The sequence below is a fragment of the Streptococcus sp. SG1 genome (genome assembly GCF_030439935.1).
In the GTDB taxonomy this organism is placed as follows: Bacteria; Bacillota; Bacilli; order Lactobacillales; family Streptococcaceae; genus Streptococcus; species Streptococcus gordonii.
In genome coordinates this window covers 57672-173014 of record NZ_JAQFJC010000001.1, presented here as the reverse complement: position 1 = coordinate 173014, position 115343 = coordinate 57672, and the positions used below count along the sequence as shown (strand labels likewise).

Annotated in this window: 113 protein-coding genes and 2 pseudogenes (2 of these 115 cut by a window edge); 100 read left to right on the top strand and 15 right to left on the bottom strand. The window is 40.8% G+C overall.

The window, feature by feature from the left end; genetic code table 11:
* From PCY06_RS00845 to PCY06_RS00795, 11 genes and pseudogenes are all read left to right on the top strand, one after another.
* Window positions 1-587 carry the 3' end of a pyridoxal phosphate-dependent aminotransferase gene (locus PCY06_RS00845; protein WP_008808439.1) on the top strand. The gene continues 628 nt to the left of window position 1, outside the view, so only the last 587 of its 1215 coding nucleotides appear in the window; its start codon lies off the left edge, out of view; it ends in the stop codon at window positions 585-587.
* Between the two features lie 376 nt (window positions 588-963).
* Entirely contained in the window at window positions 964-3642 is a 2679-nt protein-coding gene (locus PCY06_RS00840; protein WP_082307181.1) for an SEC10/PgrA surface exclusion domain-containing protein, read from the top strand.
* Between the two features lie 282 nt (window positions 3643-3924).
* On the top strand, window positions 3925-4713 hold the full coding sequence (gene codY / locus PCY06_RS00835) for a GTP-sensing pleiotropic transcriptional regulator CodY (RefSeq protein ID WP_008808441.1): 789 nt from the start codon (window positions 3925-3927) through the stop codon (window positions 4711-4713).
* Window positions 4713-5270, top strand: a complete 558-nt coding sequence (locus PCY06_RS00830; protein WP_046165062.1) for a cysteine hydrolase family protein — start codon at window positions 4713-4715, stop codon at window positions 5268-5270. Before codY ends, PCY06_RS00830 begins: the two co-directional genes overlap by 1 nt.
* A gap of 399 nt (window positions 5271-5669) precedes the next feature.
* On the top strand, window positions 5670-7406 hold the full coding sequence (aspS, locus tag PCY06_RS00825; protein WP_082307180.1) for an aspartate--tRNA ligase: 1737 nt from the start codon (window positions 5670-5672) through the stop codon (window positions 7404-7406).
* A 203-nt stretch (window positions 7407-7609) separates the two neighbouring features.
* Window positions 7610-7912 (top strand): Asp-tRNA(Asn)/Glu-tRNA(Gln) amidotransferase subunit GatC, encoded by a 303-nt coding sequence (gene gatC / locus PCY06_RS00820; RefSeq protein WP_005591696.1) that lies wholly within the window; start codon window positions 7610-7612, stop codon window positions 7910-7912.
* Window positions 7912-9378 carry an Asp-tRNA(Asn)/Glu-tRNA(Gln) amidotransferase subunit GatA gene (gatA, locus tag PCY06_RS00815; RefSeq protein ID WP_061596127.1) on the top strand — a complete coding sequence of 489 codons (1467 nt, stop codon included), beginning with the start codon at window positions 7912-7914 and terminating at the stop codon, window positions 9376-9378. Before gatC ends, gatA begins: the two co-directional genes overlap by 1 nt.
* Window positions 9378-10811 (top strand): Asp-tRNA(Asn)/Glu-tRNA(Gln) amidotransferase subunit GatB, encoded by a 1434-nt coding sequence (gene gatB, locus PCY06_RS00810; RefSeq protein ID WP_046165065.1) that lies wholly within the window; start codon window positions 9378-9380, stop codon window positions 10809-10811. Before gatA ends, gatB begins: the two co-directional genes overlap by 1 nt.
* A 92-nt stretch (window positions 10812-10903) precedes the next feature.
* Window positions 10904-11197 (top strand): hypothetical protein, encoded by a 294-nt coding sequence (locus PCY06_RS00805; RefSeq protein WP_045505682.1) that lies wholly within the window; start codon window positions 10904-10906, stop codon window positions 11195-11197.
* A gap of 230 nt (window positions 11198-11427) precedes the next feature.
* A pseudogene (locus PCY06_RS00800) lies at window positions 11428-12476 on the top strand (2,3-butanediol dehydrogenase).
* A gap of 98 nt (window positions 12477-12574) precedes the next feature.
* Window positions 12575-13486, top strand: coding sequence for a DMT family transporter (locus PCY06_RS00795; protein WP_082307179.1), 912 nt, complete (start codon window positions 12575-12577; stop codon window positions 13484-13486).
* 59 nt (window positions 13487-13545) lie between these two features.
* On the opposite strand, the gene PCY06_RS00790 is transcribed toward PCY06_RS00795, so the two are convergent.
* Window positions 13546-14172, bottom strand: a complete 627-nt coding sequence (locus PCY06_RS00790; RefSeq protein ID WP_046165068.1) for a TVP38/TMEM64 family protein — start codon at window positions 14170-14172, stop codon at window positions 13546-13548.
* Between the two features lie 194 nt (window positions 14173-14366).
* On the opposite strand from PCY06_RS00790, the gene PCY06_RS00785 reads away from it, so the two are divergent.
* The 38 genes from PCY06_RS00785 (at window position 14367) to PCY06_RS00600 (ending at window position 46460) form a co-directional block, all read left to right on the top strand.
* Window positions 14367-15056, top strand: a complete 690-nt coding sequence (locus tag PCY06_RS00785; RefSeq protein WP_301385147.1) for a hypothetical protein — start codon at window positions 14367-14369, stop codon at window positions 15054-15056.
* 174 nt (window positions 15057-15230) lie between these two features.
* Window positions 15231-15758, top strand: a complete 528-nt coding sequence (locus PCY06_RS00780) for a YqeG family HAD IIIA-type phosphatase (RefSeq protein ID WP_301385146.1) — start codon at window positions 15231-15233, stop codon at window positions 15756-15758.
* Between the two features lie 2 nt (window positions 15759-15760).
* Window positions 15761-16867, top strand: a complete 1107-nt coding sequence (gene yqeH, locus PCY06_RS00775) for a ribosome biogenesis GTPase YqeH (RefSeq protein ID WP_125399898.1) — start codon at window positions 15761-15763, stop codon at window positions 16865-16867.
* Between the two features lie 107 nt (window positions 16868-16974).
* Window positions 16975-17286, top strand: coding sequence for a ribosome assembly RNA-binding protein YhbY (gene yhbY / locus PCY06_RS00770; protein ID WP_002896287.1), 312 nt, complete (start codon window positions 16975-16977; stop codon window positions 17284-17286).
* Window positions 17287-17314: 28 nt separating this feature from the next.
* The gene (locus PCY06_RS00765) at window positions 17315-17947 is read left to right on the top strand and encodes a nicotinate-nucleotide adenylyltransferase (protein WP_002901026.1); all 633 of its coding nucleotides are present in this window, start codon (window positions 17315-17317) and stop codon (window positions 17945-17947) included.
* Window positions 17944-18546, top strand: coding sequence for a bis(5'-nucleosyl)-tetraphosphatase (symmetrical) YqeK (gene yqeK / locus PCY06_RS00760; RefSeq protein WP_061584567.1), 603 nt, complete (start codon window positions 17944-17946; stop codon window positions 18544-18546). The genes PCY06_RS00765 and yqeK overlap by 4 nt, the downstream gene beginning before the upstream one ends.
* Before the next feature lie 9 nt (window positions 18547-18555).
* Complete coding sequence (rsfS, locus tag PCY06_RS00755; RefSeq protein ID WP_011999957.1) at window positions 18556-18921, top strand: ribosome silencing factor; 366 nt, start codon at window positions 18556-18558, stop codon at window positions 18919-18921.
* Between the two features lie 75 nt (window positions 18922-18996).
* Window positions 18997-19731, top strand: coding sequence for a class I SAM-dependent methyltransferase (locus tag PCY06_RS00750; RefSeq protein ID WP_061584566.1), 735 nt, complete (start codon window positions 18997-18999; stop codon window positions 19729-19731).
* A gap of 1 nt (window position 19732) precedes the next feature.
* Entirely contained in the window at window positions 19733-20824 is a 1092-nt protein-coding gene (locus PCY06_RS00745) for a nucleotidyltransferase (protein ID WP_125399900.1), read from the top strand.
* A 70-nt stretch (window positions 20825-20894) separates the two neighbouring features.
* Window positions 20895-21725, top strand: coding sequence for a hypothetical protein (locus PCY06_RS00740; RefSeq protein ID WP_125399902.1), 831 nt, complete (start codon window positions 20895-20897; stop codon window positions 21723-21725).
* Between the two features lie 229 nt (window positions 21726-21954).
* Window positions 21955-22671 carry a YebC/PmpR family DNA-binding transcriptional regulator gene (locus PCY06_RS00735; protein WP_008808461.1) on the top strand — a complete coding sequence of 239 codons (717 nt, stop codon included), beginning with the start codon at window positions 21955-21957 and terminating at the stop codon, window positions 22669-22671.
* Between the two features lie 122 nt (window positions 22672-22793).
* Window positions 22794-23903: a DUF4352 domain-containing protein gene (locus tag PCY06_RS00730; protein WP_048778258.1), complete on the top strand. Its 1110-nt coding sequence runs from the start codon at window positions 22794-22796 to the stop codon at window positions 23901-23903.
* 110 nt (window positions 23904-24013) lie between these two features.
* Window positions 24014-25147 carry an amidohydrolase gene (locus tag PCY06_RS00725; RefSeq protein WP_048778260.1) on the top strand — a complete coding sequence of 378 codons (1134 nt, stop codon included), beginning with the start codon at window positions 24014-24016 and terminating at the stop codon, window positions 25145-25147.
* Window positions 25148-25353: 206 nt separating this feature from the next.
* Window positions 25354-26193 carry an amino acid ABC transporter substrate-binding protein gene (locus tag PCY06_RS00720; RefSeq protein ID WP_008808464.1) on the top strand — a complete coding sequence of 280 codons (840 nt, stop codon included), beginning with the start codon at window positions 25354-25356 and terminating at the stop codon, window positions 26191-26193.
* Window positions 26194-26226: 33 nt separating this feature from the next.
* Window positions 26227-27090, top strand: coding sequence for a MetQ/NlpA family ABC transporter substrate-binding protein (locus tag PCY06_RS00715; RefSeq protein ID WP_045772878.1), 864 nt, complete (start codon window positions 26227-26229; stop codon window positions 27088-27090).
* A gap of 122 nt (window positions 27091-27212) precedes the next feature.
* A complete protein-coding gene (locus tag PCY06_RS00710) occupies window positions 27213-28586 on the top strand; it encodes a M20/M25/M40 family metallo-hydrolase (RefSeq protein WP_082307174.1) in 1374 nt (457 codons plus the stop codon).
* Window positions 28579-29643 carry a methionine ABC transporter ATP-binding protein gene (locus PCY06_RS00705; RefSeq protein WP_082307173.1) on the top strand — a complete coding sequence of 355 codons (1065 nt, stop codon included), beginning with the start codon at window positions 28579-28581 and terminating at the stop codon, window positions 29641-29643. The genes PCY06_RS00710 and PCY06_RS00705 overlap by 8 nt, the downstream gene beginning before the upstream one ends.
* Before the next feature lies 1 nt (window position 29644).
* Window positions 29645-30337, top strand: a complete 693-nt coding sequence (locus tag PCY06_RS00700; protein WP_008808468.1) for a methionine ABC transporter permease — start codon at window positions 29645-29647, stop codon at window positions 30335-30337.
* 121 nt (window positions 30338-30458) lie between these two features.
* The gene (locus tag PCY06_RS00695) at window positions 30459-32222 is read left to right on the top strand and encodes an ABC transporter ATP-binding protein/permease (protein ID WP_082307172.1); all 1764 of its coding nucleotides are present in this window, start codon (window positions 30459-30461) and stop codon (window positions 32220-32222) included.
* Complete coding sequence (locus PCY06_RS00690; protein ID WP_301385145.1) at window positions 32212-33882, top strand: amino acid ABC transporter ATP-binding/permease protein; 1671 nt, start codon at window positions 32212-32214, stop codon at window positions 33880-33882. Before PCY06_RS00695 ends, PCY06_RS00690 begins: the two co-directional genes overlap by 11 nt.
* Window positions 33879-34475 carry an MptD family putative ECF transporter S component gene (locus tag PCY06_RS00685; protein ID WP_061596117.1) on the top strand — a complete coding sequence of 199 codons (597 nt, stop codon included), beginning with the start codon at window positions 33879-33881 and terminating at the stop codon, window positions 34473-34475. The genes PCY06_RS00690 and PCY06_RS00685 overlap by 4 nt, the downstream gene beginning before the upstream one ends.
* Window positions 34472-35152: an energy-coupling factor transporter transmembrane component T gene (locus PCY06_RS00680; protein WP_061596116.1), complete on the top strand. Its 681-nt coding sequence runs from the start codon at window positions 34472-34474 to the stop codon at window positions 35150-35152. The genes PCY06_RS00685 and PCY06_RS00680 overlap by 4 nt, the downstream gene beginning before the upstream one ends.
* A complete protein-coding gene (locus PCY06_RS00675) occupies window positions 35113-36540 on the top strand; it encodes an ATP-binding cassette domain-containing protein (RefSeq protein ID WP_082307171.1) in 1428 nt (475 codons plus the stop codon). Before PCY06_RS00680 ends, PCY06_RS00675 begins: the two co-directional genes overlap by 40 nt.
* A 187-nt stretch (window positions 36541-36727) precedes the next feature.
* Window positions 36728-37573: an S-adenosyl-l-methionine hydroxide adenosyltransferase family protein gene (locus PCY06_RS00670; RefSeq protein ID WP_082307170.1), complete on the top strand. Its 846-nt coding sequence runs from the start codon at window positions 36728-36730 to the stop codon at window positions 37571-37573.
* Window positions 37574-37596: 23 nt separating this feature from the next.
* Window positions 37597-38157: an ECF-type riboflavin transporter substrate-binding protein gene (locus tag PCY06_RS00665; protein ID WP_060553018.1), complete on the top strand. Its 561-nt coding sequence runs from the start codon at window positions 37597-37599 to the stop codon at window positions 38155-38157.
* Window positions 38158-38295: 138 nt separating this feature from the next.
* Entirely contained in the window at window positions 38296-38493 is a 198-nt protein-coding gene (locus PCY06_RS00660) for a hypothetical protein (protein WP_045634269.1), read from the top strand.
* A complete protein-coding gene (locus PCY06_RS00655) occupies window positions 38477-38671 on the top strand; it encodes a helix-turn-helix transcriptional regulator (protein WP_020992784.1) in 195 nt (64 codons plus the stop codon). Before PCY06_RS00660 ends, PCY06_RS00655 begins: the two co-directional genes overlap by 17 nt.
* Window positions 38672-38847: 176 nt before the next feature.
* Complete coding sequence (locus PCY06_RS00650; RefSeq protein WP_082307169.1) at window positions 38848-39345, top strand: DUF6773 family protein; 498 nt, start codon at window positions 38848-38850, stop codon at window positions 39343-39345.
* A gap of 44 nt (window positions 39346-39389) precedes the next feature.
* The gene (locus PCY06_RS00645) at window positions 39390-39866 is read left to right on the top strand and encodes a DUF6773 family protein (protein WP_060553016.1); all 477 of its coding nucleotides are present in this window, start codon (window positions 39390-39392) and stop codon (window positions 39864-39866) included.
* Window positions 39863-40561 carry a CPBP family intramembrane glutamic endopeptidase gene (locus tag PCY06_RS00640; RefSeq protein WP_225791203.1) on the top strand — a complete coding sequence of 233 codons (699 nt, stop codon included), beginning with the start codon at window positions 39863-39865 and terminating at the stop codon, window positions 40559-40561. Before PCY06_RS00645 ends, PCY06_RS00640 begins: the two co-directional genes overlap by 4 nt.
* Before the next feature lie 3 nt (window positions 40562-40564).
* On the top strand, window positions 40565-41038 hold the full coding sequence (locus PCY06_RS00635; protein ID WP_223358662.1) for a DUF6773 family protein: 474 nt from the start codon (window positions 40565-40567) through the stop codon (window positions 41036-41038).
* Between the two features lie 127 nt (window positions 41039-41165).
* Window positions 41166-42152, top strand: a complete 987-nt coding sequence (locus PCY06_RS00630; protein WP_060553014.1) for a rhodanese-related sulfurtransferase — start codon at window positions 41166-41168, stop codon at window positions 42150-42152.
* A gap of 15 nt (window positions 42153-42167) precedes the next feature.
* The gene (locus PCY06_RS00625; RefSeq protein ID WP_060553013.1) at window positions 42168-42476 is read left to right on the top strand and encodes a putative quinol monooxygenase; all 309 of its coding nucleotides are present in this window, start codon (window positions 42168-42170) and stop codon (window positions 42474-42476) included.
* 238 nt (window positions 42477-42714) lie between these two features.
* Window positions 42715-43518 carry a helix-turn-helix transcriptional regulator gene (locus tag PCY06_RS00620; RefSeq protein WP_060553012.1) on the top strand — a complete coding sequence of 268 codons (804 nt, stop codon included), beginning with the start codon at window positions 42715-42717 and terminating at the stop codon, window positions 43516-43518.
* Between the two features lie 56 nt (window positions 43519-43574).
* Window positions 43575-43988 carry a VOC family protein gene (locus tag PCY06_RS00615; RefSeq protein ID WP_060553011.1) on the top strand — a complete coding sequence of 138 codons (414 nt, stop codon included), beginning with the start codon at window positions 43575-43577 and terminating at the stop codon, window positions 43986-43988.
* A 9-nt stretch (window positions 43989-43997) separates the two neighbouring features.
* The gene (locus PCY06_RS00610) at window positions 43998-44357 is read left to right on the top strand and encodes a TfoX/Sxy family protein (protein ID WP_060553010.1); all 360 of its coding nucleotides are present in this window, start codon (window positions 43998-44000) and stop codon (window positions 44355-44357) included.
* Between the two features lie 423 nt (window positions 44358-44780).
* A complete protein-coding gene (locus PCY06_RS00605; protein ID WP_082307168.1) occupies window positions 44781-45389 on the top strand; it encodes a DJ-1/PfpI family protein in 609 nt (202 codons plus the stop codon).
* Window positions 45390-45551: 162 nt separating this feature from the next.
* Entirely contained in the window at window positions 45552-46460 is a 909-nt protein-coding gene (locus PCY06_RS00600) for a DUF4299 family protein (protein WP_082307167.1), read from the top strand.
* 152 nt (window positions 46461-46612) lie between these two features.
* On the opposite strand, the gene PCY06_RS00595 is transcribed toward PCY06_RS00600, so the two are convergent.
* The 3 genes from PCY06_RS00595 to PCY06_RS00585 are packed head-to-tail and all read right to left on the bottom strand — an operon-like array spanning window position 46613 to window position 49151.
* Window positions 46613-47845 (bottom strand): cell wall metabolism sensor histidine kinase WalK, encoded by a 1233-nt coding sequence (locus PCY06_RS00595; protein WP_082307166.1) that lies wholly within the window; start codon window positions 47843-47845, stop codon window positions 46613-46615.
* Window positions 47835-48521 (bottom strand): response regulator transcription factor, encoded by a 687-nt coding sequence (locus PCY06_RS00590; protein WP_082307165.1) that lies wholly within the window; start codon window positions 48519-48521, stop codon window positions 47835-47837. Before PCY06_RS00590 ends, PCY06_RS00595 begins: the two co-directional genes overlap by 11 nt.
* A gap of 3 nt (window positions 48522-48524) precedes the next feature.
* On the bottom strand, window positions 48525-49151 hold the full coding sequence (locus tag PCY06_RS00585) for a GTP pyrophosphokinase family protein (protein ID WP_105165078.1): 627 nt from the start codon (window positions 49149-49151) through the stop codon (window positions 48525-48527).
* A 215-nt stretch (window positions 49152-49366) separates the two neighbouring features.
* Between PCY06_RS00585 and PCY06_RS00580 the strand changes: the two genes are divergently transcribed.
* From PCY06_RS00580 to PCY06_RS00565, 4 genes are read left to right on the top strand one after another with little or no spacing between them, the layout of a single operon-like run.
* Entirely contained in the window at window positions 49367-50128 is a 762-nt protein-coding gene (locus tag PCY06_RS00580; RefSeq protein ID WP_011999993.1) for a nucleoside phosphorylase, read from the top strand.
* A gap of 10 nt (window positions 50129-50138) precedes the next feature.
* Window positions 50139-51824 carry an ABC transporter ATP-binding protein gene (locus PCY06_RS00575; protein ID WP_082307164.1) on the top strand — a complete coding sequence of 562 codons (1686 nt, stop codon included), beginning with the start codon at window positions 50139-50141 and terminating at the stop codon, window positions 51822-51824.
* A complete protein-coding gene (locus tag PCY06_RS00570; protein ID WP_061598481.1) occupies window positions 51811-52647 on the top strand; it encodes an energy-coupling factor transporter transmembrane protein EcfT in 837 nt (278 codons plus the stop codon). Before PCY06_RS00575 ends, PCY06_RS00570 begins: the two co-directional genes overlap by 14 nt.
* A 19-nt stretch (window positions 52648-52666) precedes the next feature.
* Window positions 52667-53527 (top strand): CPBP family intramembrane glutamic endopeptidase, encoded by an 861-nt coding sequence (locus tag PCY06_RS00565; RefSeq protein ID WP_061584547.1) that lies wholly within the window; start codon window positions 52667-52669, stop codon window positions 53525-53527.
* Between the two features lie 76 nt (window positions 53528-53603).
* On the opposite strand, the gene rsmG is transcribed toward PCY06_RS00565, so the two are convergent.
* The 3 genes from rsmG to PCY06_RS00550 form a co-directional block, all read right to left on the bottom strand.
* Window positions 53604-54317 carry a 16S rRNA (guanine(527)-N(7))-methyltransferase RsmG gene (rsmG, locus tag PCY06_RS00560; protein ID WP_061584546.1) on the bottom strand — a complete coding sequence of 238 codons (714 nt, stop codon included), beginning with the start codon at window positions 54315-54317 and terminating at the stop codon, window positions 53604-53606.
* 78 nt (window positions 54318-54395) lie between these two features.
* Complete coding sequence (locus tag PCY06_RS00555) at window positions 54396-55685, bottom strand: MFS transporter (protein ID WP_082307163.1); 1290 nt, start codon at window positions 55683-55685, stop codon at window positions 54396-54398.
* A gap of 12 nt (window positions 55686-55697) precedes the next feature.
* The gene (locus PCY06_RS00550; protein WP_082307162.1) at window positions 55698-56300 is read right to left on the bottom strand and encodes a TetR/AcrR family transcriptional regulator; all 603 of its coding nucleotides are present in this window, start codon (window positions 56298-56300) and stop codon (window positions 55698-55700) included.
* Window positions 56301-56515: 215 nt separating this feature from the next.
* On the opposite strand from PCY06_RS00550, the gene PCY06_RS00545 reads away from it, so the two are divergent.
* From PCY06_RS00545 to PCY06_RS00530, 4 genes are all read left to right on the top strand, one after another.
* A complete protein-coding gene (locus PCY06_RS00545; protein ID WP_008808499.1) occupies window positions 56516-57085 on the top strand; it encodes a LemA family protein in 570 nt (189 codons plus the stop codon).
* Between the two features lies 1 nt (window position 57086).
* Window positions 57087-57980, top strand: coding sequence for a zinc metalloprotease HtpX (htpX, locus tag PCY06_RS00540; protein WP_082307161.1), 894 nt, complete (start codon window positions 57087-57089; stop codon window positions 57978-57980).
* A 385-nt stretch (window positions 57981-58365) separates the two neighbouring features.
* Window positions 58366-59259 carry an XRE/MutR family transcriptional regulator gene (locus tag PCY06_RS00535; protein WP_172455822.1) on the top strand — a complete coding sequence of 298 codons (894 nt, stop codon included), beginning with the start codon at window positions 58366-58368 and terminating at the stop codon, window positions 59257-59259.
* 63 nt (window positions 59260-59322) lie between these two features.
* Window positions 59323-64056: a glycoside hydrolase family 70 protein gene (locus tag PCY06_RS00530; protein WP_105165077.1), complete on the top strand. Its 4734-nt coding sequence runs from the start codon at window positions 59323-59325 to the stop codon at window positions 64054-64056.
* 150 nt (window positions 64057-64206) lie between these two features.
* Here the strand turns inward: PCY06_RS00530 and PCY06_RS00525 are convergent, their stop codons facing one another.
* A complete protein-coding gene (locus PCY06_RS00525) occupies window positions 64207-65442 on the bottom strand; it encodes an MFS transporter (RefSeq protein ID WP_082307159.1) in 1236 nt (411 codons plus the stop codon).
* Between the two features lie 339 nt (window positions 65443-65781).
* Window positions 65782-66651 (bottom strand): Rgg/GadR/MutR family transcriptional regulator, encoded by an 870-nt coding sequence (locus PCY06_RS00520; protein WP_061601494.1) that lies wholly within the window; start codon window positions 66649-66651, stop codon window positions 65782-65784.
* A gap of 97 nt (window positions 66652-66748) precedes the next feature.
* On the opposite strand from PCY06_RS00520, the gene PCY06_RS00515 reads away from it, so the two are divergent.
* The 6 genes from PCY06_RS00515 to PCY06_RS00490 all read left to right on the top strand — a co-directional run bounded on the left by PCY06_RS00515 (window position 66749) and on the right by PCY06_RS00490 (window position 74512).
* On the top strand, window positions 66749-67279 hold the full coding sequence (locus tag PCY06_RS00515; RefSeq protein WP_045505786.1) for a DUF177 domain-containing protein: 531 nt from the start codon (window positions 66749-66751) through the stop codon (window positions 67277-67279).
* Window positions 67280-67381: 102 nt separating this feature from the next.
* Entirely contained in the window at window positions 67382-68863 is a 1482-nt protein-coding gene (locus PCY06_RS00510) for a flotillin family protein (RefSeq protein ID WP_061601493.1), read from the top strand.
* A gap of 135 nt (window positions 68864-68998) precedes the next feature.
* Entirely contained in the window at window positions 68999-70423 is a 1425-nt protein-coding gene (gndA, locus tag PCY06_RS00505) for an NADP-dependent phosphogluconate dehydrogenase (protein ID WP_061601492.1), read from the top strand.
* A gap of 12 nt (window positions 70424-70435) precedes the next feature.
* On the top strand, window positions 70436-71125 hold the full coding sequence (locus PCY06_RS00500) for a response regulator transcription factor (RefSeq protein WP_012000010.1): 690 nt from the start codon (window positions 70436-70438) through the stop codon (window positions 71123-71125).
* Window positions 71126-71486: 361 nt separating this feature from the next.
* Window positions 71487-73679 carry a PTS transporter subunit IIBC gene (locus PCY06_RS00495; RefSeq protein WP_061601491.1) on the top strand — a complete coding sequence of 731 codons (2193 nt, stop codon included), beginning with the start codon at window positions 71487-71489 and terminating at the stop codon, window positions 73677-73679.
* A 17-nt stretch (window positions 73680-73696) separates the two neighbouring features.
* Entirely contained in the window at window positions 73697-74512 is an 816-nt protein-coding gene (locus PCY06_RS00490) for an endonuclease/exonuclease/phosphatase family protein (RefSeq protein ID WP_061601490.1), read from the top strand.
* Window positions 74513-74654: 142 nt separating this feature from the next.
* Here the strand turns inward: PCY06_RS00490 and PCY06_RS00485 are convergent, their stop codons facing one another.
* Window positions 74655-75071, bottom strand: a complete 417-nt coding sequence (locus PCY06_RS00485; protein ID WP_061601489.1) for a hypothetical protein — start codon at window positions 75069-75071, stop codon at window positions 74655-74657.
* Window positions 75072-75250: 179 nt separating this feature from the next.
* Between PCY06_RS00485 and nrdR the strand changes: the two genes are divergently transcribed.
* From nrdR to greA, 14 genes and pseudogenes are all read left to right on the top strand, one after another.
* On the top strand, window positions 75251-75724 hold the full coding sequence (nrdR, locus tag PCY06_RS00480; protein ID WP_008808512.1) for a transcriptional regulator NrdR: 474 nt from the start codon (window positions 75251-75253) through the stop codon (window positions 75722-75724).
* A complete protein-coding gene (locus PCY06_RS00475) occupies window positions 75725-76879 on the top strand; it encodes a DnaD domain protein (protein ID WP_061601488.1) in 1155 nt (384 codons plus the stop codon). It begins immediately after the preceding gene.
* Window positions 76880-77779 carry a primosomal protein DnaI gene (gene dnaI, locus PCY06_RS00470; protein ID WP_045772915.1) on the top strand — a complete coding sequence of 300 codons (900 nt, stop codon included), beginning with the start codon at window positions 76880-76882 and terminating at the stop codon, window positions 77777-77779.
* Complete coding sequence (locus PCY06_RS00465) at window positions 77776-78492, top strand: NADPH-dependent oxidoreductase (protein ID WP_061601487.1); 717 nt, start codon at window positions 77776-77778, stop codon at window positions 78490-78492. The genes dnaI and PCY06_RS00465 overlap by 4 nt, the downstream gene beginning before the upstream one ends.
* Window positions 78493-78534: 42 nt before the next feature.
* Window positions 78535-79845 carry a ribosome biogenesis GTPase Der gene (gene der, locus PCY06_RS00460; RefSeq protein ID WP_061601486.1) on the top strand — a complete coding sequence of 437 codons (1311 nt, stop codon included), beginning with the start codon at window positions 78535-78537 and terminating at the stop codon, window positions 79843-79845.
* A gap of 47 nt (window positions 79846-79892) precedes the next feature.
* On the top strand, window positions 79893-80231 hold the full coding sequence (locus tag PCY06_RS00455; protein ID WP_061601485.1) for a hypothetical protein: 339 nt from the start codon (window positions 79893-79895) through the stop codon (window positions 80229-80231).
* 8 nt (window positions 80232-80239) lie between these two features.
* A pseudogene (engA, locus tag PCY06_RS00450) lies at window positions 80240-80419 on the top strand (ribosome-associated GTPase EngA); the annotation flags it as partial.
* Window positions 80420-80745: 326 nt separating this feature from the next.
* The gene (locus tag PCY06_RS00445) at window positions 80746-83835 is read left to right on the top strand and encodes a DEAD/DEAH box helicase (protein WP_105165076.1); all 3090 of its coding nucleotides are present in this window, start codon (window positions 80746-80748) and stop codon (window positions 83833-83835) included.
* 51 nt (window positions 83836-83886) lie between these two features.
* Window positions 83887-84537, top strand: a complete 651-nt coding sequence (locus PCY06_RS00440; RefSeq protein ID WP_082307157.1) for a cystathionine gamma-synthase — start codon at window positions 83887-83889, stop codon at window positions 84535-84537.
* Between the two features lie 157 nt (window positions 84538-84694).
* On the top strand, window positions 84695-86026 hold the full coding sequence (murC, locus tag PCY06_RS00435; RefSeq protein WP_082307156.1) for a UDP-N-acetylmuramate--L-alanine ligase: 1332 nt from the start codon (window positions 84695-84697) through the stop codon (window positions 86024-86026).
* A gap of 12 nt (window positions 86027-86038) precedes the next feature.
* The gene (locus PCY06_RS00430; protein WP_008808520.1) at window positions 86039-86548 is read left to right on the top strand and encodes a GNAT family N-acetyltransferase; all 510 of its coding nucleotides are present in this window, start codon (window positions 86039-86041) and stop codon (window positions 86546-86548) included.
* 3 nt (window positions 86549-86551) lie between these two features.
* Window positions 86552-87052, top strand: coding sequence for a GNAT family N-acetyltransferase (locus tag PCY06_RS00425; protein WP_008808521.1), 501 nt, complete (start codon window positions 86552-86554; stop codon window positions 87050-87052).
* Window positions 87053-87127: 75 nt separating this feature from the next.
* On the top strand, window positions 87128-88759 hold the full coding sequence (gene mltG, locus PCY06_RS00420) for an endolytic transglycosylase MltG (RefSeq protein WP_105165075.1): 1632 nt from the start codon (window positions 87128-87130) through the stop codon (window positions 88757-88759).
* A 97-nt stretch (window positions 88760-88856) separates the two neighbouring features.
* On the top strand, window positions 88857-89339 hold the full coding sequence (greA, locus tag PCY06_RS00415; protein ID WP_008808523.1) for a transcription elongation factor GreA: 483 nt from the start codon (window positions 88857-88859) through the stop codon (window positions 89337-89339).
* A 699-nt stretch (window positions 89340-90038) separates the two neighbouring features.
* On the opposite strand, the gene yidC is transcribed toward greA, so the two are convergent.
* Both yidC and PCY06_RS00405 read right to left on the bottom strand, forming a co-directional pair.
* Window positions 90039-90971 (bottom strand): membrane protein insertase YidC, encoded by a 933-nt coding sequence (gene yidC / locus PCY06_RS00410; RefSeq protein WP_061599578.1) that lies wholly within the window; start codon window positions 90969-90971, stop codon window positions 90039-90041.
* Window positions 90972-91047: 76 nt separating this feature from the next.
* Window positions 91048-91326: an acylphosphatase gene (locus PCY06_RS00405; protein ID WP_012000027.1), complete on the bottom strand. Its 279-nt coding sequence runs from the start codon at window positions 91324-91326 to the stop codon at window positions 91048-91050.
* Window positions 91327-91394: 68 nt separating this feature from the next.
* Here PCY06_RS00405 and PCY06_RS00400 point away from each other — a divergent pair, with 68 nt between their 5' ends.
* The 7 genes from PCY06_RS00400 (at window position 91395) to ilvA (ending at window position 98554) form a co-directional block, all read left to right on the top strand.
* Window positions 91395-92135, top strand: coding sequence for an RNA methyltransferase (locus PCY06_RS00400; protein ID WP_061599579.1), 741 nt, complete (start codon window positions 91395-91397; stop codon window positions 92133-92135).
* A gap of 44 nt (window positions 92136-92179) precedes the next feature.
* The gene (locus tag PCY06_RS00395; protein ID WP_012000029.1) at window positions 92180-92671 is read left to right on the top strand and encodes an HD domain-containing protein; all 492 of its coding nucleotides are present in this window, start codon (window positions 92180-92182) and stop codon (window positions 92669-92671) included.
* A gap of 17 nt (window positions 92672-92688) precedes the next feature.
* Entirely contained in the window at window positions 92689-93375 is a 687-nt protein-coding gene (locus PCY06_RS00390; protein ID WP_008808528.1) for a Bax inhibitor-1/YccA family protein, read from the top strand.
* A gap of 484 nt (window positions 93376-93859) precedes the next feature.
* Entirely contained in the window at window positions 93860-95560 is a 1701-nt protein-coding gene (locus tag PCY06_RS00385; protein ID WP_082307154.1) for an acetolactate synthase large subunit, read from the top strand.
* The gene (gene ilvN / locus PCY06_RS00380; RefSeq protein ID WP_048778851.1) at window positions 95553-96029 is read left to right on the top strand and encodes an acetolactate synthase small subunit; all 477 of its coding nucleotides are present in this window, start codon (window positions 95553-95555) and stop codon (window positions 96027-96029) included. Before PCY06_RS00385 ends, ilvN begins: the two co-directional genes overlap by 8 nt.
* Window positions 96030-96094: 65 nt before the next feature.
* Window positions 96095-97117: a ketol-acid reductoisomerase gene (ilvC, locus tag PCY06_RS00375; RefSeq protein ID WP_008808531.1), complete on the top strand. Its 1023-nt coding sequence runs from the start codon at window positions 96095-96097 to the stop codon at window positions 97115-97117.
* A 186-nt stretch (window positions 97118-97303) separates the two neighbouring features.
* The gene (gene ilvA / locus PCY06_RS00370; RefSeq protein ID WP_012000033.1) at window positions 97304-98554 is read left to right on the top strand and encodes a threonine ammonia-lyase IlvA; all 1251 of its coding nucleotides are present in this window, start codon (window positions 97304-97306) and stop codon (window positions 98552-98554) included.
* A 149-nt stretch (window positions 98555-98703) separates the two neighbouring features.
* Here ilvA and PCY06_RS00365 read toward each other — a convergent pair whose 3' ends face one another.
* On the bottom strand, window positions 98704-99516 hold the full coding sequence (locus PCY06_RS00365; protein WP_045634232.1) for a Cof-type HAD-IIB family hydrolase: 813 nt from the start codon (window positions 99514-99516) through the stop codon (window positions 98704-98706).
* A 160-nt stretch (window positions 99517-99676) separates the two neighbouring features.
* Here PCY06_RS00365 and PCY06_RS00360 point away from each other — a divergent pair, with 160 nt between their 5' ends.
* The 5 genes from PCY06_RS00360 (at window position 99677) to PCY06_RS00340 (ending at window position 104083) form a co-directional block, all read left to right on the top strand.
* Complete coding sequence (locus PCY06_RS00360) at window positions 99677-100276, top strand: DUF1361 domain-containing protein (RefSeq protein WP_045505858.1); 600 nt, start codon at window positions 99677-99679, stop codon at window positions 100274-100276.
* 108 nt (window positions 100277-100384) lie between these two features.
* Window positions 100385-101809: an NCS2 family permease gene (locus tag PCY06_RS00355; RefSeq protein ID WP_045505861.1), complete on the top strand. Its 1425-nt coding sequence runs from the start codon at window positions 100385-100387 to the stop codon at window positions 101807-101809.
* A gap of 82 nt (window positions 101810-101891) precedes the next feature.
* Window positions 101892-102338, top strand: a complete 447-nt coding sequence (gene tsaE, locus PCY06_RS00350) for a tRNA (adenosine(37)-N6)-threonylcarbamoyltransferase complex ATPase subunit type 1 TsaE (RefSeq protein ID WP_061603635.1) — start codon at window positions 101892-101894, stop codon at window positions 102336-102338.
* Window positions 102338-102862 carry a GNAT family N-acetyltransferase gene (locus tag PCY06_RS00345; RefSeq protein WP_061603636.1) on the top strand — a complete coding sequence of 175 codons (525 nt, stop codon included), beginning with the start codon at window positions 102338-102340 and terminating at the stop codon, window positions 102860-102862. The genes tsaE and PCY06_RS00345 overlap by 1 nt, the downstream gene beginning before the upstream one ends.
* Window positions 102863-102868: 6 nt before the next feature.
* On the top strand, window positions 102869-104083 hold the full coding sequence (locus PCY06_RS00340) for an LCP family protein (RefSeq protein WP_268706859.1): 1215 nt from the start codon (window positions 102869-102871) through the stop codon (window positions 104081-104083).
* Between the two features lie 49 nt (window positions 104084-104132).
* On the opposite strand, the gene PCY06_RS00335 is transcribed toward PCY06_RS00340, so the two are convergent.
* The gene (locus PCY06_RS00335) at window positions 104133-104435 is read right to left on the bottom strand and encodes a hypothetical protein (RefSeq protein ID WP_301385144.1); all 303 of its coding nucleotides are present in this window, start codon (window positions 104433-104435) and stop codon (window positions 104133-104135) included.
* Between the two features lie 10 nt (window positions 104436-104445).
* A complete protein-coding gene (locus PCY06_RS00330; protein WP_268706860.1) occupies window positions 104446-104862 on the bottom strand; it encodes an HIT family protein in 417 nt (138 codons plus the stop codon).
* A gap of 138 nt (window positions 104863-105000) precedes the next feature.
* Between PCY06_RS00330 and PCY06_RS00325 the strand changes: the two genes are divergently transcribed.
* From PCY06_RS00325 to PCY06_RS00275, 11 genes are all read left to right on the top strand, one after another.
* A complete protein-coding gene (locus PCY06_RS00325; protein ID WP_045505875.1) occupies window positions 105001-105732 on the top strand; it encodes an ABC transporter ATP-binding protein in 732 nt (243 codons plus the stop codon).
* A complete protein-coding gene (locus PCY06_RS00320; protein WP_301385143.1) occupies window positions 105729-106784 on the top strand; it encodes an ABC transporter permease in 1056 nt (351 codons plus the stop codon). The genes PCY06_RS00325 and PCY06_RS00320 overlap by 4 nt, the downstream gene beginning before the upstream one ends.
* 40 nt (window positions 106785-106824) lie before the next feature.
* Window positions 106825-107619, top strand: coding sequence for a cell cycle regulator CcrZ (ccrZ, locus tag PCY06_RS00315; protein ID WP_008808544.1), 795 nt, complete (start codon window positions 106825-106827; stop codon window positions 107617-107619).
* Window positions 107616-108251, top strand: coding sequence for a tRNA (guanosine(46)-N7)-methyltransferase TrmB (gene trmB, locus PCY06_RS00310; RefSeq protein ID WP_008808545.1), 636 nt, complete (start codon window positions 107616-107618; stop codon window positions 108249-108251). The genes ccrZ and trmB overlap by 4 nt, the downstream gene beginning before the upstream one ends.
* A 111-nt stretch (window positions 108252-108362) precedes the next feature.
* Entirely contained in the window at window positions 108363-108851 is a 489-nt protein-coding gene (rimP, locus tag PCY06_RS00305) for a ribosome maturation factor RimP (protein WP_268706862.1), read from the top strand.
* A 45-nt stretch (window positions 108852-108896) separates the two neighbouring features.
* Entirely contained in the window at window positions 108897-110138 is a 1242-nt protein-coding gene (nusA, locus tag PCY06_RS00300; RefSeq protein WP_301385142.1) for a transcription termination factor NusA, read from the top strand.
* A gap of 10 nt (window positions 110139-110148) precedes the next feature.
* Window positions 110149-110445 (top strand): YlxR family protein, encoded by a 297-nt coding sequence (locus tag PCY06_RS00295; protein ID WP_008808548.1) that lies wholly within the window; start codon window positions 110149-110151, stop codon window positions 110443-110445.
* Window positions 110438-110737: a YlxQ-related RNA-binding protein gene (locus PCY06_RS00290; protein ID WP_268706863.1), complete on the top strand. Its 300-nt coding sequence runs from the start codon at window positions 110438-110440 to the stop codon at window positions 110735-110737. Before PCY06_RS00295 ends, PCY06_RS00290 begins: the two co-directional genes overlap by 8 nt.
* A 17-nt stretch (window positions 110738-110754) precedes the next feature.
* A complete protein-coding gene (gene infB / locus PCY06_RS00285; RefSeq protein ID WP_301385141.1) occupies window positions 110755-113616 on the top strand; it encodes a translation initiation factor IF-2 in 2862 nt (953 codons plus the stop codon).
* Window positions 113617-113801: 185 nt separating this feature from the next.
* Entirely contained in the window at window positions 113802-114149 is a 348-nt protein-coding gene (rbfA, locus tag PCY06_RS00280; protein ID WP_008808551.1) for a 30S ribosome-binding factor RbfA, read from the top strand.
* Window positions 114150-114293: 144 nt separating this feature from the next.
* Window positions 114294-115343: the 5' portion of a Na/Pi cotransporter family protein gene (locus tag PCY06_RS00275; protein ID WP_301385140.1), read on the top strand. The gene runs 582 nt beyond the window's last position; the window shows 1050 of its 1632 coding nt (coding positions 1-1050); the start codon lies at window positions 114294-114296; its stop codon lies beyond the right edge, outside the window.

The following is a 115343-nucleotide window of genomic DNA, read 5'->3' as shown; positions in this document are numbered from 1 at the left end:
ATGACCGTTTGGTTATGGACGGTGAGAAGCACACAGCTATTGCAAGCCTAGCACCCGATTTGTTCTGTGTTAGTATGAATGGTTTGTCAAAATCTCACCGCATTGCTGGTTTCCGGGTTGGCTGGATGGCGTTGTCAGGTCCTAAGAAGCATGTTCAAGGCTATATTGAAGGATTGAATATGTTATCCAATATGCGTCTCTGTTCCAATGTTCTTTCCCAACAGGTGGTTCAAACTTCATTGGGAGGGCATCAGTCTGTAGATGAGTTATTGTTGCCAGGCGGTCGTATCTACGAACAGCGTAACTTCATTTATAAAGCTATCAATGACATCCCGGGTCTTTCTGCAGTCAAGCCAAAGGCAGGTCTATACATTTTTCCTAAGATTGATCGCGAAATGTATGAGATCGATGATGATGAGCAGTTTGTTTTAAATTTCTTAAAACAAGAAAAAATTCTGCTAGTTCATGGCCGTGGCTTCAATTGGAAGGATCCTGATCATTTCCGAATTGTATATTTGCCACGTGTGGATGAATTGGCCCAAGTGCAAGAAAAAATGACTCGTTTCTTGCAACAATACCGGCGCTAATTAAGTTAATAAAAGTGAAAAGAAGAACGAAATGTTCTTCTTTTTTTGTTGTTTAAATGGAATAAGGCTAAATTACTGTATCAGATGGTTTCTAAATTAACTTTTTAAGTTAAATAGTTCTAATTTTAAAATTGTTAAAAAAATGAAATAAATGACATAAAAGCAGATCTAAAAAAATGGGAGTGGAAATTATGTTTGTTTTTATCAAGTTTTCGTATATTTTTTATGTAACATTTTAATGACAAAATTTTCGATTCTCTTGTTTGAAGTCCAAATGAACTGGGTACCTACTTTTCTGTCAAATCTAAAGATGGTAGAATAATTCCATCATTATTTTACTAATGATGAAAAGATTTAAACACAAAGGAGAGTTTTTATGTTTAAAAAAATGCTGAGTGCATTTTCTGTTGGTGCCCTTGCTTTGTCTTTGCTCTTTGCCAAAGAGGCCAAAGCAGATCAAGTGACAGGAGGCAAGCCGGCGCCAGAAGATACGATTGATCAAGGGACAAATACCCAAGCTGTTTCAGCAGTTAATAAGGCTGAAGTTGATGCTGCTAAAGACAGCTTAGATCAAAAGAATGAGCAGGTCAAAGAAGAGGAAGCAGCGGTCAAGGAAGCGGAAAAATCCGTAGAAACTGCCAAAGCGAATGCTGAGCTGGCAAAAGAGGCAGTTAAAACTGCTGAAGAAGGGACTCAAGCATCTTCTGCAACTAAAGAAGCGGCTAGAGAGGCTGTAGCTAATCAAACGGAAGCCGTGAAGGAAGCAGAAAAAGTAGCTCAAGCAAGTCAAACTGAACTGGATAAAAGTCAGAATCAGGCAAACTCTCAAGCTCAAAAAACTCAAGAGGCTAAAGAAGCTCTGAAAAAAGCAGACGAAAAGGTTAGTCAAGCTCAAGCTGATTTGGAACGAACTCAAAAGAGTCAAGAGGGATCGAGTGCAGAAGTTTCTGCAAATCTTGAACAAGCAAAAGCAGATGTAGCCAATAGTCAGGCTGCAGTCAATAAAGCACAGGAGGAAGTGAACAAGGCTGAGCAATCAGATAGTCAGCGTCAAGAAAAAATTGATCAGGCTGTTTCAAATAAAGCTCAGGCAGACTCTGATGCTGAAAAGGCTAAACAAACTTTGGATAAAGCAAGTTCTCAGGAAGCTGAAGCTCAAGCTAAGCTCAGTCAGGCACAGGCAAATTTGGAAGCAGCCCAGGCTACTGAAAATGACAGTCTGAAACCTTCTGTTTCTAACAACAAAAACAGGCTTTACATGACGCCGGAGTATATTGCCGCATTGAAACAGTTGGCTGATCCAAATACACCGCAATCTCAAATCAGTCAGATTGAAGCAACGTTGACAGCAGTTAACGATAGGGCCAAATCTTACAATAACTACATAGCAGATCCGAATGATAGCACTAAAATGTATGATACCAATAATATTCCTTATGAGGTTCGCAGAGAGTTATCGCAGTTTGCTTCAGAATTAATTAACCAATTGCGTGCTCAAATGGGAACGGGTGAAACCTTACTAACTCCATCATCTTTAGAGTTTGCTGACAAGGTTTCCCAAGCATACAGAAATGACAATTGGAACTGGGATTTGATGAATCGCTATCACCATGATACTTGGGGGATAAATCGGGTGGCTCGTGAATATGGATTGGTCACGACCACTTCTGAGCAAGAGCAACAAGGGCTTCAATACTACGAAAATGCCTATATCTGGCGAGCTAATACAGCTCAGATGAGCGTGGCAGATATGAAGCGAGACATCTACTTCTCTCTTGTTGAATTTATGTATAATGGCTATGAATGGGTCCATGCCAAATCAATTTCTGGTCTTAATACAGGAAGCCAGAAAAATTATCTAGGCGTTGATTTTTCGATGGAGAGCGATATCACGGTAGCCCATTTCACTATGGTTTCCGAAGATCAAGTTAAATATGCGACAAAAAATAACTTTGATGCTACACCTTTAACAGCCAGTGGAAATTCTACTTCTAGTGATCCGCAAGCTTTAGCCCAGGCTCAGGCAGCCTATGATCAAGCTAAAAGCGCTCATGATCAAGCGCAAGCAGAAAAAAGTACTGCTCAAACTGCTTATGACCAAACTATAACTGCGGTGCAAGTGGCGCAAAAACAATTAGATGAAGCCAAGCAAGCGCCTCTAGAACTTGCAACTGCCCAAGCCGCCCTAGCTACTGCTAAGCAGGAATTAGAAAAGAATCAAGAAAAATTATCTAAGGCTCAAGAGGCACTGAATCTTGCGAATTCGGATCAGGCAGATAAGGCAGCTGCCCTCTCAAAATATCAAGAGACCTTGTCGGCTGCTCAGGCCGCCCAAGCTGTAGCCAGAGATAGACTAGCTCAAGAAGAAAAAGCATTGGCTCAGGCCAATCAGGCTTTGGAAGAGGCTAGAACAAAGCGTGATGCCACCCAAGCGGCAGTTGCTCAAGCTCAGACCGCTTTGGATCAAGCCCAAAAGAATTTAGCTAACCTGCAGGATGCTCAAACGAATCTGGAACAAGCTCAAGCCAATCTGGCAGCAGCTGAGAAGGATTTAGCTGATAAGACTAGCGATCTAGAAGCTAAACAGCAGACTCTATCAGAGCTGAAAGCTGCTCAGGCCCAAGCAGAGAAAGTTTATAACAGTTTAGCTGCTCAACTCCAAGCTCAAGAGAAACAAAAACGCGATGATCACTATCGAAATATTTTGGATCAGACAGAGAAGCGCTTGAATGGTCCAGTCCAGTCTAATCCAAGTGAGGAAATGCAGACGCAAGAATCTGGTTCAGATCCGCTAGTGAAAACGAAAGAGGAGCCGATCGTTAAAGGAGTTGCTACTCGCAAAGCGGATGCTACTCGCAAAGCGGATGCTAGCAGGGCATCAGCAACGTCATCTGATCCTAGTGAGAATCATTCTATGCAGGACTCTGTAGGCTCTGCAAAATTGCCGAATACAGGAAGCAGGCTTTCTGTCTGGGCGGTAATGAGTGGAATTCTCGCTTTGGTATCTGGTTTTGCTCTGCTGATTTGGAAGCATAAAAAAGAAAGCAAAAATTAGATTTTTTGAAGAAGCTATAGATATAGTGAATAAGATAATAGGCCGGAAGTTAGGATGAGATAAGCTCCTAACTTCCTTTTTTTACAAAAAGAAGCGTTGAAATCCCAATAAATTTAAATCAGGACCTCGCGCTGTTTTCAAAAATATGTTGGTTTTGAAGGAACTAAAATCGTTCGCTGGATAAAATGTAAAGAATTATTATTCAATAGGCAATTTTCAGATAATTATTGAAATTTCTGTCAATTTATGATATAATCAATCGGACTAAATACGAGGTGGCTTATGGCACATTTATTAGAAAAAACAAGAAAAATTACATCTATTTTGAAGCGCTCTGAAGAGCAGCTTCAAGAAGAGTTGCCATACAATGACATTACAAGACAGTTGGCAGAAATTATGGACTGTAATGCTTGTATTGTTAATAGCAAGGGACGTTTGTTGGGTTACTTTATGCGGTACAAAACAAACAATGACCGTGTAGAGGCCTTCTACCAAACTAAAATGTTCCCAGATGATTATATTCGTTCTGCTAATTTAATTTACGATACAGAGGCTAATTTGCCAGTCGAGCATGAATTATCCATCTTTCCGGTTGAGACACAGTCGGATTTTCCAGATGGTTTGACAACCATTGCACCTATTCATGTTTCAGGGATTCGTTTGGGATCTTTGATTATTTGGCGAAATGACGAGAAATTTGATAATGATGATTTGGTCTTAGTAGAAATTTCAAGTACCGTTGTGGGCATTCAGTTATTGAATTTCCAAAGAGAAGAAGATGAAAAGAATATCCGTCGTCGTACAGCAGTGACAATGGCAGTAAACACTTTGTCTTATTCAGAATTACGAGCTGTTTCGGCCATTTTAGGAGAGCTAAATGGGAATGAAGGCCACTTGACAGCTTCTGTCATTGCTGACCGTATTGGAATTACACGGTCTGTTATTGTCAATGCCTTGCGTAAGCTAGAGAGTGCTGGGATCATTGAGAGCCGGTCTTTGGGAATGAAAGGGACCTATCTGAAAGTGCTGATTCCAGATGTTTTTGAGGAAATTAAAAAGAGGGACTACTGATGGCAAAAGCGCTAATTTCCATTGATTATACAGTTGATTTCGTGGCAGACGAGGGAAAGTTGACAGCCGGAGCTCCTGCTCAGGCAATTTCTGAAGCCATTGCACAAGTTACTGAAGAAGCCTTTGAGCGTGGGGATTATATCTTCTTTACTATTGATGCCCACGATGAGAACGATGCCTTTCATCCTGAAAGCAAGCTTTTCCCACCCCACAATATCAAGGGAACTAGTGGTCGAAACTTATATGGACCTTTGGCAGATTTCTATGAGAAACATAAAGGAGATTCACGGGTCTTTTGGATGGATAAGCGCCACTATTCTGCTTTTTCTGGGACGGATTTAGATATTCGCCTGAGAGAAAGACATGTAGATACGGTCATTTTGACAGGAGTCTTGACGGATATTTGCGTCTTGCATACGGCAATAGATGCCTATAATCTTGGTTATCAGATCGAGGTGGTTGAGCCAGCTGTAGCTTCGCTATCAGAGGAAAATCATAAATTTGCCCTCAATCACTTGCAAAATGTACTAGGTTCGACTATAATAGAAACAATTTAAAAGTAAAAGAGAAGCAGAGTAGGTTTGTTAACTTGCACAGAGAGCGCTGGAAGCTGAGAGCAGCGCCAAGAAGACAAAATCCGAAGAACATGTTTCATAATCTTTTGCGTGATAAAGCGCAAACGTTGCTCACGTTACGAGCTTAGAGGCTACCTTCTTAGGTGGCAAATAACAGTGGTACCACGGTTTTCGTCTGTTTCTCAGAGGAAGCTGTGGTTTTTTCTATATCTCTAAGATTTTATTCAAAATAGAAAAAAGTTATATCTAAGGTTTTTCGATTAATCATCAGGGAGATTGATAATTGGATTTCTATAATAGCTTTGTGTACTATGGTATAGGCAATCAAGGATATAGAAAAAGAAATTTTTACGAAATGAGAGTATAAAGAAAGAGGAAGAGATGAAAGAAATTTTTATCGGAAACTATGGTTTAGAGCAAGTTGGACAGACTATGACAGCACAAGGCTGGGTGGCAAATATCCGCAATCACGGTAAGCTGGCCTTTATTGAGTTGCGGGACCGTGAGGGCTTGCTTCAGGTTTTTGTTAGCGGTGAGATTGAAGATTTTGCTAAGCTGGAAGAAATCGGCAAGGAAGATCTTATTGCAGTGACTGGACAAGTTGTTCAGCGTGAAGAGCGTTTTGTTAATAAAGCCATTAAGTCTGGTCAGGTTGAGCTGAGAGCTGAGAAAATTGAAGTTATTGCTAGTAGCAAGACATTACCTTTTGAGCTAGATCAGCATGCTCATACAGGGGAAGACCTGCGTCAGAAATACCGCTACCTGGACTTGCGCCGTGAGAAGATGACACATAACCTTAAAGTTCGTCATCAGGTCACCTCAACTATTCGAGAATATTTGAATGGTTTAGACTTTTTGGAAGTGGAGACGCCTTATCTGACTAAGTCAACTCCTGAAGGTGCTAGAGACTTCTTAGTTCCTAGTCGGATCTTTAAAAATCAATTTTACGCCTTGCCACAGAGCCCGCAGATGCTCAAGCAGTTACTGATGGGAGCTGGCCTTGAGCGCTATTATCAGATTGTTCGATGCTTCCGTGACGAAGACTTGCGAGGCGATCGTCAGCCAGAGTTTACCCAGGTGGATTTGGAGTTGAGTTTTGCCAGCGAGGAAGAAATCCGAGCTCTGGTTGAAGCTATGCTCAAGGCTGTTGTCAAGAAAACTCATGGTTTAGAGTTGACAGAAGCTTTTCCGACTATCAGCTATGAAGAGGCTATGAGTCGTTTCGGCTCTGATAAGCCAGATACACGCTTTGGTTTAGAGCTGAAGAATTTGACGGATTTGTGCCAAGCAAATGAATCGCTTCTTATCAAGAAAGCCTTGGATAACCAAGAGGAAGTGATGGGAATCTGTGTGCCAGATGCGGCTAGTGCTTTTAGCAAAAAGCAACTAAGTCACTACTATCAGGAAATGAAGGAATTTGGTTGTAGCCGTTTTGCCAGCCTCAAGGTTGAAAATGGCCAGTTAGTTGGGGATTTGGCTAGCACCTTTGAAGTTGAAAGTCAGGAGTTACTGACACGTTTTGAGGCCAAGGATGGAGATCTCATCCTGCTAGTCATGGCCAAGAAGCGTCGGGCTCAGGAAGCTTTGGGACATCTGCGTATAGAAGTCGCGAAAGCTTTAGACTTGATTGATCCGAGTCTGCTTCATTTCCTCTGGGTTGTGGATTGGCCGCTGCTGGAGTGGAATGAAGACCAAAACCGCTATCAAGCTATGCACCATCCTTTCACACAGGGAATTTTTGAAGATGGACAGGAGCCAGGTCAATTCCGTAGCCACGCCTATGACATCGTCTTGAATGGCTATGAAATTGGCGGAGGAAGTCTGCGGATTCATGACCGGAAGGCTCAGGAAGCTATGTTTGAGCTATTAGGCATGAGCCGAGAAGACTATGAGCGGGACTTTGGTTTCTTCTTGGAAGCCTTGGAATACGGATTCCCGCCACATGGTGGTTTAGCTCTAGGATTGGATCGTTTAGTTATGATCTTGGCTGGAGAGCAAAATATCCGCCAGGTCATCGCCTTTCCCAAAAATGGTACAGGCTTTGATCCTATGCTGGAAAGTCCGAGTCTGGTTGACTACAGACAGGTCAAAGAATTGCATTTGGAATTGAAGAAATAGAGCCAAATATGGTAAAATGAAATGATGCGAATTCCTGACAGATAGCAGGAATAAGCCCAAGAAAGGAGTTAGTGGATGCTAAACAAATCGGTGTCCTCTAGCTTATCAAAACAAACGTGAGCTAAGCTCTGGAAATAAAGAACTCATCTCAAATTCTTATTTTCAGTCGCTAAAACTCACATATTCTACGAAAGGAATCAGAGATGAAGATTACTCAAGAAGAAGTAAGTCATGTAGCTAAGTTGTCAAAACTGGCTTTCTCACCAGAAGAAACAGCTGAGTTTGCAACGACTTTGTCTAAGATTGTCGACATGGTCGAATTGCTCAATGAAGTAGATACAGAAGGAGTGCCTTTTACTTCCAATGTAGCTGCCAATATCAACTACATGCGAGAAGATGTGGCTCAGCCAGGCTGGAATCGGGAAGAGCTTTTCCAAAATGTGCCTGAAAAAGAGCGGGGGTACATCAAAGTGCCTGCCATCCTAGATGACGGAGGAGATGCCTAATGACTTTTAATCACAAGACTATTGAAGAGTTGCATGATTTGCTGGTCAAGAAAGAAATTTCTGCGGTAGAGTTAACTCAGGCAACTTTGGCGGATATCAAAGAACGTGAAGGAGCTGTAGACAGCTTCATTACTGTCAGCGAAGAGGAGGCTTTGGCTCAGGCTGCGGCTCTAGATGCCAAGGGCATTGATGCTGACAATCTCATGAGCGGAATTCCGCTGGCGGTTAAGGACAATATCTCAACCAAGGGAATTTTGACAACAGCTGCATCAAAAATGCTCTACAACTACAAGCCAATTTTCGATGCGACCAGTGTAGAGAAGCTCTATGGTAAGGATATGATTATCGTTGGGAAGACAAACATGGACGAGTTTGCCATGGGTGGTTCTAGCGAAAACTCCTACTTTAAGACGACTAAGAATGCTTGGGACAGCAGCAAGGTTCCTGGTGGATCATCTGGTGGTTCAGCGACAGCTGTTGCCTCTGGTCAGGTCCGTCTATCACTGGGTTCTGATACTGGTGGTTCTATTCGCCAGCCTGCTTCCTTTAACGGTGTAGTCGGCCTCAAGCCAACTTACGGACGGGTTTCTCGTTTTGGTCTCATTGCTTTTGGTTCTTCTTTAGACCAGATTGGGCCTTTCTCTCAAACGGTTAAGGAAAATGCACAGCTTCTGAATGTTATTTCTGGTAATGATCCTAAGGATTCGACATCATCACAAGAGGCAGTGCCAGACTTTACCAGCAAGATTGGCCAAGACATCAAGGGAATGAAGATTGCCCTGCCTAAGGAATACATGGGTGAGGGAATTGACAGCAAGGTTAAGGAAACGATTTTAGCAGCTGCGAAGCACTTGGAAAGCTTGGGAGCTATCGTTGAAGAAGTTAGCTTGCCTCATAGCAAGTACGGTGTGGCTGTTTACTATATCATTGCTTCCTCTGAAGCCAGCTCTAACCTGCAACGTTTTGACGGTATTCGCTATGGCTACCGCGCGGAAGACATTGAAAATCTAGAAGATGTCTATGTCAAATCTCGCAGCGAAGGCTTTGGTGAAGAAGTGAAACGTCGGATTATGCTGGGTACTTTCAGTTTGTCATCTGGTTACTACGATGCCTACTTCAAGAAAGCTGGTCAGGTTCGGACCTTGATTATGCAGGATTTTGCCAAGGTTTTTGAAAAATATGATTTGATCTTAGGTCCAACTGCACCAACAGTAGCATATGACTTAGGCAGTCAAAACCAAGATCCAGTGGCTATGTATCTGGCTGACCTTTTGACCATTCCAGTCAATCTGGCTGGCCTACCTGGCATTTCAATCCCAGCTGGCTTTGCAGATGGTCTTCCTGTTGGCTTGCAGCTGATTGGTAACCACTTCGATGAAGCGACTATCTATCAAGCAGCCGCAGCATTTGAAGCGACGACTGACTATCACAAACAGCAGCCAGTTATCTTTGGAGGTGAAAAATAATGAACTTTGAAACAGTTATCGGACTGGAAGTCCATGTTGAATTGAAGACCAATTCAAAAATTTTCTCACCAGCTCCAGCTCACTTCGGTGAAGATCCTAATGCCAACACCAATATCATTGACTGGTCCTTCCCGGGTGTTTTACCTGTTATGAACAAGGGTGTCATTGACTATGGTATCAAGGCTGCTCTGGCTTTGAACATGGATATTCACCAGAAGATGCACTTTGACCGCAAGAATTACTTCTATCCGGACAATCCCAAAGCTTATCAAATTTCTCAGTTTGATGAGCCGATTGGCTACAATGGTTGGATTGAGATTGAGCTAGAAGATGGCACGACCAAGAAAATCCGTATCGAGCGGGCTCACTTGGAAGAAGATGCCGGAAAGAATACCCATGGTAGCGATGGCTACTCTTATGTGGACCTCAACCGCCAAGGGGTGCCACTGATTGAGATTGTATCGGAAGCGGATATGCGCAGTCCAGAAGAAGCTTATGCCTATCTGACTGCCCTCAAGGAAATCATCCAGTACACTGGGATCTCTGATGTCAAGATGGAAGAGGGGTCCATGCGGGTCGACGCCAATATTTCTATCCGTCCTTTCGGTCAGGAAGAATTTGGTACCAAGACTGAGCTGAAAAACCTTAACTCCTTCAACTTTGTTCGTAAGGGTCTAGCATTTGAGGAAAAACGCCAGGCTGAAATCCTACGCAGTGGCGGTCAAATCCGTCAGGAAACCCGTCGTTATGACGAAGCAACTGGCGAAACCCTACTCATGCGGGTCAAGGAAGGTTCAGCGGACTACCGTTACTTCCCAGAGCCTGATCTGCCTATCTTTGAGATTGAGGATGCTTGGATTGAGCAAGTGCGCAGCAGTCTGCCAGCCTTTCCAAAAGAACGCCGGGCTAAGTATGTGGGCGATTACGGCCTGTCTGACTACGATGCCAAGCAGTTGACAGCGACCAAGGCTGTGTCAGACTTCTTTGAAGCAGCTGTTGCAGCAGGCGGTGACGCCAAGGCTGTTTCTAACTGGCTCCAAGGAGATGTGGCTCAATACCTCAATGCCGAAGGCAAGACCATATCTGAAATTGAGCTGACTCCTGAAAACCTGACTGAGATGATTGCCCTGATCGCAGACGGAACGATTTCCTCTAAGATTGCTAAGAAGGTCTTTGTTCATCTGGCTAAAAATGGTGGCTCTGCTAAGGAATATGTGCAGAAAGCAGGCTTGATTCAAATCTCAGACCCTGCCCAGCTTCTGCCAATCATCCAAGAAGTATTTGCCAACAACGAAAAAGCTATCAATGACTATAAGGGTGGCAATAAGAATGCGGCTAAGTCCCTGATCGGTCAGCTCATGAAAGCAACCAAGGGCCAAGCCAACCCACAAGTAGCACAAAAACTGCTCAATGAAGAGTTGGAAAAACTATAGAAATAAGTAGAAAACCAGTCGTGAGGCTGGTTTTTTGCTTTTTCTTGAAATATCCGATATGATAGAATAGATAAAAATTAAAGGAGTTAGTTATGTCGGAAATTACAATTACGCGTGATACGGGTATGGTTGGTGTTGCTCAAAAAGTAGCGGTATATCTTAATGGTGAACTTGTACATAAACTTTCAAATAATGAAAGCAAAACTCTGTCATTTGAGGGAGACAGTATTGAGCTACAGGTTGGACAAAGTTTTATGAAGTCTCATAAAATTCAAGTAAAAAATGGCCAAAAGGTACTTGTTAAAGCTTCTGGAATTCGTGTTATGCTTGGAATTCTTGGGACTATCTTAGGCTTACCTTATTTACTTCTTGAAATAGAGGGTTAATATTCCCAAATTGCAGCAGGAGCGGAATTTAACAGTTTCTAAATCATAGAAAAATCAGTCAAAAGTGACTGATTTTTTGTCTCTTCTATGGTTATAACAAATAAAGTGATATGATTAGAAGTATCAAATTTTTAAAATTAAAACTTTTTTCTAAGATTCTGTTAATCATTTGATAAGAAAAATGAAAAAGCTTACAATTGAGCTAATAATTTATAAAGCGAGGTATGTTTATAGCAAAAATGAAAGCTGATCGTTGGGGTATGGCGCTAAAGATGTTCGCATTGAAGAGGTGGATGTACCGGAAGTCAAACCTCATCAGGTCAAGATTGCGGTCAAGTTCACAGGAATCTGTGGTACTGACTTGCATGAATACTTGGATGGACCAAATTTTATTCCGACAGAAACAGAGCATGTCTACTCTGGGCAGAAAGCGCCTGTGACCTTGGGACATGAGTTTGCTGGAGAAATTGTTGAGGTCGGCAGTGCTGTGACACGGGTCAAAGTTGGCGATCGAGTGACAGTTGAGCCTATTTTGGCTAAGCATAATCTTGTCGGTGATTACAATCTGGACCCTAATCTAAACTTTGTCGGTTTGGCGGCAGACGGTGGTTTTGCCAAATACTGTGTTTTGGACGGAGATATTGTTCACAAAGTTCCAGACAGCCTTAGTTTTGAGCAGGCAGCCTTGACAGAACCTGCTGCTGCGGCTGTTTACGCAGTCCGTCAGTCAGCTCTTAAGACGGGCGATACCGCGGTGGTCTTCGGTTTGGGTCCAATCGGGCTCTTGATTGTTGAGGCTTTGCGGGCGGCGGGCGCTTCTAAGATTTATGGTGTTGAGTTATCTCCAGAACGTCAGGCCAAGGCTGAGGAGCTTGGGGCCATCATTGTGCGACCAGAAGAAGGCGAAGACGTGGTAGCTGCTATTCAGCGTTTAACTGGTGGCGGGGCAGATGTGTCTTATGAAGTAACTGGAGTGCCGGTTGTGCTGGGGCAAGCTTTGGCTGCTGTCCACAAGGCTGGAGAATGTATGGTTGTTTCTATTTGGGAGCGAGAAGCCAGCATTAATCCAAATGAATTTGCTATTCAAGAAAAATCACTCAAGGGCATTATCGCCTATCGGCATATATTTCCTAAGGTGCTGGAGCTGATGGAGCAGGGCTACTTCTCTGCGGATAAGCTTGTGACCAAGAAGATTAAGCTGGAGGATATTGTACAAGAAGGATTTATTGAGCTGACTCAGGATAAGGCTCAGATTAAAATTTTGGTATCCCCTGAATAAAATTTTGCTTAACTATGATATGAAAATCAGTCAAAATTGGCTGATTTTTCTTTACGGTTTATGCTATAATAAACGAAGTAATAGGAGAGAGATTTAGGATGTCTAAGACAGTAAGAGGGACCATTTATACACTAGTGGCTGGGACAGCTTGGGGGCTGTCTGGAACGAGTGGCCAATATTTGATGGTGCACGGATTTTCGGCTCTGAGTTTGACCAATTTTCGCTTATTAGTGGCAGGTCTTGCTCTGATGGGGATGGCTTATTTTGCTGATCCCAAGTCATTTGGTCAGATTTGGAAGGACAAGCAATCACTTATCATGATCTTTGTTTTTGCCTTATTTGGTCTTTTTCTTAATCAATATGCCTATTTGGAGGCTATTCATGAGACAAATGCAGGAACAGCAACCGTACTACAATATTTATGTCCTGTGGGGATTTTAGCCTACACCTGTATCAAAGACAAGGTCGCCCCAACAGTTTCTGAAGTATGCTCCATATTTTTAGCGATTGGAGGGACATTCTTGATTGCCACTCATGGTCAGCTCAATCAGCTTTCTATGACCCCAAAAGGCTTACTTATCGGTCTCTTTTCGGCCTTTACTTATTCGCTCTATATCCTTTTGCCCATTGATTTGATTAAGAAATGGGGCAGTATGTTGGTCATTGGAATTGGCATGATTATGGCGGGGATTTTGTTATTTCCTTTTAGTGGTCTCATTCAGCATCAATGGCAGTTTCGCCTGGATATTCTCTTTGCCCTGCTCGGTATTATCGTGATTGGAACGATTTTTGCCTACACCGTCTTCTTGAAAGGGACGAGTTTGGTAGGGCCGGTAAAATCAAGCTTACTGGCTTCAATTGAGCCAATTTCTGCTGTTTTCTTTGCCTTTCTAATTATGCAAGAACATTTTTATGCCTTGGATTTTCTGGGAATGGCTATGATCCTAGCTGCCGTGATGTTGATTTCCTTGAAAGATTTATTTATTCAAAGGAAAAAAGGAATCTTATAAAGATACAAAAAAGACGGAGACATTTGCCTCGGTCTTTTAGTTTGCTGATTTTGCTTTGTTTATTTGGGGACCATTTGCCAGAAGAGATCAATAATATATGTCAGACCATAGGTATAGACTACAAGCGTAAAGGGTTTGCACAGAATGATAATAATCATATAGCGCTTGAAAGTCATCTTGGTCAGAGCAGCTAGCATACAAAGAAAGTCTGCGGGGCTGATTGGCCAAATCATCATAAAGATGAAAAATCGATCAAAACGATTGCCTTCATCAAGCCAGCCGATGTATTTATCGTAAGTTCGCTTGCTGACAACAGATTGAACAAAGGCTGGGCCATAGATTCGAACTAGGTAGAAGATGATGGCGCAACCAATGACAATACCGATGTAGTTATAGATCGTTCCTACGATATGCCCATAGATAAAGACACCAGCAACTGAGGTTAAAGCTCCAGGAATAATTGGGACTACAGTTTGCAGAATTTGTAAAAAAATAAAGAGTGGGGGTCCCCATATGCCTGCTTGTTGGATGAAAGCAGAGAGTGTTTCTTTTGATTGTAAAACTCCGGCTTGATAAGCCCAGATACAAAAGGCGATAGTCCCAACTGCCCCAATAATAGAAGACCAGTTAATAACTTTTTGTAAAAAAGGGGACACAGCCTGTAATTGTCGATTTCTCTCTGACATACTCTCCTCCAATGAAATAAACTAATTCTACTATAGCATGTTTTACGTTTTTTGTAAGCTTTGGGCTGTGAGGGTCCAAAATTCTAAAAGATGATAAAATTATATAAGCAATTGACAATAATCTATAATTGTGCAAAAATTGGAAAGATTACATATATCTAGGTTGAAATTTCAGTATGTCAGGAGGGGCTCTAGTGGAAGAATATTTAAATTTATATCATCAAAAACTGTGGGAGATTGCTTTCAGTAATGTCGAGAAAGTATTTGGCGTTTTTTTTGTAATTTTGCTAGTTCTATCAATTCTTCCTATTTATATTTTTTTTAACTCCTTAGTCAGAAGAAAAAAACTAATTTTAGTTCTTATCTGTATTCCATTTTTAATGTTCATTCTTTGTATAGCTGCCGAGTATGCCTACAGTTATGATAAAATTATGAATCCAGATTCACCATACAACGATTCTTTGATGGTCGCTTTACTAAGGCATGAAACTGTTCTACCGATATTGGAGCATGTAGATGAAATCCCCTTAGATAGTGTCGATGGGAAGCTAAAGAGAGATGATATTTTAGTATTTGCTCTATCTAATCCTACCTATTATGACGCTCTGTTTGCAGATATCGCAAACTCTTTAGCTGGTGAGCAGACGATAGGGAAAGCATTTCTAGTTGCTTTAGTAGGCTATGAAGAGAAAAATGGTGAATGGCAATCTGTTGATATTCGCATTGCCCCGGGTGATGAGGAGAAGGATTTTCAGAAATTTTCTAAGGTGCTTCACATTAAAAAAGATGAAACAGAGGGTGCTACTGGTATTATTTATAAACTTCAAAGCTTTTATGAATTAAAGTTACGAAAAGAAAAAGATAGATACTGGTCTGGCTTATGAGCATGATCTTTGTCCCATTTTAAAATAAAGCTTCCTGTTTGGGGAGCTGTTTTCATTTGCTTGGAAAATCGAAAAGTGAACATCACCTAGCCACTCTAGAAGAAAGAGGACCATGAGTGCCAAAAAGCCCATTTTATGCTATAATAATGAGAATACGAATTTTTGGAGAGAGATGTGGCGATTGAAGATTATATGCCGGACTTTGCGGTTGAGGCAGTTTACGATTTGACAGTAGAGAGTTTGAAAAAACAGGGGATCAAAGCGGTTTTGGTGGATTTGGATAACACCCTGATTGCTTGGAATAATCCTGACGGAACCCCAGAGATGAAGAAGTGGCTCCATGATTTGCGGGACGCGGGTATTCGAATTATCGTAGTGTCCAATAATAACCAAAAACGGGTCAAGCGGGCTGTTGAAAAGTTTGAAATTGACTATGTCTACTGGGCCATGAAACCCTTCACTTGGGGTATTGACCGAGTGCTCAAGCTTTTTCATTTTGAAAAAAAGGAAGTGGTCATGGTGGGCGATCAGCTCATGACGGATATTCGGGCGGCTCATCGGGCTGGGATTCGTTCGATTTTGGTCAAACCACTGGTCGAGCACGACTCTATCAAGACTCAGATCAATCGGGCGCGTGAACGCCGTGTTCTCAAGAAAATCAATGAAAAATACGGTCCAATTCAATACAAAAAAGGAATTTAAGCATGGAAGAACTTCTCTGTATCGGCTGCGGAGCCACTATTCAGACAGAAGATAAGGGCAAGCTAGGCTACACGCCTCAGTCAGCTCTAGAAAAAGGCTTGGAGACAGGCGAACTCTATTGCCAGCGTTGTTTCCGCCTGCGCCATTATAATGAAATCAGCGATGTCCAGCTGACGGATGATGACTTTCTACGGCTTCTGCATGAAGTTGGAGATAGCGATGCTTTGGTCGTAAATGTTGTTGATATTTTTGATTTTAATGGTTCGGTCATTCCTGGACTGCCACGTTTTGTCGCAGGAAATGATGTTCTCTTGGTTGGGAATAAAAAGGACATTCTGCCCAAGTCGGTCAAGGATGGCAAGGTGACCCAATGGCTGACGGAGCGGGCTCACGAAGAAGGTCTGCGTCCAGTCGATGTGGTCCTGACCTCTGCTCAGAACAAGCAGGCAATCAAGGACTTGATTGACAAAATTGAGCACTGCCGTAAGGGGCGTGATGTTTATGTGGTCGGCGTGACCAATGTGGGCAAATCCACTTTGATTAACGCCATTATTCAGGAAATCACAGGCGACAAGGATATTATTACGACTTCTCGCTTCCCAGGTACGACTCTGGATAAAATCGAGATTCCTTTGGCAGATGGCAGTCATATCTATGATACACCGGGTATCATCCATCGTCACCAGATGGCTCACTATCTTTCTGCTAAGAATCTCAAATACGTCAGTCCCAAAAAGGAAATCAAACCCAAAACCTACCAGCTCAATCCTGAGCAAACCCTCTTTTTGGGTGGTTTAGGCCGTTTTGATTTTGTGGCAGGAGACAAGCAAGGCTTCACAGCTTATTTTGATAATGAGCTTAAGCTCCACCGGACCAAGTTGCAAGGTGCAAGCGAATTTTATGAAAAACATGTCGGTAGTCTCTTGGTGCCACCAGTTGGCAAGGAAAAGGAAGAATTTCCAACCTTGGTCAAGCATGAATTTACCATTAAGGACAAGACAGATATCGTCTTCTCAGGTTTGGGCTGGATTCGCGTCAGTGGTCCTGCCCGAGTAGCCGGATGGGCACCAGAAGGTGTGGCGGTTGTCACTCGGAAAGCCATCATTTAATTATTTAAAAAACCAAGGGTGAATAAATCCCCTTAAGATAAGGAAGGAAAAGGCTATGAACAGTGGGGAAAAGCAGGTCCCAACTGTATCAAGCCTTATAGAAGAACATGACACTAACATCAAAACAACGTGCCTTTCTCAACAGTCAGGCACATAGTCTCAAACCTATCATTCAGATTGGGAAAAATGGACTCAATGACCAAATCAAAACCAGCGTCCGTCAAGCACTGGATGCTCGAGAACTGATTAAGGTTACACTTTTGCAGAATACAGATGAGAATATCCACGAGGTCGCTGAGATTCTGGAAGAAGAAATCGGAGTGGATACAGTGCAGAAGATTGGCCGGATCTTGATTCTCTACAAGCAGTCCAGCAAGAAGGAAAATCGCAAACTCTCTGTTAAAGTAAAACAAATTTAAGGAAAAATTTCTGTGGAGATGTCATCCTATGGCTATTGAATTACTTACCCCCTTTACCAAGGTGGAATTAGAACCAGAAGTTAAAGATAAAAAACGCAAGCAGATTGGTATTTTAGGTGGGAATTTCAACCCTGTCCACAATGCTCATTTGGTCGTGGCGGATCAGGTCCGACAACAGTTAGGCTTGGATCAGGTCCTGCTCATGCCAGAGTACGAGCCACCCCATGTGGATAAGAAAGAGACCATTGATGAAAAGCATCGGCTGAAAATGCTGGAGCTGGCTATTGAGGGCATTGAAGGCTTAGGGATTGAAACTATTGAGCTGGAGCGCAAGGGGATTTCCTATACCTATGACACCATGAAGCTCTTGACAGAGCAGCACCCAGATACAGACTATTACTTTATCATCGGTGCAGATATGGTGGATTATCTGCCCAAGTGGTACCGGATTGATGAGCTGGTTGAACTGGTTCAGTTTGTTGGTGTTCAGCGACCGCGCTACAAGGCGGGGACTTCTTACCCTGTTATCTGGGTGGATGTGCCCCTCATGGACATTTCCTCCAGCATGGTGCGGGATTTTCTGGCTCAGGGACGGACTCCTAATTTCCTGCTGCCTCAGCCAGTCTTAGACTATATTGAGAAAGAAGGGCTTTATCTATGACCTATGAAAGCTATATCAGTATGAGTCGTGATGCCTTGCTGGCTAAGATGGAAACAGTCATGCCCGAGAAGCGCCTGCGGCATTGTCTAGGTGTGGAAAAGGCTGCCCGTGAATTAGCGGAGCGCTTCGGTCTTGATGTCGAAAAAGCAGGTCTGGCAGGTCTCCTACACGACTATGCTAAGAAGGTCTCGGACGAGGATTTTCTATCCTTGATTGACAAATACCGGCTGGATCCGGACTTAAAAAACTGGGGCAATAATGTCTGGCATGGCATGGTAGGAATTTACAAGATTCAGGAAGACTTAGGAATCGAAGATGCTGAGATTCTGCGAGCCATCGAGATTCATACAGTGGGTAGTGGCACCATGTCTGAGCTGGACAAGGTGGTCTATGTCGCCGACTATATTGAGCACAACCGGGACTTTCCGGGAGTGGACAAGGCTAGAGAGCTGGCTCAACGATCGCTCAATCAAGCTGTGGCCTATGAAACAGCAAGGACCGTGGAGCATTTGGCTCATAAGGGGTTACCCATCTATCCGCAGACCTTGGAAACCTACAATGCCTTTGTAGGCTATTTAAAGGAAATAGAAGAAAATTAAAGAGGAACTATGAAAGAACAAGAATTATTAGAACTGGTCGTGAAAGCGGCCGATGAGAAGCGTGCAGAAGATATTGTGGCTTTGGACTTGCAAGGCCTGACTACTGTGACAGATTACTTTGTCATCGTTAGCTCGATGAACAGCCGTCAGCTGGATGCGGTCGCTGAAAATATCCGTGAGAAAGCTGCTGAAGCAGGTGTTTCTGCTGGCCATGTTGAGGGAGACGCAGCTGGTGGCTGGGTACTCTTAGACTTAGGAGGCATCGTCGTCCATGTCTTTTCTGAGGAAATGCGGACGCATTACAATTTGGAAAAGTTGTGGCACGAAGCAACTGGTGTGGATGTTGCGGCCCTATTGGAAGAAAAAAATAAGTGATTTTTTGCCTTTAGGCAAGAAAGCAGAATTCGGCTCAGTCAGCCTGCTGGCTGGGCTATTTTTGAAAGGAAAAGTATGGCAACTTATGAAACCTTCGCGTCGGTTTACGATGCGATTATGGATGATTCATTGTATGAGAAGTGGACGGATTTCAGCCTGCGTCATTTTCCCAAGGATAAGAAAAAGCTGCTGGAGCTGGCCTGTGGTACGGGCATTCAGTCTATTTATTTTAAGCAGGCAGGGTTCGAGGTGACGGGGTTGGACCTTAGTCAGGAAATGCTGGATTTGGCAGAGAAGCGTAGCAGAGAAGCCGGTTTGGACATTCCCTTCATACAGGGCAATATGCTGGATTTGAGTGGCGTCGGTCAGTTTGATTTGGTGACTTGTTATTCGGACTCGATTTGCTATATGGAGGACGAAGTGGATGTCGGTCAGGTTTTCACTCAAGTCTACCAGCATCTAAATGAGGGTGGTCGCTTTATCTTTGATGTCCACTCTATTTACCAGATTGATGAGGTTTTTCCAGGCTATTCTTATCATGAAAATGCTGAAACCTTTGCCATGGTCTGGGATTCTTATGCGGACGAACCGCCTCATTCCATCGTGCATGAGTTGACCTTCTTTGTCCAAGATGAGGATGGGCGTTTCACGCGCCATGATGAGGTGCATGAGGAGCGGACCTATGAGATTCTGACCTATGATATCTTGCTGGAGCAGGCTGGTTTTAAGGATATCAATGTCTACGCGGACTTTGAGGACAAGGAGCCAACTGACAAGAGCGCTCGATGGTTCTTTGTGGCGGAGAAATGAGATGACAGTTACCGGTATTATTGCAGAGTTTAATCCTTTTCATAATGGGCACAAATATCTGCTGGAGCAGCCTTCTGGTCTGAAAATTATCGCTATGAGCGGCAATTTTGTTCAACGAGGGGAGCCGGCTATCGTGGACAAGTGGACTCGGGCACAGATGGCTTTAGAAGCTGGAGCGGATCTGGTTCTTGAGTTGCCTTTCTTGGTCAGCGTTCAGGCGGCGGACTTTTTCGCTAAGGGGGCAGTAGACATCTTAGAGAGACTGGGCATCGAACAGCTGACTTTTGGGACCGAGGAAGTGCTGGATTATGAGAGTGTTTCCAAGGTCTATGGTGAAAAGGCAGAGCAGATGGAGGCTTATCTGACTGGTTTGCCTGATTCCTTATCGTATCCCCAGAAGACTCAGGCTATGTGGCAGGAGTTTGCAGGGCTCAATTTCTCAGGCTCTACTCCAAATCATATCTTGGGCTTGGCCTATGCTAAGGCTGTGGCGGGAAAGGGGATAAAATTGTGTCCGATTCAACGTCAGGGGGCTGGCTACCATTCCTTGTCAGCTGATCAGGAATTTGCCTCCGCAACTGCCCTTCGTCAGAATCTGGCTCAGCCAGACTTTCTCAAGAAATTCACTCCAGCCCATCACTTGCTTGAAACGGCTCCCAAGGTGACCTGGTCGGATCTCTTTCCTTATCTCCGTTATCAGATAGTGACCTGTCCGGATTTGACAAGCTTTTATCAGGTCAATCAGGAGTTGGCCGTTAGGATAAGAGAGGCCTTAAAAAGCAGTGAGACCATAGAAGAGCTAGTTGAGCAGGTGGCGACCAAGCGCTATACCAAGGCTCGAATCCGTCGTCTGCTGACCTATATCCTAGTTGGAGCTAGGCAAGAAGAACTTCCGTCTGGAATCCATATTTTAGGTTTTTCAGAACAGGGGCGCCAGCATTTGTCCAAGCTTAAGGGAAAAGTTGAATTGGTCAGCCGTATTGGCAAGGAGCCCTGGGATAGTCTAACCCAGCAGGCTGATAAGGTCTATCAGCTAGGAAATCCTGCACTTAAGGAACAGAACTTTGGACGGGTTCCGGTGATTTTGTTGTAAAGAAAACTTCTATCTAAATTAGAAAGATAGAAGTCAAAGAATATAAAAATAGAAAAAGGAGTCTTCTTTTATGAGAATGAAAAAATCAATCTTACTTTCCCTCTTGGCTATCATTGCCCTTGGCCTAGGTGCCTGCTCAAACTCAAGCAATAATAAGCAGGCCAATGGTCAAGAGAATAGTGCTCAGAAAAAAACTAGTCAAAGTTCTAGTAAAACAAAAGACATAGATAGTCTATTGGAAGAAATCCAGACGGCCAACGAAAAAATGAGCAGTGTTCGTCAAAAAACCAATATAGGTGGCTTGCTGGGAACAACAGATAAAAAGATTCAAAAAGAACAAAATATGACTTCGCAAGTTATCTATAAGACCGAAAAGCAAGAAGTAGAGATGGCAAGCATTACAGTTAAGACTGTGGAGAATGGAGAAGAGAATTTTAAAGAACTCTTGATGCCGGGTGGTGAAAATACTCCATTATATACCCGTTATAATAAAACTGGTGAATGGGATAAAGAGGTCCAAGAAAAAGGAGGAAAGTATATTGTTTATCCAGACTATTTCCAACTCTTAAATGGCTTAAATGAACTAGCACAAGACTTAAAACTAGAAGAGACAGATAACGATTATGTCTTTACTTTGAAAACTCAAGATGCGGATATTTTAGGAGTATATGGGAAAGAGTTTCGGTTTAACTTTTCTCAATTTCCTAAATCCAACTTCAAAAAAGAATTGACCGTAAAGATTGACAAAAAAAGCAAATTCCTCAAAGAATTTAAGATGAATATATCTACCTCTGGTGATCAAGGAACACTTGCTATCAAGAGTGAAACGAGTTACTCAGACTGGAACTTGGTTAAAAAGGAAGATATTCCAACTATCTCTGATGAGAAAAAAGAGCAATAAGCCGGTGAGTTGAGCTTTGTTATTCTATTTCAGTTTTCCAAGGCTAAGTTCAGAAAGAGCAAGTCAATGGGGAATTTTAAGTTTAAGGTTAACAGGTAATGATCTTCTTTTCTGTGAAAGAAAAGATATAAAAGAGAGCAAATTAGACTATTTTTCTTAGTGATTTTTCCTTGTTCCTGTGTTATAATAAGAAAGATTAAAATGTAAACTATTAAAAGGAGAACCTCCAATGGGACGTAAATGGGCCAATATTGTGGCAAAGAAAACGGCCAAAGATGGCGCAAACTCAAAAGTATATGCTAAATTCGGTGTTGAAATCTATGTAGCAGCGAAAAAAGGTGATCCGGATCCAGAAACAAATACAGCTCTGAAATTTGTTATCGACCGAGCTAAGCAAGCACAAGTACCGAAGCACGTTATCGATAAAGCTATCGATAAAGCAAAAGGAAATACAGATGAAACCTTTACAGAAGGTCGTTACGAAGGTTTCGGGCCTAATGGTTCAATGTTAATCGTGGATACTTTGACTTCAAATGTGAACCGCACTGCGGCGAATGTTCGTGCTGCTTTTGGTAAAAACGGTGGGAACATGGGAGCAAGTGGTTCTGTTTCTTACCTTTTTGACAACAAAGGAGTTGTTGTGTTTGCGGGAGATGATGCAGATAGTATCTTTGAATTGCTCTTGGAAGCAGATGTCGATGTAGATGATGTTGAAGCAGAAGAAGGAACAATTACGGTTTATACTGCACCAACGGATCTTCACAAGGCTATCGTAGCTCTGCGTGAGTCTGGCATTGAAGAATTCCAAGTGACAGAGTTAGAAATGATTCCTCAGTCAGAAGTGGTACTCTCTGGTGATGATCTTGCAACTTTTGAAAAATTAGTAGATGTCCTTGAAGACGATGAAGACGTTCAAAAAGTCTACACAAATGTCGAAGGCTTTTAATCTACTGGACCTGCAGTTGGAACTGCAGGTTTTTTTATTATAATCGAAAACTCCAAATGACGTTTACCAGTTAAGGCGATTATGATAAAATAAGGAGAACATATTATTTCAAGGAGACAAGCATGAAAAAAATCTTTCAATATGTAGCCATACTTGTAGCTGGACTGAGCTTGATGGCTTGTGATCTACTTCCTGGCCAAAGTAAGGGTGGGGGCACTCCAGCAGAGCAGAAAGAGGCGAAATCAGGTGCCCTATCAGCTAGCAACAAAGAGATAGAAATGAAAGTAAAGGGCGGCCAGTATATTCTGCCAAGTGATGGAAAAGAAAATTCAAAATATTTAGCCTTGGAATTGGAAATTAAGAATAAATCAGATGAAACAGTTAGAATTTCTCCTTCTGATATTGATATCTATAATCCTAATGGTGAAAAAGTTAAGTTAAGCAGAGTCAGTGATTATAAGCATGGTTTTGAGACAATACAATTCGATAATCTCTCGGCAGGAAAATCTCTTTCTGGTTATTTAGTCTTTGAGGTTGAAACCAACGGTAAGTATGAACTTGAGTATGAGAAAAAGATTTATAACCCAAAACAGAAAATCAAAGGATTTAAATTGACTATTGATCCAGCTAAGTATCCTAATCAGGTGGCAGAAAGTAAGAAACTTGCTTTTGACTATCTCAATACTGTTTTCTTGGGCGGAAAAGCTAAAAGTAAGGATGAGGCTAAATCATCTGGTGGTAAGGAAGATTTTGTTTTGGGAGGCGACCTGTCCCAAAATGAAAGTGACTTCAGGGCAGCGTTTACAGAGGATTTCAAGCGTAAATTACATGATTATCCATTTACTGATGACGAAGTTAATGCTTTTATCGATTCTTATGTAGAAATGAATGCCAAAAGGGCTGAGATTTCTTATAGGGTAACTCAGTACCTACCAAATTCGGTTGTGATCAAGATTAGACCAAAAACGATCAGTCTAAGTAGAACGATTTTAAACCATCGTAAAGCGTTTTATGAAAAACATCGTTCAGAATATGCCAATCTGACCGAAATTAATAAGGCAATTGACAAGAATTATGCTGACGTGATGACGGCTGGTTTAGATTCTCATCCTCTTCTTACAACTGAATCTGAATACCAGTTGACATTTGTTAAGACAGATGGGAAATGGGTTGTAGAACCAGATTATACTTATGATTCCATTGTTGTCGCTTTTGAAGGCGATATATCATAAAAAGTAAAAGAAGAGAGCCTGATTCATCCATCAGGTCTCTCTTTTTTGTTTCTTCCTTAAGCTTTGTGCTATACTGGAGAATAGATAAGTTAGAGGAAAAGGAGCCTGCTATGAAGAAATTTTATGACAAACTAATACAAACCCGCCATTATCTCCATCGTCATCCAGAACTGTCTGGTCAGGAATATCAAACAACGGATTTTTTAAAAAAATATCTGGAAGACCTTGAGATTAGAATATTAGATTCTAATCTGAAAACAGGTCTAATTGCTGAAATCGGCTCCGGACAGCCTATAATTGCCCTGAGAGCTGATATAGATGCACTGCCCATTTTTGAACAGACTAATCTGCCTTATGCCAGTCAAAATCCAGGTGTCATGCATGCCTGTGGACATGATTTTCATCAGACAAGTCTCTTAGGGGCAGCTGAACTGCTCAAGGCTATGGAGGAAGATTTGCAAGGGACAATCCGTCTTATTTTTCAACCTGCTGAAGAGACTTCTTGCGGAGCTTTGGAAGTTATAGAGACAGGCTATTTAGATGATGTGAAAGCTATTGTTGGTTTTCACAATATGCCTCAGCTAAAAGCAAATCAGTTAGCTTTAAAGCCAGGGGCTATGATGGCTGGAGTAGAGAAATTCAAGGTAGAAGTGGAAGGGATTAGTAGCCATGCTGCACGGCCGGATCTGGGTGTTGATACAGTCATAACCTTGACTAGTATGGTCCAAGCCTTGCAAGTTTTGGTGGCCAGAACGGTCTCCCCTTTTGAAGCCAATGTTCTTTCTATTACCCATATCGAGGCAGGAACTACCTGGAATGTTCTGCCCCAAAATGGTTTTTTTGAAGGCACCATTCGATCCTTTAGCCCAAACTCTCAAAAAAAATTAAAAGAAGACTTTATTAAAATTGTTGAAAATACAGCAGAAAACTTTGGTGCACGAGTTTCTATTACTTGGGATCAAACACCACCTGTGACTTATAATGATCCGGATTTGACCGAACTCTTATTTGAAAATTCTAAAACATTTGCTGAGGTGGTGGAGGCCAGGCCTTCCACAGCTGGAGAAGACTTTGCTTTTTATCAGGAGAAGATTCCAGGAGTTTTTGCCTTTATTGGTTCAAATGGAGCAGATGCTGCACCAGATCTCCACCATGACACTATGACTATTGATGACGAAGCTTTTAAAGTATCTGTTCCATATTATGTCGAAAGCGCCCTCTGCTTATTAAGATGCTATAAATAACAACTATATCCCTATATAAAAAAATGAAACTAGGCAAATCTCCTTCCTTTTGTTAAGATAGAACAGTGGCAAGGAGATTTTATTGTGCCTTTATTGTGTGCCTGCAATAAATAAAATTTATACCCTTGATAAAAAATATATACTAGGCAAGCTTAGGGATATTTGTTATTATAGGACATAGTTTATAAATGAATAGGAGAATATCTGTGAAAAAATTAGTTAAATATTCTGCCCTTCTTGCTCTTACTTTTGCAGCAGTCGGAACCTTAGCTGCTTGCTCAGCTTCAAATAGCAAGTCTGAATCAGGTAAATCAGATGAGAAGAAGGTAACAGTTGAAATTGCAACCGTTGGAACAACCCGACCTTTCTCATATGATGATGAAGATGGAAAATTAACAGGTTATGAAATTGAAGTGCTTAGAGAGGTCTTTAAGGGATCAGACAAGTATGAAATCAATTTCAATAAAACTAAATGGACTTCTGTCTTTGCTGGTTTGGATAGCGATCGCTTCCAAATTGGTGCCAACAATATTAGTTATTCAAAAGAACGTGCTGGTAAATATCTTTATGGAAACCCATATGCTAAAAACCCAACTGTTTTAGTAGTTCGTAAGGGAACAGATATTAAATCTTTAGATGATATTGGTGGTAAATCTACGGAAGTGGTACAAGGAACTTCTACAGCGAAACAGCTGGAAGATTACAACAAAGAGCATCCTAAAAAGGAGACGAAAATTAACTACACGGACGGAACGATTCAACAAATCCTAGTGAATCTGAATGAGGGTCGTGCAGATTACAAGATTTTTGAACGTATTTCTGTTGATACCATTATCAAAGAGCAAAATTTGGAAAATTTAGAAGTCATTGAACTTCCTAGCGATCAACAGCCATATGTTTATCCTTTATTTGCTCAGGGACAAGAAGAATTAAAAACTTTTGTAGACAAACGTATTAAGAAGCTATACGAAGATGGTACTCTTGAAGAACTTTCTCAAAAATACTTCGGTGGCAGTTACCTTCCAGAGGCAAAAGATATTAAATAATTAAAAAGACTTAAACAATAAGGAGATAAGAATATGAAATTAGCAAAATGGTTTGGAGCTGCTGCAGTTGCGGTTGCAGTCCTTGGTTTGGCAGCTTGTGGAGCTTCTAATAAAGAAGCAGGAAATGGCAAAGATAAAACAGTAACCATTAAAATTGGTACAATGACCATTGACAACGATGAGCAACAACGTTGGGATCTCATTCAAAAGAAACTTGAAAAAGAAAATGTGAAACTTGAATTTACTCAATTTACAGAATACCCACAAGTAAATAAGGCCGTGGCAGATGGTGAGCTTGATGTCAATGCTTTCCAACACTACTACTACCTTAACAACTGGAATAAGGAAAATAATCAGGATCTAGTTGCGATTGCGGATACTTACATCGCACCAATCCGTCTCTACTCAGGTACAAAAGACGGTAAAAACAAGTATAAAAAAGTTAACGAACTTCCAGACGGAGCAGAAATCGCTGTACCAAATGATGCGACTAACGAAAGCCGCGCATTGAACTTGCTTCAAGCTGCTGGCTTAATTAAATTGGACAAATCTGGTAACGAGCTTGCAACAGTTGCAAACATTAAAGAAAATCCAAAGAAATTGAAAATTACAGAATTGGATGCTAGTCAAACCGCTCGCTCACTGACTTCTGTAGACGCTGCTGTTGTAAACAACACTTTTGTAAACGAAGCAAAATTAGACTATAAAAAAGCTTTGTTTATCGAACCAAAAGATAAAAATTCTAAACAATGGTACAACATCATTGCAGCTAAGAAAGATTGGGAAAAATCTGACAAGGCTGATGCAATTAAGAAGTTGATTGCAGCCTACCATTCTGACGATGTTAAAGAGTTAACAGAAAAAACTTCAGATGGCTTGCTTGAGCCAGTTTGGTAAGAAGTAAAAGACAGTAGGCACAAGTCTTAATGGATTTATCAAGCATGCAAGACTGAACGTGTTTAATAAAACTCAGTTGGGATGACCAGCTGAGTTTTATCGCCTTATTTATGGGAGGAATTATGGCTTTTTTCAGTGAAAAAGAGCAGTTACAAAAATTTGAAGAGGATGAACTCGCGCAGGCTTATTTTGAGGTTTTACGGGAGTTGATTGCTAAAAAATCTATTTTTGCTCAGCAGATAGGCTTGAAAGAAGTAGCAGATTATTTGAGAGAAGTTTTTGAAGAGGCTGGTGCAGAAGTGACTGTTGATGCAAGTTACAGAGCTCCTTTTGTCATTGCTCGTTTTAAGAGTTCAAATCCTAAAGCTAAAAGTATTATTTTTTACAATCACTATGATACAGTACCTGCAGATAGTGATCAACCTTGGACAGAAGATCCTTTTACCTTGTCTGTCCGAGATGGGGTCATGTATGGTCGAGGAGTTGATGATGACAAGGGGCATATCGTAGCTCGCCTGACAGCCTTGCAGAAGTATCGGGAAGGTAAGAAGGATTTACCTGTAAATGTTACTTTTATCATAGAGGGAGCGGAAGAGTCTGCTTCGACTGACTTGGATCGGTATTTGGAAAAACACAAGGAAGAATTGTCTGGTGCTGATCTCCTCATCTGGGAACAGGGGAGCCGGAATGCACTAGGACAGCTAGAAATCACAGGCGGAAATAAGGGCATTGTAACCTTTGATGCCAAGGTGAAAAGCGCTGATGTAGATATACATTCGAGTTTTGGTGGCGTAATTGATTCAAGTAGCTGGTATCTTTTAAATGCGCTAGCTAGCTTGCGAGGAGCTGACGGTCGCATCTTGGTAGAAGGCATCTATGAACAAATTGTCGAGCCAAACGAACGAGAACTAGCCCTGGTTGAGGAGTTTGCACGACGTAACCCAGAAGAGCTAAAGCAAATTTATGGTTTAGAATTGCCTCTGCTTGAGGAGGAAGGGCATAAGTTCCTACGACGCTATTTTTTTGAACCAGCTATCAATATTGAGGGATTATCCTCAGGTTATCAAGGTCAGGGAGTCAAGACGATCCTGCCTTCAGAAGCTAAGGCCAAGCTTGAGGTGCGACTTGTACCTGGTTTAGAACCACAAGATGTGCTTGATAAGATTCGAAAACAACTGATCAAGAACGGTTATCCTAAGGTAGAGCTTATTTATACTTTGGGAGAAATGAGCTACAGAAGCGACATGAGTGCTCCGTCTGTTCTTAGTGTTATTGAGTTGGCCAAGAAATATTACAGCGAAGGAGTAGCAGTGCTGCCTACTTCTGCCGGGACTGGACCTATGTTTACTGTTTATGATGCTTTAAAGGCACCAATGATGGCCTTTGGCTTGGGCCATGCTAACAGTCGGGACCATGGTGGAGATGAGAATGTTCGCCTAGCCGATTACTACACCCATATAGAATTAGTAAAGGAGTTGATTGCAAGCTATGAGTAAAGAGATTATTACATTAGATCGGATTGATGTGACCTTCCAACAGAAGAAACGTCAAATCCAAGCTGTAAAAGATGTGAGTATCCGCATTAACCAAGGAGATATCTATGGAATTGTTGGCTATTCTGGAGCTGGGAAATCTACTCTGGTTCGGGTGATTAACCTTTTACAGGTACCGACTGGAGGAACTATTACCGTTGACAATGATGTCATTTTCAAGGACAAAAGAGTTCAACTTTCTGCAACTCAGTTACGACAAAAGCGTCAGGATATTGGGATGATCTTCCAACACTTCAATCTAATGAGTCAGTTGACAGCTGAAGAAAATGTTGCTTTCGCCTTGAAGCATTCAGGACTGTCTAAGGAAGAGAAAAAAGAGAAGGTGAAGAAGTTGCTAGATTTGGTAGGCTTGGCAGATCGAGCTGAGAACTATCCTTCACAGCTGTCAGGTGGACAAAAGCAGCGTGTAGCGATTGCTCGTGCCTTAGCTAATGATCCAAAAATCTTGATTTCAGATGAAGCAACATCAGCTCTAGATCCTAAGACGACCAAGCAAATCTTGGCTCTTTTGCAAGACTTGAACCAAAAATTAGGTTTAACGATTGTGCTTATTACTCACGAGATGCAAATCATTAAGGATATTGCTAACAGAGTAGCAGTAATGCAGGATGGACAATTGATTGAAGAAGGGTCTGTTCTCGATATTTTCTCTAATCCTAATCAGGATTTGACTAGAGACTTCATTACAACAGCAACAGGAATTAATGAAGCCATGGTTAAAATCGAAAAGCAAGAAATTGTGCAGAATCTGGCTCCGAATAGTATCTTGGTGCAGTTGGAGTACGCGGGTACAGCAACAGATGAGCCTTTGTTGAATCAAATTTACAAAAAATATCAAGTTACTGCCAATATCTTATATGGGAATATAGAAATTTTGGACCATACACCTGTTGGTGCTTTGGTAGTTGTCTTGTCTGGCGAATCAGAAAATCTTACTGCGGCTAAGACGGCTATTAGTGAAGCAGGCGTTCGTTTGACTGTTCTAAAGGGAGGTGCATAAGATGCTGAAATTAATCGAAACTTATTTGCCAAATGTATATAGGATGGGCTGGACTGGTCAAGCAGGCTGGGGAACAGCAATTTATACGACCCTTTATATGACAGTAATCTCTTTCTTGATTGGTGGTTTCTTTGGCTTGATAACTGGACTTTTTCTTGTATTAACCAAGCCAGGTGGGGTTCTGGAAAATAAGGTGGCTTTCTGGATTTTGGATAAAGTGACTTCTGTCTTCCGTGCGATTCCTTTTATCATTTTGTTGGCTGTCCTATCACCTTTTTCTCACTTGATTGTTGGGACAGGAATTGGACCAAACGCTGCTATTGTGCCACTTTCATTTGCCGTTTATGCCTTTTTTGCCCGTCAAGTTCAGGTTGTTTTATCTGAGTTGGATGGTGGAGTGATTGAAGCAGCCCAGGCTAGTGGTGCAACTTTATGGGATATTATTGGTGTCTATCTTATTGAAGGTCTACCAGATTTAATCCGTGTAACGACAGTCACTTTGATTTCTTTGATTGGTGAAACTGCTATGGCGGGTGCAGTCGGTGCAGGTGGTATCGGTAATGTAGCGATTGCTTATGGTTTTAACCGGTATAATAATGACGTTACCATTCTTGCGACGGTTGTCATTGTAGCTATCATCTTTACGATTCAGTTTGCAGGAGACTTTTTGACTAAAAAATTAAGTCACAAATAGAAGTTAATTTGCTAGCCATTTTGGCTAGCTTGTTCTTTGATTAAATATTCTGAAAATTTAATTTACATTCGACTTTGTGAATGTTATAATAAGGAGAAAAAACCTACGGAAAGGGAAAGCTATGGCTCAAGAAGAGGAAAAGATCTCAAGAAGCAGGAAGAAACAGCTGTTAGCTCGCTTGAAAGAGCAAATTCAACCAAAGAAGGGCTTGATTTATCTGGCTGCTTTTTTATCATGGATTCAATTTTTAACGAGAATCACGAGTTTTGCTTTGATTGCTCAAGCATTGGCAGAGTTTTACGAAGGAAAACAAGTTGACTTATATTCCCTTTTTCTTTATTTGCTAGCCTTAAACGGTTTAGGATTTGGAATTGCTCTATTTGCCAAACAGTTTCAAGGCTTGGCTTCCCAGTTTGCACGAAACAAGCTAAAGAGAGAATTTTTTCAGGCTTTTGTTGCTAAAGACGGTGAGTTTCAGGATAGTCGTACTGCAGCGGATGTTCTGACAGTTGCTACTCAGGGGATTGATAGCTTGGATACCTACTATTCTTATTATCTCCCCTTAAATCTACGAACCTATTTTAACTGTTTAACCGTTCTTATCTTAGTCTTCTGGCTCTTTCCCTTGGGTGGTTTAATTTTTATATTATCCTTGCCTTTCATTCCTGTGTCTATCATCCTGATGCAGAAGCGATCGCGTAGGATAATGAATCGCTATTGGGGCTCTTATATGGATGTGGGCAACCTTTTTCTGGATGATTTAAAGGGACTGAATACATTGTATTCTTATCAGGCTGATGAGAAATACGAGCAGGAGTTTGCAGAACAGGCCGAAGAATTTCGCGATGCCACTATGGAACTCCTAGGTTTTCAACTACAATCAGTGGGATATATGGATGCTGTTATGTATCTGGGAATCGATCTGTCAGGTTTTTTTGCCCTTTCCTGGCTGTCTGCTGGACAATTGTCCTTGTTTAGCATGATTTATTTTATCTTAATTGCGACAGAATTTTTCACACCGATTCGAGAAGCAGGCTACGGTATGCACTTGGTCATGATGAATACAAAGATGGCTGATCGGATTTTTAGTTTTTTGGATTCAGTCCAAGAGACTAAAGTAAAAACAAAACAAGATTTAGCACCATTTCAGCACTTGAGTGTGCAGGATTTGTCCTTCTCCTATGGGGACAAAAAGATTTTGGATAGGGTCTCTTTTAAGGTAGAAGTAGGCCAAGTATTTGCTATTGCTGGGGAAAGTGGACATGGTAAGACGACTTTGGGCAAGATTCTACTAGGAAAATTGCAACCCGAGCAAGGTCAGATATTCTTTGGACAAACCTCCTCTAAAAATTTGACACAATCTGCTCTCTATAAAGAGATAATGTATGTGTCGTCAAACAGCTTTCTTTTGAATACCAGTATTTTAGAGAATTTGCAGTTGGCAAGGGATTGGAGTCGGGAGGAAATTCAGCAATGGCTGACCGAGAAGAAGCTTTTATCTTTTATTGAAAATTTACCTGAGGGTCTAGATACCCTTGTTGGTGAAGATGGCAACCAGCTGTCACCAGGTCAAAGACAGCAAGTGATTTGTGCCCGGGCAATTTTTGCTCAAAAATCGCTCTATATCTTTGATGAAATTACTTCTAGCGTTGATAAGGAGAATGAAGCTCTTCTTTATGAGCAGCTAAATGCGCTTGCAAAAGAAGCCCTTGTCATCGAGATTACTCATAAAATGAAGCGCGTAGCAGAGGCTGACCAAGTTCTTTTTATGAGTAAAGAGGGAACGGTTTTGGCTAGTCCGACCCAGCTTTACTGGGAAAATCAGGACTACAGAACTTTAGTGGATAGACAAAGAGAACTGGAGGAGAGAATTCATGGAAGCTAAAAGAACTTATCCAAGCGAGCAACTCCTTTTCAGGCTATTTCAGATCATGAAGCATCTATTACCTGCTCTAGGATTAGCTGTTATTTTTGCAGTTTCAGGCTTTACAGTTTCAGTCGCGATTCCTGTTTTATTGGTAAATCAAGGATTTTTGGCTGTAGGAGGGCAAGCTCCGACTCTAGGTTTTCTGTTTCTTCTTTTAGCTTTGGCCATTGGTCGAGGACTCTTCCGCTATGGAGAGCATTATTTTGGTCATTATGTGGCTTTTCATTCCCTAGCGGATCTGCGAAAGCTTGTCTTTGCTAAACTACGACGTCTTGCACCTGCTAAGTTAGACCGACAAGATAGTGGGAGCTTATTAAAAATGATCGGGGAGGATATTGAAGCAATTGAAGTCTTTTTTGCCCATACAGTTGCACCAGTTTGTACAGGGATTATCTCTGTTTTCATTATGTGGGTCTTTCTCTCTAGGATATCCCCAGCTCTCGGTTTTTTGGCTTTGCTGACTTACCTGCTTTTAGCTGTGGTCTTGCCTCAAAATTTTGCTCGACATTTACAAAAACTCTTATCAAAACAAGCGAATGATCGGACAAGATACATTTCTTATTTCTTGGAGAGCCTGAAGGCAATACATGATTTGTCCCAGCTCGGACAAACTTCAAAACGTTTTGCTTGTTTAGAACAAAAAAGCCAAGGTTTAAATAGCATAGAAAGGCAGGTTGCTCAGAAGCAATTTTTTGAACAAGCTCTAACCTTTTTAGTGGTGGGCTTATCTGTTATGGGATTTGCCATCTTGTCTCTCTTCCAACTTAATCAAGGTGATATTGATCTGACTCAAGCAGGCCTAGCTCTAGTAGCTTTTACAAGCTCTTTTGCTCCATTTCTGGAATTAGGGCGATTACCTCTAGGTTTTAAAAGAGCAATGAATGCCAGTCGGCAGGTCTTTTCGCTCTTGGATGAGCCAGAGGCAGATAGCAGTGGTTTGAAGACTGATGTCAGGATCGAATCAGTTGATGTTAATCATTTAAACTTTGATTATGAAGGACGAGTGCAAGGACTTTTTCAAGGTTTGTCAGCACGATTTGAGAAAGGCAGAATAATTGGTATTGTAGGTGGAAGTGGAACAGGAAAATCTACTCTCATGAAAATTATCATGCGTTGGTATGATCCTAAGGCAGGACAGGTTTTGCTGTCTGGACAGGATCATCAAACCTTCCATCGCCAGCATTTACAAGCCTCCTTCGCCTATGTTCCTCAAGTTGCTCAGCTTTTCCATAAAAGTCTTCGGGAAAATCTAGTCTTGGGCCGAACTGATATCAGTGATGAGGCGATCTGGACCTTGGCAGCTAAATGTCGCCTCAAGGAACGTTTGGAGCGCTTGCCAGAGGGGCTAGATACTGTAATTGATGGAGAAACAACTTTTTCTGCTGGTGAAGCCCAACGTTTGGAGCTGATGCGAGCCCTGCTCAAGGAGGCAGATTGTTATATTTTTGATGAACCCACCAGCAATTTCGATTCACTGAATGAAGCAACCTTCCTATCTATTGTCAAAGAAGAATGCCGTGGCATGGTCTTTCTCATCTCCCATCGCTTGTCAACGGTTGCTTTTGCAGATGAGGTTTATGAATTAAATCATTCTCAAGTAAGGAGGATAAAAGGATGAGAAAAGGACTACAAGTAAAAGACCTTGTGATGACAGGTGCTTTTGCAGCCCTCTATTTTCTATGCGTCGGTTTAGGCGTCCTGGTTGGTCTGATTTTCGACCGGTCAGGGAATATGTTCTATGCCCCAGCTGGAGCAGCAATCTTTGGTGGGACGGTTTACATGCTTCTACAAAGCAAGATCAAAAAATTCGGAGCCATTAGTCTCTTGGGAATCGTGATGGGAGGATTTTTCTTCTTATCTGGCCATTTCTTTGTGGCCTTCTTGCCAGGCTTTATTTTTGGCTTTCTAGCTGATTTGTTAGCCAAACAAGGAAATTATCAAAATAAATGGCTAAGTTTAGCGTCATTTGTCCTTTTCTCCTTTGCCAATTCAGGCCCGATTATTATGATGTGGCTGGCTCGGGAGACTTATGTTCAAAGCTTGCTAGCGCGTGGTAAAACTCAAGAGTATATTGACCGGGTTATGGTTCCTGTGAATCCACAAGTGGTTCTTGGTTTTGTAATTATGGTTGTTATTGCCGCTATTATAGGAGGACTATTTGGTCAATATTTGGTCAAGAAGCACTTTATAAAGTCAGGGATGGTCTCATGAAATTAGATGTACGAAGCAAGGTCCTTTTGGTTTTATTTGCCAATCTGGCCTTTCTTTTTAGAGTATCTGGCTGGCTTGAACTGATGATTGTTTCAGGCTTGGCGATGCTCTTATACTTTGCTGGAAAAGGTAAAATCGCCTTATATAGTTTATTGGCCTTTGTCCTTTTTTGGACTCTAGATGCTTATCTAACTGATTTCTTTTCTTTTCAACTGATACGAAATTTCGTAACTCTGCTCACGGCTGGACGTTTTATGCTTCCTTCTTTTATGGCTGGGAGTTTGCTTTTGACAACTGCGACAGCCTACGACCTGGTTCATGGTCTCAGAAAATGGCATCTACCGGAATCTTTTCTTTTAACCTTAGGAGTAATGATGCGATTTTTGCCAGCTATACCAGCAGATGCGAAAACGATTCATAGAAGTTTACGTCTTCGAGGGATTTTCCTTAGAAAAAGGGATTTTATCTTTCGTCCAGTGACCTACTTTGAGTATCTCCTGGTACCGCTACTCATGTCACTCATGCGAACGGTTCAAGCGTTGACCATAGCTAGCCTTACCAAAGGGATAGCACTAGGAAAAAGACCGACAGAAACTTTTTCATCAACCTTTAATTTAGCAGATTGGAGTACCTGTGCATGGATGTTTATCATGACCTTGTGGATGATAAGAGGCTGATTACTGCGACCGGTTTTCGTTATACTTATGAAAATAGCAGAGCTAGTAGCTTGCTGGTTGAAGATTTACAAATCTCATCAGGCCAGTTGGTCGTCTTATGTGGCAAGAGTGGGAGTGGCAAATCAACCTTCTTAAGATTAATCAATGGCTTAATTCCAGATTACTATGAGGGAAAATTAGAAGGTCAATTAGAAATAGCCAATCACTTAGCAGGAAAACAGACGGTTGAAGAATGTTCTAAACAAGTTGCTTCAGTTTTTCAGAATCCCTCTAGTCAGTTTTTTCATAAATACGTTAAGCATGAATTGGTTTTGCCTGGTGAAAATCATGGTCAATCAGCAGCAGGAATTTTGAATAAATTAGAAAAATTAACTGCTGACTTTGCTTTAGAAGACTATCTTGAACGTGATCTTTCTACTTTATCAGGTGGAGAAAAGCAGAGAATTGCCCTTTTAACGGCCCTGATGCAGGATACAGATATCTTGGTTTTAGATGAACCGACAGCTAATTTGGACAGGTCAGGGATTGAGCAAGTAGCTAGTTATCTTTCTATCTTAAAACAAGAAGGGAAAACGATTCTTATAGCGGAGCATCGCTTGGATTATTTAAAGGACTTGGCTGACCGCTATCTTTATTTTGATCAAGGTGCTCTTAAAAGAGATTATTCAAAAAAGGAGTTTGATAGCTTAACGGAAACAGAACGACATGATTTAGGGCTTCGAAGTCAGGATCTATCTAGCTCTATTTCTAAACTTGAGGCAAAGAAGCAAATTGCTCCTTCACCACTGACGGGGGATTTGACCATAAAAAATCTTTGCTTACAGTCAGGGGACCAGGAATTGAGTTTTCTTGAAGAAGCTAACTTCAAGTCAGGAGTGATTACAGCCCTTGTGGGTCCTAATGGGAAAGGTAAATCGACTCTAGCTTTTTATCTGGCTGGTTTATTAGACGATGAAGATGCAGATTTTTATTTAAATAGACATGCTTTGTCAGCTCATGAACGTCTGAAAGACACTGCTTTTGTTCTGCAAGAGGTTGCTCTTCAGCTCTTTTCAGATAGTGTCCAAAAGGAGTTGACCTTGGGTTTGAAAAAAGCTGCCGATGCATCAAATATCTTAGAAAACTTAGGATTAAAAGGTTTAGAAGATAGGCATCCAATGACTCTATCAGGCGGAGAGATGCAACGGCTAGTCATAGCAAGTCAAGTCCTTACTAAAAAAAGAGTGTTTATTTTTGACGAACCTAGTTCAGGTTTAGATTACCAGCAAATGTTACAAGTGGCTGACTTACTGAAGGCATTAAAAGAGCAGGGAAAAATTATTCTGCTCATTTCTCATGATGAAGAATTACTTGAGAAAACAGCTGATTACTTTTTTACCTTAAATTAATTACTCGCTATACAAAAAAACTATAGCTTTTACAGTTGTTTATCTAGATTTCCCCTCCTATTTTTGGTATGATTGAAGAACAGTAATGTAGCTTCTGGCTTTGCTATTTTTCTGTTTCTAGAGTTGATTAGACTGGTAGGATAGTAGATAAATAAGTTAAAGTACAGGACTATAAGAGGGAGAATACATGAACAATTTACTTGTATTGCAATCGGATTTTGGTCTTGTGGATGGTGCGGTATCTACGATGATTGGTGTGGCTCTGGAGGAGTCTGCTACATTAAAGATTCACCATTTAACACACGACATTACGCCTTATAATATTTTTGAAGGTAGCTATCGTCTTTTTCAAACGGTCAACTACTGGCCAGAAGGGACAACCTTTGTTTCAGTGGTCGATCCGGGTGTCGGCTCTAAGCGGAAGAGCGTAGTTGCAAAAACAGCGCAAAACCAATACATCGTCACTCCAGACAATGGAACCTTGTCTTTCATTAAGAAACACGTTGGTATTGTGGCTATTCGGGAAATTTCTGAAGTCGAAAATCGTCGAAAGAATACCGAACATTCCTATACCTTCCATGGTCGTGATGTCTATGCCTACACAGGAGCTAAATTGGCTAGTGGCCACATCACTTTTGAAGAAGTAGGACCAGAATTAAGCGTGGATGACATTGTCGAGATTCCAGTTGTGGAGACTACTTTTGGCGAAGGTTCTGTCAGCGGAGCTATCGATATTTTAGACGTTCGGTTTGGATCTCTTTGGACTTCTATTACTCGCGAAGAGTTCCAAGAGTTAGAACCTCAGTTTGGAGAACGCTTTGAGGTAACGATCTATAATAACGATATGTTGGTTTACCAAAATCAAGTGACTTATGGGAAGTCCTTTGCGGATGTTCGCATCGGTCAGCCGATTATTTATATCAATTCGCTCTATCGGGTTGGTCTAGCAATCAACCAAGGTTCTTTTGCAAAAGCCTATAATGTTGGTGTTGGTGCCCAGTGGCATATTGAAATCAAGCGTATTGAAAATTAGTGATTTGTAAAGAGGAGATAAACATGAAAAAAATATTTGATACAACTTTTACGATTAAAGAAGTCGTGGCAACTGGTATTGGTGCAGCACTCTTCGTTGTGATTGGGATGGTCAGCATTCCAACGCCTGTTCCAAACACTAGCATTCAGTTGCAATATGCTGTCCAAGCTTTGTTTGGCGTTGTTTTTGGTCCAATCGTTGGTTTCTTAACAGGATTTATTGGCCATGCCCTAAAAGACTCCATCCAATCTGGAAACCCTTGGTGGACTTGGATCTTGGCTAGTGGTTTGTTTGGACTTGTAGTCGGATTACTTAAGAACTACCTCCGTGTGGCTCAGGGAGTATTTGAATCAAGAGATATTATTACATTTAATGTTGTTCAGTTTGTGGCTAATGCCTTGGTATGGGTAGTCATCGCTCCACTTGGGGATATCTTGATCTATAATGAACCAAGTAATAAGGTCTTTGCTCAAGGTGTTGTCGCAACTGTTGCCAATGGTCTGACTGTTGCAGTTGCCGGAACCTTACTTTTAATTGCCTATGCACGTACTCAGACAAAGAGTGGCAGCCTTAAAAAAGATTAAATCATGCGATAAGAATAAAAAGATCGAGAGATATCTCGATCTTTTTCTGTTAAAAATAAAATACTTTTTGCAATTTATATATTGCATTTTAAAAAATATATTGTATAATAGACTTATAAAAATGAAGGGAGAACCGATATGAAAAACATCAAAAATATTTATTCACCACTTATTTGGCTTGTTTTGGGTGTAATTTTTTTGGTTATAGGACTGAACAATCAAAATCATACTTTTCTTATTTTTGCTGGCTGTGATATTGCAATTGGTTGTGCACTTTTAAGCATAGCAACTAAGAAGAAAAATGATAAGGACGATGATCATGGCAAAAAATCTTAAGCTAAAGATGGCGCGAGTGGAGCATGATATGACTCAGGGCGACTTAGCAGATGCTATCGGAGTGACCCGCCAGACCATTGGCTTGATTGAGGCGGGTAAGTACAATCCCAGTCTCAGTTTATGCATAGCGATTTGCAAATGTCTCAATAAAACGCTGGATCAGTTGTTTTGGGAGTAAAAATGTCCGGGGGACATTTTTAGCCCGAGCCGAAAAACGCGGAAGCGAGGGAATGTCCGGGGGACATTTTTAACCTAAGCCTAAAAATGTGAAAGAAATGACCAGCAATAGTTGAAGAGCAATTTTCATACAAATGTTGAATAAGATGAAATTTTAAGTAAAAGAGGAAAACGCATATGAAATCTAAAAATAGACAAGAGATCTTTAAAGATGAGCGTACGGTACAGATTGAACATAAAATAGGAAATGAACTCGCTTTTTTAGCTATCATTCTATTACTTTTATCTATTTTTGTGAAACTCCTTTATTGGAGATTAGATTGGCAAGCTTATTTACCTGAAATTATCATTATTTTTACTTTAGAAATTTATGCTGGTGTACGCAGTTGGCAACTTGGCCTAGATATTAGGCGTAGTGATACAACTGGTAGTAGTAGAAGATTCAGAAGTCGTCTGGCTACAGGAATATTCCTAGCAGCTTCCTTCTTGCTTGTTCAAAATCTGAATGAAGACTCGAAAGAAAAACCATCATTTAGTCAGAATCCTGTTTTGCAATTTATTTTTATTTTAGTTTTGATAGTTGCCTTTTCTAGTATACTTGATCAACTGGTCAATTATTTTTATCGGAAGAGACAGATAAAATTAGAGCAAGAATTAGAAAATGATGAGAATTAGAATTAATGAATTTTTAATTTATAAATAAGAAAGTGAGTAAAAAAATGAAGAAGCAGCCTGTTTTAAAAGATGAACGAATAGAGAAATTGGACGGAAAAGTTGCAGGAGAATTAGTGTTAGGAATGTTTTTCTTCTTAGCTATATCTGTGTTTTTCAAAGTCTATATTCTCCGTCTAAGCTTGCTAGCTTATCTGCCAGAAGGGACTCTCCTTATCCTAGTAGGTCTCTATGCTTTGCTTCGTCGCTTAAGCCTAGGCATTGATGTTCGTGATATGGTGAGAGAGGAAAAATGGCCAGAACGTGTTGGTAGTGGAATTATTTTTGCTTTAATTCTTGTGGCTATTGATTTCTTTGGACAGCGAGAAAGTATGGCTAGCATGCTGAGTATGTTGTATCTGCTTAAGATGTTTTTTGCAATGGTTCTTTTTATATTTGGAAGCTTGACCATGGACAAGATTAGTCTTTTCCTAAACGGCAAACGTCAGGCAAAGTTGGATCAGGAATTGGAGGATGAAGAATGACTTGCTGGAAAAGATTGATGTGGGGTGGTTGTGCCTTCTTAGCCTTAGCCTTGTATGTGCTACCTATGGTATTTCAGCAGAAAGCAGAAACTTATCAAATTTCAAAACAGTGGACTATTGGCATAGGTATTTTGCTAATCTTCCTCGCTTTACTGGTCTTTATCGTGGTAGCAAAGAAGATTGGAATCTTATCTCAGTCTGGGAAAGTCTTTCAAAAAGGAGACGGGAAACGAATTTCTCTTAGCATCTTAGGCATGTTCCTTATATCTATCCTTGGAACTGCTTTATTACGGTGGCTAAATGGAGAAGTTACAACGGCTAATCAGGCGTCTTTGATAGAGGAGTTTAAAAGAGGAAATGGGATTTTGTTACCCATCATGCTTGGAGTTTTAGCACCTATTGTTGAAGAAATTATCTTCCGTGGAATCCTCCCACTAAAAATCTTTAAAGGCTATGAGGGATGGGGCTATATCGTAGGCGGACTCCTCTTTGCGCTTTTTCACGGGCCAACCAATATCGTGTCTTTTGTGATTTATGCTGTTTCTTCTGTGATTTTGACATTGCTGGCCTATCGAACTCGTCGCTTGGAAGTCAGTATTGCAGTTCACATGATTAATAATGGACTTCCTGCCATTATCATGTTGTTAATTGGTATTTTTGGAATGGAAGTACAGGAGCTTAAAATGAAGATATAACTAATTCATCGTCAAATTTTAGATGAACGTGAAGAGCAACTTGTCAATAAGGCTGGCATGGAGGCTTTTATTCTTTTGTTGTATGGTGCATTAGCCTTATATGCTGGTTCTGTAGCTATGAATGCTGGAGCCATTCACTATCAACCATTCTTGATCCTGATTGCGATTGCAGGTCTATATTTTCTCTGTCGAGCTCAATATCTAGGAGCTAATTATTACAACAGTTTCAGTCTGACTATCTGGGGTGTGCTACTTGCGACAGGATTTCTGACCCTCTTGATTGCTTGTCAGAATTTCCAACTGAATCATGCTATTTATCATAATAGTGTTTTTCACCCCATGTTTCTTTTGGCCATTTTGGTTACATTTTGCATTCATCTTCCCTTGATACTAGTGGCCAATATTTTCTTAGAGGCTATAAGCAAGAGTCAAAAGAAGCGTTTTGAACGCTATTTGAACCAACTTGAGGAAGAGTGAAGTATTTAGCGATTCAGATCTGCTATTTTCCAAACAAATTTTTTGCCCAGTTTTTTCAATCAGGTTATAATAAATAGATGAATTAAAAATTCAGAAAATTTTATAGAGAAAAGAGAGTTGAAATCTTATGGCAAAAGATATTCGCGTCCTACTTTACTACAAATATGTTCCGATTGAGAATGCTGAGAAATTTGCAGCTGACCACCTGGCCTTCTGTAAATCTATCGGTCTGAAAGGCCGTATCTTGGTGGCAGATGAGGGAATCAACGGAACGGTTTCTGGTGACTATGAAACCACTCAAAAATACATGGATTATGTGCATTCCTTGCCGGGAATGGAAGACCTTTGGTTCAAGATTGACGAAGAAAATGAGCAAGCCTTCAAAAAAATGTTTGTTCGCTACAAGAAAGAAATCGTGCACTTGGGCTTGGAAGACAATGATTTTGATAATGACATCAACCCTCTGGAGACGACAGGAGCTTACTTGTCACCTAAGGAATTTAAGGAAGCCCTCTTGGACGAAGACACTGTTGTTCTAGACACTCGTAACGACTATGAGTACGATCTGGGTCACTTCCGCGGAGCCATCCGTCCAGACATTCGCAACTTTCGTGAGTTGCCACAATGGGTCCGTGATAACAAAGAGAAGTTCATGGACAAGCGCGTGGTTGTTTACTGTACCGGTGGTGTTCGTTGTGAGAAATTCTCAGGCTGGATGGTCCGTGAAGGATACAAGGATGTCGGTCAGCTTCATGGCGGTATCGCGACTTACGGCAAGGATCCAGAAGTTCAAGGTGAGCTTTGGGACGGCAAGATGTATGTCTTTGATGAGCGTATCTCGGTTGATATCAACCATGTCAATCCAGTTGTGATTGGGAAAGACTGGTTTGACGGTACTCCTTGCGAGCGCTATGTCAACTGTGGCAATCCAGAGTGTAACCGTCGCATCCTGACTTCAGAAGAAAATGAAGACAAGTACCTCCGTGGCTGTTCTCACGAATGTCGCGTTCACCCTCGTAACCGCTATGTGGCTGAAAACGGCTTGAGCCAGGCAGAAGTGGTGGAGCGTTTGGCTGCGATTGGGGAAAGCTTGGAAACATTGGTAGCTCAGTAATAAGGAGAGATCCTAATGGAAAAATTTTGTGTTTATGGGAAATTAATGGCCCAAGAAGAAAAGGTGCAGGAACTTACTGCTTACATGCAAGAAGTTGTCAAAGAAATGCAAAATCTTGACACTTGTTTCTGCTATATCTTAGGTGAGAAGGCAGATGAACCCAACAGCATCTATATTTACGAAGTTTGGGAGAGCGAGCAAGCTCACAATGACAGTCTGACCTTGGAAGTTTTTCAAAATCTCATTGCAAAAGCTAGACCCATTATTGCAGGCATGGAAAATTTGCATAAGCTGACTATTTTTGATGGTAAGGCAAGTTTCTAAATTCCTAAGAAAAACTAAAAACTTTAGACGATTCAAACGTCTAAAGTTTTTTTATCATTTATCTACAGGTAAAAGTCTTGTTGGACAGAGATTTTGGAAAGCAGACTATTTCCGCCGATTCTTGGGGCATCTCGCGGATTATCACTTGATTTCTGGTTTTCTTTCCACAGTTCTGATTTTTTGTCCTTTCTTTTTGATGTGATATAATGAGCTTAATAAATGGGAAAGGAGCAAGTCTATGTCTAAAGCTATCATGGAAGAAGTGGCAACTTATCTGCGTCAGCATGCAGATGAAGAGCTGAGTCTGACTGATTTGTCTCAGTATTTCCATTATAGTCCTTCCCATCTATCCAGAACTTTCAAGAAAAAGATGGGCTTTTCTATCAAGCAATATGTGGAAGCTCTTAAGATGGAAAAAGGGATTCAGGAGATTGTAGAGGGCCGGCAAAATGTGACCGAGACCTCTATGGAAGCTGGTTATGATAGTCTAGGCAGTTTTTCTAATACTTTTAAGCGGCATACTGGACTTTCGCCTAAAAAATACTATCAAGAATCAACCAAGGCTTATGATTTTATGGTCAAACAGCTAGATGAGAAGGGAGCTTTGTTACATCAGGATCCCGACTGTAAAAGTGGCAATCGCTTGACCGTGGCGCTATCTTATCCTGAGGGCTATGAACCACGCATTAGCTGTGTCGGGCTTTTTAAAACCCGCATACCTAAAGAAGAGCCGGTTATCGGAGTAGCACTGAGTCAGGAGAGGCGGTTTACTTTTGAAAATGTACCGGATGGTCACTACTATCTTTTGGCCTGTGAATTGCTGGAGGATTTACGCCTGTCTAAAAACTATGTCTTGAAGCATAACTTTCGCTGGGGGAGCGATGAGCCTCTCACTTTTTCAGGCGATAACATCTATCAAGAGGAAATCAGCATGCGCAGGCCCTTGCCCAGCGATCCACCTATTACAGTTAATCTTCCAGTTTTAATCATGCGTTCCCTAGCCAAACAAGCGCAATTGAGAATAAGAAAATTTTTATCCTAATTGATAAACTGATGATAGAGATTTATTCTCAGTTATAAACAATTGGAGGAACAATAATGAAATTAGACGTGTTTTTAAGTTTTGATGGTCAGGCAGAAGAAGCTTTTCGTTTTTATGCGGACATTTTTCAGACTGAGATAAAGGGACTTGTACGAGCAAGTGAGATGATGGATCCAGCAAACCTTTCTGCAGAAAAACGAGATAAGATTGCCTGGATTGCTTTAGATACGGAAAACTTGACCCTGAATGGTGAGGATGTAGGTGTTTTTAATGACCTGTCTATTCCTAGCAATCATCAGCCCAATCAATGGTTGGTTATGAGCCCAGACAGTAGAGAAGAAGCCGATGAGCTCTTTGCTAAGCTTGCTGAAGGTGGGCAAATTCTCTATCCTTTAGAGGAACAAGCTTTCGCAGAGTTTTATGGCCGCTTGATTGACCGTTTTGGTATCGGCTGGGATGTGATGAAATGAGGTAGAAGGATGGCTTATAGTGAATCCTTAGCCCAGCAAGTCCGTGCCATTTTAGCTACTGAACTTCCTCCTCATGTTTTTGAAGAAGAGGTAGAAGAGAAGAAGATGTTTGGTGGTTTGGCTTTTATGGTCCGTGGTAAGATGACCGTTACTGTGAGTTCGAGAAGTCAAGAGCTTGTCATGGTGCGCATCGGTAAGGAACTGGAAAAGCAGGTTCTACCTAAAAATGGTGCTAGTGTGACGTTAATGAAGGGGAGGCTTTATCATGGCTATATTGATTTAGATGGCGAAGGACAAAAGGAACTGTCTTACTGGATCAAGCTAGCTTTGGCCTACAATCAGGAGTTGACCCTATCGTCTGAAGATTAATAGTAAAATAATAAAGAAGAGAGTCTAACTAAACTTTGATTTAACTGGTCTATCTTTTTAAGTACAAATTTTTATATGCTTTTGTGCTATATACCCCGTTAATCGAGAGTCTAGAAGATTATTAGACTTGCTAGTATAAAAAATGAGTTTTACCTTACTATGACTTACTCAGAATAAGCAAAAACTATCCCAATCTCATGATTTTAGGTATAATAGTAGCCAGAGGTGATCTTATGGGAATTCTAATATTTCTATTTCTTTTAGCTTTGATCTTTTTATTCTATTTTGTCGGTTTCATTATCAAGTTGATTCTAGGGATCGTTTTCTTTGTTACTGGTTTGGTGGTACTTTTATTCCTATTGGGTCGTTATCGAAAGTAGAGTAAGTGACTGCTATGAACCAATGGAAAATGAGAGGAGATCAATGTTAAAAATAGAGCAACCAATTACGATTATTTCATTTCTTTTTGATGATTTTGAGACCCTAGATTTGATGGGACCGGTAGAGTTTTTAGCTGCTTTACCCAATGTAGAGATGAACTATGTCTCCCTTACTGGTGGTCTGATTTCTAGTCGGCAAGGTTTTCAAATCATGACGGATAATTTTGAAAGCATACCTCCCAATTCTCTTCTCTTATTGCCTGGTGGCCAAGGTGTCAGAAAGATGGTGGAGGATAAGATTTTCCTATCTTCGCTAGAAAGGGCTGTTCAGCAAGCTGAGTTGGTTTTAAGTATTTGTACAGGAGCAGCTCTTTTAGCTCAGATTGGTCAACTCAAGGGGCGTAAAGCCACTAGCAATAAGCTTGCCTTGTCTTGGGTTGCTTCACATGATAGAGAAGTCCTTTGGCAAGAGCAAGCACGCTGGGTCGTAGATGGGAAGTTCTACACTTCGTCAGGTGTCTCGGCCGGTATGGATATGTCCCTGGGCTTTGTAGCTGATTTTTGGGGTCAGGACTTGGCAGAAGAATTGGCTAAAAAAGCAGAATACGTGTGGCAAAACAAGGCTGACCAAGACCCCTTTTCTAGTAAATAAAGAGCAATCTGAGGAGATCGGATTGTTTTTTTAGTGATTGTGTAATTTGTACCGCTATGTCAAAATGAAGAATTAAAAATGGAAAAGCTTGTTTCAGATTCTAATTTTCCCCATAGCAATTTATGCTATAATATAGTTAAAATATGATAGGGGCATTATTTTATGAGTATAACATTTTCCATTTCGAATAAACGAGGTCTTCTAGGATTTCAAAAAGTTTTAAAAATCAGCGAATTACTTGGATTGGTCGACGGGCTTGAATCCCACCCGGCTCAGAAGGATTCTTTGACTCTTGGCTTGGATAAGCTTCCTTTGTTGAAGTGTTGGGCTCCTGCTAAGTCTGGTCGTTACATTGACTTAGAATATGACAAAACTCATAAAACTTATAATGTGAGGATTTTGATACCTTCAACACTTGCTGATTGGGAGTATGCCTTAACTTTGGTTTCTAAGCTATCAGCTTATCTGGGCACTAGTATTCATGATGAGCATGGCAGGGAATATAGTAGCTCAAGTGTATTAGCTTTCCCATATCAAGAAGATATACTCTTAGGCTTGGAGAACTTTCTAAAGTTAGGATATCCCTTAGTGTATCAAGATGGGGTTCGCAGGAGAATTGCTCTGAGCCCTCAGATGGTGGAAGGATTCCTAAAAGAGGATAATCCTGCCCAGAGTTATAGTGATTTCTTTACACTTAGACAGTACCTCGACGCTTACGATGCGCAAAGTAAATTTTATGGGAATGAGCAGAATCAACAAATTTTAGGAGTATATACTCTAACTGCTGGTGTTGACACGATTCTACCCTTTGAACTTAGTCTAGCTCCGGAAGATGTAGAGTATATCGATGAGTCAAAATTAAGCTGGTGTTGCAATCTTGTGGGATGTGATGATACGGATCCAGATAATGTTGAAAAGTTCTTCTTTTATAAGAGAATTTCTTATTCAGATTTTTTGGACAGGCTCCCTAAGGATATGGCTCAAGTATTTGATGGTGAGAAAATCTATGTTCCTGCTATGACTTTTGCCCAAATGAAGGATCTTTTTGACAGCTGTCCTGAGTTTGTGTAAGAGAGACTTGGTCGTTTTACTTGATTCATTTTGCAAAGCCTTGTGAAAGATGCTCTATATTTTCTCTCTAACAGTTAACTTGTCAAAGTAAGAAAAGCAATCTGAGGAGTTCAGATTGCTTTTTGAGTTTATTGGAGATTACTTTTGTTAAGTTAGAGAGAAATGTTAAAGGTTATCCGACCTTTCTTGTAAGAAGCCCAGATCCTCCCTTTGAAGAGGCTGGTTAGATGTTGGGCCATGGAGAGACCAATGCCATAGCCAGAAACGGCTTGGTTATTGTGGGAAGTTTCGGCTCGGTAAAAGCGGTCAAAGAAACGTTTGTAATCAATCTTTGTTCCAGCAGCATAGTCATTTGAAATTTCAATGCGAACTTTGCGCCTAAAGGATCGACGATTGTTGTAGGCCTTAATCATAATCGTTCCCTTCTCATCGCAATACTTACGAGCATTATCCAAGAGAATGCTGATTAATTCGTAGCCTTCATCTTCTGACATCATGGCTTTTAGATCTGTCTGGATATCAAGTTCTAGATGTTTGTCTTCCTGCTGGATAAGAGATGAATGGTCTTTCCCAACTTTTTCAATCAGTTCTGAGAGATTGACGCTGGTTAGCTTGAGATTTTCGTGTTCTTCCATCCGAGACAGCCTGATCAAGCGGGCAATTAGTTTGTTTAATCTTTCCGTTTGAGCCTTGGTACTTTCTGTCCATTCGTTTTCACCTGTCATCATCTCTTGCAGTTCAGTGTTGGCTGCGATAATGGCTAAAGGCGTTTTGAGTTCATGACCAGCATTGGTAATGAAAATACGTTGTTTTTCGTAGCTTTTTATATAAGGACGAATTACAATGCCAGAGACCAAGGCGATAATGAGCGTTAGGAAAAAGAGGCTCGTAAGAGCAATCCAGGTAGAAAATTGAGCTAAAATACTCCGTTCACGATTGTAGTTGGTCGTTTCTAAAAAGGCAACTAGGCGTTTTTGGCCTTTGCTACTAATTTGGTAGGAGAAGTAGCGATTGTTGGCTTGCATTTGGCCATATTTACCACCTGTTTTTAAGGCCTTTTTAGCCATCTGATAAATAGTATTTTCACTGAGTGATTGGATATTGCCCAGGTTGATTCTGGTAGCCTGCTTTGTTTGGATAGCCGAGAAATATTGGAAATTGTAAATAATACCTTCTTGTATGTTTTTATCGGTCAAATCTTGCTTAATTTCTTCTGTCATGGGTAATTGGCCGTCATTATCTGTCAGCACAGACAAGACGGTTTGGATATTGCTCTCCGTTTGAGCGTAGACAGCAGAGTTAATCAAGAGCCAAAACATTCCCAAGATTAAGGCGACAACCAGAGTGGCAAGTCCGATAAAACGAAGCTGGAGCTTACGAAACATGATCCTTACCTGCCTTTTCAGTAAGTTGGAATGGACCTGCTTCATCACCAAGGATTTCTAAATTAGAATGGACACTTTTCAATTTTTGCCGAAGGTAGGATACATAAATAAAAGCAAGCTCTTGATCTGCTTCTTCATCTGACCAGACTCGTTCAAGGATTTGCTTACGGCTTAGTTCTTTATCTGAGTTCTGCATGAAGTATTGAAGAAGTTTGAGCTCTTTTCCGGCTAAGCGGATACTATTGGAAGCACGAAGTTCCTGTTCGTCCAGATGAAGCTCGGTGTTGCCAATCTGGAGCTGGACGGGACTATAATTATCTGCTCGACGAGCCATTGAGCGGAGGCGAGCCAAGAGTTCTTTAAGAGAAAAGGGCTTGGTCAGATAGTCATCAGCCCCAGCATCTAGTCCATTCACTCGGTCATCGACCTCAGCCATGGCAGTCAGCATAATGACATGGGTGGTATTACCAGTTGCTCTGATTTCTTTGATCGCCTCTAATCCAGTCATGATGGGCATCATAATATCAAGAATAATAACATTGTAGGTGTTTTGATTAGCAAGGCTTAAGGCCTCTTGGCCATTAAAGACACTATCAACTTGATAGCCGTCATGCTCAAGAGCAGCTAGGATAACACGGTTGAGTTGGGCTTCATCTTCAGCTAATAAAATTCTCATCACTTAGTCCTCTCTTTCGTTAGATTCTTGAATGAGATTGCGAATCGTCTGCATGGTCAAGTCGCAGGAAGCGAGTTCATCGGCACAGCGTTTTAGTTCCCGCTCGATCCGTTCTGGATTTTTGATCTCGTGCTTGTATTTCATCTGGTGCTCAAGGCTGGCCCAGGAGTCCATAGCAATGGTTCGTAGTTGGACCTCAATAAAGTACTTGCCAGGAGTCTTTCCATAGCAGTCAGGGTAGGGGGTCTCTACTTCTAAAATGAGGTGGTAGGAGCGGTAGCCATTAGGTTTGACTTGATTGATGTAGTCTTTTTCCTTGAAGATATGAATGCCAGGCATTTGACGGATAAAGTCAATAATTTGGTAAATGTCATCCACAAATCCTGTAATAATACGAATGCCGATAGCATCCCGAATCTGTTTGAGAGCCGATTCAGCAGACAAAGGTAGATTTTTTCGTTGGCATTTTTCTACCATGCTGTCAGAGGTCTTAATACGGGCGTGAAAATGTTCATAGAGTTTGAAAGAAGTTGTTTTTTTGTGCTCTAATGCGGCTGTTTTGATTTTTTGAGTAAAGTCCTCTAGGATAAGAGGCAGGTACTGCTCGTAAGCTTCATAAATACTCGTCATGATTCTCTCTCTTTGCTAGCTTTAGTCTTTCTATTATACCACGAAAGACAGGTAAACATATCAGGCTTTAGCAGGAAGTGATTTACTTTAAGTTTTGTGAAAGGAAAGATTCGTCTTTTGCTCTGTTAATGGATGAATTTAATTGATAAAGCTGAAGGATCCAAGCTTTTTATGATACAATAGAAAGAACAAATGCGAAAGTGAAAGGAGTAGGCGTGATATTAGAAGAATTTGACCAAAATCCCAAGGCCATTATCAATCCTGAAGATTTGATTGAGCCTATTCCTGATTTTCCTTCAGTAGCAGTTTCCTGCTTTGCTAGAGAAACTTTCAAAAGACTCTTGGAAAATTTTAATCATGAGCTTATCACAACAACGAGTATGGCCAATATAGAGATTCCGATATACAGAGTTTTTGTGGCTGATCAGGAACTAGCTTTTTTTAATGCTCCGGTTGGGGCCTCAGCCTGTGTTGCCATTCTAGAAGATCTCATTGCTTTTGGAATGAAAAAGCTAGTCCTCTTTGGCACCTGTGGCGTGCTGGACGAGGATATTAGTGAGACTTCCATCATTGTGCCAACAGCTGCCATACGAGATGAGGGGACTAGTTATCATTACCAAGCAGCATCTGATGAAATTGTGGTGAATGATGGTCTACAGGATTTTCTGCTAGAATTTTTAGATGAACGTGGCATTTCCCATAGTCGGGGCAAGGTTTGGACCACAGATGGTATTTACCGAGAGACAGCAGAGAAACTCTTAAGGAGAAAAGAAGCAGGAGCTATTTGCGTCGATATGGAATGTTCTGCTGTTGCTGCTCTGGCAGCCTTTCGTTCTATAACTGTCTGCCAATTTTTCTATGCTGCTGACCATTTGTCAGAGGAAAAATGGGATATGAGAAATCTGTCCAATCATGCCGACTTGGATGAAAAAGATAAGATAGCAAATCTGGCGGTTCAAATCGCCCTAGCTTTATAATGAGAATACAATGAAACAACCTATAATTCAGTTTGAAAATTTCACTTTTCAATATCAGGCCCAGCTGGAGCCGACCTTAAAAGAGATTAATCTGACCATTTATGAAGGCGAAAAGGTCTTAATTGTCGGTCCTTCCGGGTCAGGAAAGTCAACTCTGGGCCAGTGTCTAAACGGTATCATTCCTAATATCTATAAAGGCCAAGCTAGCGGTCACTTAAAGGTTCAGGGACAGGATGCCTTTGCGTCTAGCATTTATGACAAGTCCAATTTAGTCAGTACAGTTCTACAAGATACAGATGGTCAGTTTATTGGTCTCAGTGTGGCCGAAGACTTGGCTTTTGCTTTGGAAAACGACATGGTTGAATTACCTGTCATGAAAGAAAAAGTTCAGCATTGGGCGGAAAAATTAGACTTGGTGAACTTACTTCAGCATCGGCCTCAGGATTTGTCTGGCGGTCAAAAGCAACGGGTCAGCCTGGCAGGTGTCTTAATTGATGAGAGTCCCATTTTGCTTTTTGATGAACCGTTAGCCAATCTAGATCCGAAATCTGGCCAGGATGCAATTGATTTGATTGATCAGATTCACAAGGAAGCTGGAACGACCACCATTATTATCGAGCATCGTTTAGAGGATGTCCTTTATTGCTCAGTAGACCGCTTGGTCTTGGTCAATGATGGTCGGATTCTCTTTGATGATCACCCCGATCTTTTGCTGAAGACAACTTTACTGGCTGAAAATGGGATACGAGAGCCCCTCTATCTGACTACCTTGCGCCAGTTAGGTCTCGATATAGCTGAGATGGATCATTTGTCTGATCTGGGCAGTCTAGAGTTACCAGCTTTGCCATTTTCAAAAGAGGCTGTTGTAGAGGCGACTCAAGAAAGGGATTCTAACCTATTTTCTATTGAGAATATCAGCTTTTCTTATGGCAAGCGACCTGTTTTGCAGGATATTTCTCTTGAGATTTCTAAGGGAGAACGGATTGCTATTGTCGGCAAGAACGGGGCCGGTAAGTCCACTCTAGCTAAGGCTTTCTGCCAATTTATCCAGACAGAGGGCAACTACAGCTGGCAGGGCAAGGATATCAAGGGTGATTCTATTAAGGAGCGAGCGGAACGGATAGGCTATGTGCTACAAAATCCTAATCAGATGATTTCAGAAACCATGATTTTTGATGAAGTGGCCCTAGGTCTTCGCTTGCGAGGCCTCCCTGAGGAGGAGATCGAAGAGCGAGTCTTGGCAGTTTTGAAGACTTGTGGTCTGTATGAATTTAGGAAATGGCCTGTTTCAGCCTTGTCTTTCGGTCAGAAGAAGCGGGTGACCATAGCATCTATCTTGGTCTTAGGGCCAGAAGTCATCCTGTTAGATGAGCCAACGGCGGGCCAAGATCAGCGCAATTATACGGAAATTATGAACTTCTTGGATGAGCTGAATCAAAAGGGTCATACGATTATCATGATTACCCATGACATGCAACTGATGTTGGATTATTCTGACCGTGCGATTGTAATAGTGGATGGTCAGGTTTTGGCGGACAAATCACCTGCCCAAGTACTGACTGATAAAGATTTGATTGCGGCTGCGAATCTGAAGGAAACCTCCATTTTTACTCTGGCTAAAAAGTTGGGAGTTGACCCTCTAGCCTTGACAGAGTTTTATATGAAAGAGAAGGGAGCAAGCCATGTTTCAAGATAAGAAAATCATTGGTTATCATGCTGGAACTGGCTTTGTTCATAGTCTGTCAGGTGCCAGTAAATTATTATTTTTCATCCTTGTGTCTGTAGCAGCCATGATTAGCTATGATACGCGACTTTTGCTAGTGATCGCTATCCTATCTCTGTCACTTTTTCGTTTGTCAGGAATTCGTCTGCGAGATGTTAGCTTTGTCTTGGTTTTTGCAGGAGTCTTTGCCATCCTCAATATACTGATGGTTTATCTCTTTGCGCCCCAGTACGGTCAAGATATTTATGGGAGCAGTACGGTTCTGCTGGATGGTCTTGGTATCTATAATGTTTCCTTGCAGGAATTGTTTTATCTTTTCAATCTATGTTTGAAGTACCTCTGTACCATTCCTTTGGCAGTTATTTTTCTAATGACAACACATCCCAGTCAATTTGCTTCCAGTCTCAATCAGATTGGTATTCCTTATAAAATCGCCTATTCTGTCAGCCTTACCCTCCGCTATATTCCAGATTTACAAGAAGAGTTTTATCTGATTAAGATGTCACAAGAGGCGCGTGGTTTAGAATTGTCAAGCAAGGCCAAATTGAGCCAGCGGATTAAGGGAAATTTACAAATTATTATTCCTCTGATTTTCAGCTCTTTAGAACGAATCGAAACGATTGCGACAGCCATGGAACTCCGCCGTTTTGGAAAAAATAAAAAGAGAACCTGGTATAGCTACCAAGCCTTTACCAAGTTAGACATCCTTGTTATTACTTTGTCTCTAGCTTTTTTGTTGATTAGTTTAGGTTTATTCTTTGTCAACCATGGACGATTTTATAATCCTTGGAGATAGAAAATGGAGAACAGAAGGTATGGGGAAAAAGGGACTTAAAGAAGAATACAGGTTACAGATTCAGTTTGTTTTGGTCATTTATCTGATTTGCTTTATACTACGGATTGCAGAATACCTGATTTTGAGGACAGATCAGACATTCTGGGGAGAATCATTTGCCCACAAGCTTCTGGGGCTAATGCTACTGATTCCGGCTTTGCATTTCTATGGTTTGAATTCAAAACAGATCGGCTTTGAGACAAAAGGTTTGTTCCCTTATGCTAGTTTGGGTCTAGTCTGGGGGAGTCTGTTTTTTGCCTTAGCTTATCTGATAGAACTAGCTTTGTTGCTGAGTCAAGGCAATCTTTTAGGACTTGATTTCTATGTATCTGCTTATTCAGTTAGTGGTAATATCGGTCAACAAAGGGGCTTTCTTTTTCTGTTGATCTGTCTGGTAGGCAATCTCATTAATGTCCTCATGGAAGAAGGAATCTTCCGTGGACTTTTTCAAAAAGTTTTTGAAAGAAAATACAGCTTTTTGAAAGCAGCCTTTTTTTCCAATCTTCTTTTTGGCTTCTGGCATATTATGGGTCCATTCAGAAGTTTTCTTGATGGGGAAATGAGCTTGACAGGCTTCTGGATTAATAGTTTGATTTTAATTCTCACCAGTTTTCTGATTGGCTTTCAGTTTGCTCTTATGACCAAGATGACAGGTAGCCTTTATATGGGGATGGCCGTTCATTTTGTTAATAACACGGTGGTTAATCTGCTTCACGTTCTGTCAAAAGGCGGAGTGGATCAGCTATTGAGTCTTAGAATCACCGTGGCTCAGACCTTGTCATTTTTGGTGCTTTTGATCGTCTATCAAATACGAAAGCGATCGCGTAACGAAGTTCTTTAGTACATCGGATTTTTTTCAACTGATCTCAACGAGGCATTTAAAAAGCAGGCAATTTCTGAATTGCTTGCTTTTCTTCTTATAATGGTCTTTTGTTTGGCATGCCGGCTTTGCGGGGGTATTTATTGGGTGTTTCTTTCTTCTTTTCTACCACTGTGATAAAGCGGGGATCGCCGTTTGGTAGGGCATAGCTGAGGTTGTCTTGGACCTTGCTAAAGAGTAAGTTGAGGGCATTTTTTGCTTCGTCCAGTTCCTCCGGAGCATTGGAAGCCTTGAGTGCCAGCAATTTCCCGCCAACTTTCAGGTAGGGAATGGTCAGTTCAGACAGGACTTGCATGCGAGCGACTGCACGGGCAGTGACCAGGTCAAATTGAGCTCGAAAGGCCTTATCCTGAGCAAAGTCTTCTGCACGACCGTGGTAGAAGTGAACCTTGTCCAGCCCGATCTCTTCTGCCAGCAGTTTGAGGAAGTTGATTCGTTTATTGAGCGAGTCAATGATAGTCACATCCAGCTGAGGGCAGATGATTTTCATAGGGAGACTTGGAAAGCCAGCACCGGCTCCGATATCCAGCAGCTTAAGCTCTTGATTATCAATCAGGCCTTGCAAAACGGGGGCAATTGAATCATAGAAATGCTTGAGATAGACTTCATTTTTCTCTGTGATAGCTGTCAAATTGATTTTTTCATTCCATTCGACCAAGAGTTCAAAATAACGCTCAAACTGGTCTTTTTGGCGGTCGGTCAGCTCGATTCCCTGCTGGTTCAATAGCTGGTAAAATTCTTGCGGTGTCATAGTTTCATCCTTGTTTATCAGTATTCATCCTATTATATCATAAAAAGGAGACCCCCGTTCAAGAGGGAATCTTTTATATCATTCCGAATTAATCTTAGAAACATATTCGAGCTCCTTTATTGCGGGTTGATGGTAGAGAAAGAGAGCGCTAATACTGATACAAAATCCTGCAAGAATGAGAAGAAGTCCATAACCTCGGCCACTTCCTATTCCGATGATGGAGCCGATCCAGGTGGTCAATGCTCCTTTTGGTAAGAGGAGTGGTTTAAAGAAACTATCGGCCACCCAGCCCATACTAGCATAGGCGATGACGTAGCCGAACTGAGAGATGATTCCGATTGTGCCCCAGGCTTTCCCTTGTTCACTCTTATCTATATTTAAGCGAATCAAATAATCAATAGTCGTATTCGCAAAAGGAAGAGACATAAACAGTAAGAAGCCAAAAAAGCAAATCCAGACTAGGTTTTCTTTACTGCCCATACCTGCCATAAAAATTCCCAATAAACCTAATGACAGACTAAGAATCAAATGAAAATGCCTTTTAATGGAAAAGATTCCTAAGATAAGTCCGCCAAGGAGCATACCGCTACTGGAAATGGCCATAGTCCAACCGACTTCCTGACTAGAGGCAAAGCCCAGGATCATAGGAGAAAGCAAAATCTCAACAGTGCCTAGAAAGAAAGAGAATGCTGTTCCCAGCAAAACAAGGAGCCAGATTCCTCTTTTTTCATGGATGATCTGAAAGCCTCGTATAAATTCACTCCAGAAAGGATGAGGTGTAGACTTTCTCGGACTTTTGATGTGACGGCGAGCGATCAGGCTACAAATAACAGTCACAAAAATAGTTGAAAAATCAATTAAGAGGATCTGACCGATTGTCCCCTGAGCTAAGATCAGTCCAGCGAGACTAGGGGAAATGAGATAACGAGCAATGCCGTTGATCTGTAACAGACCGGTTGCCTTGGAAATCTGATCCTCCGGAACCAGGTCGGAAATGGTGGCTCGAAAAGCTGGGTTCACTAAAGCGGAGAATACAGAACTGATTGCAGCACCAAGACAAATCTGAGGTATGGAAGGTTGATGAACCTGTAAACTAAAATAAATCCAGAGAACTCCCAGACCTGATAGACCATCACCCAGAGCCATTAGAAGACGACGGTCATAACGATCGGCTAGAATCCCTGCAAGTGGAGTCATTAAGAGACCAGGTAAAAAAGCACAAAGGGTGACTAGGGCAGAAGAGGCAGCTTGACCAGTCAGCTGGTAGATGTAAATTCCTAGTGCAAAAGAGGTCATACCTGTTCCGATTTCCGAAATAAAAGTTCCTAGCCATATCAGGAGATAGATTTTAAAGCCACTATGTTTCATAAGGAGCCTCCTTTAGTGGATTAATTGTGCCAAAGAAGCAAAATACCCTTCTTTTGTTTGAAAAATTTTCTCTAATAGGTAGATGAAAGCTTGAATTTTATGATTTTTTTCTGCTTGGTCTAATGTCTGGAAGGAGCTGTTAAAAATCTGCAAGGAGTAAGTTAGCATCATCTCGATAGTCTCGTAAGGATAAGTCGTTTGCATCTCGCCTGTTTGAAAGCCTTCTTGAAAAAGGGGATAGAGGATTTCAGGAACCTTGCTCAATAAGATTTGATTGGTTTTTTCGTGAAGAAGTGCGTTTTGGGGCGCGTGTAAGTGGTCTAAAAGTTCTTGGCCATCTTTTTGCATATTCAATGAAGCTAGAGCACCCATTAATCTTTCAAGTATTGGAAGTTGTTTTTGCTCCACCCAAATGCGCACTTGCTCAAAAGATCGCTCAATCCAACGTTCAATGATGGCATCCATTATTTCTTCTTTTGAGGTAAAGTAATAATAGAGGGTTCCTTTTGCAATCTGGGTTGCATCTAGAATCTGAGCGATAGAAGTTTGGTCAAATCCTTGTTCCACAAACATTTTTTCTGCGGTATCTAAGATAAATTCCTTTTTATTTGCCATGAGAAGCTCCTGAAGTTTATCAACCGACCGTCGGTCGATTGTTTTCTATCTACAGAATACTCTTTTTGTAAAAGATTGTCAATAATTTAGCCACTTCTTCAAAATTTTGATATAATGACTACAACAGTAGATTTTCTGTTTATTTATATCTCTTAGGGATGGGGACTTACAGTGGCTATTCCATTCCTACAATGTTTTTAAAAAGGAGACTTCTTATGTCATTTATTATTACTATTGCAGTTGTTGTCGTTATAGTCTTGTTTGTGATTTCTGTTTATAATTCTCTTGTTCGGGCACGGATGCAGACACAAGAAGCATGGAGTCAGATCGATGTTCAACTTAAGCGTCGGAATGACTTGCTTCCTAACTTGATTGAAACTGTTAAAGGTTATGGGAAATATGAACAAGCTACTTTAGAAAAAGTGACTCAGTTGCGTGCTCAAGTTGCGTCTGCTTCTTCACCTGCTGATGCGATGAAGGCCAGCGATGCCTTGACTCGTCAGATTTCAGGAATTTTTGCTGTTGCGGAAAGTTATCCTGATTTGAAGGCAAATGAGAATTACTTGAAGTTGCAAGAAGAATTGACAAACACTGAAAATAAGATTTCTTACTCACGCCAGCTTTATAACTCTGTTGCTGGTAACTATAATGTGAAGTTGCAAGCTTTCCCAAGTAATGTTATTGCAGGAATGTTTGCCTTTAGACCTGCTGATTTCTTGTCTACTCCTGAAGAAGAAAAAGCTGTGCCTAAAGTTGATTTTGGTAGCAATGGTTTAGGTGAGTAATATGTTATTTGAACAAATTGCTGCAAATAAAAGGCGAACCTGGTTTCTCTTGGTCGCCTTCTTTGCTCTTTTAGCTCTTATCGGAGCAGCTGCGGGCTATCTTTGGATGAATTCTCCTTTGGGTGGGATGATTATTGCTTTCATTATTGGACTTATTTATGCGGTCACGATGATTTTTCAATCTACTGAGGTAGTCATGTCCATGAATGGTGCTCGCCAAGTGTCTGAGCAAGAAGCACCTGAACTTTATCATATTGTTCAAGATATGGCGATGGTAGCTCAGGTTCCAATGCCTAGGGTTTATATTGTGGAAGATGATTCTCCCAACGCTTTTGCGACAGGTTCTAATCCTGAAAATGCTGCTGTCGCAGCGACTACAGGTCTTTTAAGACTGATGAATCGCGAGGAATTAGAAGGTGTCATAGGGCATGAAGTTAGCCATATTCGCAACTATGATATTCGTATTTCAACTATTGCAGTCGCCCTAGCTAGTGCTATTACTATGATTTCTAGTATTGCTGGTCGGATGATGTGGTATGGTGGAGGACGAAGAAGGAATGACCGTGATGATGATAGTGGTCTTGGTCTTTTAATGTTAGTCTTTTCATTAATTGCGATTATATTAGCCCCTTTGGCAGCTACCTTGGTTCAGTTGGCCATTTCCCGTCAACGTGAATTTTTAGCAGATGCTTCAAGTGTTGAGTTGACTAGAAATCCTCAAGGAATGATTAGGGCCCTGCAAAAATTAGATAATAGTGAGCCCATGCATCGACATGTGGATGATGCTAGTGCAGCCTTGTATATTAGCGATCCGAAGAAAAAAGGTGGCCTGCAAAAGCTTTTCTTCACTCACCCACCAATCTCTGAGCGGGTAGAAAGATTAAGAAAAATGTAAAAAAACTGGGATTTTTCTCAGTTTTTTATTTTGGCAATGTTTCAAAGATGGGGAGGAGTTATTTGTTGATTGTATGGTCAGTGTTACAGACAGAAATACTTGTCGTAACAAAAAAGGATGAGATTTGCTTATGAACGGTGTAGGTGTTAAATACCGAGTATGTACAGTTCTTTCCTTTGACCAAGGAAGATAAAAAGATCCGATATCTCTTATTTGGCGGAGTTAAGCAGTAAGTCTTTCAAAACATCGTATTTTCTGATGTTTTAGTATCGAATTTAATAGGATGGAATCACTGAGAAATCTTTTGTTGCCAGCTCTTAACATAACTGTAAAATAGGACTAGTATATTAAAAATAGAATTTTATTACATATATGCAAGTGAGGTATGCTTATCGTAAAGTCGTCGGGAAAAATTTTAAAAATCATTAGAGAATCAAAGAATATGTCCCTCAAAGAAGTGGCGGCAGGTGATATTTCTGTTGCCCAGCTGTCTCGATATGAACGAGGTATTAGTAGCCTTACAGTTGATTCTTTTTATAGTTGCCTCAGGAACATGTCGGTCTCTTTGGCTGAATTTCAGTATGTTTATCATAATTATAGGGAAGCTGATGATGTTGTATTGTCTCAAAAACTTTCTGAGGCTCAACGTGAGAATAATATCGTCAAATTAGAAAGTATTTTAGCTAATTCTGAAGCCATGGCTCAAGAATTTCCAGAAAAAAAGAACTACAAGTTAAATACCATTGTAATCAGGGCTGCCTTAACGGCCTGTAATACAGACTATCAAGTCAGTAAGGAAGACATTAAGTTTTTGACAGATTACCTCTTTTCTGTTGAAGAATGGGGCCGCTATGAGCTTTGGCTCTTTACCAACAGTGTAAATCTATTGACCTTGGAAACTCTGGAAACCTTTGCCAGTGAAATGATTAACCGCACTCAATTTTACAATAATCTGCCGGAGAATCGTCGACGGATTATTAAGATGCTACTTAATGTTGTGAGTGCATGTATAGAGAATAATCATTTACAAGTAGCTATGAAATTTCTCAATTATATTGATAATACAAAAATTCCTGAGACAGATCTTTATGACCGGGTGCTGATCAAATATCATAAGGCTCTTTATTCTTATAAGGTTGGTAACCCTCATGCTCGGAATGATATTGAACAATGTTTGTCAACTTTTGAATATTTAGATTCTTTTGGTGTTGCTCAAAAACTCAAAGAACAATTTGAGCGAATTCAGCTAACAGTAGTTGCAGATCTGCAAATAGAATAGAACCTCCTCTGAAAAAGATTAAAATAAGGGTAAAACTTTATACTATTTTCAGAAGGAGGTTTTATGATGGAGAAAAAAGTTCATTATAAAATGCATAAGGTTAAGAAGAACTGGGTAGCGATTGCTGTTACTTCCCTGGCCCTTCTTGTGGCTCCAAAGGCCTTAGGGCTTGAATCAGATGTGATCTATGCGGATGATGCTAATCAAGTGGCCGATGTAAAAGAACAGTCCGCTGTTCAGAGCAAGGACTCGGAGCAAACTACTTCAGACAAAGCAACGGACTCTTCGCAACTGGAAGTAAAAGAACATGCTTCTTCTAGCAAAGAAACCTATCAAGCTAGTGCGGCAACCAATCCAACAGCTAACGAACAGACGACGCAACAGGATAAAGAAGTTGAAACTTCAAAAACTGACTCCAGACATGAATTGACTCAGAAAACGAGTGATGACTCTTCTGAAAAGAGTGGCTCCTCCCAGGAGCCTAAAGTAGCTGATCAGGCTGAGTCAACTGACAAAGCTCAAGATGCATTACAGGCTAAACAAGATAGTAGAGCCAATGATCAAGAAGAAACTACCGAAAATGTAGCAAAAGCTACCGTTTCTGACAAGATTATAGCGACTCCAAAGAAAGGGCGTTTGCCAGAACCAGCCCAAAGAAAAGAATCAATAACCGAAAAAATGCTGGCTGCTCAAGCACAAGCGGCGCCGGTAAATACTGAGCATGATGACGATGTGTTAGCTCATATCAAGACGATTGATGGTAAGAAATACTATGTTCAGGATGATGGCTCAGTTAAGAAAAACTTTGCTGTTGAGCTAAACGGAAAAATTCTTTATTTTGGTGCAGAAACCGGGGCTTTGGTTGATTCAAATGAATATCAGTTCCAGCAAGGAACCAGCAGTCTCAATAATGAGTTCACCCAAAAGAATGCTTTTTATGGTACAACTGACAAGGATATTGAGACTGTAGATGGCTATTTGACAGCTGATAGTTGGTATCGTCCAAAGTTCATCTTAAAAGATGGAAAAACATGGACGGCCTCGACAGAAACAGACTTGCGTCCTCTTTTAATGGCTTGGTGGCCTGACAAGCGGACTCAGATTAATTACCTCAACTATATGAATCAAGAAAATCTGGGAATCGGCGCTTTTGAAAGCAAGACCGAGCAAGTTCTTTTAACAAATGCTGTTCAGCAGGTACAGCGAAAAATCGAAGAAAGAATTAGTAAAGAAGGCGACACAAAATGGTTGAGAACGCTGATGAGTGCCTTTGTCAAAACTCAGCCAAATTGGAATATTAAGACAGAATCTGAAACAACTGGGACGAACAAGGACCATCTGCAAGGTGGGGCTCTACTCTATACAAATAGTGATAAGACATCTCATGCCAATTCTAGATATCGTCTGCTTAACCGCACACCAACCAGCCAGACCGGTACGCCTAAATACTTCATCGACAAGTCAAATGGTGGTTATGAATTCCTATTAGCCAATGATTTTGATAACTCTAATCCAGCTGTTCAAGCTGAGCAACTTAACTGGCTCCACTATATGATGAACTTTGGAAGCATCGTAGCCAATGATCCAACTGCTAACTTTGACGGAGTTCGTGTTGATGCGGTGGACAATGTCAACGCAGATTTGCTCCAAATCGCATCTGACTACTTCAAGTCTCGCTACAAGGTGGGAGAAAGTGAAGAAGAAGCCATCAAGCATTTGTCTATCTTGGAAGCTTGGTCTGATAACGATCCTGACTACAACAAAGATACTAAAGGCGCTCAACTAGCAATTGATAACAAGCTACGCTTGTCCTTGCTTTATTCGTTCATGCGTAAGCTTTCTATCCGTAGTGGAGTAGAGCCAACGATTACGAATAGTCTGAATGATCGTTCTACTGAAAAGAAAAATGGCGAGCGGATGGCAAACTATATCTTTGTTCGGGCTCATGATAGTGAAGTACAAACCGTTATTGCCGACATCATCCGGGAAAATATCAATCCAAATACGGATGGTTTGACCTTTACCATGGATGAGCTCAAGCAAGCCTTCAAGATCTACAACGAAGATATGCGCAAGGCGGACAAGAAGTATACGCAGTTCAATATCCCAACTGCCCATGCTCTCATGCTCTCCAATAAAGACTCTATCACTCGGGTCTACTATGGCGACCTCTATACTGATGACGGCCAATACATGGAGAAAAAATCTCCATACCATGACGCTATTGATGCCTTGTTGCGTGCTCGGATTAAGTATGTAGCTGGTGGCCAGGATATGAAAGTCACCTATATGGGTGTGCCTCGCGAGGCTGATAAATGGTCATATAACGGTATCTTGACTTCTGTTCGCTACGGTACTGGTGCTAATGAGGCTACGGATGAAGGTACAGCAGAAACCCGTACCCAAGGGATGGCAGTTATTGCTTCTAATAACCCGAACCTTAAACTGAACGAATGGGATAAATTGCAAGTCAATATGGGAGCAGCCCATAAGAATCAATACTATCGCCCTGTGCTCCTGACGACCAAAGATGGCATTTCCCGCTATCTAACTGACGAAGAAGTACCCCAATCGCTCTGGAAGAAGACAGATGCAAATGGTATTTTGACCTTTGATATGAATGATATCGCTGGCTATAGCAATGTCCAAGTTTCTGGTTACCTGGCTGTTTGGGTACCAGTTGGTGCTAAAGAGAATCAGGATGCGCGCGTAACAGCCAGCAAGAAGAAAAATGCCAGCGGTCAGGTTTACGAATCTAGTCCTGCTCTTGATTCTCAGTTGATTTATGAAGGCTTCTCTAACTTCCAAGACTTTGCAACCCGCGATGACCAATATACCAATAAAGTCATTGCTAAAAATGTCAACCTCTTCAAGGAATGGGGAGTAACTTCATTTGAGCTACCACCTCAGTATGTATCTAGCCAAGACGGTACTTTCTTAGATTCTATCATTCAGAATGGTTATGCCTTTGAAGACCGCTACGATATGGCGATGAGCAAGAATAATAAATATGGTTCTCTAAAAGATTTGCTCAATGCTCTTCGTGCTCTCCACAGTGTCAATATCCAAGCCATTGCGGACTGGGTGCCAGACCAAATCTACAACCTGCCAGGTAAGGAAGTGGTAACAGCAACTCGTGTCAACAACTACGGAACCTACCGTGAAGGCGCAGAAATCAAAGAAAAACTTTATGTGGCTAATAGTAAGACCAATGGGACCGACTACCAAGGCAAGTATGGTGGAGCCTTCTTGGATGAGCTTAAAGCTAAATACCCAGAAATCTTTGAACGAGTACAAATTTCCAACGGCCAAAAGATGACAACGGACGAGAAGATTACCAAGTGGTCGGCTAAGTACTTCAATGGTACCAATATCTTAGGTCGTGGAGCTTACTATGTTCTTAAAGACTGGGGAAGCAAAGAATACCTGTCTAACAAGAATGGAGAGACAGCATTACCTAAACAGCTGGTCAATAAAGAAGCTTCCACAGGATTTGTAAAAGACACAAATGGCTTTAAGTTCTATTCAACTAGTGGTAATCAAGCTAAAGACACTTTTATCCAGGATGAAAATGGCAATTGGTATTACTTTGATAATCAAGGATATCTAGTAACAGGAGCTCGTGAGATTGATGGCAAGCAGCTTTACTTCATGAAGAATGGGGTTCAGTTGCGCGATGCTTTACAAGAAGATGAAAATGGCAATCAGTACTACTATGATAGGACTGGTGCCAAGGTTCTCAACCGTTACTACACTTCTGATGGCCAAAACTGGCGTTATTTTGACGACAAGGGTGTTATGGCTCGAGGTCTCGTCAAGATAGGAGATGGACAGCAATACTTTGACCAAAATGGTTATCAAGTCAAGGGCAAGGTTGTGCGTGCTAAGGATGGCAAACTTCGTTACTTTGACAAGGATTCAGGAAATGCTGTTATCAATCGTTTTGCTCAGGGTGATAACCCAAGTGATTGGTACTATTTCGGGGTAGACGGAGTCGCTCTAACAGGCCTTCAAAAGATTGGTCAGCAAACTCTTTATTTCGACCAAGATGGCAAGCAAGTCAAGGGTCAGGTAGTGACACTAGCAGACAAGAGCATTCGTTACTTTGATGCTAACTCAGGAGAAATGGCCGTCAACAAATTTGCAGAAGGCGCTAAAAATGAATGGTATTACTTTGATCAAGACGGCAAAGCTGTAACGGGTCTTAAGACAATCAACAATCAAGTTCTCTACTTCGGTCAAGATGGTAAGCAAATCAAGGGTCAAGTAGTGACGTTAGCAGACAAGAGCATTCGTTACTTTGATGCCAATTCAGGAGAGATGGCCGTCAACAAATTTGCGGAAGGTGCTAAAAATGAATGGTATTACTTTGACCAAGACGGCAAAGCTGTAACTGGTCTCCAAACGATCAACAAGCAGGTTCTCTACTTCGGTCAAGATGGCAAGCAAGTCAAGGGTCAAGTAGTGACTTTGGCTGATAAATCCATCCGTTACTTTGATGCCAACTCAGGAGAGATGGCCGTCAATAAATTTGCAGAAGGCGCTAAAAATGAATGGTATTACTTTGATCAAGACGGCAAAGCTGTAACGGGTCTTAAGACAATCAACAATCAAGTTCTCTACTTCGGCCAAGATGGCAAGCAGGTCAAGGGCCAAGTTGTCTATGTTGATGGTGCTGAACGATACTTTGATCCGAAGTCAGGTGATATGGTTCGAAACAAATGGATTCGTCTAGAAGACGGAACCTGGATGTACTTTGACCGAAATGGTAGAGGCAGACGCTTTGGCAGAAACTAATCAAGAAAGAGCATAAGCTAAATGACACTTGATCTTTTAGCTTTCCATGACTCAAAAAAACGATAACTCCTTATTTGGAAGTTGTCGTTTTTTACTGTCTAAAATAAGACTGCTTTTAACTCAAAGTCAATAGAATTGCATTCATCGGATTTATTTTATCTCATTCTTTTTTTCAATAGATAGGAGCAGAGCGATCACGCCGATAAAGCTGAAGATTAGCCAGCTAGCATTCATATTCCAAAGAGCTAGACTTGAGAAAATCATAGTTCCCAGAGGAACGGAGAAGGAAAAGAGCAAACTTAGAAAGCTGGAAGTCTGAGCGAGAACATCGGAAGGTAGCTTACTTAGCAAGAGGGTGTTGATTTTGGGATTGATCTTGCCGGAAGCATAAGCAAGAAAAAATCCAAAAGTAATACCGACGAAAACGGGCAGATGTAAGAAGTTGCTGATAGCAAGCAGAATCATCATAACAGCGGCCCAGATGATGAGCTGATTTAGTGATAGACGGCTGAAGTAATCGTTGGGAGTCAGACTCGCGATGATCATGGCTAGGACAAGCGTCGTCTGAAGAATCAAGAGTGACTGGCTAAAAGATAGATGAAAGATGGGGTTGTCTAGCAAATAGAGATTATAAAGTGCTATAAGCGAACCTCCCATAGCGTTAATGACCAAGATTTGAGCCAGCAACTTGAGAAAGCTGTTAGATCCCTCCTGCTCAAAGATGAGTTTGGAAGATGTATACATTTTTTTTAGTTCTTCCTTGAGAGGAGGTTTATTCTCAGAAATGGTTACCGGATCATGGGTCAATCGACGTCGGACTAGATAGAGGGTAGTAGAGGAGAGAAGGAAGGTCAAAGAATTGACTAGAGCTACTAGGAAAAAGTTTTGTTGGCTGATTGCTAAGAGCCAAACTCCTAAAGCCTGACCGGCTAGACTACAAAGAAAACTGATAAGCTGGGTAAAGGAGAAGGCCTCCATTAGATCTTGCTCGGGAATGTTCTTTTTCAAAATTGGCATTTGCAGACCACTTCGATAGTCGCTGATAATATCAGAAAGAATATTCATGAAGCAGACCACTGAAAAGGCTAGATATGAGCTAGAGCGAGTCATAAAGGCGACAAGAACAAATAGCAGGGCTTGCACATAACCGAAATGAATCAGCCAGCGAGCTTTATGGATGGTTTTATCTGCTTTGATGCCGACGAAAATAGTAAAGAAGGTCGGAACCAGGACAATAAAATTAGCAACAGCAATAGCAAACTTGGGGTTTGGCATGCTAGACGCAAATACAACAAAAACAATATTGAAAATAGAAGCTCCCAGGGTGTTGAAGATTCGGGAGAGGCTAATAAAAGAAAATAATTTATTCCGTAAAGCAAGTTTCATAAAAATCTCCTTTAGTAATGAATGGTTTGAAAGATTTTTCAAAAATAGTCAATAACTACAAGGCCTTGATAGTTTTGATTATAGCAGGAAAAGTCTTGATTTCAATAGCTTTTCCGCAAGTGGTCAAGCCTCCTAGGTAAGTGGTCAGGTTCTAAAAGTGACTTGCGAGAGCTCTTTCTAGTTTCAGTATAAAATAAAAGATTTAAGAAGCAGAAAATGTTGCATATATTCAACGAATTTGATGGAAGTTGTTGAAATTAGTAAGCTAGAGATCGTCTAATATCAAAAAATCTCCACTTTCTAACTCAAAATCGGCGAGTTTAAAAGTGGAGGTTTGTTTTATTTGCTATATTTTTGAAAAGCAGCTTCGAGAGCTTCTTGGTAGTAATCAGCGCTATGTTGACAGTTCAAGATTTGGAAAATATCGACTGCTTGCTTCATTTGAGCGAATCCTTCTTTCTTTTGTCCTTTCAAACAAGCTAATTCTCCCTGAGCAAAGAGATAGACAATTCGAAAGTAAGTCTCATTTTCTTCATAAAAGTGTCGCTCAATGACTTGTTGGAAATAGTCTGCATGGGTGATATCTTCCTGACTGATGGCTAGAAGATAACCATTCAGAAAAGTGGTATGCAAGGTGTTGCGATTATTGGTAAATAAGGCTGTGAAATCATTTCTAGAGAGGATTTCTTTGGTGTATTGGGAAAACAAGTCTAGAGATAAAACCGGAGTGCAGATAGAAAAAAGCTTCAGTTCATAGCGACCCCAAATATCAACTGAAAAGAGGTAATCATGGAGGAAATCTAGCTCGTCTGGGCTGGCCTTTTCGGACTCCTTGAGGGCGCAGAGATAGGCCTTTACAATCAGGCGTTCAACCCAATCATTAGCATCCTTGCTTTTTTGAGTGATTTTTTCTTTTTCCAGATAAAGTTCTTCTAATAATTCAAGCTGATTGGTTTGCAGCAGGTCTTGAATTTGACTTTGGAGTTCCTTGTGAGAATGATGATCCTGGATGCCAGCTGCAACTGTAAATTCTTCTGTTTCTGTGTGAATGGCGCTGAGGGCGCTGAAAAGTTTCTGACCTGATAGCTCGCTCTGCCCATTTTCAAAACGGGAAAGCATGGACTTTGAGAATTCTCCACCAGTAGCTTCAGATAAAGAGATGTGCCTTGCCTCTCGAAAAAACCTAAAAACTTGTCCTAGTTGTGCCATTGCTTTTCCTCCTTACAATTTATTATAACAAAATAATTTTTAATAACATCGGAGCGCCTAAACATGATATAATAAAAGAAAAAACAAAGAGGAACTTATGTTAAATATACAAGAAATTCGCAAGAATCCAGATGGTTTGGCTTTTGAAAAGAAGCTAGACTTGGCTGAAGAATTAAAAGAACGAAATGCTGAGATTTTAGACGTTCAGGATATTGTTGCTAGTGGGAGAGCCCAGTATGAGGATGGACTCTATTTCTTAGATTATGAACTTTCTTATACTATTACTTTGGCTTCTAGTCGCAGTATGGAACCCGTAGAGAGGAAAGAGTCTTATCTGGTTAATGAAATTTTCATGGAAGATGGACAAGTCGCTTCGCAGGAAATGATTGATCAGGATCTGGTGCTTCCCATTGAAAATGGTGAGATTAATGTTGCAGAGAGTGTAGCGGACAATATCCTTTTGAATATTCCTCTAAAAGTATTGACAGCTGCTGAAGAGGCTGGTTCAGACTTGCCAACAGGAAGAGATTGGCAGGTAATGACAGAGGAAGATTATCAGAAGTACCAAGCGGATAAAAAAGAAGAGAATAGTCCATTTGCAGGTTTACAAGGCCTTTTTGATGAATGAGGAATAAATTTTTCTAGAAAAAAATTGGAATTAAAGAATAATTTGGTATACTAAGATAATAAAATAAATTGGACAAGCTTTCTTGTCGAAAAAGGAGTTATTATGGATACATTTTTCTTTCCAACTTGGCTAATCCTCGGTGCAATTACTTTAGTTATTGTACTTGTTCTTTTGGCTAAGGGATATGTCAATGCTCGCCCTAACGAAGTAGTCGTCATCACAGGGCTTCGTAAACAACGCCATTTACGAGGTAAAGCTGGATTTATGATTCCTTTTGTTGAACAGCGCTCTTATCTGGATATTGAGCAATTCTCAACAGATGTTCGTACATCTGAGGCGGTGCCAACTCTAGACTTCATTAATGTGCGAGCTGATGCAGCTGTGAAGCTGAAAATCGGAACGACTGACGAAATGATTGCCCGTGCGGCAGAAAACTTCCTTAATTGGAATACAACTGACATTTCTAACTCTGTTCAAGATGTCTTGGAAGGAAATCTTCGGGAAGTAATTGGCCAGATGGAATTACGCAAGATGGTCAATGACCGTCAGGAATTTGCCTCAAAGGTGCAGGACAACGTAGCTCCTGATTTGGCAAAAATGGGCTTGGAAGTCATCGCCTTTACCGTTCAGTCTTTCTCTGACGAGGGTGGCGTGATTGATAACCTCGGTATTGAAAATGTCGAAACCATCAAAAAAGATGCCTTAATTGCAAAGGCCAAAGCGGAACGTGAGCGCAAGGAAGTAGAAGCTGAGCAAGACAAATTGGCTAACGACAAGCGGGTAGCAGCTGACTTGGAAATTGCTCAAAAGCAAAATGAGTTGAAACTGAAGCAAGCAGCTCTCAAGCAGGAAGCGGACATTGCGCAAGCTAAGGCTGATGCAGCTAAAGGGATCGAGGCAGAAATTCAACGTCGTGAGCAAGAGCGCGTGGCTGCTGAAGCTAATATCATGAAGCAAGAGAAAGAAGCTGAAGTCAAGGAACGTGAAGTTAAGGTTCGTGAGCAAGAACTCGATGCTAACATCCGCAAACAGGCTGAGGCAGAAAAATACTCTCGTCAACAAGCAGCGGAAGCACAATTGATTGAGCGTCAACGTCAAGCTGAAGCAGAACTTTTTGAAACTCAAAAAGAAGCAGAAGCTCGCAAGGCTCAAGCCGAGGCTGAAAAATTTGCACAATTGCAAGAAGCTGAAGCCATTGAAGCCAAAGGACGTGCTGAAGCTGAGGCTATTCGTCTTAAGCTAGAAGCAGAGGCTCAAGGTTTGGATAAAAAAGCAGAAGCTATGAAGAAGATGCAGGAAGCTGCCATTACTGAGATGATTGTAGACAAACTGCCAGAAATTGCCCGTGCTGTAGCAGAGCCGCTTACTAAAGTGGACAAAATCACCATGTATGGTGAAGGCAATGCTTCTAAGATGGTTGGTGATATCATGCAGAGTATTGACCAAGTATCGCAAGGTGCAGGCTTCGATATCCGCCAACTCCTAGCAGGCGCTCTTGGTGTTAATATGACTGTCAATAAGCTTAAACAAGATGAACAGCCAGTGATTGAAGCTAAAGAAATTACGACTGATGACAAGAAATAAAAAATGATTAGGATGAGGCTCGCCTTCATCCTATTTTTACCCAGGGGATTTTCTTCTTCGAACATTTCAAGATAAATTCTTTATTTTATAGCTTAAACATGATAAAATAAAACAAACTAACTATAGGAGAAAAAAATGACTAAAGCAAATTTTGGTGTTGTTGGTATGGCCGTTATGGGTCGTAACCTTGCTCTCAATATTGAATCTCGTGGCTATACAGTAGCCATCTACAATCGTTCAGCAAACAAAACAGAAGATGTAATTGCTTGCCATCCAGAAAAGAACTTTGTGCCAAGCTATGACGTTGAAAGCTTTGTAAATTCAATCGAAAAACCTCGTCGTATCATGCTGATGGTTCAAGCTGGACCTGGTACAGATGCAACCATCCAAGCCCTTCTTCCACACTTGGATAAAGGCGATATCTTAATTGACGGAGGAAACACTTTCTATAAAGATACTATCCGTCGTAACGAAGAGTTAGCAAACTCAGGCATCAACTTTATCGGTACAGGTGTCTCTGGTGGTGAAAAAGGTGCCCTCGAAGGTCCTTCTATCATGCCTGGTGGACAAAAAGAAGCTTATGAATTGGTAGCAGATGTTCTCGAAGAAATCTCTGCTAAAGCACCAGAAGATGGCAAACCATGTGTGACTTACATCGGTCCTGATGGAGCGGGTCACTATGTGAAAATGGTCCACAACGGTATCGAGTATGGTGATATGCAATTAATCGCAGAAAGCTATGACCTCATGCAACATTTGCTCGGACTTTCTGCAGAAGACATGGCTGAAATCTTCACTGAGTGGAACAAGGGCGAGCTTGATAGCTACTTGATCGAAATCACAGCTGATATCTTGAGCCGTAAAGACGATGAAGGCCAAGAAGGACCAATCGTAGACTATATCCTTGATGCTGCAGGTAACAAGGGAACTGGTAAATGGACTAGCCAATCAGCACTTGACTTAGGCGTGCCATTGTCACTCATTACTGAGTCTGTGTTTGCCCGCTATATTTCAGCTTACAAAGAAGAACGTGTACACGCCAGCAAAGTACTTCCAAAACCAGCTGCTTTCAAATTTGAAGGAGATAAAGCTGAGTTGATCGAAAAGATCCGTCAAGCTCTTTATTTCTCAAAAATCATCTCATATGCACAAGGTTTTGCTCAATTGCGCGTAGCTTCACGTGAAAACAATTGGAACCTACCATTTGCGGATATTGCTTCAATCTGGCGTGATGGCTGTATCATCCGTTCTCGTTTCTTGCAAAAGATTACAGATGCTTACAACCGTGATGCTGACTTAGCTAACTTGCTTTTGGATGAATACTTCCTTGATGTAACAGCTAAATATCAACAATCTGTGCGTGATATCGTAGCTCTTGCTGTTCAAGCAGGTGTTCCAGTGCCAACTTTCTCAGCAGCCATTACTTACTTTGATAGCTATCGTTCAGCAGATCTACCTGCTAACTTGATCCAAGCACAACGTGACTACTTTGGAGCACACACATATCAACGTAAAGACAAAGAAGGTACCTTCCACTATTCTTGGTACGACGAAAAATAGGACGACAGGTCGATGGCGAAGCGGATTTTATTAGTTGAAAATGAAAAGAATCTAGCACGATTTATCATGCTGGAATTACAAAAGGAAAGTTATCAAGTAGACCTAGCGGAAACAGGGCAAGAGGGACTAGCTCTAGCAAAGGAAAACGATTATGATTTACTTTTACTAAATAATCAGTTTGCTGATGGAACAGCCTTTGCCTTTGCTCAACAATTAAGTTTATTAAAACCAGCTGCAGTAATCATTGTAATGGTGAGCCGAGAGGAGATTGCGGATTCGGCTGAAGAGATTCAGCAGTTTGCAGTTTCTTATATGGTAAAACCCTTTATTATTAGTGATCTGGTTGATAAAATATCTGCTATTTTTCGTGGACGAGATTTTATTGATCAGAAATGTAGCCAGTTAAAAGTTCCTACTGCTTATCGAAATCTGCGGGTTGATTTGAAAAATCATACGGTTTATCGAGGGGAAGAAATTATTGCTTTGACGAGACGAGAGTATGATTTACTAGTGACTCTAATGAGCAGTAATAAGGTGATGAGCCGTGAGCAACTGTTAGATCGAGTGTGGAAGTATGAAAGTGCATCTGAGACTAATATAGTGGATGTATATATTCGTTACCTCCGTAGTAAAATCGATCTTCCAGGACAAGAAAGTTATATTAAAACCGTTCGTGGAATTGGTTATTCCATGCAGGGGTGATCTATGATAAAACTCTAATTCTTTGAGAATTGGAGTTTTTTAATATGATTTTTAGTAGAAATTAGACTAATTCACGCAATCGTTTGCTTAAAATTTATAGACTGGGTTTACTTGTTGAAAGACAAAAAAGAAGTCATAATCTATATTATTATGTTGACTATAGACCTCGCGCAGCCTGGTAAATCAGCTTTTTTTGCGAGTAGATGAAAATTAGGGTAAAAAAAGTGATAATAAAAGAGGAAATAATAAAATTTAAAATTTTTTTATGAAAACCCTTTACAAAATTAAAAAAAGTGATAAAATAGTAGTGTGCAATGCAAACGATTTCATATAGAAGTTTGTAAAAAAGAAGGAGGTCTGGATGATGAAAAATTCATTCAAGAACATTTTTAGCTTTGAATTTTGGCAGAAATTCGGTAAAGCTTTAATGGTGGTCGTTGCGGTTATGCCCGCAGCTGGTCTAATGATTAGTATTGGTAAGTCGCTTCCAATGATTAATCCTAATTTTGGTGTGTTGGTAACGACAGGTGGCGTTTTAGAGCAAATTGGTTGGGGTGTTATTGGGAACCTCCACGTTCTATTTGCTCTTGCAATTGGGGGAAGCTGGGCTAAAGAGCGTGCCGGTGGTGCCTTTGCTGCAGGTTTATCTTTTATCCTGATTAACCGTATCACTGGTGTGATGTTTGGTGTTACTAGTGACCTGCTAAAAAAACCAGATGCAACTGTTCACACTCTTTTAGGTGGAACAATTAAAGTTTCTGATTATTTTATCAGCGTTTTAGAATCGCCTGCCCTAAACATGGGTGTATTTGTCGGAATTATCGCTGGTTTTGTTGGAGCAACTGCTTACAACAAATACTATAACTTCCGTAAATTGCCAGATGCACTTTCATTCTTTAACGGGAAACGTTTTGTTCCGTTTGTTGTAATTCTGCGTTCTGCGATTGTTGCGATTGTACTTTCATTTGTATGGCCAGTTATCCAAACTGGAATCAATAACTTTGGTATTTGGATCGCCAACTCACAAGATACCGCGCCGGTTTTTGCGCCATTCTTGTATGGTACTTTGGAACGTCTCTTGCTTCCATTTGGATTGCACCATATGTTGACAATCCCAATGAACTATACTGCTCTTGGTGGAACATATGAGGTGTTAACTGGTGCTGCAAAAGGTACACAAGTATTCGGACAAGACCCACTTTGGCTTGCTTGGGTAACTGACCTTGTTAACCTTAAAGGTTCAAATATGGCAAGCTACAATCAATTGCTTGAAGCATACCATCCAGCCCGCTTTAAAGTTGGACAAATGATTGGTTCATTTGGTATTTTGATTGGGGTAGCTGCAGCTATCTACCGCAATGTAGATGCTGACAAGAAGCACAAATATAAAGGTATGATGATTGCGACTGCATTGGCAACCTTCTTGACAGGGGTTACTGAGCCAATCGAGTACATGTTCATGTTTGTTGCGACTCCGCTTTACTTGATCTACTCACTTGTTCAAGGTGCTGCTTTTGCAATGGCAGACATCGTTAACCTTCGTGTACACTCATTCGGTTCTATCGAATTCTTAACTCGTACACCATTGGCAATCAATGCTGGTTTGGGAATGGATATCATTAACTTTATTTGGGTAACAATCCTCTTTGGTGTAGCAATGTACTTCATTGCAAACTTCATGATTAAGAAATTCAACTACGCAACTCCAGGACGTAACGGTAACTATGAAACTGCAGATGGATCAGATGAAGCTTCTTCAGCAGAAGCTGGCAGTGGCAAGGTTGCAGAAGCATCTCAAGCAGTCAATGTTATCAATTTGCTAGGTGGTCGTGCTAATATCGTTGACGTAGATGCATGTATGACTCGTCTTCGTGTGACTGTCAAGGATGCTGAAAAAGTTGGAACTGAAGAGCAATGGAAAGCTGAAGGCGCTATGGGCTTGGTTATGAAAGGTCAAGGTGTTCAGGCTATCTATGGACCAAAAGCTGACGTTCTTAAATCTGATATTCAAGACTTGCTGGATTCTGGTGAAGTGATTCCTGAAACTCTTCCTAGCCAAAAAGCAGAATCAGCAGCTACTGAAGTTGCCTACAAAGGTGTAACAGAAGAAGTAGAAACTGTTGCAGATGGTCAAGTCATTGCAATTGATGATGTTAAAGATCCAGTATTCTCACAAAAGATGATGGGTGATGGATTTGCTGTTGAGCCAGCAAATGGTAAGATTTACTCACCTGTTTCAGGTACTGTAACAAGCGTATTTCCTACGAAACATGCTTTAGGTCTTTTGACAGAAAATGGTTTAGAAGTGTTGGTTCACATCGGCTTAGACACTGTCAGCTTAGAAGGTAAACCATTTGAAGTTCATGTTTCAGAAGGTCAAAAGGTTGCTGCAGGTGATTTACTTGTGACAGCTGATTTGGAAGCTATCAAGGCAGCTGGTCGTGAAACTTCAACAGTTGTTGTCTTCACAAACGCGGCAGCTATCAAGTCTGTGACTGTAGAAAAACTTGGTCAAGCATCTGCTAAGACAGTTGTTGCCAAGGTTGAATTGTAAAATAGAAAAGAGAAATCATGGCGAAATTCCTGACATTAAATACTCATAGTTGGATGGAAGAAGAGCAAGAAACTAAGCTGAATCAGCTTGCAGAACGCATTCTTCAAGAAAAATATGATGTCATTTGCCTGCAGGAAGTCAATCAATTAATGGAGTCTGAACAGGTTGTTCAGGCTCCTTTCTATAAGGCGGTGGAAGGAACGATTGTGATTCATCAAGATCACTTTGCCCTTTGCCTAGTAGAAAAATTGGCAAAAGCAGGACTGGACTATCATTGGTCCTGGGCCTACAATCATATCGGGTTTGACATTTACAATGAAGGTGTGGCAATCTTGTCCAGAAAACCGATAGCTCCTAGAGAAGTTTTGGTCTCAGAAGTGAATGATCCTAGTGATTACCATACGCGTAAGGTATTGTTAGCGGAGACTGAGGTAGAGGGTCAATTGATGACTATCGCCTCTTGTCATCTATCTTGGTGGGACAAGGGCTTCCAAGGGGAATGGTCAAAGCTTGAAGAAGAGCTTGTCAAGGTCAAAACTCCTCTGGTCCTCATGGGTGACTTTAATAATCCTGTCGATTACGAAGGCTATCAACATATCTTAAAGAGCCCCCTCAAATTGCAGGATAGTCATAAGGTTGCTCAAAAGATTAGTGGTAGGGCAACAGTTGAAGGCGCCATTGCTGGCTGGGATGGCAACCAAGACGCTCTGAAGATTGATTATATCTTTACCAGCCAAGGTATCCAAATTGAAAGCTCTGCTGTGGTCTTTGACGGAAAGGAAACCCCCGTTGTCAGTGACCATTTTGGTATAGAAGTAGAGGCAAAATTTTAGAAAAAAATAGTTCCAAGTTAAATGAACTGTACTAGCGAGGTTAGCTTAAAAGCCTAACTTTCGAGTTTCAGTTCAACTTGGAACTTTTTTATATAAGAGAATATCTTCTTGGGAGAAATTATCAAATGTTTTTAAATTACTATTAGTCAAAAATTCTACCTCCTACTCGCAATGGGCTTCCTTGCATCATGGTATCGAAAATAATTTGTCCATCTTTAATTTCAAACATGACTTGCCACGTCGATCCCTCTATGTTATTGAAGCCCCCTCCAACGATTATAACTTCCCCCCCACCTTGAGGTGTTCCATTCCCTATCTGGTCCCATTGTGTTTGATCCCAATCAATCTGAACCGATTTTATCTTTGGATTTTGAGATTTCACAAACTCTTTAATTTCTTCTTCATGCTTCTTCAAATAAGCCAACTGCTTTTCTTTGGTGCTTTGATAATTTTGTTGATCAATTCCGCCGAATAAATCTTTATTTTGAACTGCCACAATTGTTCCTCCTATGATAAGAGTTGATGCGATTGCAAGGATGAGCATTTTTCTTTTTTTCATTATTTTTTCCTATACAGAGATAATTTTCTAGCATTATAACATAAGTGAATTCTTTTTTTAAATATAAAATGTAGGAGAAATACTTTTAATTCTTCTGCGTACTAATTTAGATTTGCCTTACTTTTGTTATGGGCAAAATTATGGTAAAATAGAGTATTAAGATTTGAGGAGGAAATCGTATGCGTTGTCCAAAATGTGGCGGAAGCAAATCCAGTGTTATCGATAGCCGTCAAGCTGAGGATGGAAATACTATTCGTCGCCGTCGTGAATGTGAAGATTGCCAGCATCGATTTACAACTTATGAACGGGTAGAAGAAAGAACCCTGGTCGTTGTCAAAAAGGACGGGACACGTGAGCAATTTTCTCGGGATAAGATTTTTAATGGTATTATTCGCTCTGCTCAAAAACGGCCAGTATCTAGTGATGAGATAGAAGCTTTGGTCAATCGCATTGAGCAGAAAGTACGAAGTAGCAGTGAAAATGAAATTAGCAGTGACTTTATCGGTAATCTTGTTATGGATGAACTAGCTGAATTGGATGAGATTACCTATGTTCGCTTCGCCAGTGTTTATCGTAGCTTTAAAGATGTTGGTGAATTAGAAAGTCTGCTCCAGCAAATTACTAAGGGTGTAAAAAAGAAGAGAGAAGAATAGATGAGGCCAAACGATCAGTTTTCTTATATGAAAAACAATCTGGTTAGTCAAGATACAAACAATCTGATCCGTCTTTATTTGCCGATTATTGGTCGAGAAGCAGTCAGTCTCTATCTGTACTGTCTGGCTTTTTGGGACAACGGTCGTCAGGCCTATACCTTTGGCCATATTTTGAATCATCTGAATATGGGAATGGAAGTCTTGAAGACGAGCTTTGAACGCTTAAGTGCCATGAACTTGCTAGAACTCTATCAAGGAGAGTCGACTTATCAGATCAAACTATTTAGTTTGCTTTCGGCGGATGAATTTTTCCAGCATCACGTTTACAAACGACTTTTAGAAAAGAAAATTGGTGAAACGGCTGTTGAAGATTTAATGGAAGGTCAGCCTCAGGGTCAGCCTTTGGCTAGGAAATTATCGACAGTCTTTGATGTGGAAGATGAAGTTGGGGTGGTTAAGAAGAAGCAGTCAGACTTTGATCTGACTAACTTTAAGCGAAGAATGGCTCAGGAAAATTTACGTTTTGCTGATGAAAAAGAAGATTTACTAGATTTGTTTGCTATTGCAGAGCAACAAAATTGGACCTGGTATGAAACCTATGTCTTGGCTAGAGAAACCGCGATTTCACATGTTATTTCTGTCAAGCGTATGAAGCAAAAATTGGCTCAAAAACGTGTCGATGAGAAATTTACTCAGGATGAACAAATCATAATCCGCGCTGCCAAGAGTAAGGTGCCAATGCTTTTCTTAGCAGAGCTTAAAAAAAAGCGTCAGGCGACGATTACCCAATCAGAAAGACAGCTTTTATTGGATTTGGCTAAGATAGGCCTTTTAGATGAGGTCATCAATATTGTCTTGCTTCTGACTTTAAATAAGGTTGATTCAGCCAATCTAAATGAGAAGTACGCTCTAAAAGTCGCCAATGATTTTGCCTATCAAAAGGTGACTAGTGCTGAGGAAGCTGTTCTGAAAATCCGCGAGCGCAACCAACAAAGTCAGAGTAGACCAGTTAAATCTAGCCAGAAAGTTGCTAAAAGCAATGTTCCTGAATGGAGCCAGCCAGATTATAAAAATGAAACAAGTGCAGAGAAGCAGGCCGAGCTTGAAGAGCACAAACGCCGTCTGCTTGCTAAATTAGAACAAGGAGGTGACTAAATGGAAAAAATTGGAGAGACCCTTTCACATAAAAATCCTGCCCGCCAATTCAACTATGAGGAGTTAGTCCGTCAAATCGTAGAAGATCCTGATGTGGCGGCTTTTATCCAGCAGGAGAAACTTAGTCAGTCTGAAATTTCCCGAAGCATCTCGAAGTTCAATCAGTACATCAGTGAACGAAATCGATTTCTATTGGGGGATGAAGCCTATATTGCTAAAGGCTATAAGCCGATTTTGATTAAAAATGCAGGCTATGCGGATGTTTCCTATGAAGAGACAGCTGAGCTGGTCGAGCAGCAAAAGAATGAAGCAATTAAGAGTAGGCTTAACCTGATCAATTTGCCTAGCAGCCTCAAGGAAGCTAGTCTGGCACAGGTAGATCTCGATGATGTTGGTCGCTACAAGGCTTTTGAACTGTTGACCAACTTTGTTGCTGAGTTTCCTCATTATCAGAAGGCTGTTTATCTTTACGGAGATTTTGGGGTCGGCAAGAGCTACATGATGGCTGCTCTGGCGCATGATTTGTCAGAAAAACGCAGTGTTTCAACGACTTTGCTACACTATCCGAGCTTTGTTTTGGATGTTAAGAATGCTATCAGTTCTGGCTTGGTCAAGGAGAAGATTGACCAAGTCAAGACAGCTCAAGTGCTGATTTTGGATGATATTGGTGCAGAGCAATCCAGTCCTTGGATGAGGGATGAGATTTTGCAGGTCATTCTCCAGCACCGCATGCAGGAAAATCTGCCAACTTTCTTTACTTCTAACTTTAGTTTTGCGGATTTGGAGCGACATTTTGCCAGCTCTAAGAATGGCGACGAGACTTGGCAGGCCAAGCGAGTTATGGAGCGGATTAAGTTTCTGGCTCAGGAGGTACGCCTAGAAGGAGAGAATCGCCGATGAATGAAACGATTAACTTAATGAAAGCTCACACGTCTGTTCGCCGCTTTACGGAGGAGCAGATTTCGGATAAGGAATTACGTGCTATCATTGATGCTGGGCGAGCAGCGTCCAGCTGGAAGAATTTCCAGTCCTATTCTATCATTGTGGTGCGAAGCAAAGAGAAAAAAGAAGCCCTTTTTGATTTGGTCCCCCAAGAAGCCATTCGGCAGTCTTCGGCCTTTTTGCTTTTTGTTGGCGACCTCAATCGAGCTCAAAAGGGCGTTCAATTGCACACGGAAGATTTTTACCCTGAGGGGACGGAGAATCTCTTGATTAGCTCAGTAGATGCTGCTTTAGTGGGTCAAAATACTCTCTTAGCAGCTGAAAGTTTAGGTTATGGCGGAGTAATCATTGGACTGGTTCGTTATGCTGCCAGTCAAATAGCGGAGCTTTTTAAGTTACCAGACTACACTTACCCGGTTTTTGGGATTGCTCTGGGGACTCCCAACCAGAACCATGCAGTTAAGCCACGTTTGCCTTATGAAGCAGTGGTCTTTGAGGAAGAATATCGTGAACAGGATGATTCCATTATTCAAGCCTATGACCGCGTTCAGACTGAATATGCCGGCGAGCGAGCTAAGGAAACTTGGAGTCAGCGCCTAGCTGCTCAATTTGGTCAGGAGCCAAATCAGGCTATTGATCAACTATTCAAAGAAAAGAAATTAGAAAAATAGGACGGAGTTTGGCTCTGTCCTAAAGAATGAAAGAGGAAAAACATGGCCTTACCAACTATTGCCATTGTCGGCCGTCCCAATGTCGGCAAGTCAACGCTTTTCAATCGGATTGCCGGTGAGCGGATTTCCATTGTGGAAGATGTCGAAGGGGTGACCCGCGACCGAATCTATGCGACAGCAGACTGGCTTAACCGCAAGTTTAGTATTATTGACACGGGCGGAATCGACGATGTTGACGCGCCTTTTATGGAGCAAATCAAACACCAGGCTGAGATCGCCATGGACGAAGCAGATGTCATCGTTTTTGTCGTATCTGGCAAGGAAGGTATTACAGATGCAGACGAGTATGTGGCTCGCATGCTTTACAAGACCAATAAGCCGATTATTTTAGCGGTCAACAAGGTGGACAACCCCGAAATGCGCAATGAGATTTTTGATTTCTATGCGCTGGGCTTGGGCGATCCATTCCCAGTTTCCTCAGTCCACGGGATTGGTACAGGGGATGTTCTTGACGCAATCGTTGAAAATCTGCCAAATGAAGAAGTCGCTGAAAATCCTGATATGATTAAGTTTAGTCTGATTGGCCGTCCTAATGTCGGCAAGTCTAGCTTGATCAATGCTATCTTGGGTGAGGAGCGTGTTATTGCCAGTCCTGTTGCTGGTACGACGCGTGACGCTATTGATACGGTCTTTACAGACAGTGAAGGTCAGGAGTTTACCATGATCGATACGGCTGGTATGCGCAAGTCAGGTAAGGTCTATGAAAACACAGAGAAATACTCTGTCATGCGGGCTATGCGGGCGATTGACCGGTCGGATGTTGTTCTGATGGTACTCAATGCTGAAGAAGGAATTCGTGAGTACGACAAGAGAATCGCTGGCTTCGCCCATGAAGCAGGAAAAGGAATAATCATCGTTGTCAATAAGTGGGACACACTGGAAAAAGACAATCATACCATGAAAGACTGGGAAGAGAATATTCGTGACCAGTTCCAGTACCTATCTTATGCGCCAATTATCTTTGTTTCTGCCCTGACCAAGCAGCGTCTCCATAAGCTGCCGGATATGATTAAGCAAATCAGTCAGAGTCAGAATACCCGTATCCCGTCAGCGGTGCTTAATGATGTCATCATGGATGCCATTGCGATTAATCCGACGCCGACTGACAAGGGCAAACGTCTCAAGATTTTCTATGCGACTCAAGTAGCAACCAAACCGCCAACCTTTGTCATTTTTGTCAATGAAGAAGAGCTCATGCACTTTTCTTACCTGCGTTTCTTGGAAAATCAAATCCGCAAGGCCTTTGTCTTTGAAGGAACTCCGATTCACTTGATTGCAAGGAAGCGGAAGTAGGAGTTGGAATTCTAGCGATTCCTATTTTCACTGTGAGGAGACAGAAAATGTCATATTTTGAATTTTTTGCAATAATTTTTTTGTCTCTAATCCTGCTTTTAGTTTGGGTATTAAGGAGATATCTAGAGAATAATATAGTTTTTTGGACGCTTGCAACTATTTATTTACTGGCCTTCTTTCTTCTGCTTGGGCAACTTTTTTTCGGTGGAATTGAAGTACAAGAGCTAGGATACTATTTTAATGAAAGTTATTATAGTTTTCATGAGAAATCTATTCTATTTTTGTTTATGTTATGGTCTTTGTTTAAGATTATTCTAGTGGTATCGCTGTATGGTATAATAGGTTTCTTCTTAGTGAAAAATTCGTCCCAAAGCACAGCGGATTAAGCAAGAGCAAGCGTCTCAAGATTTTCTATGCGACCCAAGTAGCGACAAAACCTCCGACCTTTGTCATTTTTATCAATGAAGAAGAGCTTATGCACTTCTCTTACCCACGTTTCTTGGAAAATCAAATCCGCAAGGCCTTTGTCTTTGAAGGCCCCCCGATTCACTTAATTGTAAGGAAGAGAAAGTAGGGGCAGAGCTCCTTTGGTTTTATGGTTCATAGCTTTCTTAGATGAAAATCAATTTTGATCCTTACATTTTTTGGGGGTTGCCTGAGTATCAAAGACAGGTTTTGCTGACTAAGCTAGGAAGGTACTCGAGGAATAGTATTTTGAATAGAGTCTTTGGATCTCGCAACTATTTATCAAGATTTGGACCATCAAATAAGCAAAAATAAGAATCAAGAATCGGTTTGATTATTAAACTGTTTAGAACAAAAGAAGTAAGCAAAATGGCTTACTTTTTTCTTTGTCTGAAAACTATGGTATAATGGAGAGATAAACATAAGGTGGTAAGTATGGCGAAATTAATTCCAGGGAAAATTCGAACCGAGGGAATAAGCTTTTATGAAAAAGGTCAAATCAGCATTAGTGAAGTCAAAAATCGGATTATCTATAGTCGAGTTTCAGACTATAATTTGAGATACAGTTTGGCTGATGATGCTGTATTCTGTTCCTGTGAATTTTTCCAGAAAAAACAGTATTGCGCCCATTTAGCTGGACTAGAGTATTTCCTAAAAAATGACGCAGAAGGCAAGGAAGTATTGGCTAAGTTGGAGTTGGAGGAAACGAGTCAGCAAGAGACACAAGGAAAGGTTTCATTTGGGAGTCTCTTTTTAGATAAGATTTTACCCCTGGATCAAGAAAATGCTAAGTATCAATTATCAGCAGTTGGTCAAGAAGATGCTTATACAGGCGAGTTTTTGTGGACTCTGCGTCTCAGTCGTTTACCAGATGAGAAATCTTATGTGGTAAGGGATATTCGCGCTTTTTTACAGACTATTCAAAAAGAAGCTCCTTACCAGATTGGTAAAAGCTACTTTGAACCCCTTCGTTTTGAAGAATTTGACAGACCTAGTCAAGACCTATTAATGTTCTTACGGGGATTCTTGACGACTAAGGATGATTCTATGATTTTTCAAAATGCTGGCCGACATATAGCCTTTCCTGCTTCTTTGCTCGAAGAGGGAGTGACACGCTTGATGGAGTTAAACAGTTTCCATTTGGCATATAGTGTTTTTGATTTCCAGCAGGTCTTTTTCCAAGATCTACATGAAGATGCGGGCATTTTCTCCTTTGAACTAGAGGAGTCTGCTGATTACTTAGAACTTGTGATTTCTGAGCAGTACTATAAACTTTTATACAATGGTGAATTCCTATTTTATGGAGATACCTTCTTTCAACTCAGCCATCAGCAACAACGTATACTGGCTGCCCTGAGAGATTTGCCTATAGATTCAGATAGGAGAAAACGTCTGCAATTTGATAGTTCTGATCAAGGCAAGCTGGCTACTAGTCTGTTAGAATTCAAGAAAATGGGTAGTTTATCAGCACCTAAAGAACTCATGATTCATGAGTTTCAGCCTCGTTTTTCTTTTGATCTGCTGGCTTCTGGTGAGATTGAAGCTAAGCTTGTCTTTGCCTACGAATCTCTAACTGTAGCTAGTCAAGAAGAACTAGATAACCTTCCTTTTGCCAGCGATTTTAGAATGGAACAAAAGGTGTTTCAAACTTTACTACAGGCAGGATTTGAAGCAGACTTTGAAAGTCGTAGACTTGCTTTATTGCCTCAGGATGTCTATACTTTCTTTACTCATACCATGGAAAAGTTCCGCTCCTTAGGAAGAGTAGAGATCAGCCCTAGTTTATTAGCCCTTTATCAGGTAGAAAAACCGAAGATCGCTATTGAAACAAAAGGAAGCCTGTTGGAAATTGGTTTTGATTTTGCCAATATTGACCCAGCGGAAGTGGACGACGCCTTATCTGCCCTATTTGAATCTCGTGATTATTTTGTCAGTCAATCAGGCAAGGTATTGGTTTTTGATGAAGAGACTAAAAAAGTAAGTCAAACCTTGCAAAAATTAAGGGCCAAAAAGTTAAAGGGGGGTCAGATAAGGACTAGTCGTTTAGCTGCCCTTCAGCTGACAGATATCCTAGAAGATCAAGAAAATGTTTCTTTCTCAGAGGGATTTCGGAAGTTAGCTTATGATCTGAGACACCCAGAAGAATTTCAACTACCATCCTTACAGGTTGAAGCCGAATTGAGAGACTATCAAGAGCTGGGAGTAAAATGGCTCAGCATGCTTAATCATTATGGCTTTGGAGGGATACTAGCTGATGACATGGGGCTTGGGAAGACCTTGCAAACTATTGCCTTTTTGACGGCAGTGTTAAAAGAGTCTCAAAATGCTTTGATTTTAGCACCGTCAAGCCTGGTTTACAACTGGCAGGATGAATTTGGCAAGTTTGCTCCACATTTGGATATAGCAGTTGTCTATGGGCCCAAGCCTCTTCGGGATAATCTAATAGCTGAAAAACATCAGGTGATGATTACCAGTTATGCCTCTTTTCGTCAGGATGTAGAAGAATATGGCTGTCTGAGCTTTGATTATCTGATTTTAGACGAAGCACAGGTCATGAAAAACGATCGAACAAAGATTGCTCAGTATTTACGAAATTTTGAGGTAAAAAATACTTTTGCCTTATCTGGGACGCCAATTGAGAACCATATGGGCGAATTGTGGTCTATTTTTCAAATTGTTCTCCCTGGTTTATTACCTGCTAAAAAGGAATTTTTAAAAATGCCAGTAGATCTGGTGGCACGTTATGTTCAACCCTTTATCATGCGCCGTAAGAAAGAAGATGTTCTTCAAGAGTTGCCTGATCTGACAGAAGTTGTTTATCGAAACGACTTACAGGATAGTCAAAAGGCGATTTACCTGGCACAACTGCAGCAAATGCAGGAACGCGTGCGTTCTGCAACGGACGAAGAACTGAACCGAGATAAGATAGAGATTCTATCTGGTCTCATGCGCCTGCGTCAAATCTGCGACACCCCAGCTCTCTTTTTAGAGGATTATCAGGGTGATAGCGGAAAACTGGATAGTTTGAGAGAGCTTTTAGAACAAATTCACTCTAGCAATCATCGGGTATTGATTTTTTCTCAATTTAGAGGTATGTTAGATCTGATTGAGCAGGAACTACAAAGTCTTGAAATGGAATCATTTAAAATAACCGGTTCTACTCCGGCTAAGGATCGTCAAGAAATGACAACCGCTTTTAATGATGGTCAAAAGGATGCATTTCTAATTTCCTTGAAAGCTGGTGGTGTAGGTCTCAATCTGACAGGTGCTGATACCGTTATTCTAGTCGATCTTTGGTGGAATCCAGCTGTTGAAGCCCAAGCGATTGGGCGAGCGCATCGAATGGGGCAGGAGAGAAATGTGGAAGTTTACCGCCTGATTACCCGTGGAACTATAGAAGAAAAAATTCAAGAGTTGCAGGAAAGTAAGAAAAATTTAATTTCTACTATTTTGGATGGAACGGAATCACGCTCAAGTCTGACGCTAGCAGATATCCGAGAAATCCTAGGAATTTCAATAGAATAGTTTTCAAATCGACCAGAATAGTTTATAATGAAGTGTTGAAAGGAAAAAAGCATGACAAATACCAAGTTTCCTCTAATCTCTGACAACGAAGCAATTTTTTCAGAAGTTCCTCAAATGGATCTCTATGATGAATTTGACTTTATTAGTAATATCAAAGGTGACTATCAGGAGAAGACTTTTGCTGATTCTTCTTCGTCGAGTAAAACGGTAGCTCAGCCTATTTCATCTTCACAGTCAGAAAAACGAAAACAAGTAATTGCCGACAAGGTGAATCAATCCATCTCGCCTAAAGTTCAAGAAAAAAGTTATGCCGAGGTGGCAAGAGAAGAGGCTAGAGCTGATTTGAAAAAGAAACGCTCTGCTTCCTACTTGACCAGTGATGCCGTTTCAAAAAAACATCGTAGCAAAATTGGCTTTTCTGCGCGGAAGTCTACAACGACAAAAGCTCAGCCAACTGCCTTTTTCCAAAAAGAAAACCCAGGTGAATTTGCAAAGTACGGTCAGCACTTGAAGCAAGAAGACTATATTGTGGCTGATTTGTCTGCAGAGCCAGTTGTCCAAGTCGAAGCACCAAAGACTGAAAAGAAAAACAACTATGATTTTTTGAAGACTAGCCAAGTCTACAATAAAAAAGAGTTGCGCGATAAAAAAGAAAATAAAGTTGCGGCTGAATTGAATTTGACACGCTTTGATCAAGCTTAGTAGCAATAGACCTTAATATCTATCTAGAAGATTACTAGCTAAATTTTTAACTAGAGCATATGCTTTCTAGTTTCTTCGTTTTGCCTTTAAGAGGCATTCGAATTATTCGAAGTTTGGGGGTAGGACTCCCTCAACAGGAAAGGAAAGAATCATACTCATGACAAAAATCTATCATTTTATCGGAATTAAGGGCTCAGGTATGAGTGCCTTGGCTTTGATGTTGCACCAAATGGGCCACAAGGTTCAGGGGAGTGATGTGGACAAATACTATTTCACTCAAAGAGGACTTGAGCAGGCAGGGATAAAAATTCTGCCTTTTGACGCAAAGAACATTCAGGCTGATTATGAAATCATTGCTGGCAATGCCTTTCGTCCAGATAATAATGTAGAAATTGCTTATGCAAATGAGCACGGAATTAGCTATAAACGTTACCACGAATTTTTGGGTAGTTTTATGCGTGATTTTGTCAGTTTTGGTGTGGCCGGAGCCCATGGGAAGACTTCTACAACAGGAATTCTCTCTCATGTCTTATCCAACATTACCGACACGAGTTATTTGATCGGAGATGGAACAGGTCGCGGTTCAGCAGGTGCTAAGTACTTTGTTTTTGAGTCTGATGAGTATGAGCGCCACTTCATGCCTTACCATCCAGAATACTCTATTATTACGAATATTGACTTTGACCATCCTGACTACTTTACTAGTCTAGAAGATGTCTTTAATGCTTTTAATGATTATGCCAAGCAAATTACTAAGGGGCTTTTCATTTATGGAGAGGACGAGCAATTACGTCGTATCACGTCAGAAGCACCAATCTATTATTATGGCTTTGAAAAGGAAAACGATTTTGTTGCCCATGATTTGCTACGTTCAACAACGGGCTCTACTTTTAAAGTTTCATACCGTGGTCAAGAGTTAGGTGAATTCCACATCCCGACTTTCGGACGTCATAATATTATGAACGCGACAGCTGTTATTGGACTCTTGTATGTATCAGGATTTGACTTGAACTTGGTCAGAGAACACCTGAAAACATTTGCTGGTGTAAAACGTCGCTTCACTGAAAAGGTTGTTAACGGTACTGTTATTATTGATGATTTTGCTCATCATCCAACTGAAATTATTGCGACTTTAGATGCAGCTCGTCAGAAATATCCAAGCAAGGAAATCGTAGCGATCTTCCAACCGCACACCTTCACTCGCACTATTGCCCTTTTAGATGACTTTGCTGACGCTTTGAATCAAGCGGATGCCGTTTATTTAGCTCAAATCTATGGTTCAGCTCGTGAGGTGGATCATGGAGATGTCAAAGTCGAAGACCTAGCTGAAAAAATTGTTAAACGTGTCCAAGTTGTAAGTGTAGATAATGTATCTCCACTTTTAGACCATGACAATGCTGTCTATGTCTTTATGGGAGCTGGAGATATCCAGACCTATGAATATTCATTTGAACGTCTCTTGTCTAATTTGACTAGCAATGTTCAATAAGAAGGAGTCGTCATGGAATCACCAATGCGAATTCGACAAGTCAAGTTGCTTGATTTGGAGGAAATAGTTCGGATTGAGCAAGCCAATTTCTTGGGAGAAGAAGCTACTAGCCCTGAGAAACTAAAAGAACAAATTGAAAAGATTCCAAATACTTTTTTAATCGCTGATTTGAATGGAGAAATCGCTGGCTACATCATTGGGTCAGCGGTTTCTTCACATCACCAGTCAGCAGATTGCCTAGTAAAGGGAATGAGAAATTTAGACAAATCTAACTTCATATTTCTTCAGAGACTTTCGATTAATCCAGATTTTAAGGGTCAGGGAGTTGGTACTCTCTTGCTTGCGGCTATGAAGGAAGTAGTAGTTGATCTTCAAAACCAAGGAATCTATCTGGCTTGTAAGGATCATTTGCTTTCCTATTTTGTAATGAATGGTTTTTCTGATTCAGGAATTTTTGAGACTACTTATGGAGACGAACCACACATTGAGATGATTTGGGAGAATCCCTATTTTAAGGAGTAAATCATGAAGATAAGACTTGCCGATTTAACTGATTTACCTGCCATTTACAAGATTGAATGTGAAAATTTTAGTCCTGAAGAGGCTATGAGTCAGGAATTGTTGGCTAGGCACATCGAACTTTTACCCGAAACTTTCCTTGTTGCTGAGAAAGATAATCAGATTTTAGGCTTTCTTGAAGGTCCAGTGAGACCGGAACGATACCTCTTGGATATCTCCTTTACAATGGAGATTGAAGATTTCAGCCATCAAGCAGGGGGGTATATTTCAATAACCAGTCTTTCGGTTTCCAAAGAAGCTCAGAGCATGGGGGTTGGTCGTAGGCTTCTGGAAGCAATGAAAGAAATCGCCATTTCAAATGGACGTGATGGTATCAATCTGACCTGTCATGATTATTTAACGGCCTATTATGAAAGGCATGGCTTTAGGAATCATGGACTATCTAAGTCAACTTATGCTGATGAAGTTTGGTATGATATGGTCTGGGAAGTTCCTTCTAAGGACTAATTAATTTAATATATTATGAAAGAAATCCTTATCTTATTGCATTTATCAAAGTTTTAAGATATAATGTTAAGGATTATGAAGAAGGAGGTCAAATTTTTGACTGAAAATTCACAAGATAACGAAAAAAAATTGAGCTTTAAAGAGCAGATTTTAAAAGAGTTTGCTAATTCTCAAAAAAATGAAGTATCTTCCCAGGAAGAAGGTCCTTCTCTATCTGAACAAGTAGATAAAGCATTAGCGGAAGAAAGAACCAAAGAGGATCCTTCTCTATCTGAACTACTGCAGAAGGGGGATGCTTCCCTAGCTGAGGTTCTAGGAAAAGATTCTCTATCAACTGATTCAGCAAGTGAAAGTCAAGCTGAGACAACGGTTTCGCAAAAATCAGAAAGTTATTTGGATGAGCCTGAATCCGTTAAAGTTCCAGTGAAGGTTTCCTATAAAAACCAATCAAAGGAACCAAACGTGTCAAAAGAAGAGCCATTGGCGAAGACTGCGACATATAGAAGAGATGATCTGACATCTAAGGAAACCTTGTCTCGTTCTGCAAAAGAAAGACAAGCTAATAAGAAAAAACGTCAAAACAATGTAGCTAAAAAAATTGTATGGACGATTATTGCCCTCTTATTGGTTACTTTGGCAGTGACAGGTGTCTTTGTATACAGCTATATTGATTCCGCCTTGAAGCCAGTCAATGCTAATGATACTGAATATGTAACTCTTGAGATTCCTGCCGGATCAAGTGCTAAGGAAATTGGTTCGATTTTGGAGAAGAAAGGACTGATTAAGAGCGGTCAAGTCTTCAATTACTACAGTAAGTTTAAGAGCTATGCTAACTTCCAATCTGGCTACTATAATCTTCAAAAGAGTATGGATCTAGACACCATTGCGAAAGCTTTGCAAAAAGGTGGGACTGATACTCCTCAGCCACCAACTCTTGGCAAGGTAGTTGTCCCAGAAGGATATACTTTGAATCAAATAGCTGAAGCGGTTGAGAAAAGTGGTAATAAAAAGGTATCCATTAGTGCGAAGGATTTTCTATCCAAAGTGCAGGATGAAAGCTTTATTAGCAAAATGGTGGCCAAATATCCTAAATTATTGAGCGGACTTCCGACCAAGGATAGTGGGGTCAAATACCGTTTGGAAGGCTATCTCTTCCCAGCAACCTATAATTACACGAGTGACACAACAGCAGAAACTCTGATTGATCAAATGCTGGCAACTATGGATAGCAAGTTGAGCACCTATTACGAAGTGTTAGAAAGTAAAAATTTAACAGTGAATGATGTTCTGACCTTGGCTTCCTTAGTTGAAAAAGAAGGCTCAACGGATGAAGACCGTAAGAATATTGCAAGTGTCTTCTATAACCGGTTGAACCAAGGTATGCCACTTCAAAGTAATATTGCGATTCTTTATGCGGAAGGTAAACTTGGCAAAAAAACAACCTTAGCAGAAGATGCGGCGATTGATACTAATATTGATTCAGCATTTAATGTTTATAAAAATCCAGGTTTGATGCCAGGACCTGTAGATAGTCCAAGTCTTTCAGCGATTGAAGCAACTGTTAATCCAAACAAGACAGATTACCTTTACTTTGTTGCCAATACTGAGACTGGAACAGTCTACTTCGCGACAACTTATGAAGAGCATGCAAAAAATGTTGAAGAGCATGTCAATAGCAAATTAACACAATCAAGCAGTTCAAATTAAAAATTGGGAGTGGGACAGAACTCTAAGGCTTATTAGTTTGTTGTGTCCACCCTCAATTTTATTTTAAAGATTTTATAGAAACGAGATAAAAATAAAAATGGCAGAAAAAACATATCCAATGACCCTTGCGGAAAAGGAAAAACTAGAAAAAGAACTAGAAGAATTGAAATTAGTCCGTCGACCTGAGGTAGTAGAGAGAATAAAAATTGCTCGCTCATACGGTGACTTGTCTGAAAACAGTGAGTACGAAGCAGCTAAAGATGAGCAAGCCTTTGTAGAAGGTCAAATTTCAAGTTTAGAAACTAAGATTCGCTATGCAGAAATTGTAGATAGCGATGCAGTTGCTAAAGATGAAGTAGGAATCGGTAAGACTGTAACGATTCAAGAAGTCGGTGAAACTGAAAAAGAGGTTTATATCATTGTAGGTTCAGCTGGTGCAGATGCCTTTGCCGGTAAGGTTTCAAATGAAAGTCCTATTGGCCAAGCTTTGATTGGTAAGAAAAAAGGGGACATCGCAACTGTTGAAACGCCAGTTGGAAGCTACGATGTTAAAATTCTTAAGGTTGAAAAAACTAAATAACTCTAAAAAATGAGCTTCTGCTCGTTTTTTTTCGTCTTGAACTTTCACGTAAAAGGAGTATAATGTTCGTGAAAAAAGATTAAACGAAAGGGATGCTGATGCTAGTCAAGCTTGTCTTCTTGTTCTCACTTATTTTATGGATCCTCAATAGATACTTTCCAAGTCGAAATGCAGCGATAGGACTGCGTTTTCCTATTGCTTTTTCTTCGCTAAAAAAGTGGCAACAAATACAGGGAGAATTTTATCGTTTACTAATCCTCAGTAATGGAGTTCTTTTGCTGTTATCCTTCTTTTATAAGATTAATCCCTTAAAGTTAAATGTCCTTAGTCTATTAACGGTACTTGCTTCCGGTCTGCTTGTCTTAATCAAATACAATCAATAAAGAGAAGGAGCTTGTTGTAAAGGGGCTTTATGCTATTGGAAGAAATCTAGGTATCATATTTGCAAGTATTAGGGTAAAAAGACACTAGCTCCACTTCTTTTTAGGAGCGGACCAATTCCTGGTGGTCGCTAGTAGAACCAACAATTTTCTTAAGAGTTCTCTCGCTTGAAAAAGGAAATTTATATTTCGAAAAAATTGTTTTGCTATACAATTTTTGGGTGAAATTACTCGCTATTCTGGCGCCTATTGACAAAGCAATCAAGTCAGGGACTTGTGTAAAGAAAAACCTTTCCGCTACTAACGGAAAGGTTTTTCTTTATCTTGAACGTTGTTTGCCAGCGTTACGATTCTTTTTCTTTTTGTTATTGTTAGGACGGTTATCAATAGCCTGACTTGCTTTTGGTGTAACGTCTTTCAAATAAGAATTGGCTGACATGGTTTTAGGTGGGTTCTTTTCGTACTCCTCTGCCACCCGTTTCTTCATATAAGGGCGGATAAAGAAGTTAATGATGAACTGTTGTAAGATTTGAACAAAACCACCGACTACCCAGTAAAGAGTAACTCCAGCTGGCGCAGTGAGGGAGAAGATGACAATCATGAGCGGGCTCACATAGATCATTTTCTTCATTTGTTCTTTTTGTTCTTCATCTAGTCCAACGAGTGATAGAAGTGATTGAATATAGTAAAGAACTCCGACGACAACAATAAGAATCATACTTTGTTGACCAAGATTGATTCCCAAGAATGAACTTTCCGCAATTCCCTTAGTGTAGCGAGCTGCATAAAAGAGTGCTGAGAAGAAAGGCATTTGGATTAGGAGTGGTAAACATCCAACACCACCTAACATGCTGATGCCATTTTCTTTTTGAGCGGCCATTAAAGCTTGTTGGGCTGCTAATTTCTCTTCTTGAGTTTCCGCATTCTTCATGCGCTCATTGATAGGAGTGAAAATTGGACTCAAATAATTTCTCTTTTCGGACTGATAGGTTGCATTCCAAGATTGATAAAGTCCAAGTGGCAAAATGATCAAGCGGACGATAACTGTCACCAAAATGATAGCAAGACCAAAGCCCAGTCCTAAATCACTTGCAAAGTATTTGATGACTTGACTCATAGGAGCAACCAAGAATTGATAAACAAAGCCTTGACCTGTTGGTTGACCTTGTTTATTGGTCTGGACACAGCCAGAGAGAATCAGAAGAAGGGTTAAGCCCATTCCTGAAAATAATAAACGTTTAAATGTTTTCACGATTCTATATTCCTTTTTTAAATGATACCTTTCTATTCTACTGTTTTTTTCTTAAATATACAATAGTTCCCTAGACCTAATTTGAAATTTTGAAATCTGAGAAAGAATCAAAATTGGCCATTGTTACATCCAGATAGCTTACCTTAGCAAATGGTGTAGGACCTTTTCGGATTTCTTGAATAAACTTAGCCATAGAAGCAGAGCTGTCTGCTTGGGCAAGAATACTGACCGTTCCATCCTCATTATTCCATACACGGCCTGTAATACCACCAATTTCTAAAGCAAGAGAATAGACGCCCCAGCGAAAACCAACTCCTTGGACCCGTCCCTGAGCAATCATTTTAACTTTTTGCATGACAGCCTCCTTTTTATATCCGACTTGAGCATGAGTTTTATTCTTAAAATTTATGCTATACTATTCTTATGAATATTATAACCTCTAAAGCTAATAATGTGGTAAAAAAAGCTAAAAAACTCCATCAAAAGAAATACAGAACAGATTCCTACCTGATAGAAGGCTGGCATTTGTTTGAAGAGGCTCTGTCAAGTGGGGCTGAAGTTATCTCTATTTTTGCTTTGCCAGAATATGCGGATCGGCTGTCTGGATGTAAACAGGTATATTGGTTGAGCCCTGACTTGCTGAGGGATTTGGCTGATAGCAAGACTCCGCAAGGAATCGTGGCTGAGGTTAGGCTCCAGCAAGAAGTCTTACCAGATACACTCTCAGGCAAATATCTTTTTCTAGAAGATGTTCAGGATCCGGGGAATCTAGGGACGATTATTCGGACAGCAGATGCAGCAGGTTTTGATGGGATTTTTATCTCTGAACATTCAGCTGATTTGTATAATCTGAAGACCTTACGGTCCATGCAGGGGAGTCATTTTCATCTTCCAATCTATCGTCTAGCAACAGCTGACTTGATTGATTTGGCAAAAAAATCAGATCTTCCTATTTTTGCTTCTACCCTTTCTGATGATTCAATCGATTACGAAAAATTAAAAGGGAGCCAAAACTTTATCTTAGTGATGGGCAATGAAGGGCAGGGGATTAGTTCTATGATAGAGGCTGCAGCCGATCAGTTGGTCCATATCCCTATGAAGGGGAAGGCTGAAAGTTTAAATGTGGCGGTAGCAGCTGGAATTTTAATCTTTTATTTAAGCTAAAATTTAGGAATTAGGTTATAATAAAGGCAAATGGAGGTGATTCTATGCCTTATCAAAATGATGATGAGTTTATGGCCTACGTGGGACATTTGATTGAGAAGCCCAGCGTCCAGCGCTTGAAGGGCATTCCACATCATTTGCATTCCAATCGGCTTGAACATTCTATCAATGTAAGTTATACTAGTTATAAGATTGCGAAAAAATTGGGCTGGAATAAGCGCAGTACAGCTAGAGGTGCTCTTCTTCATGATTTGTTCTATTATGATTGGCGGGTGACTAAATTTAAGAAAAGCCATGCTTGGGTTCATCCCCGTTTGGCGGTTCGAAATGCTCGGAAGCTAACCAAATTGAATAAAGTCGAAGAGGATATTATCATTAAGCATATGTGGGGCTTAACAATTGCGCCACCACGTTATAAGGAAGCTTATATTGTAACTCTTGTTGATAAATACTGGGCAATCAAAGAAGCAACCTCTCCGTGGAGACAAAAGATTCGTAATCGAAAGTTATTTCATCGTAAGATGTTAAAGAATTAAAAAGGAGACGAGATGTTATGAACAATCGTACAATCATTCAAGATGCAAGTGGCATCAATACTTTTTATGCAAAAATTTATTCTCTTGTTGGAGTCGGACTTGGAATTTCAGCGATAGTGTCGGCACTGATGTTGAGTATGTTTCAGTCAGTTATTGTTTCTGTATTGATGGGCTCTACTTGGATATTCTATGTGGCTATTGCTGCTGAACTTATTTTAGTCTTTGCTGCTTCTGGTATGGCTGTTAAAAATAGCCCTGCTGCCTTACCTCTCTTTCTGGTTTATTCTGCATTAAATGGCTTTACCTTGAGTATTGTTCTTGCTCTTTATACTCAATCATCTGTCTTATCTGCGTTTGTAACGGCATCAGCTATGTTCTTTGCGATGGCCTTTATCGGAAAGGTGACTAAGAAAGATCTTTCTGGAATGGGCCGAGCATTGAGGGCTGCCTTGTTTGGTTTGATTATTGCTAGTGTAGTGAATATCTTCTTAAGAAATGGAAGTTTTGACTTCTTGATTAGTATTGCAGGTGTCATTATCTTCTCTGGTTTGATTGCATGGGATAATCAAAAAATTCGTTACGTGTATGAACGGTCAAATGGTCAAGTTGAAAATGGCTGGGCAGTATCCCTTGCTTTGAGTCTTTATCTTGATTTTATCAACCTCTTCCTCAGCCTTCTTCGTTTATTTGGTCGAAACGACTAATTAATGAACAATGGATTTCTCCTTGCTTGAGATTACCAGTAGAGAATTCCATACTGTATGAGAAGAGATCTTTCTCATTGCTATATGAATAACGGAGTTAGGACTAGCTTTTAGTCCTGACTCTTTTTTGTGTGTAGGAGAAGGAGTCTAGAAGTTTTAGATTTTTTTAGCTAGGGGCTAATTAAAGTTTGTGAAAAAATAATCTGTCCCAAAATACTAAATTTTCTGAAAATTCCTTGACATTATGATGAAAAATGGTAACATAAAGTATACGTTTTTGAAAAAAGTGATGTCAAGATAGGACTAAGAGCTTGTGGGATATATCTACGAAGCCTTTTAGGATGTGAGATATGCTTCTGCGCTTTATTAAAAAATAATAAAAATCGCTAGTTTTTTTCTTGATTTATTGGGAAAAAATGTTATCATTGGTAGCAGAAGTTAGAATTTTTTGACAATTCGGAATTTATCTATGAGGGAGGAACATGTGAAGCAAATCAAATTAAAAGAACCTAAAAATGGTTCTGAACTTGTTTTAGAAACCTTGTTAGAACTTGGTATAGACACAGTTTTTGGTTATCCTGGTGGTGCAGTCTTGCCTTTGTATGATGCGATTTATAATTTTAAAGGTATTCGCCATATTCTAGGTCGCCATGAGCAAGGTTGCTTGCATGAAGCTGAAGGTTATGCCAAATCAACTGGGAAGTTGGGTGTCGCCATTGTCACTAGTGGACCTGGAGCAACAAATGCTATTACAGGGATTGCTGATGCTATGAGCGATAGCGTTCCTCTTTTAGTCTTTACAGGACAAGTTGCTCGGGCAGGAATTGGGAAGGATGCCTTTCAGGAGGCGGATATTGTTGGTATTACGATGCCAATTACCAAGTACAATTACCAGGTACGTGAGACGGCTGATATTCCACGAATTATCACTGAAGCTGTTCATATTGCAACAACTGGTCGTCCTGGTCCAGTCGTCATTGACTTGCCTAAGGATGTATCTGCCTTGGAAACAGACTTCATCTATTCACCAGAGGTGAATTTACCAAGTTACCAACCAACGCTTGTTCCTAATGATATGCAGATCAAGAAAATCTTGAAACAATTATCTAAAGCTAAGAAACCAGTATTGTTGGCAGGTGGTGGTATCAGCTACGCGGAAGCTTCTAAAGAATTAAATGAATTTGCAGAACGCTATCAAATTCCTGTTGTGACCAGCCTTTTGGGTCAAGGGACTATTGCAACGAGCCACCCACTTTTTCTTGGGATGGGGGGTATGCACGGTTCCTTTGCGGCTAACATTGCCATGACAGAAACAGACTTTATGATTAGCATCGGTTGTCGTTTTGATGACCGCTTGACAGGAAATCCTAAGACTTTTGCTAAGAATGCCAAGGTTGCTCATATCGATATTGATCCTGCTGAGATCGGTAAGATTATCAGTGCAGATATTCCTGTAGTGGGTGATGCTAAAAAAGCTTTACAGATGCTTCTAGCAGAACCAACAGTTCATAATAATACTGAAAAGTGGATTGAAAAAGTTACGAAGGATAAGAATCGTGTTCGGTCTTATGATAAGAAGGAGCGCGTAGTTCAGCCTCAGGCGGTAATTGAACGCATCGGTGAGTTGACAAATGGGGATGCCATTGTTGTAACAGACGTAGGGCAACACCAAATGTGGGCAGCTCAATATTATCCATATCAAAACGAGCGTCAATTGGTTACTTCTGGTGGCTTGGGGACCATGGGATTCGGAGTCCCTGCTGCTATTGGAGCTAAGATTGCTAATCCAGAAAAGGAAGTTATCCTTTTTGTCGGTGATGGTGGCTATCAGATGACAAACCAAGAGATGGCTATTCTCAATATCTATAAGGTTCCGATTAAGGTCATCATGCTAAACAATCATTCACTAGGAATGGTGCGCCAGTGGCAGGAAGCTTTCTATGATGGTCGTACCTCTGAGTCAGTCTTTGATACTTTGCCAGATTTCCAGCTCATGGCTCAGGCCTATGGTGTTAAATCTTATAAATTTGACAATCCAGAGACTATTGCTCAGAATTTGGAAGTGCTGAAGGAAGATATACCAATGTTTATCGAGGTGGACATTTCTCGTAAGGAGCACGTTTTGCCAATGGTACCAGCTGGTAAGAGCAATCATGAGATGTTGGGGGTGAAGTTCCATGCGTAGAATGTTGACAGCTAAACTCCAAAATCGTTCGGGTGTTCTAAATCGCTTCACTGGTGTTCTTTCCAGACGTCAGGTTAATATTGAGAGTATATCAGTTGGAACGACGGAAAATCCAGAAGTATCTCGTATTACCATCATCATTGATGTGGCCTCATTGGCAGAAGTAGAGCAGATTATCAAGCAGCTCAATCGTCAAATTGATGTGATTCGAGTTCGTGATATCACAGACCGTCCTCACTTAGAGCGTGAAGTGATTCTGGTTAAGGTTTCAGCTCCAGCTGAGAAGCGTGCAGAGATCCTAGCCATTATCCAACCTTTCCGTGCAACGGTAGTAGATGTGGCTCCAAGCTCAATCACTATCCAGATGACTGGAAATGCTGAAAAGAGTGAAGCTTTATTGCGAGTGATTCGGCCATATGGGATCAAAAATATCGCTCGTACGGGTGCAACTGGATTTACCCGTGATTAAAAATCCTACTTAAATTTGTTAAACCAGCCTATAAGGCAATAAAAAATAGAAAAGAGAGAAAAACTATGGCAGTTCAAATGGAATACGAAAAAGATGTAAAAGTAGCAGCGCTTGACGGTAAGAAAATTGCCGTAATCGGCTATGGTTCACAAGGTCATGCTCATGCACAAAATCTGCGTGATACAGGCCATGATGTGATTATCGGTGTTCGCCCTGGTAAGTCATTCGATAAGGCTAAAGAAGATGGCTTTGATACTTACACAGTAGCAGAGGCAGCTAAGTTGGCTGATGTCATCATGATTTTGGCGCCAGATGAAATTCAACAAGAACTCTACGAAGCAGAAATCGCTCCAAACTTGGAAGCTGGTAATGCAGTTGGATTTGCCCATGGTTTCAATATCCATTTTGAATTTATCAAAGTTCCTGCTGATGTAGATGTCTTTATGTGTGCCCCTAAAGGTCCTGGTCACTTGGTTCGTCGTACTTTTGAAGAAGGATTTGGTGTTCCAGCTCTTTATGCAGTCTACCAAGATGCAACAGGAAATGCGAAAAACATTGCTATGGACTGGTGTAAAGGTGTTGGTGCAGCTCGTGTTGGTTTGCTTGAAACAACTTACAAAGAAGAAACTGAAGAAGATCTCTTTGGTGAACAAGCTGTTCTTTGTGGTGGTTTGACTGCCCTTATCGAAGCAGGTTTTGAAGTCTTGACAGAAGCAGGTTACGCTCCTGAATTGGCTTACTTTGAAGTTCTTCATGAAATGAAATTGATCGTTGACTTGATCTACGAGGGTGGATTCAAAAAAATGCGCCAATCAATTTCAAATACTGCTGAATACGGTGATTACGTATCAGGCCCACGTGTAATTACTGAGCAAGTCAAAGAAAACATGAAGGCTGTTTTGGCAGACATTCAAAATGGTAAATTTGCAAATGACTTTGTAAATGACTACAAGGCTGGCCGTCCAAAACTCACTGCTTACCGTGAACAAGCAGCCAACCTTGAAATCGAAAAAGTAGGTGCTGAATTGCGTAAAGCAATGCCATTTGTTGGTAAAAATGACGACGACGCATTTAAAATCTACAACTAATCGGTAAAGAAAGAAACAGATGGGGCAGAGAAATGAATTTCCTGCCTCCTTTCTTATCAAATGAAAACTTGCTGTATTTAATGATGCCAGATTCCTTGTTAAAAAAATGGTAACAGCTGGGATTGGCTTTGGTGTGGTTAATTGATTTCCACGCTTACAAGGATAATACATAAAGAAGGGAATTGTATGCTTGCAGCTAGAGATATTTTTAAAGCCCATCAAGTATTAAAAAATGTAGTTGAACGGACTCCACTGGACTTTGACCGTTATTTATCTGAAAAATATGGGGCGACTGTTTATCTGAAACGCGAAAATATGCAAAAGGTACGCTCCTTTAAGATTCGTGGTGCGTATTACGCCATTCACCAGCTATCTGAAGAGGACAAAAAAAGAGGAGTGGTCTGTGCTTCGGCGGGAAATCACGCGCAGGGAGTAGCTTTTACTTGCCATGAGATGAAAATTCCGGCGACTATATTTATGCCTGTTACGACACCTCAGCAAAAGATTGGACAAGTGCGATTTTTTGGTGGCGATTATGTAACCATTAAGTTGGTAGGAGATACCTTTGATGCCTCTGCTAAGGCCGCACAAGAATTTACCAAATCAGAAAAACTGACCTTTATTGATCCTTTTGATGATCTTAATGTTCAGGCCGGTCAAGGAACGGTGGCTTACGAAATCCATGAACAAGCCCAAGAGGAAGGTGTTGATTTTGATCAGATCTTCGTTCCAGTTGGTGGGGGAGGTCTGATTTCAGGAGTTTCAACTTATATTAAGTATGTTGCACCTGGAATGGAAGTGATTGGAGTTGAGGCTTCGGGTGCTCAGAGTATGCAAGCCGCCTTTGATCACGGAGAGCCAGTTAAGTTAGAGGAAATTGACAAATTCGCGGACGGAATTGCTGTCCAAAAGGTTGGGCAATCAACTTATGAAGTAGCTCGTAAATATGTTGATAAACTGGTTGGTGTGGATGAAGGCCTGATTTCAGAGACCTTGATTGATATGTATTCCAAACAAGGAATCATTGCTGAACCAGCAGGTGCAGCTTCCATTGCAGCGTTAGAGGTAATGAAAGAAGAAATCAAAGGAAAAAACGTTGTCTGCATTATTTCAGGGGGTAACAATGATATCAACCGGATGCAAGAAATGGAAGAACGCGCCCTTATTTACGATGGAATTAAGCACTATTTTGTGGTTAATTTCCCACAACGTCCGGGTGCTCTTCGAGAATTTGTGAATAACATTTTAGGTGTCAACGATGATATCACGCGTTTTGAATATATAAAACGTGCCAACAAGGGAACAGGTCCGGTTTTAATCGGTATTGCTCTGGGTGATAAGAATGATTATCAAGCTTTGCTTTCACGCTTATCAGAGTTTGATCCTGGCTACATTAATCTTCATGGTAATGAGAGCCTATACAATCTCTTGGTTTGATTAGGTCTTTGATTACGATTGGGAAAGAAAGATTTGGTTTTGTTGCATACAAGGCCAATTCTTTTTTGTTATTCTAATTTTTTAAAACATTGAAAAACACCACAAAATCTCTGTCTTGTGGTGTTGATTTTTATTTATAGGTTAGGTGCTTAAAGGAACAATCTCATTAGTTCATGGGCCACACCGTCCTGATCGTTTGTTAACCCCAGTTGTTGATCAGCAAAAGGCAGGAGACTAGTATTCGCATTTTTCATAGCATAGCCAGTACCAGCAAACTCTAACATTTCAGTGTCATTGTGTTCATCACCAAAAGCAATCAAATCTTTACGGTCAACATTCATTATATTTAAAAGATACTTCAAGGCAAAGGCCTTGTGAACTCCTTTGGGAGTACATTCAAGAATGTTGAGTGGCCCGCCCCAGGTATTGATGGTCAGCTCATGTTGATAAAATGAACTCATTTGATCGGCTAGGGCATATTTATCTTCTGCTCGTGTCTGCAAGAGGATGACACTAGGATTCTTAGTGACGAGCTGAGGGTTAAACTGATTCTCAGGGACAAAAGCATTTACGCCAAATAATTGAGGATTGGCAATTTCTTCGTTGGTGTTGGTAATGTAAAATTTATTGCGGTACTCACCGGCAATAAAGTCTGCTTCAATTTCTTCTTCTCGAGCAACCATGTCAATTAGAAATGATTTATCCACTGTCAAAGATTGTTCAAATTTCCATTTCTTACCTGGTAGATGTGTTAGAGAGCCATTGAAGTTAATCATAGGAGTATCCAGCCCCAATTCTTCATAGTACTGGTGAGCCATGCGGTAGGGGCGACCAGTTGTAATGATGACCTTATGACCTTTTTGAGCGACTTTTTTTATGGTCTCTTTAGTAAAATCTGACAATTGACTTTGCGAATTAAGCAAAGTGCCATCTAGGTCTACAGCAATAATTTTATGCGCCATGTTAAATCCTCTTCATGTATGATAGTTCCTATTATAGCAGATTTTAAGTTTAATGGTAGTGATTTGTGTTATAATGAATTTCCAATGGTCGAGGCAGATGGTTGTAATGAACAATTAAATCTGGTTGGACTTTTTATTTCTAAGTAAGGAGTTTTCTTGTATGCGTAAAATTTTCATGATTCATTTATTTTTTCTATTGATTTCCTTGTTAGTATACATGGAAGGAATAACTAAGTCAGGTCCTGACTTAGTCTGGAACATGATGCTGGCTTTGATTGCCTATGATTTTGCTATTTTGACTCGTTATTTTAAACAGGCTTGGTTATTTCCCGTATTTTTCATCCTTTGGCTGGTCTTTTATCCTAATACTTTTTATATGATAACTGATATTGTTCATATGCATTGGGTTGGAGATACCTTATGGAATAAGACTAGTTTGCATTTGTTTATGGCTTTTGTTCCAAGCATCTTGTTTGGTGTATACTGTGGAATTGAAAGTTGGATCATTATTAGAGAGCGTTTGAGATTAACTTGGTGGCTGGACTTACTCGTAACAGGTGGCCTCTCTTTTATCTCTAGTTTAGCAATTTATATCGGTCGTTATGACCGCTTAAATACGTGGGATTTAATTAATAATCCCAGTCAAGTAGTTGAGAAGTTATTAGCTACTTTTCAAAGGGAACGCTTGTTTTTTATACTGGGGTTTACATTTATTCAGTTCATGAGTTTGGTTTTTATGGCAAGAGATGATAAAAAATAATAAAAATATAAACATTTGTCTTGAAAAGATGAATGTTTTTTTGTTATAATGGATTCGTTGTTCGTTTAAAACGAACTAAAATCTTTGTCTATAGATGGGAGTTATGAATTGGACAAGCTTTTTAAATTAAAGGAGAATGGTACGACCGTTCGTACAGAAATTCTCGCTGGCTTAACAACATTCTTTGCGATGAGTTATATTCTCTTTGTCAATCCAGCAATGCTATCTCAAACTGGTATGCCAGCACAAGGAGTATTTTTAGCAACAATTATTGGTGCTGTGGCGGGTACCTTGATGATGGCCTTTTATGCTAATCTGCCCTACGCACAAGCACCTGGGATGGGTCTGAATGCCTTCTTCACCTTTACAGTTGTCTTTAGTTTAGGCTATACTTGGCAGGAAGCTCTGGGAATGGTCTTCATCTGTGGAATCATTTCTTTGATTATTACCTTGACCAAGATTCGGAAGACCATTATTGAGTCTATTCCAGGATCCTTAAGAGCTGCAATTTCATCTGGTATTGGTGTTTTCTTAGCTTATGTAGGTATTAAAAATGCAGGCTTATTGAAGTTTTCTATTGACCCAGGGACCTATACAGTTGCTGGCGAAAGTGTCGAGAAAGCTCAATCGGCTATTACTGCTAACTCATCTGCTACGCCAGGCCTAGTTGCTTTTAATGATCCTGCTGTTTTAGTTGCCTTAGTAGGTTTAGCAATTACTGTCTTTTTTGTGGTAAAAGGAATTAAAGGCGGAGTTATTCTATCCATCTTTGCTACAACTGTGGTTGCCATTTCTGTTGGTTTGGTAAACCTATCCTTAATTGACTTGAGTCAAAATAATCTTGGTACTGCCTTTAAAGAGTTAGGAGAAATTTTTGGTGTAGCAATTGGTCCAAAAGGTTTAGGTGCTCTCTTCACTGATACGGCTCGTTTACCTCAGACTTTTATGGCTATTTTGGCCTTCTCATTGACAGATATTTTTGATACGATCGGAACCCTAATCGGTACAGGAGAAAAAGTTGGGATTGTGGCAAGTTCTGGAGAAAACCATGAATCTGAGAGATTGGATAAGGCTTTGTATTCAGACTTGATTGGGACTTCTATTGGGGCTATTGCCGGAACTTCAAACGTTACTACTTATGTAGAGTCAGCTGCGGGTATTGGAGCAGGTGGACGGACAGGTCTAACAGCTCTAGTTGTGGCAATCTGTTTTGCTATATCTAGCTTCTTTAGTCCTCTCTTGGCAATCGTTCCAACTGTTGCGACAGCTCCAATCTTGATTGTTGTTGGGATTATGATGCTGGGAAGTTTGAAAAACATCGAATGGGATGATTTGACTGAAGCAATCCCTGCTTTCTTCACTTCAATATTCATGGGATTCAGCTACAGTATTACTCATGGTATCGCAGCTGGTTTTATCATGTACGCTCTGGTTAAGACAGTAAAGGGACAGGCCAAAGAAGTTCATACTATGATTTGGATTTTAGATGCTCTCTTCATTTTAAACTTCGTCAGTCTGGCTTTAGCAAAATAATCAGAGAAGTTGGATTTATCCAGCTTCTTTTTTATGTTGTGATTTTATGCATGAAAAAAATTTTTCTGGTATAATAAGACTTATGTTTAGTCATAATGAAAATGAGCTGATTGCTATTGGTCAAAAAATAGGGCGATTGTTGCAAGCGCGTGATGTGCTGATTTTGTCAGGTGATTTGGGGGCTGGTAAAACAACCCTGACCAAGGGGATTGCTCAAGGCTTGGATATTAGGCAAATGATCAAGAGTCCTACCTATACCATTGTTCGAGAGTACGAAGGGCGGTTGCCACTCTATCATCTGGATGTTTACCGGATTGGAGAAGATCCAGATTCAATTGATCTAGATGACTTCCTCTATGGTGATGGGGTTACTGTTATCGAGTGGGGAGAGCTTTTGGAAGATAGTTTGCCACGAGATTACCTGAAGATTCAGCTTGTCAAAGAAGAAGACGGAAGGCGGATTTTATTCGAGGCTGTTGGACAAGCTTCAAAGGATCTCTTGCAAAAGATAGAAAGCGAAAACCGTTAATGCCAAGAGAATATGATTTGCTACTGAGGGAAGCTGAAGCTAGTGATGCGGAACTTCTGATTGACTTTCTCAGCCAGATTGGTCAAGAGTCTGATTATACGACTTTGGATGAGGAGGGAGTCATGATGAGTGTGCAGCAAATGACTGAATTTTTAGACTTACAGGCTTCCTTGGAAAATCGAATTTCAATTCTGGCTTTCCTAGATGAAAATTTGGCCGGACTAATCAATATTACTGCTGATCGCCATGCGCGTGTTTGCCATATTGGTGATCTGTTCATTGCTGTAAGAAAATCATACTGGAACCAAGGTTTGGGTAGGATTCTCATGGAGGAAGCCATTGATTGGGCTAGCCAGTCTGGTGTGATTCGCAAATTAGCTCTAAGTGTGCAAGTAAGAAATGAACGAGCAGTGCATCTCTATCAAAGTTTAGACTTTGAGATTGAAGGCTTACAAAAACGTGGAGCCTATCTAAACGAAGGGAAATTTCTAGATGTTTACCTCATGGGAAAACTGATAGATTAAAAATATATGTTTAAAAAGACCTTATTAATGTTTTTAAGTTTATTGCTGGTGACAGTCATGGGAGTGGGGGCCTATGCCTGGACTATTTATGATCAATCTACTGGGGAACTCTCGTCGAAGACCTATAAGAGTCTGGGAGGAGAAACAGATGTTATCTCTGCTACGAAACCTATGACGATTCTTCTGATGGGAGTGGATACAGGTAGTGGCTCTCGTGAAGATACATGGGCTGGAAATAGTGATAGTATGATTCTACTGTCCGTCAATCCAACAACTAAGAAGACAGTTATGATGAGTTTGGAAAGAGATATTCTTACCAAGTTCAAGGATAAAGATGGTGAAACAGTTGAGGCAAAATTAAACTCAGCCTATGCTTCAGGTGGTGCTAAGTTGGCTATTTCCACTATCCAGGAGATGATGAATATTCATATCGATCGCTATGTTTTGGTTAATATGAAGGGCCTTGTTCAATTGGTGGATGCTGTCGGGGGCATTACAGTTAATAATACCTTTGATTTTCCTATTTCCATCGAAGAAAACGAACCAGAATACACAGCTAAGATTGAGCCGGGTGTTCAAAAGATTAATGGGGACCAAGCCTTGGTATACGCTCGGATGCGCTATCAAGATCCAGAAGGAGACTATGGTCGTCAAAAACGCCAACGTGAAGTTATCAAAAAAGTTGTTGAGAAGGTTCTCAGTTTAACTAGTGTGAGTCACTACCAGGCCATTTTGAAGGCAGTTAGTTCAAATATGCAAACCAATATTGAATTAACATCTGGAAGTATACCTCAGCTTTTGGGCTACAAGGATGCTTTCAGACGAATTGATAGCCAGCAATTACGAGGCGAAGATGCGACTCTAGCTGATGGTGGAAGTTACCAAATTGTGACACGAGACCACTTGTTAGAGATGCAAAACATTTTGCGTAAGTCACTTGGATTAAGTACTTTGTCAAAATTAGAGACGAATGCAGTCTTGTATGATGAAATAGATGGAAGTGGTGGAATTTCAACAAGTTCTTCTGCTAGCTATTCTTCGTCCTTATCGGATGCGACGGACACAGAAACGACTTATTCAAACAATACTTACTCTTATTCAACTCCGGCTAGTACTAGTCAGGGGAATACAATTACATCACCTAGTTCAGTGGACCAGACGGCAACAGCAACGCCTACGACCCAGGAACAATCTACTGCGACCGGAATAGAAGCGCAATAATAACAAAGAGTCAAGCTTTCAGCATTTGAAAACTTGACTCTTTTTAAATCTAATTATTTTTTTGTTTGATAGGAGAAGATTCCCAAATATCTTGAATTTCAGCAAATCTTGCTCGCGCTTCTTGGTTAAAAACATTGATCTTATATTGGAGATCCTTGCTTATATCTTCCAGGGTGCTTTTTTGGTCCTTTAGGTAATCTAAGTTAGCTTGGATATCAGATAGGCTGTCTTGTGCTTTGCGTAATAGTTGGCCAGTATCGCTGATTTCATCCGTTATGCTTTCGCGGTTTTTTACAAGCAGGTAACTAGTGATAGCTGCTCCGGTAAAGAGAAAGAGATTGGATAATTTCATTATAAGCCTCCTAATCTATAGCTTGAGAAATCTCAGTTGCCAAGCGACTTAGTTCAGAAAAGTCAGGCTCATGAGCAACAAAGGTCAGTTTTAAATCATCATTTTCATCATAGCGTGGCACTAAATGAACATGGGTATGAAAAACAGTTTGGCCGGCAATTTCTTCGTTATTATTAATGATATTCATGCCTGCCGCATCAGTTGCTTTCATAACCTTACGGGCGATTTGAGGCACACGTTCGAAGAGTTGACTAGAGTTACTTCCGTCCATGTCCAGAAGGTTACGAAAGTGTTGCTTTGGGACAACAAGTGTGTGACCAGGCGTAACTTGTGAAATATCAAGAAAGGCTAGAACGGCTTCGTCTTCATAGACTTTAGCCGCAGGGATGTCTCCTGCAATAATTTTACAAAAAATACAATCTGTCATAAAATGCACCTCTTTGGCTAGATTTTGATATAATAGAGGAGACTGCAATACAGAGCTCACCGTCTTAAAAAGGAGACGGTTTGCTGGGTTAAGAGCAGTACCCACAATACAGATATTATACCAGAAATTGGAGAAAAAATGTTAGAAATAAAAGGGCTTACAGGTGGCTATGTCAATATTCCTGTTTTGAAAGATGTCAGTTTTGAAGTTGGAGACGGTCAGCTTGTTGGACTGATTGGTCTAAACGGGGCTGGAAAGTCAACAACCATCAATGAAATAATCGGTCTCTTGACGCCTTATCAAGGAGAAATTTTGATAGATGGTTTGAGCCTGAAGTCAGACAGGACAGCCTATCGTAAAAAGATTGGTTTTATACCTGAAACACCGAGTCTCTATGAAGAATTAACTTTGAAGGAACATATTGAGACGGTTGCTATGGCTTATGATATTGACTCGCAAACAGCAATAGATCGAGTGGATAAATTGCTTCAGATTTTTCGTCTTAAAGACAAGTTAGATTGGTTTCCGGTTAATTTCTCAAAGGGAATGAAGCAGAAGGTTATGATCATCTGTGCCTTTGTGATTGACCCTAGTTTGTTTATTGTGGATGAACCCTTTTTAGGATTGGATCCTCTGGCCATCTCCGATTTGATTGAGCTCTTGGCAGAAGAAAAGGCTAAAGGGAAGTCTATCCTGATGAGTACTCATGTGCTTGATTCGGCAGAGAAAATGTGTGATTCTTTTGTTATCTTGCACAAGGGTCAGGTACGGGCTAAAGGAAATTTAGCACAGTTGAGAGAAGAATTTTCATTGCCAGAAGCAAGTCTCAATGAAATCTACCTAGCTTTGACAGAAGAGGCTGCCCTATGAGAGAAGTATTTGCTAAGCGCAGACTGGATTTTCGGAACCAGTGTGTAAAATATCTGCGCTATGTTTTGAATGACCACTTTGTTCTATTTTTAATGGTTTTCTTGGGTTTTACAGCGGTTCAATACAGCCAGCTGCTTCGAAATTTTCCTAAGAATCATTTGCCTATCTGGCTAGCCTTAGTCCTCCTTTCACTGGGCTTGGTTTTTATGGGCAGGATTGCTACCTATCTTGAAAAGCCAGATAGCCTCTTTCTTTTGGCTAAGGAAGAAGAAGTCCGTGTCTATGTCGGAAAACAAACGAGAAATTCTTTTATTCTTTGGGGAATTTTGCAAACTTTGGTTTTGCTTCTCTTGGCACCTCTTTTTCTAGCCTTAGGTGTGCCTATATGGGGCTTTACTCTATATTGTTTGTTCCTGTTTGCTTTGAAAGCTCTGGTATTTCAATGGAAAAGTCGGAAATTCTATTTGCAGGAAGGGCTTGATTGGAAGTCTCTAATTGCCTACGAAGAGAGACGTAAACAGCGAATTTTGCAATTTTTTGCTCTCTTTACGAATGTTAAGGGAATATCAAGTAGCGTAAAAAGACGAGCTTATTTAGATTTCTTGACCAATCGCCTGTCCAAGAATAAAGAGAAAGTTTGGGATAATCTCTTCTTGCGTTCTTATTTGAGAAATGGGGACTTTTTTGCTCTTAGTCTACGTTTGTTGATTTTATCTATGCTGATCATTATTTTTCTGCCTCAAAGCATGATTGCAACAGTCTTTGTCGGTCTTTTTCAGTACCTCTTGCTCTTTCAGCTTATAGCCTTGTATGATGCTTATGATTATCAATATTTAATCAAACTCTTCCCTCTAGAGGAAAGTGCAAAGGTAAAAGGAGCTAAACGAGTTATCACTAGCATTGGAGCAGTCGTATTAATCGTAGAATTATTGACAGCTCTGCTATTTTTTAAAGAAAAAATAATGGTCCTTTTTATCCTTCTTGTATACCTGATACTTTACGCAGTTTATCTGCCTTATAAGCTTAAAGGATTGGTTGACGAAAGGGCTTAAAACTAGTAAAATAGATTGGAAACTTTGATGGAGGGTAAGAATGGACTTGAACGATAATGAACTGACCCTAACGCCTATAAATGGTAAGAGCGGGAAGGCTTATATGGGCAGTTATCCTGATGGAGAGCGTGTATTTGTGAAGATGAATACGACTCCAATTTTGGCAGGGCTTGCTAAGGAACAAATTGCTCCGCAACTTCTATGGAGCCGTCGTCTTCCTGATGGCAATGTGATGACTGCACAAGAATGGTTGTCTGGTGAAATTTTAGGACCAGATGGTTTGGAAAGAAAGCAAATTTTTGATATTTTAATCCGACTGCACCGGTCACGGCCACTGATGACTCAGTTGACAAAACTAGGTTACGCTTTAGAACATCCTAATGATCTCTTAGATAACTGGGTAGAAAAAGTGCCTATGGCCTTGAAGAGCAACCAGTATTTACAGTCCATCATTGCAGACTTACGTAAAAACTTGCCTGCCTTCCGAGAAGATTATGCAACTATTGTGCACGGGGATGTGCGTCATAGTAACTGGGTAGAAACAAGGAGTGGATTGATATACCTCGTTGATTGGGACTCTGTCCGCTTAACAGATAGAATGTTCGACGTAGCGCATTTGCTCAGTCACTATATTCCAGAAGCACGTTGGGAAGAATGGCTGATTTATTATGGCTATAAATACAATGAAAAGGTTTTAGAGAAGCTCTACTGGTACAGCCAGTATAGCTACCTTTGCCAAGTCGCTAAGTATTATGAGAATAACGATTTAGAAAATGTGAACCGCGAAATTTATGCCTTGCGCAATTTCCGGGCCAAATACAGAAAGGAATCATGAGAGTAAGAAATCGCAAGGGGGCTACAGAGCTTCTAGAAGCTAATCCCCAATATGTCGTCTTAAACCCAGCTGATGCTAAAGGAAAATGGCAGGAGCTTTTTGGTAATGATCACCCGATTCATATTGAAGTTGGAAGTGGTAAAGGGGCCTTTATTACTGGTATGGCCAAGGCCAACCCAAATATCAATTATATCGGAATTGATATCCAAAAATCAGTTCTCAGCTATGCTCTTGATAAGGTCTTGGCAACCGATGTTCCTAATATCAAATTGCTCTGGGTGGATGGTTCTGATTTGACCAATTATTTTGCTGACGGGGAAATTGAGCGACTTTATTTGAATTTTTCTGATCCTTGGCCCAAAAAACGCCATGAGAAACGACGCTTAACCTATAAGTCTTTTCTGGACACCTTTAAGCAGATTTTACCTGAAAAAGGAGAAGTCCATTTTAAGACAGACAATCGTGGTTTGTTTGAGTACAGCCTGGTTAGCTTTTCTCAGTATGGTATGAAGTTGAAAGGGGTCTGGCTTGACTTACATACGAGCGACTTTGAAGGAAATGTTCTGACAGAGTATGAACAAAAATTTTCTAGCAAAGGGCAGGTTATTTACCGAGTAGAAGCAGTATTTTAATAAAAAATGCTGAAAAAGCCTCTATCTCTTGCTTTTTAAAGAGAGGAGTGCTATAATACAGTTTAGTGAATATTAGAAAGTGAGGCGGAGATCATTCTTCGCCTCTTATCTATGAGGAGGTGCAGTCTTATCGCAACAATTGTAGAGTTAGTAATGGCAGTGATTGAGCCAGCTATTACAGCGCCATTTGAATTGGTTGATGTAGAGTATGGAAAGATAGGTAGCGACTATGTCCTAAGTGTTTTTGTGGACAAGCCAGAAGGAATCACCGTCAATGATACAGCTGATTTGACAGATATTATCAGTCCCTTGCTGGATACGATTAAGCCGGATCCCTTTCCTGAGCAGTACTTCCTTGAAGTGACTAGCCCTGGCTTGGAGCGACCACTTAAGACCAAAGAGCAGGTGGAAGCAGCAGTTGGTCAATATATTCATGTTGGTTTGTATAAATCCTTAGATAAACAAAAGGTATTTGAAGGGACCTTGCTCCAGTTTAAAGAGGATATCCTGACCTTAGAATATATGGACAAAACTCGTAAGAAAGAAATTGACATTCCCTATAGTCTTGTTTCCAAGGCAAGACTCGCTGTTAAGTTTTAGAAATAAAAGAAAGGATTGCTTTTGCACAGCAAAAGCTAAGAGAACATGAGTAAAGAAATGCTAGATGCTTTCCGCATCTTAGAAGAAGACAAAGGTATCAAAAAAGAAGACATTATCGACGCAGTAAAAGAATCTCTTCGTTCTGCTTATCGTCGCCGTTATGGTCAAGCTGATAGTGCTTTGATTGATTTTGATGAGAAAAAGGGTGACTTCCATGTTTATACAGTTCGTGAAGTTGTGGACGAAGTTTTTGACAGTCGTTTAGAAATCAGTTTGAAAGATGCGCTTGCTATTAGTTCTGCTTATGAACTAGGAGATAAGATTAAATTTGAAGAAGCTCCTGTTGAGTTTGGTCGTGTTGCCGCTCAGTCTGCTAAACAGACTATTATGGAAAAAATGCGCAAGCAAACTCGTACTATCACTTATAACACTTATAAGGAACATGAAAATGAAATCATGTCAGGTACGGTAGAACGCTTTGATAACCGTTTTATCTATGTAAACCTAGGTAGTATTGAAGCCCAACTTTCTAAACAAGATCAAATTCCTGGAGAAGTCTTTACTTCACATGATCGGATCGAAGTATTTGTTTACAAGGTTGAAGACAACCCTCGTGGAGTGAATGTCTTTGTAAGCCGTAGCCATCCTGAAATGATTAAACGTCTGATGGAACAAGAAATCCCAGAAGTTTACGATGGAACTGTAGAAATCATGAGTGTGGCACGTGAAGCAGGTGACCGTACTAAGGTCGCTGTGCGTAGCCACAATCCAAATGTTGATGCTATCGGTACAATCGTCGGTCGTGGCGGAGCTAATATCAAGAAAATCACTAGCAAGTTCCACCCAGCAAAATACGATGCTAAGAGCGACCGTATGGTTCCTGTTGAAGAAAACATCGATGTCATCGAATGGGTAGCAGATCCAGCTGAATTCATCTACAATGCTATTGCACCAGCTGAAGTTGACCAAGTTATCTTTAACGCAGAAGATAATAAACGTGCTTTAGTGGTCGTTCCAGATAATAAGTTGTCATTGGCGATTGGTCGTCGTGGACAAAACGTTCGCTTGGCTGCTCACTTGACAGGCTATCGTATTGATATCAAATCAGCAAGTGAGTTTGAAGCGATGGAAGCAGCTAATGAATTGGGTGGCTTTGGAGAAGTGGCAGAGGAAGTTGTCTACGAAGATGATGCAAATCTGACCTATACTGACCAGGCAATGGAAGAAATGGCTGCAGCAGCACTAGCAACAGACCTTGAAGAAAGCGAAGTTACAGAGCTAGACTAAGGGGGCAAGCATGGCAAAAACACGAAAAATCCCTTTAAGAAAATCAGTTGTTTCAAACCAAGTGATTGACAAGCGTGATTTACTGCGAATTGTTAAAAACAAGGAAGGTCAAGTATTTATTGACCCAACCGGTAAGGCAAATGGCCGCGGCGCTTATATCAAACTGGATAACGAAGAAGCGCTTCAAGCTAAAAAGAAACAAGTCTTTAATCGCAGTTTTAATATGGAAGTGGACGAAGCTTTCTATGATGAATTGATTGCTTATGTTGATCACAAAGTGAAAAGAAGAGAGTTAGGTCTTGAATAAACAACAAGTCGCAAATCTACTAGGTCTGGCACAAAGAGCAGGTCGCATTATCTCTGGTGAAGAATTAGTCGTTAAGGCCATTCAAGAAGGGAAGGCTAAACTGATTTTTCTAGCCCATGATGCCGCTCCAAATTTGAGTAAAAAAATTAATGATAAAAGCCACTATTACCAAGTAGACGTATCAACCGTGTTTTCAACACTGGAATTGAGCTCTGCGATTGGTAAAGCAAGAAAAGTGCTTGCCATCACAGATGCTGGTTTTACAAAGAAAATGAGGTCTATTATGCAATAGAACAGGAGGACAAGGATTTGTCTAAAAAAAGATTATACGAAATCGCAAAAGAACTGGGAAAAGAAAGTAAGGAAATTGTTCAGCGGGCAAAAGAGCTAGGCTTGGATGTTAAAAGTCATTCATCAAGTGTTGAAGCTACTGCTGCGGATAAGATTGTAGCCAGTTTTGCTTCTGCAAAAAAAGCAGTGGCTGGTACTTCTGAGGCTAAAGCAAAACCAAGTTCTGAACCAATAAAAACAGAGGTGACACCGTCTAAGCCTGCAAAGGATAAGACTGAACAGGCAACAAACAAGCTGTCACCTAGCCCAGCATCAGCACCTAAGCCTGTGGAAGAAGCTAGTGCAAAAGCCCCAGCTAGTAAGCAAGAACAAGCACAAGGAACTACTGCTCCAAAAGTTACACGTCCACAAAGTCGTAACTTTAAAGCGGAAAGAGAGGCACGGGCGAAAGAGCAGGCAGAGCGTCGTAAACAACAGGGTCAACAAAGACCGCAAGGAAACCGCAATGATCGCAACGATCGCCGAAATAACCAAAACGATCGCAATGACCGTAATAGTCAAAATCGCAATGATCGCCGTAATCGTCAAGAGCAAGGCAATCAACATCGCAATCAAGGTCAATCACAATACAATCAACAACGCCAGTCCTTTAACCAGGGGCCTAAGATTGACTTTAAAGCGCGGGCAGCAGCCTTGAAAGCTGAGCAAAATGCTGAGTATGCTCGTTCTAGTGAAGAGCGCTTCAAACAGGCTAAGGCTAACAAGGAAGCTTTGCGGGAGCAGAATAAGCGTAAAGAACAAGCTAAATTGGAAGATTTATTTGTAGAAGTAGAATCTCCAAAACCTACAGCGCAAGCACCAGCAACACCGGCTCCAACAACTCAAGAGCCTGCTGTAGATACGCGTCGGAAGAAACAAGCACGACCAGATAAGGAACGTGATAACTTTGATCACGAAGAAGATGGTCCAAGAAAACAACAAAAGAATCGAAGCAGTCAAAATCAAGTGAGAAATCAAAAGAATAGTAATTGGAATAACAATAAGAAAACGAAAAAAGGCAAAAACAATCGGAATAATAATGCGACTCCAAAACCTGTTACAGAGCGTAAATTCCATGAATTGCCAACAGAATTTGAATATACAGATGGCATGACCGTGGCAGAAATTGCAAAACGGATCAAACGTGAACCAGCAGAAATCGTTAAGAAGCTCTTTATGATGGGCGTTATGGCAACGCAAAACCAATCTCTTGACGGTGATACAATTGAACTCCTTATGGTAGATTATGGTATCGAAGCTAAGAAGAAGGTTGAAGTTGACACTGCTGATATTGAACGTTTCTTTGTCGAAGAAGGCTACATCAATGAAGATGCTTTAGAAGAACGTCCACCAGTTGTGACTATCATGGGTCACGTTGACCATGGTAAAACAACGCTCTTGGATACCCTTCGTAATTCACGCGTTGCGACAGGTGAAGCGGGAGGAATCACTCAGCATATCGGTGCCTACCAAATCGTCGAAGGTGGCAAGAAGATTACCTTCCTAGATACGCCAGGACACGCGGCCTTCACATCTATGCGGGCTCGTGGTGCGTCTGTTACGGATATCACTATCCTGGTCGTTGCAGCTGATGATGGGGTTATGCCTCAGACTATTGAAGCGATCAACCACTCAAAAGCAGCTAACGTTCCAATCATTGTTGCTATCAACAAGATTGATAAGCCAGGTGCCAATCCTGAACGTGTTATCGGTGAATTGGCAGAACATGGTGTTATGTCAACAGCTTGGGGAGGGGACTCTGAGTTTGTAGAAATCTCAGCGAAGTTCAACCAAAACATCGATGAATTATTGGAAACAGTCCTACTTGTAGCAGAGATCCAAGAACTTAAGGCTGACCCAACAGTCCGTGCAATCGGTACCGTTATCGAAGCCCGTTTGGATAAAGGAAAAGGTGCTGTTGCGACCTTACTTGTCCAACAAGGTACCTTGAATGTTCAAGATCCTATCGTTGTCGGTAATACCTTTGGTCGTGTTCGTGCGATGACCAATGATTTGGGTCGTCGTGTCAAAGTAGCTGGTCCATCTACACCAGTTTCTATCACAGGTCTAAACGAAACACCAATGGCTGGGGATCATTTCGCTGTTTATGAAGATGAAAAAGCGGCGCGTGCAGCCGGTGAAGAACGTGCTAAACGGGCTTTGCTGAAGCAACGTCAAGCCACTCACCGTGTCAGCCTTGAAAATCTCTTTGATACCCTTAAAGCGGGTGAAGTCAAGTCTGTTAATGTTATCATCAAAGCCGATGTACAAGGTTCTGTTGAAGCCTTGGCTGCTTCCCTACAAAAGATTGAAGTAGAGGGCGTGAAGGTAACCATCGTCCACTCAGCAGTTGGTGCTATCAATGAATCAGACGTAACCTTGGCTGAAGCTTCAAATGCCGTTATTATCGGTTTCAATGTCCGTCCTACACCGCAAGCTCGTCAGCAAGCGGAGTCTGATAGCGTTGAAATTCGTCTCCACAGCATCATCTACAAGGTTATCGAAGAAGTGGAAGACGCCATGAAGGGAATGCTGGACCCAGAATACCAAGAAAAAATTATCGGTGAAGCCCTTATCCGTGAAACCTTCAAGGTTTCTAAAGTTGGTACCATCGGTGGATTTATGGTTATCAGCGGTAAAGTTACCCGTGACTCTAAGGTCCGTGTGATTCGTGACGGCGTCGTGATCTATGACGGCCAACTGGCTAGTTTGAAGCACTTCAAAGACGATGTCAAAGAAGTTACAAACGGCCGTGAAGGTGGTCTCATGATTGAAGGCTATAATGATATTCAAGTAGATGATACAATTGAAGCCTACATCATGGAAGAAATTAAAAAATAAAAGCTAAATCCTGAAGTTTTTAAGTCCGTATTCATGAGATCAATGTTGATAGGGATGACAGATTCTACGGAAATCCTAGATCAATTCATTTCTCAAAATGAGACGGCGGGCTTCTATAACCAAATAAAAATAAGCTAGGCTCAGCCTAGCTTATCTTACAGAGAAAGAAATAGAAAGGAAATCCAATGGCAAATCATTTCCGTGTGGACCGGGTTGGGATGGAAATCAAGCGCGAAGTCAATGAGATTTTGCAAAAGAAAGTCCGCGATCCGCGTGTCCAAGGTGTGACCATCACTGATGTGCAAATGCTGGGTGATTTATCAATGGCCAAGGTCTACTATACTATTATGAGTGATCTGGCATCAGATAATCAAAAAGCACAGTTGGGACTTGAAAAAGCAACTGGAACCATCAAACGTGAGTTGGGCCACAATTTAAAAATGTATAAAATCCCAGACTTGACCTTTGTAAAAGATCAGTCAATTGAATATGGTAACAAGATTGACCAAATGTTGCGGGATTTGGATAAATAATAGGAAAAAGACCTTCTGTGGTCTTTTTTTCTTGCACAAAATAGTATAGTTTTTTCATTTTTTTAAAAAAAGGTCTTGTGACTTTGACGATTATTCTATAAAATATAAAAGGAATACTTCGAAAGAGGTTTTAGGAGGCAAAGAATGTCCATTAATTGGCAAGATATTATTTTTAACTTTTTAGGTGGTTTGGGACTATTTCTTTATAGTATCAAGATGATGGGTGATGGTCTGCAACAAGCCGCTGGTGATCGCCTGCGTTATTTTATCGATAAGTATACCAGCAATCCTATCTTAGGTATCCTGGTTGGTATCGGGATGACAGCTCTTATCCAATCCAGTTCAGGTGTGACGGTTATCACTGTTGGGATGGTAAGTGCGGGGCTCCTGACCTTGCGCCAGGCCATCGGGATTGTCATGGGAGCCAATATCGGAACAACAGTGACTTCCTTCATCATTGGTTTTAAGCTGGGGGAATATGCCCTTCCCATTCTCTTTGTCGGTGCTGTCTGTATATTCTTTACTAAAAACCGTGCTATAAACAATATTGGTCGGATCCTCTTTGGGGTCGGAGGGATATTCTTTGCGCTGAATCTGATGAGCGGTGCGATGGAACCACTTAAGGATTTACAGGTCTTCAAAGATTATATGATTCAGCTCAGCAAAAATCCAGTCTTGGGAGTCTTTGTCGGAACAGGATTGACTTTGCTGATTCAGGCTTCATCTGCTACGATTGGTATCTTGCAAAATCTATATGCTAGTGATTTGATTAGTCTTCAAGGAGCCCTACCGGTGCTTTTTGGGGACAATATCGGGACGACCATAACAGCAATTATTGCTTCTTTGGGCGCCAACATTGCTGCTAAACGTGTTGCAGCCTCTCATGTGCTCTTTAACGTTCTGGGGACCTTGGTCTGTCTACTCTTTCTCGGTGCCTTTACCAATATGGTTCAGTGGTTTCAATCGACCTTGCATCTATCGCCTGAGATGACGATTGCTTTCTCTCATGGTGCCTTCAACATTACCAATACCATTCTTCAATTCCCACTGATTGGTTTTCTTGCCTATGTAGTGACCAAACTAATTCCTGGTGAAGATGAGGTTGTTAAGTACGAACCGCTATATCTGGATAAAATTTTGATCAAGCAAGCACCATCATTAGCCTTAGGAAATGCTAAGAAAGAATTGCTTCAT

What these genes read in the sequence shown, in the direction of transcription:
- PCY06_RS00840 (WP_082307181.1), top strand. Translation starts at nt 964, where the DNA reads ATGTTTAAAAAAATGCTGAGTGCATTTTCTGTTGGTGCCCTTGCTTTG.
- codY (WP_008808441.1), top strand. Translation starts at nt 3,925, where the DNA reads ATGGCACATTTATTAGAAAAAACAAGAAAAATTACATCTATTTTGAAG.
- PCY06_RS00830 (WP_046165062.1), top strand. Translation starts at nt 4,713, where the DNA reads ATGGCAAAAGCGCTAATTTCCATTGATTATACAGTTGATTTCGTGGCA.
- aspS (WP_082307180.1), top strand. Translation starts at nt 5,670, where the DNA reads ATGAAAGAAATTTTTATCGGAAACTATGGTTTAGAGCAAGTTGGACAG.
- gatC (WP_005591696.1), top strand. Translation starts at nt 7,610, where the DNA reads ATGAAGATTACTCAAGAAGAAGTAAGTCATGTAGCTAAGTTGTCAAAA.
- gatA (WP_061596127.1), top strand. Translation starts at nt 7,912, where the DNA reads ATGACTTTTAATCACAAGACTATTGAAGAGTTGCATGATTTGCTGGTC.
- gatB (WP_046165065.1), top strand. Translation starts at nt 9,378, where the DNA reads ATGAACTTTGAAACAGTTATCGGACTGGAAGTCCATGTTGAATTGAAG.
- PCY06_RS00805 (WP_045505682.1), top strand. Translation starts at nt 10,904, where the DNA reads ATGTCGGAAATTACAATTACGCGTGATACGGGTATGGTTGGTGTTGCT.
- PCY06_RS00795 (WP_082307179.1), top strand. Translation starts at nt 12,575, where the DNA reads ATGTCTAAGACAGTAAGAGGGACCATTTATACACTAGTGGCTGGGACA.
- PCY06_RS00790 (WP_046165068.1), bottom strand. Translation starts at nt 14,172, where the DNA reads ATGTCAGAGAGAAATCGACAATTACAGGCTGTGTCCCCTTTTTTACAA.
- yqeH (WP_125399898.1), top strand. Translation starts at nt 15,761, where the DNA reads ATGGAAGAACTTCTCTGTATCGGCTGCGGAGCCACTATTCAGACAGAA.
- yhbY (WP_002896287.1), top strand. Translation starts at nt 16,975, where the DNA reads ATGACACTAACATCAAAACAACGTGCCTTTCTCAACAGTCAGGCACAT.
- PCY06_RS00765 (WP_002901026.1), top strand. Translation starts at nt 17,315, where the DNA reads ATGGCTATTGAATTACTTACCCCCTTTACCAAGGTGGAATTAGAACCA.
- yqeK (WP_061584567.1), top strand. Translation starts at nt 17,944, where the DNA reads ATGACCTATGAAAGCTATATCAGTATGAGTCGTGATGCCTTGCTGGCT.
- rsfS (WP_011999957.1), top strand. Translation starts at nt 18,556, where the DNA reads ATGAAAGAACAAGAATTATTAGAACTGGTCGTGAAAGCGGCCGATGAG.
- PCY06_RS00750 (WP_061584566.1), top strand. Translation starts at nt 18,997, where the DNA reads ATGGCAACTTATGAAACCTTCGCGTCGGTTTACGATGCGATTATGGAT.
- PCY06_RS00745 (WP_125399900.1), top strand. Translation starts at nt 19,733, where the DNA reads ATGACAGTTACCGGTATTATTGCAGAGTTTAATCCTTTTCATAATGGG.
- PCY06_RS00740 (WP_125399902.1), top strand. Translation starts at nt 20,895, where the DNA reads ATGAGAATGAAAAAATCAATCTTACTTTCCCTCTTGGCTATCATTGCC.
- PCY06_RS00735 (WP_008808461.1), top strand. Translation starts at nt 21,955, where the DNA reads ATGGGACGTAAATGGGCCAATATTGTGGCAAAGAAAACGGCCAAAGAT.
- PCY06_RS00730 (WP_048778258.1), top strand. Translation starts at nt 22,794, where the DNA reads ATGAAAAAAATCTTTCAATATGTAGCCATACTTGTAGCTGGACTGAGC.
- PCY06_RS00725 (WP_048778260.1), top strand. Translation starts at nt 24,014, where the DNA reads ATGAAGAAATTTTATGACAAACTAATACAAACCCGCCATTATCTCCAT.
- PCY06_RS00715 (WP_045772878.1), top strand. Translation starts at nt 26,227, where the DNA reads ATGAAATTAGCAAAATGGTTTGGAGCTGCTGCAGTTGCGGTTGCAGTC.
- PCY06_RS00710 (WP_082307174.1), top strand. Translation starts at nt 27,213, where the DNA reads ATGGCTTTTTTCAGTGAAAAAGAGCAGTTACAAAAATTTGAAGAGGAT.
- PCY06_RS00705 (WP_082307173.1), top strand. Translation starts at nt 28,579, where the DNA reads ATGAGTAAAGAGATTATTACATTAGATCGGATTGATGTGACCTTCCAA.
- PCY06_RS00700 (WP_008808468.1), top strand. Translation starts at nt 29,645, where the DNA reads ATGCTGAAATTAATCGAAACTTATTTGCCAAATGTATATAGGATGGGC.
- PCY06_RS00695 (WP_082307172.1), top strand. Translation starts at nt 30,459, where the DNA reads ATGGCTCAAGAAGAGGAAAAGATCTCAAGAAGCAGGAAGAAACAGCTG.
- PCY06_RS00690 (WP_301385145.1), top strand. Translation starts at nt 32,212, where the DNA reads ATGGAAGCTAAAAGAACTTATCCAAGCGAGCAACTCCTTTTCAGGCTA.
- PCY06_RS00685 (WP_061596117.1), top strand. Translation starts at nt 33,879, where the DNA reads ATGAGAAAAGGACTACAAGTAAAAGACCTTGTGATGACAGGTGCTTTT.
- PCY06_RS00680 (WP_061596116.1), top strand. Translation starts at nt 34,472, where the DNA reads ATGAAATTAGATGTACGAAGCAAGGTCCTTTTGGTTTTATTTGCCAAT.
- PCY06_RS00675 (WP_082307171.1), top strand. Translation starts at nt 35,113, where the DNA reads ATGGATGTTTATCATGACCTTGTGGATGATAAGAGGCTGATTACTGCG.
- PCY06_RS00670 (WP_082307170.1), top strand. Translation starts at nt 36,728, where the DNA reads ATGAACAATTTACTTGTATTGCAATCGGATTTTGGTCTTGTGGATGGT.
- PCY06_RS00665 (WP_060553018.1), top strand. Translation starts at nt 37,597, where the DNA reads ATGAAAAAAATATTTGATACAACTTTTACGATTAAAGAAGTCGTGGCA.
- PCY06_RS00660 (WP_045634269.1), top strand. Translation starts at nt 38,296, where the DNA reads ATGAAAAACATCAAAAATATTTATTCACCACTTATTTGGCTTGTTTTG.
- PCY06_RS00655 (WP_020992784.1), top strand. Translation starts at nt 38,477, where the DNA reads ATGGCAAAAAATCTTAAGCTAAAGATGGCGCGAGTGGAGCATGATATG.
- PCY06_RS00650 (WP_082307169.1), top strand. Translation starts at nt 38,848, where the DNA reads ATGAAATCTAAAAATAGACAAGAGATCTTTAAAGATGAGCGTACGGTA.
- PCY06_RS00645 (WP_060553016.1), top strand. Translation starts at nt 39,390, where the DNA reads ATGAAGAAGCAGCCTGTTTTAAAAGATGAACGAATAGAGAAATTGGAC.
- PCY06_RS00640 (WP_225791203.1), top strand. Translation starts at nt 39,863, where the DNA reads ATGACTTGCTGGAAAAGATTGATGTGGGGTGGTTGTGCCTTCTTAGCC.
- PCY06_RS00630 (WP_060553014.1), top strand. Translation starts at nt 41,166, where the DNA reads ATGGCAAAAGATATTCGCGTCCTACTTTACTACAAATATGTTCCGATT.
- PCY06_RS00625 (WP_060553013.1), top strand. Translation starts at nt 42,168, where the DNA reads ATGGAAAAATTTTGTGTTTATGGGAAATTAATGGCCCAAGAAGAAAAG.
- PCY06_RS00620 (WP_060553012.1), top strand. Translation starts at nt 42,715, where the DNA reads ATGTCTAAAGCTATCATGGAAGAAGTGGCAACTTATCTGCGTCAGCAT.
- PCY06_RS00615 (WP_060553011.1), top strand. Translation starts at nt 43,575, where the DNA reads ATGAAATTAGACGTGTTTTTAAGTTTTGATGGTCAGGCAGAAGAAGCT.
- PCY06_RS00610 (WP_060553010.1), top strand. Translation starts at nt 43,998, where the DNA reads ATGGCTTATAGTGAATCCTTAGCCCAGCAAGTCCGTGCCATTTTAGCT.
- PCY06_RS00605 (WP_082307168.1), top strand. Translation starts at nt 44,781, where the DNA reads ATGTTAAAAATAGAGCAACCAATTACGATTATTTCATTTCTTTTTGAT.
- PCY06_RS00600 (WP_082307167.1), top strand. Translation starts at nt 45,552, where the DNA reads ATGAGTATAACATTTTCCATTTCGAATAAACGAGGTCTTCTAGGATTT.
- PCY06_RS00595 (WP_082307166.1), bottom strand. Translation starts at nt 47,845, where the DNA reads ATGTTTCGTAAGCTCCAGCTTCGTTTTATCGGACTTGCCACTCTGGTT.
- PCY06_RS00590 (WP_082307165.1), bottom strand. Translation starts at nt 48,521, where the DNA reads ATGAGAATTTTATTAGCTGAAGATGAAGCCCAACTCAACCGTGTTATC.
- PCY06_RS00585 (WP_105165078.1), bottom strand. Translation starts at nt 49,151, where the DNA reads ATGACGAGTATTTATGAAGCTTACGAGCAGTACCTGCCTCTTATCCTA.
- PCY06_RS00575 (WP_082307164.1), top strand. Translation starts at nt 50,139, where the DNA reads ATGAAACAACCTATAATTCAGTTTGAAAATTTCACTTTTCAATATCAG.
- PCY06_RS00570 (WP_061598481.1), top strand. Translation starts at nt 51,811, where the DNA reads ATGTTTCAAGATAAGAAAATCATTGGTTATCATGCTGGAACTGGCTTT.
- PCY06_RS00565 (WP_061584547.1), top strand. Translation starts at nt 52,667, where the DNA reads ATGGGGAAAAAGGGACTTAAAGAAGAATACAGGTTACAGATTCAGTTT.
- rsmG (WP_061584546.1), bottom strand. Translation starts at nt 54,317, where the DNA reads ATGACACCGCAAGAATTTTACCAGCTATTGAACCAGCAGGGAATCGAG.
- PCY06_RS00555 (WP_082307163.1), bottom strand. Translation starts at nt 55,685, where the DNA reads ATGAAACATAGTGGCTTTAAAATCTATCTCCTGATATGGCTAGGAACT.
- PCY06_RS00550 (WP_082307162.1), bottom strand. Translation starts at nt 56,300, where the DNA reads ATGGCAAATAAAAAGGAATTTATCTTAGATACCGCAGAAAAAATGTTT.
- PCY06_RS00545 (WP_008808499.1), top strand. Translation starts at nt 56,516, where the DNA reads ATGTCATTTATTATTACTATTGCAGTTGTTGTCGTTATAGTCTTGTTT.
- htpX (WP_082307161.1), top strand. Translation starts at nt 57,087, where the DNA reads ATGTTATTTGAACAAATTGCTGCAAATAAAAGGCGAACCTGGTTTCTC.
- PCY06_RS00535 (WP_172455822.1), top strand. Translation starts at nt 58,366, where the DNA reads ATGCTTATCGTAAAGTCGTCGGGAAAAATTTTAAAAATCATTAGAGAA.
- PCY06_RS00530 (WP_105165077.1), top strand. Translation starts at nt 59,323, where the DNA reads ATGATGGAGAAAAAAGTTCATTATAAAATGCATAAGGTTAAGAAGAAC.
- PCY06_RS00525 (WP_082307159.1), bottom strand. Translation starts at nt 65,442, where the DNA reads ATGAAACTTGCTTTACGGAATAAATTATTTTCTTTTATTAGCCTCTCC.
- PCY06_RS00520 (WP_061601494.1), bottom strand. Translation starts at nt 66,651, where the DNA reads ATGGCACAACTAGGACAAGTTTTTAGGTTTTTTCGAGAGGCAAGGCAC.
- PCY06_RS00515 (WP_045505786.1), top strand. Translation starts at nt 66,749, where the DNA reads ATGTTAAATATACAAGAAATTCGCAAGAATCCAGATGGTTTGGCTTTT.
- PCY06_RS00510 (WP_061601493.1), top strand. Translation starts at nt 67,382, where the DNA reads ATGGATACATTTTTCTTTCCAACTTGGCTAATCCTCGGTGCAATTACT.
- gndA (WP_061601492.1), top strand. Translation starts at nt 68,999, where the DNA reads ATGACTAAAGCAAATTTTGGTGTTGTTGGTATGGCCGTTATGGGTCGT.
- PCY06_RS00500 (WP_012000010.1), top strand. Translation starts at nt 70,436, where the DNA reads ATGGCGAAGCGGATTTTATTAGTTGAAAATGAAAAGAATCTAGCACGA.
- PCY06_RS00495 (WP_061601491.1), top strand. Translation starts at nt 71,487, where the DNA reads ATGATGAAAAATTCATTCAAGAACATTTTTAGCTTTGAATTTTGGCAG.
- PCY06_RS00490 (WP_061601490.1), top strand. Translation starts at nt 73,697, where the DNA reads ATGGCGAAATTCCTGACATTAAATACTCATAGTTGGATGGAAGAAGAG.
- PCY06_RS00485 (WP_061601489.1), bottom strand. Translation starts at nt 75,071, where the DNA reads ATGAAAAAAAGAAAAATGCTCATCCTTGCAATCGCATCAACTCTTATC.
- nrdR (WP_008808512.1), top strand. Translation starts at nt 75,251, where the DNA reads ATGCGTTGTCCAAAATGTGGCGGAAGCAAATCCAGTGTTATCGATAGC.
- PCY06_RS00475 (WP_061601488.1), top strand. Translation starts at nt 75,725, where the DNA reads ATGAGGCCAAACGATCAGTTTTCTTATATGAAAAACAATCTGGTTAGT.
- dnaI (WP_045772915.1), top strand. Translation starts at nt 76,880, where the DNA reads ATGGAAAAAATTGGAGAGACCCTTTCACATAAAAATCCTGCCCGCCAA.
- PCY06_RS00465 (WP_061601487.1), top strand. Translation starts at nt 77,776, where the DNA reads ATGAATGAAACGATTAACTTAATGAAAGCTCACACGTCTGTTCGCCGC.
- der (WP_061601486.1), top strand. Translation starts at nt 78,535, where the DNA reads ATGGCCTTACCAACTATTGCCATTGTCGGCCGTCCCAATGTCGGCAAG.
- PCY06_RS00455 (WP_061601485.1), top strand. Translation starts at nt 79,893, where the DNA reads ATGTCATATTTTGAATTTTTTGCAATAATTTTTTTGTCTCTAATCCTG.
- PCY06_RS00445 (WP_105165076.1), top strand. Translation starts at nt 80,746, where the DNA reads ATGGCGAAATTAATTCCAGGGAAAATTCGAACCGAGGGAATAAGCTTT.
- PCY06_RS00440 (WP_082307157.1), top strand. Translation starts at nt 83,887, where the DNA reads ATGACAAATACCAAGTTTCCTCTAATCTCTGACAACGAAGCAATTTTT.
- murC (WP_082307156.1), top strand. Translation starts at nt 84,695, where the DNA reads ATGACAAAAATCTATCATTTTATCGGAATTAAGGGCTCAGGTATGAGT.
- PCY06_RS00430 (WP_008808520.1), top strand. Translation starts at nt 86,039, where the DNA reads ATGGAATCACCAATGCGAATTCGACAAGTCAAGTTGCTTGATTTGGAG.
- PCY06_RS00425 (WP_008808521.1), top strand. Translation starts at nt 86,552, where the DNA reads ATGAAGATAAGACTTGCCGATTTAACTGATTTACCTGCCATTTACAAG.
- mltG (WP_105165075.1), top strand. Translation starts at nt 87,128, where the DNA reads ATGAAGAAGGAGGTCAAATTTTTGACTGAAAATTCACAAGATAACGAA.
- greA (WP_008808523.1), top strand. Translation starts at nt 88,857, where the DNA reads ATGGCAGAAAAAACATATCCAATGACCCTTGCGGAAAAGGAAAAACTA.
- PCY06_RS00405 (WP_012000027.1), bottom strand. Translation starts at nt 91,326, where the DNA reads ATGCAAAAAGTTAAAATGATTGCTCAGGGACGGGTCCAAGGAGTTGGT.
- PCY06_RS00400 (WP_061599579.1), top strand. Translation starts at nt 91,395, where the DNA reads ATGAATATTATAACCTCTAAAGCTAATAATGTGGTAAAAAAAGCTAAA.
- PCY06_RS00395 (WP_012000029.1), top strand. Translation starts at nt 92,180, where the DNA reads ATGCCTTATCAAAATGATGATGAGTTTATGGCCTACGTGGGACATTTG.
- PCY06_RS00390 (WP_008808528.1), top strand. Translation starts at nt 92,689, where the DNA reads ATGAACAATCGTACAATCATTCAAGATGCAAGTGGCATCAATACTTTT.
- ilvN (WP_048778851.1), top strand. Translation starts at nt 95,553, where the DNA reads ATGCGTAGAATGTTGACAGCTAAACTCCAAAATCGTTCGGGTGTTCTA.
- ilvC (WP_008808531.1), top strand. Translation starts at nt 96,095, where the DNA reads ATGGCAGTTCAAATGGAATACGAAAAAGATGTAAAAGTAGCAGCGCTT.
- ilvA (WP_012000033.1), top strand. Translation starts at nt 97,304, where the DNA reads ATGCTTGCAGCTAGAGATATTTTTAAAGCCCATCAAGTATTAAAAAAT.
- PCY06_RS00365 (WP_045634232.1), bottom strand. Translation starts at nt 99,516, where the DNA reads ATGGCGCATAAAATTATTGCTGTAGACCTAGATGGCACTTTGCTTAAT.
- PCY06_RS00360 (WP_045505858.1), top strand. Translation starts at nt 99,677, where the DNA reads ATGCGTAAAATTTTCATGATTCATTTATTTTTTCTATTGATTTCCTTG.
- tsaE (WP_061603635.1), top strand. Translation starts at nt 101,892, where the DNA reads ATGTTTAGTCATAATGAAAATGAGCTGATTGCTATTGGTCAAAAAATA.
- PCY06_RS00345 (WP_061603636.1), top strand. Translation starts at nt 102,338, where the DNA reads ATGCCAAGAGAATATGATTTGCTACTGAGGGAAGCTGAAGCTAGTGAT.
- PCY06_RS00340 (WP_268706859.1), top strand. Translation starts at nt 102,869, where the DNA reads ATGTTTAAAAAGACCTTATTAATGTTTTTAAGTTTATTGCTGGTGACA.
- PCY06_RS00335 (WP_301385144.1), bottom strand. Translation starts at nt 104,435, where the DNA reads ATGAAATTATCCAATCTCTTTCTCTTTACCGGAGCAGCTATCACTAGT.
- PCY06_RS00330 (WP_268706860.1), bottom strand. Translation starts at nt 104,862, where the DNA reads ATGACAGATTGTATTTTTTGTAAAATTATTGCAGGAGACATCCCTGCG.
- PCY06_RS00325 (WP_045505875.1), top strand. Translation starts at nt 105,001, where the DNA reads ATGTTAGAAATAAAAGGGCTTACAGGTGGCTATGTCAATATTCCTGTT.
- PCY06_RS00320 (WP_301385143.1), top strand. Translation starts at nt 105,729, where the DNA reads ATGAGAGAAGTATTTGCTAAGCGCAGACTGGATTTTCGGAACCAGTGT.
- ccrZ (WP_008808544.1), top strand. Translation starts at nt 106,825, where the DNA reads ATGGACTTGAACGATAATGAACTGACCCTAACGCCTATAAATGGTAAG.
- trmB (WP_008808545.1), top strand. Translation starts at nt 107,616, where the DNA reads ATGAGAGTAAGAAATCGCAAGGGGGCTACAGAGCTTCTAGAAGCTAAT.
- rimP (WP_268706862.1), top strand. Translation starts at nt 108,363, where the DNA reads ATGAGGAGGTGCAGTCTTATCGCAACAATTGTAGAGTTAGTAATGGCA.
- nusA (WP_301385142.1), top strand. Translation starts at nt 108,897, where the DNA reads ATGAGTAAAGAAATGCTAGATGCTTTCCGCATCTTAGAAGAAGACAAA.
- PCY06_RS00295 (WP_008808548.1), top strand. Translation starts at nt 110,149, where the DNA reads ATGGCAAAAACACGAAAAATCCCTTTAAGAAAATCAGTTGTTTCAAAC.
- rbfA (WP_008808551.1), top strand. Translation starts at nt 113,802, where the DNA reads ATGGCAAATCATTTCCGTGTGGACCGGGTTGGGATGGAAATCAAGCGC.